Annotated in this window: 110 protein-coding genes, 2 tRNA genes and 1 pseudogene (2 of these 113 only partly in view); 52 read left to right on the top strand and 61 right to left on the bottom strand. The window is 74.3% G+C overall.

Annotated features, from left to right (window positions below; translation table 11 throughout):
• Positions 1-346 carry the 5' portion of a flavin reductase family protein gene (locus ACVJO7_RS02770; protein ID WP_491671553.1) on the bottom strand. It extends 200 nt beyond the left edge of the window, so only the first 346 of its 546 coding nucleotides appear in the window; its start codon is at positions 344-346; its stop codon lies off the left edge, out of view.
• Between the two features lie 116 nt (positions 347-462).
• Between ACVJO7_RS02770 and ACVJO7_RS02765 the strand changes: the two genes are divergently transcribed.
• Complete coding sequence (locus ACVJO7_RS02765) at positions 463-1,443, top strand: LysR family transcriptional regulator (RefSeq protein ID WP_491671552.1); 981 nt, start codon at positions 463-465, stop codon at positions 1,441-1,443.
• A 99-nt stretch (positions 1,444-1,542) separates the two neighbouring features.
• Complete coding sequence (locus ACVJO7_RS02760) at positions 1,543-2,886, top strand: MFS transporter (RefSeq protein ID WP_491671551.1); 1,344 nt, start codon at positions 1,543-1,545, stop codon at positions 2,884-2,886.
• A 6-nt stretch (positions 2,887-2,892) separates the two neighbouring features.
• Here ACVJO7_RS02760 and ACVJO7_RS02755 read toward each other — a convergent pair whose 3' ends face one another.
• The 3 genes from ACVJO7_RS02755 to ACVJO7_RS02745 all read right to left on the bottom strand — a co-directional run bounded on the left by ACVJO7_RS02755 (position 2,893) and on the right by ACVJO7_RS02745 (position 6,094).
• Positions 2,893-3,843: a CopD family protein gene (locus ACVJO7_RS02755; protein ID WP_491671550.1), complete on the bottom strand. Its 951-nt coding sequence runs from the start codon at positions 3,841-3,843 to the stop codon at positions 2,893-2,895.
• 18 nt (positions 3,844-3,861) lie between these two features.
• Positions 3,862-4,425: a copper resistance CopC family protein gene (locus ACVJO7_RS02750; protein ID WP_491671549.1), complete on the bottom strand. Its 564-nt coding sequence runs from the start codon at positions 4,423-4,425 to the stop codon at positions 3,862-3,864.
• A gap of 73 nt (positions 4,426-4,498) precedes the next feature.
• Positions 4,499-6,094, bottom strand: a complete 1,596-nt coding sequence (locus tag ACVJO7_RS02745; protein WP_491671548.1) for a dolichyl-phosphate-mannose--protein mannosyltransferase — start codon at positions 6,092-6,094, stop codon at positions 4,499-4,501.
• A gap of 24 nt (positions 6,095-6,118) precedes the next feature.
• Between ACVJO7_RS02745 and rsmI the strand changes: the two genes are divergently transcribed.
• The gene (rsmI, locus tag ACVJO7_RS02740) at positions 6,119-6,976 is read left to right on the top strand and encodes a 16S rRNA (cytidine(1402)-2'-O)-methyltransferase (RefSeq protein WP_491671547.1); all 858 of its coding nucleotides are present in this window, start codon (positions 6,119-6,121) and stop codon (positions 6,974-6,976) included.
• 169 nt (positions 6,977-7,145) lie between these two features.
• Here the strand turns inward: rsmI and ACVJO7_RS02735 are convergent, their stop codons facing one another.
• Together ACVJO7_RS02735 and ACVJO7_RS02730 are read right to left on the bottom strand one after the other, a co-directional pair.
• The gene (locus ACVJO7_RS02735; RefSeq protein WP_358483519.1) at positions 7,146-8,321 is read right to left on the bottom strand and encodes a cation:proton antiporter; all 1,176 of its coding nucleotides are present in this window, start codon (positions 8,319-8,321) and stop codon (positions 7,146-7,148) included.
• Between the two features lie 3 nt (positions 8,322-8,324).
• Positions 8,325-8,807: a cation:proton antiporter regulatory subunit gene (locus ACVJO7_RS02730; protein WP_344026765.1), complete on the bottom strand. Its 483-nt coding sequence runs from the start codon at positions 8,805-8,807 to the stop codon at positions 8,325-8,327.
• 71 nt (positions 8,808-8,878) lie between these two features.
• Here ACVJO7_RS02730 and ACVJO7_RS02725 point away from each other — a divergent pair, with 71 nt between their 5' ends.
• From ACVJO7_RS02725 to ACVJO7_RS02715, 3 genes are read left to right on the top strand one after another with little or no spacing between them, the layout of a single operon-like run.
• Complete coding sequence (locus ACVJO7_RS02725; protein WP_491671546.1) at positions 8,879-10,285, top strand: glucose-6-phosphate dehydrogenase; 1,407 nt, start codon at positions 8,879-8,881, stop codon at positions 10,283-10,285.
• On the top strand, positions 10,282-12,132 hold the full coding sequence (locus tag ACVJO7_RS02720) for a glycoside hydrolase family 15 protein (protein WP_491671545.1): 1,851 nt from the start codon (positions 10,282-10,284) through the stop codon (positions 12,130-12,132). The genes ACVJO7_RS02725 and ACVJO7_RS02720 overlap by 4 nt, the downstream gene beginning before the upstream one ends.
• Before the next feature lie 23 nt (positions 12,133-12,155).
• Complete coding sequence (locus tag ACVJO7_RS02715; RefSeq protein WP_491671544.1) at positions 12,156-12,707, top strand: Uma2 family endonuclease; 552 nt, start codon at positions 12,156-12,158, stop codon at positions 12,705-12,707.
• Between the two features lie 13 nt (positions 12,708-12,720).
• Here ACVJO7_RS02715 and ACVJO7_RS02710 read toward each other — a convergent pair whose 3' ends face one another.
• Positions 12,721-13,284: a TetR/AcrR family transcriptional regulator gene (locus ACVJO7_RS02710; RefSeq protein ID WP_491671543.1), complete on the bottom strand. Its 564-nt coding sequence runs from the start codon at positions 13,282-13,284 to the stop codon at positions 12,721-12,723.
• Positions 13,285-13,397: 113 nt separating this feature from the next.
• Here ACVJO7_RS02710 and metG point away from each other — a divergent pair, with 113 nt between their 5' ends.
• The 4 genes from metG (at position 13,398) to rsmA (ending at position 18,119) form a co-directional block, all read left to right on the top strand.
• The gene (gene metG, locus ACVJO7_RS02705) at positions 13,398-15,188 is read left to right on the top strand and encodes a methionine--tRNA ligase (RefSeq protein WP_491671542.1); all 1,791 of its coding nucleotides are present in this window, start codon (positions 13,398-13,400) and stop codon (positions 15,186-15,188) included.
• The gene (locus ACVJO7_RS02700) at positions 15,185-16,033 is read left to right on the top strand and encodes a TatD family hydrolase (protein ID WP_491671541.1); all 849 of its coding nucleotides are present in this window, start codon (positions 15,185-15,187) and stop codon (positions 16,031-16,033) included. Before metG ends, ACVJO7_RS02700 begins: the two co-directional genes overlap by 4 nt.
• A 302-nt stretch (positions 16,034-16,335) precedes the next feature.
• The gene (locus ACVJO7_RS02695; RefSeq protein ID WP_491671540.1) at positions 16,336-17,184 is read left to right on the top strand and encodes a resuscitation-promoting factor; all 849 of its coding nucleotides are present in this window, start codon (positions 16,336-16,338) and stop codon (positions 17,182-17,184) included.
• A gap of 44 nt (positions 17,185-17,228) precedes the next feature.
• Positions 17,229-18,119, top strand: a complete 891-nt coding sequence (gene rsmA / locus ACVJO7_RS02690) for a 16S rRNA (adenine(1518)-N(6)/adenine(1519)-N(6))-dimethyltransferase RsmA (protein ID WP_491671539.1) — start codon at positions 17,229-17,231, stop codon at positions 18,117-18,119.
• Here rsmA and ACVJO7_RS02685 read toward each other — a convergent pair whose 3' ends face one another.
• Genes ACVJO7_RS02685 through ACVJO7_RS02665 form a run of 5 tightly spaced genes read right to left on the bottom strand, consistent with a single transcriptional unit; the run spans position 18,120 to position 25,030 of the window.
• Positions 18,120-18,890: a FadR/GntR family transcriptional regulator gene (locus ACVJO7_RS02685; RefSeq protein ID WP_491671538.1), complete on the bottom strand. Its 771-nt coding sequence runs from the start codon at positions 18,888-18,890 to the stop codon at positions 18,120-18,122.
• The gene (locus tag ACVJO7_RS02680) at positions 18,887-20,023 is read right to left on the bottom strand and encodes a 3-isopropylmalate dehydrogenase (protein ID WP_491671537.1); all 1,137 of its coding nucleotides are present in this window, start codon (positions 20,021-20,023) and stop codon (positions 18,887-18,889) included. The genes ACVJO7_RS02685 and ACVJO7_RS02680 overlap by 4 nt, the downstream gene beginning before the upstream one ends.
• A complete protein-coding gene (locus tag ACVJO7_RS02675) occupies positions 20,016-22,229 on the bottom strand; it encodes a hydantoinase B/oxoprolinase family protein (RefSeq protein ID WP_491671536.1) in 2,214 nt (737 codons plus the stop codon). The genes ACVJO7_RS02680 and ACVJO7_RS02675 overlap by 8 nt, the downstream gene beginning before the upstream one ends.
• Before the next feature lie 15 nt (positions 22,230-22,244).
• Positions 22,245-24,347, bottom strand: coding sequence for a hydantoinase/oxoprolinase family protein (locus ACVJO7_RS02670; RefSeq protein WP_491671535.1), 2,103 nt, complete (start codon positions 24,345-24,347; stop codon positions 22,245-22,247).
• Positions 24,344-25,030 carry a GntR family transcriptional regulator gene (locus tag ACVJO7_RS02665; RefSeq protein WP_491671534.1) on the bottom strand — a complete coding sequence of 229 codons (687 nt, stop codon included), beginning with the start codon at positions 25,028-25,030 and terminating at the stop codon, positions 24,344-24,346. The genes ACVJO7_RS02670 and ACVJO7_RS02665 overlap by 4 nt, the downstream gene beginning before the upstream one ends.
• Positions 25,031-25,246: 216 nt before the next feature.
• Between ACVJO7_RS02665 and ACVJO7_RS02660 the strand changes: the two genes are divergently transcribed.
• From ACVJO7_RS02660 to ACVJO7_RS02630, 7 genes are all read left to right on the top strand, one after another.
• Positions 25,247-26,698 carry an aldehyde dehydrogenase family protein gene (locus ACVJO7_RS02660; RefSeq protein WP_491671533.1) on the top strand — a complete coding sequence of 484 codons (1,452 nt, stop codon included), beginning with the start codon at positions 25,247-25,249 and terminating at the stop codon, positions 26,696-26,698.
• The gene (locus tag ACVJO7_RS02655; protein ID WP_491671532.1) at positions 26,695-27,483 is read left to right on the top strand and encodes an SDR family NAD(P)-dependent oxidoreductase; all 789 of its coding nucleotides are present in this window, start codon (positions 26,695-26,697) and stop codon (positions 27,481-27,483) included. Before ACVJO7_RS02660 ends, ACVJO7_RS02655 begins: the two co-directional genes overlap by 4 nt.
• 55 nt (positions 27,484-27,538) lie before the next feature.
• On the top strand, positions 27,539-29,059 hold the full coding sequence (locus ACVJO7_RS02650; protein ID WP_491671531.1) for a DHA2 family efflux MFS transporter permease subunit: 1,521 nt from the start codon (positions 27,539-27,541) through the stop codon (positions 29,057-29,059).
• Positions 29,060-29,121: 62 nt separating this feature from the next.
• Positions 29,122-30,099 carry a 4-(cytidine 5'-diphospho)-2-C-methyl-D-erythritol kinase gene (locus ACVJO7_RS02645; RefSeq protein WP_344026738.1) on the top strand — a complete coding sequence of 326 codons (978 nt, stop codon included), beginning with the start codon at positions 29,122-29,124 and terminating at the stop codon, positions 30,097-30,099.
• A gap of 19 nt (positions 30,100-30,118) precedes the next feature.
• Positions 30,119-31,915: an ABC-F family ATP-binding cassette domain-containing protein gene (locus ACVJO7_RS02640; RefSeq protein ID WP_491671530.1), complete on the top strand. Its 1,797-nt coding sequence runs from the start codon at positions 30,119-30,121 to the stop codon at positions 31,913-31,915.
• Between the two features lie 305 nt (positions 31,916-32,220).
• The gene (locus tag ACVJO7_RS02635) at positions 32,221-33,186 is read left to right on the top strand and encodes an ATP-binding cassette domain-containing protein (RefSeq protein WP_491671529.1); all 966 of its coding nucleotides are present in this window, start codon (positions 32,221-32,223) and stop codon (positions 33,184-33,186) included.
• Entirely contained in the window at positions 33,183-34,010 is an 828-nt protein-coding gene (locus tag ACVJO7_RS02630) for an ABC transporter permease (protein ID WP_491671528.1), read from the top strand. The genes ACVJO7_RS02635 and ACVJO7_RS02630 overlap by 4 nt, the downstream gene beginning before the upstream one ends.
• Here the strand turns inward: ACVJO7_RS02630 and ACVJO7_RS02625 are convergent.
• Positions 33,985-37,140: an AfsR/SARP family transcriptional regulator gene (locus ACVJO7_RS02625; protein WP_491671527.1), complete on the bottom strand. Its 3,156-nt coding sequence runs from the start codon at positions 37,138-37,140 to the stop codon at positions 33,985-33,987. The two genes, ACVJO7_RS02630 and ACVJO7_RS02625, sit on opposite strands and share 26 nt — an antisense overlap.
• Positions 37,141-37,184: 44 nt before the next feature.
• Between ACVJO7_RS02625 and ACVJO7_RS02620 the strand changes: the two genes are divergently transcribed.
• Positions 37,185-38,033, top strand: coding sequence for an alpha/beta fold hydrolase (locus ACVJO7_RS02620; protein ID WP_491671576.1), 849 nt, complete (start codon positions 37,185-37,187; stop codon positions 38,031-38,033).
• Here ACVJO7_RS02620 and ACVJO7_RS02615 read toward each other — a convergent pair.
• Together ACVJO7_RS02615 and ACVJO7_RS02610 are read right to left on the bottom strand one after the other, a co-directional pair.
• The gene (locus ACVJO7_RS02615; protein WP_344026729.1) at positions 37,978-38,817 is read right to left on the bottom strand and encodes an LLM class F420-dependent oxidoreductase; all 840 of its coding nucleotides are present in this window, start codon (positions 38,815-38,817) and stop codon (positions 37,978-37,980) included. The genes ACVJO7_RS02620 and ACVJO7_RS02615 overlap by 56 nt on opposite strands.
• Positions 38,818-38,897: 80 nt before the next feature.
• Positions 38,898-40,265, bottom strand: a complete 1,368-nt coding sequence (locus tag ACVJO7_RS02610) for a dipeptidase (protein ID WP_491671526.1) — start codon at positions 40,263-40,265, stop codon at positions 38,898-38,900.
• Between the two features lie 91 nt (positions 40,266-40,356).
• On the opposite strand from ACVJO7_RS02610, the gene ACVJO7_RS02605 reads away from it, so the two are divergent.
• Entirely contained in the window at positions 40,357-42,039 is a 1,683-nt protein-coding gene (locus ACVJO7_RS02605; RefSeq protein WP_491671525.1) for a fatty acyl-AMP ligase, read from the top strand.
• Between the two features lie 28 nt (positions 42,040-42,067).
• Here the strand turns inward: ACVJO7_RS02605 and ACVJO7_RS02600 are convergent, their stop codons facing one another.
• The 6 genes from ACVJO7_RS02600 to glmU form a co-directional block, all read right to left on the bottom strand.
• Complete coding sequence (locus ACVJO7_RS02600) at positions 42,068-42,961, bottom strand: DMT family transporter (RefSeq protein WP_491671524.1); 894 nt, start codon at positions 42,959-42,961, stop codon at positions 42,068-42,070.
• A 28-nt stretch (positions 42,962-42,989) separates the two neighbouring features.
• Positions 42,990-43,583: an aminoacyl-tRNA hydrolase gene (gene pth / locus ACVJO7_RS02595; protein WP_491671523.1), complete on the bottom strand. Its 594-nt coding sequence runs from the start codon at positions 43,581-43,583 to the stop codon at positions 42,990-42,992.
• On the bottom strand, positions 43,580-44,269 hold the full coding sequence (locus ACVJO7_RS02590; protein ID WP_344026719.1) for a 50S ribosomal protein L25/general stress protein Ctc: 690 nt from the start codon (positions 44,267-44,269) through the stop codon (positions 43,580-43,582). Before ACVJO7_RS02590 ends, pth begins: the two co-directional genes overlap by 4 nt.
• A gap of 199 nt (positions 44,270-44,468) precedes the next feature.
• A complete protein-coding gene (locus ACVJO7_RS02585; protein WP_491671522.1) occupies positions 44,469-45,896 on the bottom strand; it encodes an ATP-binding protein in 1,428 nt (475 codons plus the stop codon).
• An 84-nt stretch (positions 45,897-45,980) separates the two neighbouring features.
• Positions 45,981-46,961 (bottom strand): ribose-phosphate diphosphokinase, encoded by a 981-nt coding sequence (locus tag ACVJO7_RS02580; protein ID WP_491671521.1) that lies wholly within the window; start codon positions 46,959-46,961, stop codon positions 45,981-45,983.
• Positions 46,958-48,550, bottom strand: a complete 1,593-nt coding sequence (glmU, locus tag ACVJO7_RS02575) for a bifunctional UDP-N-acetylglucosamine diphosphorylase/glucosamine-1-phosphate N-acetyltransferase GlmU (protein ID WP_491671520.1) — start codon at positions 48,548-48,550, stop codon at positions 46,958-46,960. The genes ACVJO7_RS02580 and glmU overlap by 4 nt, the downstream gene beginning before the upstream one ends.
• A 316-nt stretch (positions 48,551-48,866) precedes the next feature.
• Between glmU and ACVJO7_RS02570 the strand changes: the two genes are divergently transcribed.
• From ACVJO7_RS02570 to ACVJO7_RS02540, 7 genes are all read left to right on the top strand, one after another.
• Positions 48,867-49,358, top strand: coding sequence for a L,D-transpeptidase (locus tag ACVJO7_RS02570; RefSeq protein ID WP_491671519.1), 492 nt, complete (start codon positions 48,867-48,869; stop codon positions 49,356-49,358).
• A gap of 121 nt (positions 49,359-49,479) precedes the next feature.
• Positions 49,480-49,923, top strand: a complete 444-nt coding sequence (locus tag ACVJO7_RS02565) for an OsmC family protein (protein ID WP_491671518.1) — start codon at positions 49,480-49,482, stop codon at positions 49,921-49,923.
• 20 nt (positions 49,924-49,943) lie between these two features.
• The gene (locus ACVJO7_RS02560; RefSeq protein ID WP_491671517.1) at positions 49,944-50,456 is read left to right on the top strand and encodes a GNAT family N-acetyltransferase; all 513 of its coding nucleotides are present in this window, start codon (positions 49,944-49,946) and stop codon (positions 50,454-50,456) included.
• The gene (locus tag ACVJO7_RS02555) at positions 50,417-51,079 is read left to right on the top strand and encodes a TetR/AcrR family transcriptional regulator (protein ID WP_491671516.1); all 663 of its coding nucleotides are present in this window, start codon (positions 50,417-50,419) and stop codon (positions 51,077-51,079) included. Before ACVJO7_RS02560 ends, ACVJO7_RS02555 begins: the two co-directional genes overlap by 40 nt.
• A gap of 157 nt (positions 51,080-51,236) precedes the next feature.
• Positions 51,237-51,593, top strand: a complete 357-nt coding sequence (locus tag ACVJO7_RS02550; RefSeq protein ID WP_491671515.1) for a hypothetical protein — start codon at positions 51,237-51,239, stop codon at positions 51,591-51,593.
• 125 nt (positions 51,594-51,718) lie between these two features.
• Entirely contained in the window at positions 51,719-53,998 is a 2,280-nt protein-coding gene (locus ACVJO7_RS02545) for a hypothetical protein (RefSeq protein ID WP_491671514.1), read from the top strand.
• Between the two features lie 90 nt (positions 53,999-54,088).
• On the top strand, positions 54,089-56,887 hold the full coding sequence (locus ACVJO7_RS02540) for a helix-turn-helix transcriptional regulator (RefSeq protein ID WP_491671513.1): 2,799 nt from the start codon (positions 54,089-54,091) through the stop codon (positions 56,885-56,887).
• Between the two features lie 15 nt (positions 56,888-56,902).
• Here the strand turns inward: ACVJO7_RS02540 and ACVJO7_RS02535 are convergent, their stop codons facing one another.
• The 3 genes from ACVJO7_RS02535 to ACVJO7_RS02525 form a co-directional block, all read right to left on the bottom strand.
• Complete coding sequence (locus tag ACVJO7_RS02535; protein ID WP_491671512.1) at positions 56,903-57,184, bottom strand: DUF4287 domain-containing protein; 282 nt, start codon at positions 57,182-57,184, stop codon at positions 56,903-56,905.
• 77 nt (positions 57,185-57,261) lie between these two features.
• Positions 57,262-57,693, bottom strand: coding sequence for a protein-tyrosine phosphatase family protein (locus ACVJO7_RS02530; RefSeq protein WP_491671511.1), 432 nt, complete (start codon positions 57,691-57,693; stop codon positions 57,262-57,264).
• A gap of 216 nt (positions 57,694-57,909) precedes the next feature.
• Positions 57,910-57,980 (bottom strand) — tRNA-Gln (locus ACVJO7_RS02525).
• A gap of 224 nt (positions 57,981-58,204) precedes the next feature.
• Between ACVJO7_RS02525 and ACVJO7_RS02520 the strand changes: the two genes are divergently transcribed.
• The 7 genes from ACVJO7_RS02520 (at position 58,205) to mfd (ending at position 68,001) form a co-directional block, all read left to right on the top strand.
• On the top strand, positions 58,205-59,428 hold the full coding sequence (locus ACVJO7_RS02520) for a methyltransferase domain-containing protein (protein WP_491671575.1): 1,224 nt from the start codon (positions 58,205-58,207) through the stop codon (positions 59,426-59,428).
• A 1-nt stretch (position 59,429) separates the two neighbouring features.
• Positions 59,430-60,269 (top strand): sugar phosphate nucleotidyltransferase, encoded by an 840-nt coding sequence (locus ACVJO7_RS02515; protein WP_491671510.1) that lies wholly within the window; start codon positions 59,430-59,432, stop codon positions 60,267-60,269.
• Between the two features lie 31 nt (positions 60,270-60,300).
• Entirely contained in the window at positions 60,301-60,987 is a 687-nt protein-coding gene (locus ACVJO7_RS02510) for a PIG-L deacetylase family protein (RefSeq protein ID WP_344026689.1), read from the top strand.
• Positions 60,988-61,019: 32 nt separating this feature from the next.
• A complete protein-coding gene (locus ACVJO7_RS02505; RefSeq protein ID WP_344026687.1) occupies positions 61,020-62,045 on the top strand; it encodes an NAD-dependent epimerase/dehydratase family protein in 1,026 nt (341 codons plus the stop codon).
• A 68-nt stretch (positions 62,046-62,113) separates the two neighbouring features.
• On the top strand, positions 62,114-62,383 hold the full coding sequence (locus ACVJO7_RS02500) for a DUF2277 domain-containing protein (RefSeq protein ID WP_491671509.1): 270 nt from the start codon (positions 62,114-62,116) through the stop codon (positions 62,381-62,383).
• A gap of 1,037 nt (positions 62,384-63,420) precedes the next feature.
• Positions 63,421-64,248: a siderophore-interacting protein gene (locus tag ACVJO7_RS02495; RefSeq protein ID WP_491671508.1), complete on the top strand. Its 828-nt coding sequence runs from the start codon at positions 63,421-63,423 to the stop codon at positions 64,246-64,248.
• A 123-nt stretch (positions 64,249-64,371) separates the two neighbouring features.
• Positions 64,372-68,001 (top strand): transcription-repair coupling factor, encoded by a 3,630-nt coding sequence (mfd, locus tag ACVJO7_RS02490; RefSeq protein ID WP_491671507.1) that lies wholly within the window; start codon positions 64,372-64,374, stop codon positions 67,999-68,001.
• Between the two features lie 3 nt (positions 68,002-68,004).
• Here mfd and ACVJO7_RS02485 read toward each other — a convergent pair whose 3' ends face one another.
• Together ACVJO7_RS02485 and ACVJO7_RS02480 are read right to left on the bottom strand one after the other, a co-directional pair.
• Positions 68,005-68,826: a formate/nitrite transporter family protein gene (locus ACVJO7_RS02485; protein WP_491671506.1), complete on the bottom strand. Its 822-nt coding sequence runs from the start codon at positions 68,824-68,826 to the stop codon at positions 68,005-68,007.
• Between the two features lie 334 nt (positions 68,827-69,160).
• Positions 69,161-69,679, bottom strand: coding sequence for a hypothetical protein (locus tag ACVJO7_RS02480; RefSeq protein ID WP_491671505.1), 519 nt, complete (start codon positions 69,677-69,679; stop codon positions 69,161-69,163).
• 67 nt (positions 69,680-69,746) lie between these two features.
• Here ACVJO7_RS02480 and ACVJO7_RS02475 point away from each other — a divergent pair, with 67 nt between their 5' ends.
• The 4 genes from ACVJO7_RS02475 to ACVJO7_RS02460 are packed head-to-tail and all read left to right on the top strand — an operon-like array spanning position 69,747 to position 73,093.
• Positions 69,747-70,397, top strand: coding sequence for a response regulator (locus ACVJO7_RS02475; RefSeq protein ID WP_491671504.1), 651 nt, complete (start codon positions 69,747-69,749; stop codon positions 70,395-70,397).
• A 54-nt stretch (positions 70,398-70,451) separates the two neighbouring features.
• On the top strand, positions 70,452-71,375 hold the full coding sequence (locus tag ACVJO7_RS02470; protein WP_344026674.1) for a SurA N-terminal domain-containing protein: 924 nt from the start codon (positions 70,452-70,454) through the stop codon (positions 71,373-71,375).
• On the top strand, positions 71,372-72,307 hold the full coding sequence (locus ACVJO7_RS02465) for a nucleoside triphosphate pyrophosphohydrolase (protein WP_491671503.1): 936 nt from the start codon (positions 71,372-71,374) through the stop codon (positions 72,305-72,307). Before ACVJO7_RS02470 ends, ACVJO7_RS02465 begins: the two co-directional genes overlap by 4 nt.
• Positions 72,308-72,352: 45 nt before the next feature.
• Positions 72,353-73,093, top strand: coding sequence for a lytic transglycosylase domain-containing protein (locus tag ACVJO7_RS02460; protein WP_491671502.1), 741 nt, complete (start codon positions 72,353-72,355; stop codon positions 73,091-73,093).
• A gap of 19 nt (positions 73,094-73,112) precedes the next feature.
• Here the strand turns inward: ACVJO7_RS02460 and efeB are convergent, their stop codons facing one another.
• The 4 genes from efeB to ACVJO7_RS02440 form a co-directional block, all read right to left on the bottom strand.
• On the bottom strand, positions 73,113-74,342 hold the full coding sequence (gene efeB / locus ACVJO7_RS02455; RefSeq protein ID WP_491671574.1) for an iron uptake transporter deferrochelatase/peroxidase subunit: 1,230 nt from the start codon (positions 74,340-74,342) through the stop codon (positions 73,113-73,115).
• Entirely contained in the window at positions 74,342-75,481 is a 1,140-nt protein-coding gene (gene efeO, locus ACVJO7_RS02450; protein WP_491671501.1) for an iron uptake system protein EfeO, read from the bottom strand. The genes efeB and efeO overlap by 1 nt, the downstream gene beginning before the upstream one ends.
• 14 nt (positions 75,482-75,495) lie before the next feature.
• Entirely contained in the window at positions 75,496-76,314 is an 819-nt protein-coding gene (gene efeU, locus ACVJO7_RS02445; RefSeq protein ID WP_491671500.1) for an iron uptake transporter permease EfeU, read from the bottom strand.
• Between the two features lie 203 nt (positions 76,315-76,517).
• Positions 76,518-76,919 carry a tetratricopeptide repeat protein gene (locus tag ACVJO7_RS02440; protein WP_344026662.1) on the bottom strand — a complete coding sequence of 134 codons (402 nt, stop codon included), beginning with the start codon at positions 76,917-76,919 and terminating at the stop codon, positions 76,518-76,520.
• A 140-nt stretch (positions 76,920-77,059) separates the two neighbouring features.
• Here ACVJO7_RS02440 and eno point away from each other — a divergent pair, with 140 nt between their 5' ends.
• From eno to ACVJO7_RS02425, 3 genes are all read left to right on the top strand, one after another.
• Positions 77,060-78,355, top strand: a complete 1,296-nt coding sequence (eno, locus tag ACVJO7_RS02435; protein WP_491671499.1) for a phosphopyruvate hydratase — start codon at positions 77,060-77,062, stop codon at positions 78,353-78,355.
• Positions 78,356-78,475: 120 nt separating this feature from the next.
• Entirely contained in the window at positions 78,476-79,054 is a 579-nt protein-coding gene (locus tag ACVJO7_RS02430) for an FtsB family cell division protein (RefSeq protein WP_491671498.1), read from the top strand.
• Positions 79,055-79,106: 52 nt separating this feature from the next.
• Positions 79,107-79,613, top strand: coding sequence for a DUF501 domain-containing protein (locus ACVJO7_RS02425; protein ID WP_491671573.1), 507 nt, complete (start codon positions 79,107-79,109; stop codon positions 79,611-79,613).
• A gap of 3 nt (positions 79,614-79,616) precedes the next feature.
• On the opposite strand, the gene ACVJO7_RS02420 is transcribed toward ACVJO7_RS02425, so the two are convergent.
• From ACVJO7_RS02420 to ACVJO7_RS02390, 7 genes and pseudogenes are all read right to left on the bottom strand, one after another.
• On the bottom strand, positions 79,617-79,754 hold the full coding sequence (locus ACVJO7_RS02420) for an SIP domain-containing protein (RefSeq protein WP_491671497.1): 138 nt from the start codon (positions 79,752-79,754) through the stop codon (positions 79,617-79,619).
• Entirely contained in the window at positions 79,751-79,957 is a 207-nt protein-coding gene (locus ACVJO7_RS02415) for an SIP domain-containing protein (protein WP_491671496.1), read from the bottom strand. Before ACVJO7_RS02415 ends, ACVJO7_RS02420 begins: the two co-directional genes overlap by 4 nt.
• A gap of 25 nt (positions 79,958-79,982) precedes the next feature.
• Positions 79,983-80,324, bottom strand: a complete 342-nt coding sequence (locus ACVJO7_RS02410) for a hypothetical protein (RefSeq protein ID WP_491671578.1) — start codon at positions 80,322-80,324, stop codon at positions 79,983-79,985.
• 85 nt (positions 80,325-80,409) lie between these two features.
• Positions 80,410-80,923, bottom strand: a pseudogene (locus ACVJO7_RS02405) (IS110 family transposase); the annotation flags it as partial.
• Positions 80,924-81,135: 212 nt separating this feature from the next.
• Complete coding sequence (locus ACVJO7_RS02400) at positions 81,136-81,516, bottom strand: siderophore-interacting protein (RefSeq protein WP_491671572.1); 381 nt, start codon at positions 81,514-81,516, stop codon at positions 81,136-81,138.
• Positions 81,517-81,710: 194 nt separating this feature from the next.
• Positions 81,711-82,322, bottom strand: coding sequence for a TroA family protein (locus ACVJO7_RS02395; protein ID WP_491671495.1), 612 nt, complete (start codon positions 82,320-82,322; stop codon positions 81,711-81,713).
• Positions 82,323-82,404: 82 nt separating this feature from the next.
• Complete coding sequence (locus tag ACVJO7_RS02390) at positions 82,405-84,078, bottom strand: acyl-CoA dehydrogenase family protein (RefSeq protein ID WP_491671494.1); 1,674 nt, start codon at positions 84,076-84,078, stop codon at positions 82,405-82,407.
• Positions 84,079-84,164: 86 nt separating this feature from the next.
• Here ACVJO7_RS02390 and ACVJO7_RS02385 point away from each other — a divergent pair, with 86 nt between their 5' ends.
• The gene (locus tag ACVJO7_RS02385) at positions 84,165-85,118 is read left to right on the top strand and encodes a Ppx/GppA phosphatase family protein (protein ID WP_491671493.1); all 954 of its coding nucleotides are present in this window, start codon (positions 84,165-84,167) and stop codon (positions 85,116-85,118) included.
• Positions 85,115-85,831, top strand: a complete 717-nt coding sequence (locus ACVJO7_RS02380) for a uracil-DNA glycosylase (protein ID WP_491671492.1) — start codon at positions 85,115-85,117, stop codon at positions 85,829-85,831. Before ACVJO7_RS02385 ends, ACVJO7_RS02380 begins: the two co-directional genes overlap by 4 nt.
• A gap of 118 nt (positions 85,832-85,949) precedes the next feature.
• On the opposite strand, the gene ACVJO7_RS02375 is transcribed toward ACVJO7_RS02380, so the two are convergent.
• Both ACVJO7_RS02375 and ACVJO7_RS02370 read right to left on the bottom strand, forming a co-directional pair.
• Entirely contained in the window at positions 85,950-86,282 is a 333-nt protein-coding gene (locus ACVJO7_RS02375; RefSeq protein ID WP_491671491.1) for a hypothetical protein, read from the bottom strand.
• A gap of 27 nt (positions 86,283-86,309) precedes the next feature.
• On the bottom strand, positions 86,310-87,128 hold the full coding sequence (locus ACVJO7_RS02370; protein WP_491671490.1) for a class I SAM-dependent methyltransferase: 819 nt from the start codon (positions 87,126-87,128) through the stop codon (positions 86,310-86,312).
• A gap of 34 nt (positions 87,129-87,162) precedes the next feature.
• On the opposite strand from ACVJO7_RS02370, the gene ACVJO7_RS02365 reads away from it, so the two are divergent.
• Positions 87,163-87,239, top strand: a tRNA-Leu gene (locus ACVJO7_RS02365).
• Between the two features lie 44 nt (positions 87,240-87,283).
• On the opposite strand, the gene ACVJO7_RS02360 is transcribed toward ACVJO7_RS02365, so the two are convergent.
• Together ACVJO7_RS02360 and ACVJO7_RS02355 are read right to left on the bottom strand one after the other, a co-directional pair.
• Entirely contained in the window at positions 87,284-87,499 is a 216-nt protein-coding gene (locus tag ACVJO7_RS02360; RefSeq protein ID WP_491671571.1) for a DUF4345 family protein, read from the bottom strand.
• 3 nt (positions 87,500-87,502) lie between these two features.
• Positions 87,503-87,661 (bottom strand): hypothetical protein, encoded by a 159-nt coding sequence (locus tag ACVJO7_RS02355; RefSeq protein WP_491671489.1) that lies wholly within the window; start codon positions 87,659-87,661, stop codon positions 87,503-87,505.
• A 270-nt stretch (positions 87,662-87,931) separates the two neighbouring features.
• Here ACVJO7_RS02355 and ACVJO7_RS02350 point away from each other — a divergent pair, with 270 nt between their 5' ends.
• Positions 87,932-88,321: a nuclear transport factor 2 family protein gene (locus ACVJO7_RS02350; protein ID WP_491671488.1), complete on the top strand. Its 390-nt coding sequence runs from the start codon at positions 87,932-87,934 to the stop codon at positions 88,319-88,321.
• Between the two features lie 4 nt (positions 88,322-88,325).
• Here ACVJO7_RS02350 and ACVJO7_RS02345 read toward each other — a convergent pair whose 3' ends face one another.
• The 4 genes from ACVJO7_RS02345 to ACVJO7_RS02330 form a co-directional block, all read right to left on the bottom strand.
• Complete coding sequence (locus ACVJO7_RS02345; RefSeq protein ID WP_491671487.1) at positions 88,326-88,625, bottom strand: GNAT family N-acetyltransferase; 300 nt, start codon at positions 88,623-88,625, stop codon at positions 88,326-88,328.
• 82 nt (positions 88,626-88,707) lie between these two features.
• Complete coding sequence (locus ACVJO7_RS02340) at positions 88,708-89,187, bottom strand: CPBP family intramembrane glutamic endopeptidase (protein ID WP_491671486.1); 480 nt, start codon at positions 89,185-89,187, stop codon at positions 88,708-88,710.
• 21 nt (positions 89,188-89,208) lie between these two features.
• Positions 89,209-89,364: a hypothetical protein gene (locus ACVJO7_RS02335; RefSeq protein ID WP_491671485.1), complete on the bottom strand. Its 156-nt coding sequence runs from the start codon at positions 89,362-89,364 to the stop codon at positions 89,209-89,211.
• Positions 89,365-89,556: 192 nt separating this feature from the next.
• Positions 89,557-89,775: a hypothetical protein gene (locus ACVJO7_RS02330; RefSeq protein ID WP_491671484.1), complete on the bottom strand. Its 219-nt coding sequence runs from the start codon at positions 89,773-89,775 to the stop codon at positions 89,557-89,559.
• A gap of 443 nt (positions 89,776-90,218) precedes the next feature.
• Here ACVJO7_RS02330 and ACVJO7_RS02325 point away from each other — a divergent pair, with 443 nt between their 5' ends.
• Positions 90,219-90,860 (top strand): LysE family translocator, encoded by a 642-nt coding sequence (locus ACVJO7_RS02325; protein ID WP_491671483.1) that lies wholly within the window; start codon positions 90,219-90,221, stop codon positions 90,858-90,860.
• Here ACVJO7_RS02325 and ACVJO7_RS02320 read toward each other — a convergent pair.
• From ACVJO7_RS02320 to ACVJO7_RS02280, 9 genes are all read right to left on the bottom strand, one after another.
• Positions 90,835-93,708 carry an FAD-binding and (Fe-S)-binding domain-containing protein gene (locus tag ACVJO7_RS02320; RefSeq protein ID WP_491671482.1) on the bottom strand — a complete coding sequence of 958 codons (2,874 nt, stop codon included), beginning with the start codon at positions 93,706-93,708 and terminating at the stop codon, positions 90,835-90,837. The two genes, ACVJO7_RS02325 and ACVJO7_RS02320, sit on opposite strands and share 26 nt — an antisense overlap.
• 80 nt (positions 93,709-93,788) lie before the next feature.
• Positions 93,789-94,460, bottom strand: coding sequence for a GntR family transcriptional regulator (locus tag ACVJO7_RS02315; RefSeq protein WP_344026623.1), 672 nt, complete (start codon positions 94,458-94,460; stop codon positions 93,789-93,791).
• Positions 94,461-94,606: 146 nt separating this feature from the next.
• Positions 94,607-96,004: a 2-oxoadipate dioxygenase/decarboxylase gene (gene hglS, locus ACVJO7_RS02310; RefSeq protein WP_491671481.1), complete on the bottom strand. Its 1,398-nt coding sequence runs from the start codon at positions 96,002-96,004 to the stop codon at positions 94,607-94,609.
• 69 nt (positions 96,005-96,073) lie between these two features.
• Complete coding sequence (locus tag ACVJO7_RS02305; RefSeq protein ID WP_491671480.1) at positions 96,074-97,465, bottom strand: MFS transporter; 1,392 nt, start codon at positions 97,463-97,465, stop codon at positions 96,074-96,076.
• Positions 97,466-97,817: 352 nt separating this feature from the next.
• Positions 97,818-98,765, bottom strand: coding sequence for a quinone oxidoreductase family protein (locus tag ACVJO7_RS02300; RefSeq protein WP_491671479.1), 948 nt, complete (start codon positions 98,763-98,765; stop codon positions 97,818-97,820).
• 2 nt (positions 98,766-98,767) lie between these two features.
• On the bottom strand, positions 98,768-99,646 hold the full coding sequence (locus tag ACVJO7_RS02295) for a dioxygenase family protein (RefSeq protein WP_491671478.1): 879 nt from the start codon (positions 99,644-99,646) through the stop codon (positions 98,768-98,770).
• Positions 99,643-100,446 carry a citryl-CoA lyase gene (locus ACVJO7_RS02290; RefSeq protein ID WP_491671477.1) on the bottom strand — a complete coding sequence of 268 codons (804 nt, stop codon included), beginning with the start codon at positions 100,444-100,446 and terminating at the stop codon, positions 99,643-99,645. Before ACVJO7_RS02290 ends, ACVJO7_RS02295 begins: the two co-directional genes overlap by 4 nt.
• Positions 100,443-101,609, bottom strand: coding sequence for a CaiB/BaiF CoA transferase family protein (locus ACVJO7_RS02285; RefSeq protein WP_491671476.1), 1,167 nt, complete (start codon positions 101,607-101,609; stop codon positions 100,443-100,445). Before ACVJO7_RS02285 ends, ACVJO7_RS02290 begins: the two co-directional genes overlap by 4 nt.
• Before the next feature lie 73 nt (positions 101,610-101,682).
• Positions 101,683-102,492 (bottom strand): IclR family transcriptional regulator domain-containing protein, encoded by an 810-nt coding sequence (locus tag ACVJO7_RS02280; RefSeq protein ID WP_344026610.1) that lies wholly within the window; start codon positions 102,490-102,492, stop codon positions 101,683-101,685.
• A 199-nt stretch (positions 102,493-102,691) separates the two neighbouring features.
• On the opposite strand from ACVJO7_RS02280, the gene ACVJO7_RS02275 reads away from it, so the two are divergent.
• On the top strand, positions 102,692-104,119 hold the full coding sequence (locus tag ACVJO7_RS02275; protein ID WP_491671475.1) for an amidohydrolase family protein: 1,428 nt from the start codon (positions 102,692-102,694) through the stop codon (positions 104,117-104,119).
• Between the two features lie 7 nt (positions 104,120-104,126).
• Positions 104,127-104,699, top strand: a complete 573-nt coding sequence (locus ACVJO7_RS02270) for a dihydrofolate reductase family protein (RefSeq protein ID WP_491671474.1) — start codon at positions 104,127-104,129, stop codon at positions 104,697-104,699.
• A gap of 130 nt (positions 104,700-104,829) precedes the next feature.
• On the opposite strand, the gene ACVJO7_RS02265 is transcribed toward ACVJO7_RS02270, so the two are convergent.
• Both ACVJO7_RS02265 and ACVJO7_RS02260 read right to left on the bottom strand, forming a co-directional pair.
• Positions 104,830-105,327, bottom strand: a complete 498-nt coding sequence (locus ACVJO7_RS02265) for a hypothetical protein (RefSeq protein ID WP_491671473.1) — start codon at positions 105,325-105,327, stop codon at positions 104,830-104,832.
• A gap of 30 nt (positions 105,328-105,357) precedes the next feature.
• Complete coding sequence (locus ACVJO7_RS02260; RefSeq protein WP_491671472.1) at positions 105,358-105,930, bottom strand: TetR/AcrR family transcriptional regulator; 573 nt, start codon at positions 105,928-105,930, stop codon at positions 105,358-105,360.
• A gap of 85 nt (positions 105,931-106,015) precedes the next feature.
• On the opposite strand from ACVJO7_RS02260, the gene ACVJO7_RS02255 reads away from it, so the two are divergent.
• Positions 106,016-106,222, top strand: coding sequence for a hypothetical protein (locus ACVJO7_RS02255; RefSeq protein WP_491671471.1), 207 nt, complete (start codon positions 106,016-106,018; stop codon positions 106,220-106,222).
• A gap of 111 nt (positions 106,223-106,333) precedes the next feature.
• Here ACVJO7_RS02255 and ACVJO7_RS02250 read toward each other — a convergent pair whose 3' ends face one another.
• The 3 genes from ACVJO7_RS02250 to prcB form a co-directional block, all read right to left on the bottom strand.
• Complete coding sequence (locus tag ACVJO7_RS02250; RefSeq protein WP_491671470.1) at positions 106,334-106,687, bottom strand: DUF8817 family protein; 354 nt, start codon at positions 106,685-106,687, stop codon at positions 106,334-106,336.
• 68 nt (positions 106,688-106,755) lie between these two features.
• Positions 106,756-107,262 (bottom strand): DinB family protein, encoded by a 507-nt coding sequence (locus ACVJO7_RS02245; RefSeq protein ID WP_491671469.1) that lies wholly within the window; start codon positions 107,260-107,262, stop codon positions 106,756-106,758.
• Position 107,263: 1 nt separating this feature from the next.
• Positions 107,264-108,055 (bottom strand): proteasome subunit beta, encoded by a 792-nt coding sequence (prcB, locus tag ACVJO7_RS02240; protein WP_491671468.1) that lies wholly within the window; start codon positions 108,053-108,055, stop codon positions 107,264-107,266.
• Positions 108,056-108,155: 100 nt separating this feature from the next.
• On the opposite strand from prcB, the gene ACVJO7_RS02235 reads away from it, so the two are divergent.
• Complete coding sequence (locus tag ACVJO7_RS02235; protein ID WP_491671467.1) at positions 108,156-109,205, top strand: NAD(P)H-dependent flavin oxidoreductase; 1,050 nt, start codon at positions 108,156-108,158, stop codon at positions 109,203-109,205.
• 4 nt (positions 109,206-109,209) lie between these two features.
• On the opposite strand, the gene ACVJO7_RS02230 is transcribed toward ACVJO7_RS02235, so the two are convergent.
• Positions 109,210-109,446 (bottom strand): DUF397 domain-containing protein, encoded by a 237-nt coding sequence (locus ACVJO7_RS02230; protein ID WP_344026590.1) that lies wholly within the window; start codon positions 109,444-109,446, stop codon positions 109,210-109,212.
• A gap of 45 nt (positions 109,447-109,491) precedes the next feature.
• On the opposite strand from ACVJO7_RS02230, the gene ACVJO7_RS02225 reads away from it, so the two are divergent.
• On the top strand, positions 109,492-109,902 hold the full coding sequence (locus ACVJO7_RS02225) for a hypothetical protein (RefSeq protein WP_491671466.1): 411 nt from the start codon (positions 109,492-109,494) through the stop codon (positions 109,900-109,902).
• A 9-nt stretch (positions 109,903-109,911) separates the two neighbouring features.
• Here ACVJO7_RS02225 and ACVJO7_RS02220 read toward each other — a convergent pair whose 3' ends face one another.
• Complete coding sequence (locus ACVJO7_RS02220; protein WP_358483405.1) at positions 109,912-110,148, bottom strand: hypothetical protein; 237 nt, start codon at positions 110,146-110,148, stop codon at positions 109,912-109,914.
• Positions 110,149-110,303: 155 nt separating this feature from the next.
• On the opposite strand from ACVJO7_RS02220, the gene ACVJO7_RS02215 reads away from it, so the two are divergent.
• On the top strand, positions 110,304-110,579 hold the full coding sequence (locus tag ACVJO7_RS02215) for a hypothetical protein (RefSeq protein ID WP_344026584.1): 276 nt from the start codon (positions 110,304-110,306) through the stop codon (positions 110,577-110,579).
• Between the two features lie 156 nt (positions 110,580-110,735).
• Positions 110,736-111,286, top strand: the 5' portion of a protein-coding gene (locus tag ACVJO7_RS02210; RefSeq protein ID WP_344026582.1) for a Bax inhibitor-1/YccA family protein. It continues 250 nt past the right edge of the window; the window shows 551 of its 801 coding nt (coding positions 1-551); the start codon lies at positions 110,736-110,738; the stop codon falls past the right edge of the window.

The raw sequence follows: 111,286 nt of genomic DNA, 5'->3' as shown, positions 1-111,286 counted from the left end.
CGAACCCGTAGGCGGTCCCGGGCGGGAGGCCCCGGCCGGCGAAGGTGTCGGCGAGCCCGCGCTGGTCGGCGGCGAGCACGTTGACGCTGAAGCAGCCGTTCTCGCCGACCGCCCGGTGCAGCGGGCTGGTCTCCCGGATGCAGAACAGCACCGACGGCGGATCGGCGGTGACCGAGCAGACGGCGGTGACCGTCTGGCCGAACCGGCCGCCCGGCCCGTCGGTCGCGACGACCGTGGTGCCGGCCGGGAGACAGGCCATCGCCTCGGTGAAGCGGTCAGCGTCGACCGGGGCGGGCCCGGCCGGTGGTGGGACCAGGATCTGCTCGAGCGCTCGGGTGAGGTCCATCGGTCCTCCAGGTCTCGGCGTGCCGGGGATGACGCCGATGCTGGCGCGGGAGACCTGATGAACAAAGACGATCGTTACGATGCCGACGATCGATATCATCGAACATGGAGTGTCGCGTGGACTTCACCCTCGTGCAGCTGGAGCACTTCGTGGCGGTGGCCACCGCGGGCAGCATGACCAGGGCCGCCGAGGAGCTGCACCTGTCCCAGTCGGCGATCTCGGCGAGCCTGACCAAGCTGGAACGCTCGTTGCAGGCCGATCTGTTCGTCCGCGCCCCGGCCCGGCCGATCGTCCTCTCGCCGGCCGGCCGGCAGTTCCTCGCCGACGCCCGCAACCTGCTGCGCGTCGCCCGCGAGGTGAACGAGCGCGGCCGCGGGATCGGCAGCCACGGCGCCCTCACGATCGGCTGCTTCCTGCCGCTGGCCCCGGTCTGCGTGCCGCAGGCGGTCGCCGCCGCCCGGCGCGCCGGGAGCGACACCGCGATCCGGACGATCGAGGGCACCACCACCGAGCTGCAGCGGTCGCTGCACGCCGGGGAGTGCGAGCTGGTGGTGAGCTACCAGCTCAGCGCGCTCGCGGACCTGGAGTTCGCCGAGGTCGGCCAGGTCCATCCGCACGCGATCGTCGCGCCCGACCACCCGGTCGCCGGCCGGAGCAGCGTCACCCTCCAGGAGCTCGCCCAGTACCCCTGGGTCATGTACAGCCCGGAGCACCCCACCCAGCAGCTGATGGAGTTCATGTTCCTGCACGAGGGCGTCAGCCCGCCGGTCAGCACCCCGATCGCCGGCTACGAGACGATGCGCGGACTCGTCGCCGCCGGTGAGGGCTTCGCCCTGCTCACCGTGCGGCCCGCCAGCAACGTCACCTTCACCGGGTTGCCGGTGGTGCCGGTCGAGCTGCGCGGCGAGCCGATCCCGCTCCGGCTCGGCCTGTTCACCCTGCCCGGCAGCACGACGACCCGGCGGGCCCGGGACTTCTCGGTGCACCTGCGCGCCGTGCTGGCCGGGCTGGTCGCCCGGGACCGGGCCGCGCGACGGCGGGCCGGGCTGACCGGGCCGGACGGACCATCGGACGAACCGATGACGGCCATCGAGTAGTCCTGCTGTGCCGGGGGCCACCGGATCCGCAGGATTGCCCGACACGATCGGGTGAGCGGGCCGAACCGCCGCGCCGGTCCCGAGCAGATCGGAGCGGACATGATCCGACCCGCACGCAGCCGGACCCGGGTGGGGGCCGATCCCGGAGGGAACGAGCGGATGTCCGGGCGGGCGCTCGCGATCGTCGTGCTCGGTGCGGTCACGATGCTGCTCGACGGGTTCGACAACCAGCTGCTCGGCTTCGCCGTCCTGCAGATCGTCGACGAGTTCGGCTCCACCCGCGCGGAGTTCGGCTGGGTGTTCGCGGTCGGTTTCGTCGGCATCGGCGTCGGGACCGCGCTCGGCGGGCTGGTCGGCGACCGGATCGGCCGCAAACCCTGCCTGATCCTGGCGGTGCTGGTGTTCGGGACGTTCACGCTGATCAGCGCCACGACCGGCGGGACGCTCGCGTTCGCCTGCTGCCGGATCGTGGCCGGCGTCGGGCTCGGGATGGCGCTGCCCGCGGTGACCTCGCTGGTCGCCGAGTTCACCCCGGCCCGGTGGCGGCACCTGGCGATCGCGATGAGCATCGCCTGCATCCCGGGCGGCGCGCTGGTCGGCGGCCTGGTCGCCGCCGCGGTGCTGCCGCGCTGGGGCTGGCGGGAGCTCTACCTGATCGGCGGCGTCGTGCCGCTGCTGCTGGTCGTCGTCCTGGCGCTGGTGCTGCTGGAGTCCCCGCAGTTCCTGGCGGCCCGCGGCCGGCCGGGTGACGACGAGCGCCGGGCCGCCGTGCTGCGCCGGACCGGCCGGGCGGTGGTGCCGCCCGCACCCGACCCGATCGCCGCCGGCGCCGGCACCGGGAGCCCGCGGGCGCTGCTGGGCCGCGAGCTGCGCCGCGACTCGCTCGCGCTGTGGGGGGCCTTCTTCTTCAGCCTGCTCGGGGTGTTCAGCTTCTTCAGCTGGGGCCCGTCGCTGCTGCAGGCCAACGGCTACTCGCTGGCCGCCGCCAGCCTGTCGATCACCCTCTACAACGCGGGCGGCATCGTCGTCGCGCTGGTCGCCGGGGTGCTCATCGGCCGGATCGGCTCCCGGCCGGTCATGCTCGCGCTCGCCGCGGGCGCCGCGCTGTCCGCGGGCTGGCTGCTGCTCGTCCCGCCGGTCGACGGGACCACCGGGATCACCTTCGTCGCCCAGATCGTGCTGCACGGCGGCTGCTTCGCCGGGCTGCAGACCGTGCTCTACAACCTGGCGAGCCACATCTACCCGGCCGGCATCCGGGCCACCGGGGTCGGGGCGGCGGGCACGGTCGGCCGGGCCGGTGCGATCACCGCGGCACTCGTCGCCGGGGGCCTGGTCGGCGCGGCCGGGCACGGGTTCCTGCTCCTGCTGCTGGCCGCCGCGACCCTGGCCGGGGCGTCGCTGCTGCTGGTCCGGCGGCACGTCCCGGCGCGCCGGGGGACCTGACGCCGGTCAGCCGGTGTGGCTGAGCGTCGCCGCGGCGCCGACCGCGGCGACCAGCAGCACGATCTCGATCCCGGCCCAGGCGAGCACCGGCACCCGCCCGCTGCGCAGCCGTCGCCGGGTGAGGCCGCCGAGCGCGGCGGCACCGGCCAGCAGCGCGATCTTCGCCAGCAGCAGCCCGCCGTACGCGCCGCCGACCAGCTCGGCGGGCGAGCCCAGCCGCGCCGTCGCGGCGAGCAGCCCGGACACCGCCAGCACCAGGACACTCCACCCGGCCAGCCGGGAGAACCGGGGCAGCGCCACCGCCAGCAGCGCCGGATCGCGGGACAGCAGCAGCACCGCGCCGAGCCCGCCGACCCACAGCAGCGCCGCCGTCACGTGCAGCACCACGCCGGGGACCGCGATCGCGGCGTTCGCCGAGGCGGCGGCGTGCCCGAACGCCGCGGGTGCGGCGGCCCCGGCGATCGCGACGAGGAGCACCAGCACCGCCGGGCCCGGGCCGTGGCCGGGGCCCGCCGGGCGTCCGGCGACGCAGCCGAGCAGCAGCACGGTGGCCGTCCCGGCCAGGACCAGGCCGGTCCCCGCGGCCGGGCCGGTCAGGTAGCCGGCGACGTCGGCCGGGCGCACCGCGGCCGGCGGCACCCCGACCATGATCGCGGCACGGACCAGCGCCTCCACCAGCAGCACCGCCGCCCAGGCCGGCACCGCGACGATCAGCACCCGGTCCGCGCCGGGCACCCGGCCCGGGACCAGCAGCATCGCCAGGGCGGCCCCGGCGACCAGCAGCGCGGCCAGGTCGGCGGCGGCCCGGGTCAGGGTCGCGGCGAGATCGAGCGGCACCGACTCCGGGCCGATGCCGCCGGTCAGCCCGGCCGCGACGACCGCCGCACCGAACGCGACGGCGCACCAGCCCGCGACGACCGCCGCTCCGGCGTCGCCGCGCCGGGTGCTGCCGGTCATGACGTCGACGATCGCCGGTCAGCCGGGACGGCGGCGCAGCGCGACCGCCACCCCGCCACCGAGCACCACGACGGCGAGCAGCACCCACGGCCAGACCGGTGCGCCGTCCCCGGTGTCGCCGGCGGCCGCCGCCGGGGCCGGGGCCGCCGGATCGGCGGACGTCGCGGGCGGGGCGCTCGCCGCGGCGGCGGCCGGTCCGGGCTGCGTCAGGGTGAACGGCACGGTGCCGGAGACCGGATGGCCGTCGTCGGAGACCACCCGGTACTCGACGGTGTAGACGCCGGCCGGGCCGAGCGGCTGCAGCGGCACGGTGAGGGTGCCGGTGTCGCCGGTGGCGGGGCCCGCGACGTGGTCGGTGCCGTCCGGGCCGCGCACGGTGATCTCGGCGGTGTCCGGCGGGACGTTCTCGGAGAAGGTCAGGGTGATCTCCGTCGGCGCCTGCGCCAGCTCGGAGTCCGCGGCGGGGGTGCTGGACTCCAGCTCGGTGTGCGCCCAGGCGGGGACGGCGCCGAGCAGCAGCGCGAGCAGTACGACGGGCAGGGCGAGGGCGACCCGGCGGACCGGGGGCGGTACGGGTGTCACCCGCGAGGAGTCGCCTCCCGGCGCGGCCCGGTTCCGCGCCGTGACCGGGTTCACCCGTCCGGCGCAGGTGGGTTCAGCGCCACGAGGGCAGCCAGAGCTGCGCCTGCCAGTGGTCCGGGGTGATCGGGTCGCCGACCAGGATCGGCCACAGCCACACGAAGTTGACCAGGATCAGCGCCAGCCAGGCCGAGACGACCAGCAGGCCGGCCCGGCGTCGTCGTTCGGACTGGCCGGCGTGCCCGAGCAGCTGGCCCATCGCGAGGGTCGCTGCCAGCACCAGGAACGGCGCCACCGGCATCATGTAGAAGAAGTACATCTGCCGGTCCAGGTTCAGGAACCACGGCAGGAACCCGGCGCCGTAGCCGACCAGCACGGCCGTCCAGCGCCAGTCCACCCGGGTGACCGCCCGCCACAGGCCCCACAGCAGCACCGGGATCGACGCCCACCACAGCGCGGGGGTGCCGATCAGCATCACCGCCGAGACGCACTCGGTGGCGCCGCAGCCGGTCGCCTCGTCGGAGTAGCGGTAGAGCATCGGCCGCAGCCCCATCGGCCACGTCCACGGCTTGGACTCCCACGGATGCTGCCCGGCGCTGCCGGTCGTCAGGTTCTCGTGGAACGCCAGCGCCTGACCGTGGTAGTACCAGAGCGAGCGCAGCGCGTCCGGCGCCCAGGCGAACGGCCCGCCGGTGCCGATCTCGCGGCCCACCTGGTGCCGGTCGATCCCGGTCTCGCTGCCGAACCAGGCCCACCAGGACGCGATGTAGGTGACCACCGGGACCAGGGCCAGCGCCCACAGCGCCGGGGCGAGGTCGCGCACCACGGTCCCCGCCCAGGGCCGGGCCACCCCGGCGCGGCGCCGCAGCGACACGTCCCACAGCACGCAGAGCACGCCGAACGCGGCGACATAGTAGGAGCCGCTCCACTTCACCGCGCAGGCCAGCCCGAGGCAGACGCCCGCGGTGAGCCGCCACCAGCGCACCCCCCAGCGCGGCCCGAACGGGGTGTCCCCGACCCGGCCCTGTGCCACCACCCGGGCCATCCGGGCCCGCACGTCGTCCCGGTCGCAGAGCAGCGCGGCGAACCCGGCGACGACGAACAGCGCGGCGAACACGTCCAGCATCCCCATCCGGGACTGCACGTGGGACAGGCCGTCGGCGGTGAGCAGCAGACCGGCCAGCCCGCCGAGCGCCGAGGACCGGGTGAGCCGGCGCCCGGCCCGCACCACCAGCAGCACGGTGAGCACCCCGGCCAGCGCGGCCGCCACCCGCCAGCCGACGCCGTCGTAGCCGAACGCCATCTGGCCCAGCGCGATCAGCTGTTTGCCCAGCGGCGGATGGACGATCTTCTCGTAGCCGGGGTTGTTCTCCACCCCGCCGTTGCGGACCATCTCCCACGCCTGCGGGACGTAGTGCTTCTCGTCGAACACCGGGGTGCCGCGGTCGGTGGGCTCGCCCAGGTCGTAGAACCGCAGCAGCGCGGCGAGCAGCACGATCCCGGCGGTGACCAGCCAGCCGCGCAGCCGGTCGGCCGGTGGTGGTGCGCCGAGCCGCGCGGCCGGACCGGGATCGGCGCGGCGCAGCGGTGGGGGCGTGCCGCGGGGCGTCAGCCCCGGTTCGGGGGCCGCTCCCGCGACCCGGCTCCCGGGGTCGGCGGTCGAGGTGGCCACGGGGCCCGATCGTAGGGTGGTGCGGTGCCCGCATCGACCGCTGCTCCCGGTGTCCTGGTCCTGGCCGCCACACCGCTGGGTGACCCCCGGGACGCCTCGGTGCGGCTGCGGGAGCTGATCGGCACCGCGGACGTGATCGCGGCCGAGGACACCCGCCGGTTCCGCACGCTCGCCGCAGCGCTCGGGGTCACCTACACGGGGAAGATCGTCAGCCACTACGACGCGGTGGAGAGCGAGCGGGCGCCCGGCCTGCTGGCCGCCGTCCGGGACGGGGCGACCGTGCTGGTCGTGTCGGACGCCGGGATGCCCGCCGTGTCCGATCCCGGCTACCGGCTGGTCGCCGCGGCCGCCGCCGAGGACCTCCCGGTGACCTGCCTGCCCGGCCCGTCCGCGGTGACGACGGCGCTGGTGCTGTCCGGGCTGCCCGCCGAGCGGTTCTGCTTCGAGGGTTTCCCGCCGCGCCGGCCGGGGGAGCGGCGCCGCTGGCTGGAGACGCTGCGCGACGAGCGCCGGGCCGTGGTGTTCTTCGAGTCGCCGCGGCGCACCGCGGACCTGCTGGCCGCGGCCGTCGAGGTGCTCGGGCCGGACCGGCGGGCCGCGGTGTGCCGGGAGCTGACCAAGACCTACGAGCAGGTGCAGCGCGGCACCCTCGCGGCGCTGGCCGGCTGGGCGGCGAGCGGGGACGTGCTCGGTGAGGTGACCATCGTGCTGGCCGGGGCCGAGGCGCCCGACGCGCCGCCGGTGGGGTCGCTGATCGACGCCGTCCGGGAGCGGGTGGACGACGGCGAGCGGCTGAAGGACGCCGTCGCCGCCGTCGCCGAGGCGGCCGGGGTCCCCAAGCGGGAGCTGTACAACGCGACCCTCGCCGCCCGCGACGACTGACCGGCGGGTTCGCCCGCCCCGTCGCGCCGCATACCCGTTGCCGCACCCCGCGCTCGTTGCCGCACCCCTCGGAGGTGGTGCGGTCCGGTGCTGGGGGTGCGCCGTCCGACGCGGTGCGCAACCGGCCGGGACGGGGGCCGCACCCCGGGCGCACGGGCGACCGGCCGGATCAGATCGGGACGGCGGGCCGGTCCGGCAGCAATCGCACCACCGGCTCGATGTAGCGGGCCAGGATCGGCCCCACCATCGCCATGATCAGCACGTACCCGGTGGCCAGCGCGGCGAGTTCGTCGGGCACCGCGGCGTACCCGACGGCCAGCCCGGCGATGACGATCGAGAACTCGCCCCGGGCGACCAGCGCCGCGCCGGCGCGGGCCCGGCCCATCCGCCCGATCCGGGCCCGCCGCGCGGCCCACCAGCCGGTCGCGAACTTGGTGACGGTGCTGGTCACGACCAGCACCAGCGCCCAGCCGAGGACCGGCGGGATCGACGCCGGATCGGTGGACAGCCCGAACACGACGAAGAAGACCGCGGCGAACAGGTCCCGCAGCGGTTCCAGCAGCCGGGCGGCGTTCTCCGCGGTGGAACCGGAGATCGCGATCCCGAGCAGGAACGCGCCTACCGCCGCCGAGACCTGCATCGCCTGCGCGAACCCGGCGAGCAGCAGCGCCGCGCCGAGCACCTTGAGCAGGAAGACCTCCTGGTCGTCGGAGTCGACGACGGCGGAGACCCAGCGGCCGTAGCGCAGCGCGACGAGCAGCACCACCGAGATCACGGCGACCGAGATCCCGACCGCGCCGATCCCGCCCCACAGCGTGACGCCGAGCAGCAGCGCGGTGAGGATCGGCAGGTAGAGGGCCATCACGAGGTCCTCGAAGACCAGCACGGACAGCACCACCGGGGTCTCCCGGTTGCCCAGCCTGCCCAGGTCGGACAGCACCTTGGCGACGATCCCGGACGACGAGATGTAGGTGACGCCGCCGAGCACCATCGCCCCGACCGGGCCCCAGCCGAGGATCAGCGCGACCGCCACGCCGGGCGCCGCGTTGAGCACGATGTCCACGACCCCGGCGAGCCAGGACCGGCGCAGCCCGGTGACCAGCTCGGCCGCCGAGTACTCCAGGCCGAGCAGCAACAGCAGCAGCACGACGCCGACCTCACCGGCCAGCGAGGTGAAGTCGCCGATGTCGCCGAGCGGGAGGATGCCGCCGGTGCCGAAGGCGAGCCCGCCGACGAGGTACAGCGGGATCGGGGACAGCCCGATCCGGTGGGCGAGCCTGCCGAGGAGGCCGAGGCCGAAGAAGACGGCGCCGAGTTCGAGCAGTTCGAGCGCGGTGTGGTCCAAGGGTCAGCCGCGGGCCAGCACGTCGGCGGCCTGGTCGAGCTTGTCCGCCTCCCCGACGGCGATCACGATGTCCCCGGCGACGAGCACGAAGTCCGGGGTGGGCGACGGGCACACCTGCCCGGCCCGCATCACGGCCACCACCGACACCTGGGTGCGGGTGCGCAGCGCGGTGTCGCCGAGCGGACGGCCGTCGTAGGGGCTGTTGGTCCGGATCGGCAGCTTGCGGGTGGTGATCCCGGGCAGGTCGCGGTGCTCGTCGTTGAGCTGGTTGACCAGCTGCGGGGCGCCCAGCAGGTTCGCCAGGGCGCCCGCCTCCTCGGTGGTGAGCGGGAGCTCGGCGAGGCAGGCGTCCGGGTCGTCGGCCCGGGACAGGATCAGCTCGATCCGGCCGTCCCGGTGCGTGATGACGCCGACCCGGCGGCCGCCGCGCAGCTCGATCTCCTTGCGCACCCCGATGCCGGGGAGCGGCGTCACATCCACGTTCACGGTGCAACGGTACGCCGCGCCCGCCGCCCGGCGTAGGTTCACTCCGCCCCGGTCCGGGGTATGCGCCGATCATGGCTCTGCCCCCGCACGTCTTCGTGATCTTCGGTGCCACCGGCGACCTCGCGCGGCGCAAGCTCTTCCCGGGCCTGCTGCGGCTGTGGAACGCGGGCCTGCTGCCCGCGGACCTGCGGGTGATCGGCACCGGCCGGCACTCGCCCGGCACCGACGACGAGTTCCGCGGCCAGGTCCGTGACGCCCTCGGCGACACCACCGGCTGGGACGACCTCGCACCCCGGCTGAGCTTCACCCCGTCCGACGCGGACGACGGGACGACCGGCGGGGCCGGCGGGGACGGCGGGGACACCGACCTGGCCCGGGCCGTCCGCGCCGCCGAGGAGGAGCTGGGCGGCGGCGACGTGCGCCGGATCGTCTACCTGTCGGTGCCGCCCGCCGTGATGACCCCGATGGTCGCGATGCTCGGCCGGACCGGGCTCGCGCAGCGGTCCCGGCTGGTGCTGGAGAAGCCGTTCGGCACCGACCTGGCCTCGGCCCGCGAGCTCGGCGCCGGGCTGCGCGAGGTGTACCGGGAGGAGGACGTCTTCCGGATCGACCACTTCCTCGGCAAGGAGCCGGTGCAGAACATCCTGGCGCTGCGCTTCGCGAACGGGGTGTTCGAGCCGGCCTGGAACAACCGGCACGTCCGGTACGTGCAGATCGACGTCCCGGAGGAGGACGGGATCGAGGGCCGGGCGTCGTTCATGGAGTCCACCGGCGCGTTCCGGGACATGATCTCCACGCACCTGCTGCAGGTGCTCGCGTTCGTCGCGATGGAACGGCCCCGCGAGCTCACCCCGGACGCCGTGCACGCGGCGAAGGCCGAGCTGCTGCGGTCGGTCCGGCCGCTGGACCCGGCCCGCACGGTGTTCGGCCAGTACGCCGGCTACCGCGACACCGAGGGCGTCGATCCGGACTCGGACGTCGAGACGTTCGTGGCGGCGGAGGTGTTCGTGGAGAACCCGCGCTGGTCCGGGGTGCCGTTCCTGCTGCGCACCGGGAAGGGCATGGGCGGGACCCGGCGGACCGTCACGGTCGGCTTCGCCGATCCGGAGCCCGCGCTGTTCCCGGACGCCGACGGCCCGCCCGCCGAGCTGGTGCTGGAGCTGACCGAGCAGCCGGACGCCGCGCTGGACGTCCGGGCCAAGGACCCGGGGCCGGGCTCGGCGCTGCGGCGCGGCCGGATGGTGCTCGACGTGCCCGGCGGCGACGCCGCACTGGAGGCCTACGAGCGGCTGCTGCTCGACGTCGTGCACGGCGACCGGACCCTGTTCACCACCGCCGACGAGGTGGAGCGGCTCTGGGAGCTGTGCGATCCGGTCCCGGTCGATCCGCCGCCGGTCCGGGAGTACCCGCGCGGCTCCTGGGGTCCGCGGGACGCCCTGGACCTGCCCGGACCGCGCGGCTGGCGGGTGCCGGAGTGATCCCGGACGCGGACGGCTACCTGCCGATCGCCGAGCACGGGATCATCGGCGATCTGCGCACCGCGGCGCTCGTCGGCACCGACGGCACCGTCGACTGGTTCTGCCCCGGCCGGTTCGACGCGCCCAGCGTGTTCGCCTCGCTGCTCGATCCCGATCGCGGCGGCCACTGGTCGCTGGCGCCGGCCACCGACCGGGACGGCGCCACCGGGACGGTCACCCAGCAGCAGTTCTACTACCCCGACTCGACCGTGCTGATCACCCGCTTCCTCACCTCGGACGGCATCGTCGAGGTGCAGGACTTCCTGGCGCTGCTGCGCCCGCACGATCCGCAGCACCGGCAGCGACTGGTCCGCCGGGTGACCGGGGTGCGGGGCTCGGTGCCGATGACCGTGCACGTGGTGCCGCGCCCCGGCTACGCCCGCGAGCTGCCCGAGGTCACCGAGGCCGGTGCCGGCATCCGGTTCACCGGATCGCACGTCACGCTCGACCTGACCTCGACGGTGCCGCTGGCGGTGACCGACCACGCGGCCGGCGCCGGGTTCGAGACCCGGGAGGGCCGGACCGAGATCTTCGTCCTGGAGGTCGACGGCGACGGCGAACCGGGCCCCTGCGACGACGCCGCGGACGGGCTGTTCGAGGGGACGGTCGCGTTCTGGCAGGAGTGGTTGTCGCACTCGTCCTACACCGGGCGGTGGCGGGAGCGGGTGCACCGTTCCGCGCTCACCCTGAAGCTGCTCACCCACGAGCCGACCGGCGCGGTCGTCGCGTCGCCGACGATGGGGCTGCCCGAGCAGCTGGGCGGGGAGCGGAACTGGGACTACCGCTACGTCTGGATGCGCGACGCCGCGTTCACCCTGTACGCGCTGCTGCGGCTCGGCTTCACCGAGGAGGCGCGGGCCTTCATCGGCTGGCTGACCCGCCGTATCGGCGACCCGGCAGGCGGGACCGGCACCGACGGCGAGGACGGTCCGCTGCGGGTGATGTACACGATCGACGGCGACGAGGTGCCCGGGGAGACCGAGCTGGACCATCTCGCCGGCTACCGGGGATCGCGCCCGGTGCTGTGCGGCAACGGCGCGGCCGGGCAGCTGCAGCTCGACATCTACGGCGAGATCGTCGACTCGGTGTACCTCTACGACAAGTACGGCGAGGGCGTCGGCCACCGCGACTGGATGAACCTCTGCCGGATCCTGGACTGGCTGCGGGAGCACTGGGACCGGGCCGACGAGGGGATCTGGGAGACCCGGGCCGGCCGGCAGCACCACATGTTCTCCCGGCTGATGTGCTGGGTCGCCGTCGAGCGCATGATCCGGATGGCGCGCCGGCGCGGCCTGCCCGGCGACATCGCGGCCTGGACCGCCACCCGCGACGAGATCTACCACCAGATCCAGGACCGGGGCTGGGACCCGGACGTCGCGCCGCGCGGCTCGTTCGTGCAGCGCTACGGCTCGCGGACGCTGGACGCGTCGGTGCTGCTGATGCCGATGGTCAAGTTCTGCGTGCCCACCGATCCCCGCTTCCTGGCCACCCTGGACGCGATCAACGACGACCTGGTCGTCGACACCCTGGTGTTCCGCTACGACGTCGAGGACGCGCCGGACGGCCTGGACGGCGGGGAGGGCACGTTCTCGATGTGCTCGTTCTGGAACGTGGAGGCGATGACCCGGGCCGGCCGGTTGGAGCAGGCCCGGATCGCGCTGGAGAAGATGTTCTCCTACGGCAACCACCTGGGGCTCTACGCCGAGGAGATCGGCCTGACCGGTGAGCAGCTGGGGAACTTCCCGCAGGCGTTCACGCACCTGTCGCTGATCAGCTCCGCGATCAATCTCGATCGGGCCCTGGGGTAGCCGGTCCTCGGTACCATCGCCCCATGAAGGTCCTCATGCTCGACCCGCCGAAGGCGATGCTCGACGAGCGCCGCCGGCTGGGGCTGGACGGCCGGGACGAGATGTGGGACGGAGTGCTGCACATGGTTCCGCCGCCGGGTGAACCGCACCAGGGCATCAGCAGCGAGCTGTTCCTGATCCTGGCCCCGCTGGCGAAGCGGCGTGGCCTGGATCCACGGATGGAGACGGGGCTGTTCCGCTCCGAGCACGACTACCGGATCCCGGACCAGCTCTGTCGACGGCCGGAGCACCGGTCGGGTCGCGGAGCCGAGGGCGCCGATCTGGTCGTCGAGATCCGCTCACCCGGGGACGAGACCTACGAGAAGATCGAGTTCTACGCCGCCGCCGGGGTGCGGGAGCTGCTCGTCGTACACCCCGACGACCGGCGGGCCGAGGTGTTCCGGGCCGTCGGGACCCGGCTGCTCCCGGTCCAGGCGACCGGCGGCGTGCTCGGGCTGGAGACGCTCGGCGTCGAGCTGCGCACCACCGCCGGCGCCCTGCACCTGACCTGGGACGACGGCTCCGCGCAGGTCTGAGGCCCGGGCCCGCTCAGCGGGTGCTCAGGCAGGACTCGTAGAGCCGGGCGCCGTGCTCGAGGGCCTGCCCGCGGGTCACCGGGCTCTCCGGGTCCAGCCAGGCCAGGATGACCTCGGTCAGCCCGCCGAGGCAGAAGTGCCCGGCGACCCGCAGGTCGTCCGGCTCGATCCGGCTCCCGGCGTTGCCGCTCACCATCAGCTCCGCGAAGCCCCGGTTGGCGCTGCGCCGGCGCGCGACCAGCGGCGGGCAGCCGATCGCGTCGACCAGTGCGACCACCCGTCGCGGGTCGTCGTCGATGTTGTCGAAGAACGCGCCGAGTGCCGCCCGCACCTTCGCCATCGTGTTCGGCTCGGCCTGCTCCACCGCGCTGAGCGTGGCGGCGGCGCGCTCGTCGACGACCTGGTCGAACACCGCACACGCCAGGTCGACGCCGGAGCCGAACTCGCCGGTGCTGTCGTTCCCGACGCCCGCCCGGCGGGCCGCCGACACCGGGTCGACCGCCGCCCAGCCGCCGTCCGCCCACTGCTGCAGGCCCGCGTCCAGCAGCGCGTCGCGGTCCCGCTCGGCAGCATCCATGACAGCCATCATGGCACCGGCCGGGGCCGCGGGCCGGTCGATCACGGGTCCGCGCGGACGCCGCGGACGTGCCGCCCGGCAACCGGGTGGCCGCGGTGAATAGGCTGGGGAGCATGAGTAATGCCGTGCTGACCGCCGTGGCGTGGCCCTACGCCAACGGTCCCCGGCACATCGGCCACGTCTCCGGCTTCGGTGTGCCCTCCGACGTCTTCGCCCGGTACCGGCGAATGGCGGGGGACCGGGTGCTGATGGTCTCCGGCACCGACGAGCACGGCACCCCGATCCAGGTGCAGGCCGACGCCGAGGGACTGACCCCGCGGCAGCTGGCGGACAAGTACAACGACGTCATCACCGCCGACCTGCAGGGGCTCGGCCTGTCCTACGACCTGTTCACCCGCACCACGACCTCGAACCACTACGAGGTCGTGCAGCACATCTTCTCGTCGCTGTACCGCAACGGCTACATCGTCCCGAAGACGCAGCTGGCCGCGATCAGCCCGTCCACCGGCCGCACCCTGCCGGACCGCTACGTCGAGGGCACCTGCCCGATCTGCGGCTACGACGGCGCCCGCGGCGACCAGTGCGACAACTGCGGCAACCAGCTCGACCCGGCCGACCTGAAGAACCCGCGGTCGAAGATCAACGGCGAGACGCCGAAGTTCGTCGAGACCGAGCACTTCTTCCTCGACCTGCCCGCGTTCTCCGACGCGCTGGGCTCGTGGCTGTCCACCCGCACCGACTGGCGGCCGAACGTGCTGCGGTTCTCGGCGAACCTCGCCAAGGACCTCAAGCCGCGCGCGATCACCCGGGACCTGGAGTGGGGCGTCCCGGTGCCGCTGGACGGCTGGTCGGACAACCCGATGAAGAAGATCTACGTCTGGTTCGACGCGGTGATCGGCTACCTGTCCGCGTCGGTGGAGTGGGCGCGGCGCAGCGGCGACCCGGACGCCTGGAAGCAGTGGTGGACCGATCCGGCGGCCCAGGCGTACTACTTCATGGGCAAGGACAACATCACCTTCCACTCGGTGATGTGGCCGGCCATCCTGCTCGGCCAGAACGGCCAGGGCGACCGCGGCGGCGAGCCCGGCACCTACGGCACGCTGAACCTGCCCAGCGAGGTCGTCTCCTCGGAGTACCTGACGATGAGCGGCTCGAAGTTCTCCACCAGCCGCGGCACCGTCATCTACGTCGGCGACTTCCTGCGCGAGTTCGGGCCGGACGCGCTGCGCTACTACATCGCCGTCGCCGGCCCGGAGAACACCGACGTCGACTTCACCTGGGACGAGTTCGTCCGCCGGATCAACTTCGAGCTGGCCAACGAGTGGGGCAACCTGGTCAACCGGTCCATCTCGATGGCGCACAAGAACGTGGGCGCCGTCCCGAAGCCGACCGCCCCCGCCCAGGCCGACGCCGACCTGCTCGCCTACTCGCGGGCCGGGTTCGACACGGTCGGCGGCCTGCTCGCCCGCAACCGGTTCAAGCAGGCGTCGTCCGAGGCGATGCGGGTGGTCACCGCCGCCAACCGGTACCTGTCCGACCAGGAGCCGTGGAAGCGCCGCGACGACCCGGAGCGCCGGGACACGATCCTGCACACCGCGCTGCAGGTCGTGCAGGACGCGAACACGCTGCTCACCCCGTTCCTGCCGCACGCCGCGCAGCAGGTGCACGAGGCGCTGGGCGGCAGCGGGACCTGGGCGGCGCAGCCGGAGCGCACGGAGGTCGACGATCTCGGCGACGGCCCGTCGTACCCGGTGCTGACCGGCGACTACGCCGCCGAGCAGGCGCACTGGGAATCCACCCCGATCGAGGTGGGGCGGCCGCTGGCCAAGCCGTCGCCGATCTTCGCCAAGCTCGCGCCCGAGCTGGGGGAGACGGGCCCGGAGTGGGCCCCGATCGGGCAGTGAGCGAGCAGGGGGACCCGCCGTACGGCAGGCGTCCCCGGCCGGACCCGCCGGAGCCGCTCGCCGCACCGACGATCGACAGCCACACCCATCTCGACGCGTGCGGCTGCGAGACCGACGCCGACGTCGTCGCCGCCATGGACCGGGCGGCGGCGGTCGGCGTGGTCGGCGCCGTGACGATCGCCGACGACCTGGCCGGTGCCCGGTTCGCGGTGCGGGCCGCGCACGCCGATCCGCGGGTGTGGGCCGCGGTCGCGCTGCACCCGACCCGGACCGCGTCGGTGGGCGCCGCCGAGCTGGCCGAGATCGAGCGGCTGGCCGCCGACGAGCGGGTGGTCAGCATCGGCGAGACCGGCCTGGACTACTACTGGGACCACTCGCCGCCGGCCGCCCAGCAGGACGCGTTCCGCTGGCACATCGGGCTCGCCAAGCGCACCGGCAAGCCGCTGATGATCCACGACCGGGACGCGCACGACGACGTGCTGCGCATCCTGCGCGAGGAGGGCGCCCCGGAGATCGTGGTGTTCCACTGCTTCTCCGGGGACGCGGCGATGGCCCGCGAGTGCGTGGACGCCGGTTACGTCCTGTCGTTCGCCGGGCCGGTCACCTTCACGCGCAACGACGAGCTGCGGACCGCCGCGGCGCTCGTCCCGGACGGGCAGTACCTGGTCGAGACCGACGCGCCGTTCCTCACCCCGCACCCGCACCGCGGGCGGGCGAACGAGCCCTACGTGCTGCCCTGGACGGTCCGCGGGATGGCGGCGACGCGCGGGGAGACGGAAGCACGCGTCGCCGAGATGGCGCGGCGCAACGCCGAACGGATCTTCCGGACGGGCGCAATCGAATAACGCCGCCCGCCGAGCCCGCCGGTGGCCCGATCGTCACTCACCGTCGATCACAAGCCGCTCGCCGCGGCAAGCGCGTCGGGTGCACCGCGGGCGGGTCACGGTCCGCTAACGTCCTGCGCCGTACCCACCGGGATGGGAAAGCTCCCCGACCCGCGGGACGACGGCCGGTCCGCTCCCCAGCATCGGTTCCGCTCCCCGGCACCGCGCCGGCCGTCGTCTCCGCAGGTCACACCCCCTGCCCGGAGAGCCGAGTCACCCGGGAAGTCATGTTCGAGCGCAACGCTGGTGTGTCCGGAGACGGTGTGTCCGAAGACGACGTCACGCGTCCGCTTCCCATCGCCGCCCCCGCCGGTCTGGCCGGAGCCGCGTACGAGGGCAGGCACCGGTCCACCGGCCGCTCGAAGGCGGGTGTACGCACCGTCGCCGCGGCGGCCCTGTTCTCACTGCCGACCGGCGGTCTCGCCGCAGCCGTGATGGCACCGCAGACCGAGCCCGACACGCAGACGCTGCGCGCCGACCTGGCCGCCGGCGCGACCGATCTCGGCACCGCGACGATGGCGCTGGAGACCGCCCCGTCGGCCGCGTCGTTCGCCCCGGTCGCGGCCCCGGCGAGCGCGGCCGACATCATCGACGCGCAGGTCGTCGAGCTGCTGAAGCTCCCCGTCCCGGAGGAGGAGGTGGCGGACCCGACCCTGGAGGAGGGCACCCGCACCGTGGTCGACCCGGGCACCGAGGGTGAGCGCAGCGTGATCTGGCGGGTCACCTACGACCAGGGCAACGAGGTCTCCCGGGAGCGGATCGGCGCCGGTCAGGACACCCCGGCGAAGCCTCGGGTGGTCAAGGTCGGCACCAAGAAGGTCGAGGAGGCGCCGGAGAGCCCGGCCGCCCCCGCCGTGTCGAACGGCGCGACCTGGGACCGGCTCGCCCAGTGCGAGTCCGGCGGCAACTGGTCGATCAACACCGGCAACGGCTACCACGGCGGTCTGCAGTTCAACAAGCAGACCTGGCAGGCCTACGGCGGCGGCACCTACGCGCCGACCGCCGACAAGGCGAGCCGCGAGCAGCAGATCGCGATCGCCGAGAAGGTGCGCGACGACCGCGGCGGCTACGGGGCCTGGCCGGCCTGCTCCCGCAAGCTCGGCCTGCGCTGATCCCCGGCTCGTCCGGGCCGCGGGCGCCCGGCGACAATGTCCCGGTGAGCGACCACGGGACCGCCCGGCTGCTGGGCCCCGCCGACATCCGGGTGCTGGCCGACCGGCTCGGCCTGCGCCCCACCAAGAAGCTCGGCCAGAACTTCGTGCACGACGGCAACACGGTCCGGCGGATCGTGAAGGTCGCCGGCGTCGGCGCCGACGACGTGGTGCTGGAGGTCGGGCCCGGCCTCGGCTCGCTCACCCTGGCCCTGCTCCCCGCCGTCGCCCGGGTGCACGCGGTGGAGATCGACCCGGTACTCGCCGGGGTGCTCGCCGGGACCGTCGCCGAGCGGGCGCCCGGCCTCGCGGACCGGCTCACCGTCACCACCGCGGACGCGCTGCGGGTCGGCGCCGCCGAGCTGGCCGCCGACGCCGGGCCCGGCGCGGCCGGTCCGACCGCGATCGTCGCGAACCTGCCGTACAACGTGGCCGTCCCGGTCCTGCTGCACCTGCTCGCCGAGCTGCCCGGCATCGAGCGTGGACTGGTCATGGTGCAGGCAGAGGTCGCCGACCGGCTCGCCGCCCGCCCCGGGTCGAGGGAGTACGGCGCGCCGAGCGCGAAGCTCGCCTGGTACGCCGACGCCCGCCGGGCCGGTCCGGTGCCGCGCGCGGTGTTCTGGCCGGTCCCGGGCGTCGACTCGGGGCTGCTCGGGTTCGTCCGGCAGGATCCGCCGGCCGGTGCCGGCCGGGCGGCGACGTTCGCGGTGATCGAGGCCGCGTTCGCGCAGCGGCGCAAGGCGCTGCGCGGCGCGCTCGCCGGCTGGGCCGGCTCCCCGGCGGCGGCCGAGGTGGCGCTGCGGGCCGCCGGGATCGACCCGGCGACCCGGGCCGAACGGCTCTCGGTCGCCGACTTCGCGGCCGTCGCCGCCGCGCACCCGGCCGAGCACGGCTGATCAGGGCCGGTCCGGCAGCCGCCCGCCGACCTCGCGTACCAGGTCGGCCATGATCTCGCGGTCGTCGTCGCCGACGTGCTCGGCGTAGTAGGCGTACAGGGTCTCCCGGGCGAGCCGGGACGCCAGCGGCCCGTCCCGGTCGGCGATCGCGGCGAACACGGCGCGATGGTGGCGCACCGAACGCAGCATCAGGGTGTGCCGGTCGTCGGCGTCGAGGATGGTGCGCTGGATCAGCCCGAGCACGGCCTCCCGGGTCACGTCGCCGTAGAGCTGCACCAGCCGGTTCCCGGCGGCCCGGGCGATGATCTCGTGGAACTCCAGGTCGGCGAGGCCGAACTCGACGTAGCCGGCGTCGATGGCGGCGCGCATCCGCGCCGTGTTGCGCTCCAGCGCGACCAGGTCGGCGGGGGTGCGCCGGCGCGCGGCGAGCAGGTTGGCGGACGCGTCGGCGACCATCCGGAACTGCACGAGCTCGGCCAGCCCGAACCCGCCGGTGCTGGTGAAGGTGGCGATCGAGCGGCGGGCCGGGCCGGGGGAGGGCGGCAGCACCAGCGGCCCGCGCGGGTCGCGCGGCCGGGACCGGATCAGTCCGGCGTGCTCGAGCACCCGCAGCGCCTCGCGGACCGAGGTGCGGGCGATCGCGAACCGCTCGCCGAGCTCGCGCTCGCTGGGCAGCCGGTCGCCGGGGGCGAGCTCGCCCCCGGCGATCGCCCGCTCGACGTGGTCGACCACCCGCTGGAACACCCGGGGATCGGCATCGCCACCGGTCACGCCGGGACGGCCCGGCGCGGGGCGAGACCGGCGAACGCGGCCACGAACGACGTCGCCGGGTCGCCGACCGGTGCGGCGGTGCCGACCCGCTCGGCGATCCGGGCGCCGATCGTGGCCGTGTCGGCGCCCATCGCCGGCCCGGCGAGGGCGGGCAGCTCGGCGAGCACGGACGCGGTGGCCGCCTCCAGCACCAGCGCGGCGTCTGCCTCGCCGAGCCCGGCCAGGCACATCGCCGCGGACAGCGCGGCGGCGGCCGGGTTCGCGCCGCCGGTCCCGGCGATGTCCGGTGCCGAGCCGTGCACCGGTTCGAACATGCTCGGCGCGTCGCCGTGCGGGTTGTGGTTGGCGCTCGCCGCCAGCCCGAGACCGCCCTGCACGGTGGCGCCCAGGTCGCTGATGATGTCGCCGAACAGGTTGTCGGTGACGACGACGTCGAACCGGCCGGGATCCAGCGGCAGGTGCTGGCACATGGCGTCGGCGTGCACGTAGTCGTGCTCGACGCCGGGGAAGTCCGCGGCGACCTCCTCCACCACGCCGGACCACAGCCGCCCGGCGTGCACCAGCACGTTCGTCTTGTGGCACAGCGTGAGCCGGCCGCGGCGGGCGGCGGCCAGCCGGAACGCGAACTCCACCGCGTCCCGGGTGGCGGCGGTGGTGGTCACCGAGTGCTGCAGGGCGAGGGCGTGCGGCGTCCCGGCGTGCGAGGTGGAGCCGCCGCCGCTGTAGAGGCCCTCGGTGTTCTCCCGGACGATCACCAGGTCGCAGTTGTCCGGGGTGACGCCGGTGACCGGGCTGGTCACGCCCGGGTACAGCCGGACCGGGCGCAGGTTGACCGACTGGCGCAGCGCGACCCGCAGCGCGATCACCAGGCCCTGCTCCAGCACGCCGGGCGGCACCCGCGGGTCGCCGACGGCGCCGAGCAGGATCGCGTCGTGCCGGCGCAGCGTGGCGACGTCGTCGTCGTCCAGCACGGTGCCGGTGCGCAGGTAGCGCTCGGCGCCGAGATCGAGCCGGGTGGGCCGGACCGCGAAGCCGAACCGGTCGGCCGCGGCCAGGACACCGGCCAGGGCGGCGTCGGTGACGTCCGGGCCGATCCCGTCGCCACCGACGACGGCCAGGTCGTACTCACGCACGGGCGGTTCCTCCTGCGGACGGTCGGTGTCGGATCGCGAAGTCGTGCCAGGTACGGCCACCCACGGGTTCGGTGTCCACCCACAGGGTGGTGACGCAACCCGGACAGACCCGGGCGACGACGACCAGCTCGGTGTGCACGTCGACCCGCTCGCCCAGGTCGTCCGGGCCGAACCGGACGGTACCGGCCAGCGACTCCCAGCCGGCATCGAGCGGGCCGAGTGGGGTGTCACAGTGCCGGCAGGACGCGAACGGGCCGTCCGGGGTGTCCCTGGTGACCAGCGAGGCACCCCACACACCGGTCGGTTCACCGCCGGGCGCCGGTGCGGGTGGGGTGTCCGGGGCGACCATCCGGGAACGACGGTCGTCGCGGATCGCCGCCCGTCGGCCGGCGGTCGCGTCCGGGTCGATCGTCCCGTCCTCGGCGAGCAGTACGCCGTAGAGTCGGGCGGCGGCGTCCCGGCCGACGGCGCCCGCGACGACGTCCGCGGCGACCCGGGCGGGCTCGCGATGCAGCGGGTCGCCGTACCCGCCGCCGTTCTGCACCGTGCACTCGAAGACGTCACCGTGCCGGACGGTCGCCGCGGGCGCGACGCCCGGCAGCACCTGGTGCTCGCCGTCCAGCTCGGTGAGTGCCCCGACCGCTCGCCCCGTCGCCAGCCGGTCCAGCACGCCGGAGGCGGTGACCCGCTCGAAGCGGGCGCAGGAGCCCGGCAGTCCGCCGAAGATCCCGGTGCGGTTGGGCACCGCGACCCCGTGCGTGCCCAGGACGCCGGTGACCTGCTCGGTGTCGATCGGCGTGAGCGCGAACTGGATGCCGTTGCCGCCACGGAACGTGCCGGCCCCACCGGAGTCGGGGACCTGCCTGCGCCACAGGTAGAGCAGCGGATGGCGCATCTCCTGCTGCTCGACGTCGGTCGCGCCGCCGCCGAGGATGACCATCGATCCGCCCGCGTCGACGCCGTCCCGGAAGGAGAACGCCGGACCACCCCACAACAGCGCGTCCATGTACATCGAGGCGAACGGCTCGCCGTGCTGGTCGACGCCGCCCCACTGGTTCAGCTGCCACGACCCGTCGGACGGGCCGAACGCGACGTTCTCGTACCGTTCGTCGAACGACAGCATCTTCGCCAGCGCGCCACCCGCGGAGCAGGTGGCGGTCCAGTTCGCCCCGGCGGCCCCGCCGGAGACCGGCATCGGCTCCACCGCGGTGACGCACAGCCCGTCCGGCGCGACGACCTCCACCGGCCGCATCAGGCCGTGGTTCCAGGGGATCTCGGCGCCGAACGTGCACAGCATCAGGGTGGCGACCGCGCCGAGCAACCCGCCGCGGGTGGTCATCCCGTACGCGGGGGACTGCGGCGAGGCGGCGGAGAAGTCGAAGACCAGCCGGTCGCCGGTCTTCTCGAGCCGGCACGGCACCTGCAGCAGCTCCACCCCCTCGTGCCCGGCCCGGCCGGAGCCGTCCGGCCGGTCCAGGTAGGACGTGTGCTCGTAGACGCCGTCGGGGAGTTCCCGCAGCATCGCGCGCAGGTCGGCCTCGGCGTTGTCGAGGGTCGTCTCCATGGTCCCCCGGACCCGGCCGGCGCCGTAGCGGTCGCACAGCTCGTGGAAGCGGCGCTCGGCCACCCGCAGCCCGGCCAGGAAGGCCCGGAAGTCGTTCGCGACGGTGTCGTGCATCCGCGAGTTCAGGACGATCGTGTCCCACAGCTCCTGGTTCAGCACGTCGCGCCGGACGATCCGCCCCGGTGGGATCCGCAGGCCCTCCTGGAAGACGTCGGTCGCGGTCGTGCACCATGAGCCGGGATCCATCCCGCCGAGGTCGACCTGGTGGGCCATGCAGCCCAGCCAGGCGACGATCTCGCCGTCGCGGAAGAGCGGCTTGCAGAACTGCACGTCGTTCTGGTGCATCGCGGCGATGTAGGGGTCGTTGATGACGAAGACGTCGCCGGGCTCGATGTCGTCGAAGCGACGTAGGAACTCCTCGATCGCCATCGCACCGGTGTAGATGGGCGTGAGCAGGTAGGTGCCGATCACCGCCATCTGGCCCGACGCGGTGTAGATGCCGAAGTTGTAGTCGGTGGCGTGCACGACCGGCGAGCCGGAGACGTGCTCGACGGTCGTCGCGCCCTCGGAGTTGATCGAGGCGAGCTTGTGCCGGATGACCTCGTGCGTGACCGGGTCGACGGCAGGGAAGGTGCTGGTCACGGTGGATCTCCTCGCTCAGCGGTTCCGGATGACGATGTTGCCGAGATCGTCGGTCTCGGCGTCCTGACCTGGACCGATCACCACGGTGGTGTCGGGCAGCTCGACCACCGCCGGCCCGTCCAGCCGCTCCCCGGCTCGCAGGTGGCCGGGCCCGTACACGACGGCGTCGGTCCACCGGCCGCCGCTGAACACGGGACGCAGACCCGGGGCACCGGGCTCGGCCACGGCCGCGGCGGCCGGGGTGACGTCGGCGCGGGGGACCAGGCTGCTCGCGACGACCCGGAACGTGGTGATCTCCACGCCGCCCTCGAGGAAGGCGGCGCCCTTGCCGAACCGGCCCTCGTAGACCTCGACGAACCGGTCGACGGTCTCCGCCACCCCGGCGGCCGTGATCCGGTCCTGCTCGAACGGCACGGAGAGGACGTGGATCTGGGCCCGGAAGCGGATCTCCACCGACTTGTGGCAGGTGATCGACTCCCGGGCGGCGCCGGCCGCCAGCAACCCGGAGACGGCTCGCCCGGTGAGCTCGTCGAAGATCGCGTTCAGCTCGCCGGGCGGCAGCGCGGCCGCGTGGTCGGTCGTCCCGGGCGGGGTCTGCATCGGACGGGACACCTCCTCGGCCATCGTCAGATCGGAACAGCCGATACCGAACGCCGAGTGCACCGAGGCGGTGATCGGTACGACGATCTGCGGGCAGCCGAGCTCGGCACCGTAGGAGAACGCGTGCAGCGGCCCCGCGCCGCCGTAGGCGAATACGGTGAAGTCGGCCGGGTCGTAACCCTGTTCGACGGTCACCTGCCGGACGAGATCGGCCATCCGGGCGTCGACGATCGTCTTGATGCCCTCGGCGGCCTCCTCGACGCCCATCCCGGTCGGTTCCGCCACGTGTCGCCGGATCGCGTCCCGTGCGCGGTCGGCGTCGAGCGTGAGCCGGCCGCCGAGGAAGTTGTCCGGATTGAGGTAGCCGAGCACGAGATCGGCGTCGGCGACCGTCGGTCGGTCCCCGCCGCGGCGGTAACAGGCTGGCCCCGGAAGTGCCCCCGCGGACTCCGGCCCGACCTGCAGCACCCCGTTGCGGACGGAGGCTACCGAACCCGCCCCGGCGCCGACCGCGCGGACCGCGACCGAGGGCAGGGCGAGCTGGTCACGCCCGATCAGCGTGGTGTGGGACATGACCGGCCGGCCGTCGAGTACCAGGCCGACGTCGAAGGAGGTACCGCCCATGTCGGTGGTGACGATGTTCTGCCAGCCCGCCGGGACACCCAGGAACTGGGAGGCGACCACCCCACCGACCGGGCCCGACAGCACGGTCGCGGCGGCTCGCTTCTCGACCTCGGTGAAGGTGGCGAGCCCGCCGTTGGACTGCATGAGCAACGGTTCGGTGCGCAGCCCGGCCGCACCGAGGGTCCGCTCGAACGAGTCCAGCGAGGTGGCCAGTACCGGGCGCAGGCCGGCGTTCACCGCCGTGGTCAGCGTCCGCTCGTACTCACCGAGGCGCGGCAGGAACTCCGACGAGAGGGTGACCGACGCGTCGGGCACGATCTCGCGGACGAGCTCGGCGACCCGCCGTTCGTGGGCGGCGTTGCGGAACGACCACAGCAGCGACACGGCGAACACCTCGGCGCCGGCATCGCGCAGCCGGGCCACCGCGCCTCGAACGTCGTCCTCGTCGAGCGGGCAGACGACGCGACCCGCGTAGTCGATCCGCTCGGTGATCTCCGCGGTCAGTGCCGGGGGCACGACGATCGGTTGCTTGACGAGCGTCCGGAACCGTTTGATCTCCTCCTCGGCCAGACCGGTGCTCTTGAACCCGCGCATGATCGAGAGGGTGTCGCCGAAACCCCTGGTCTGGATCAGCCCGACCCGGCGGGTCCGCCCCTCGAGCATCGCGTTCGTCGCGACGGTGGTGCCGTGGGCGAAGACCGCGACGTCGGCCAGCAGCTCGGCGGGCTCGACGCCGCGCTCCGCGGCGGCCAGCCCGAGGGTGTCCAGCACCCCCTGCGCCGGGTTGTCGGGCACGGTCGACGATTTGTGGCGGCCGACCCGGCCGGTGTCGTCGATCACGACCGTGTCGGTGAAGGTCCCGCCGATGTCGGACGCGACGTAGTAGGTGGTCATCCGGTCACTCCCTCGTCATCGGGGGCGTGCGCGGCGTCGCTGCGCAGCTGCTCGATGGTCGTCTCGATGTGGTCTCTGGCCAGTCGTTCCGCCGCGGCCTCGTCGCCCGCCTCGACGGCGCCGACGATCGCCGCGTGCTCGGCGACCGCCCGCCGGGCGCCGGCCGGATCGATCAGGGCCACGGGGGTGAACACCTGCGCGGTCATCCGCAGCAGCGGCGCGCGGTCGATCAGGAACTCGTTCCCGGACAGGTGCAGCAGCTGCTCGTGGAAGTCCACGTTGGCGGCGGTGTAGGCCCGGGCGTCCCACGGGTCGAGAGCGGCCCGCTGGAGCGCCAGAATCGCCCGCAGATCGCGGATCCGCGCCTCCCCGGGCCGGGCGCGGGCGGCGAGGCAGGCGGCCAGACCGTCGACGACCGCACGCAGCTCGTAGGCCTGGAGCAGGGTGTCCCGGTCACCGGAGACGACCCGGGCGCCGTGCCGCGGGTCGACCCTGAGCAGCCCGTCCTGTTCGAGCTGCCGGATCGCCTCGCGCAGCGGGGTGCGGCTCACGCCGAGCTCGCCGGCGAGCACCTCCTGGCGCAGGTGCTCGCCGGGCGCGAGACGCCCGGTGTAGATCCGCTCGCGCAACACCGAGGCGACCTCCTCGACCAGGCCGGACCCGGGCCGGTGGGGCTCGGTCATCGTCGACCTCCATCGATGGAGCGGCAGATCCCGCTGCTGGATACAGATGCGAGATTGGCCTCGTCCGGTGAGTTGTGTCAAGAAGTAGGGCACTTCACCTGCGCGAACATGTCTTGACGGAGAGCATCCGGAGTATGCATGCTGCGCTAGAGCCGGAGCTGGTCTGACCAAATTCGGTGCGGTCCCCGACATCGCGGTCCCGAGGAGTGCCCGTCCATGACCTTCGTGCTGCCCGAGCATCCGCCCGGCCTGCCGGTCGGAGCCGGACACCGGACCGACACGGGATCCGCCCCGGTCGTCTTCCCCTACGACGGTTCCGTCGTCGCGCACGCCCCGGTCGGCCGGACCGAGCACGCCGTTGCCGCGCTGGACGCCGGTGCCGCCGCCGTCCGCCCGGCCGGGCGGCTCAGCGCCGGGACCCGCCGCGCCGTCCTGCTGGCCGTGCAGCGCGAGCTGGCCGTGCACCGCGACGCGTTCGTCGAGCTGCTGATCGCCGAGACCGGCAAGACCCGGACCGACTGCACGGTCGAGGTCGACCGCACCCTGTTCACCTGGGCGGCGGCCGCCGAGGAGATCGGCCACCTGCACGGCGAGACGGTGCCGCTGGACCTGCAGCCCTCCGGCGAGGGCCTGGTCGGGTTCTGGGTGCGCCGCCCGATCGGGCTGGTCGTCGGGATCGCCGGGTTCAACGCCCCGTTCCTGCTCGCCTCGCACAAGATCGCACCGGCGCTGGCCGCGGGCTGCCCGGTGATCTGCAAGCCGGCCCCGGCCACCCCGCTGGCCACGCTCTGGCTGGCCGACGTCGTCCGCCGCGCGCTGGTCGCGCACGGCGCGCCAGCCGAGCTCGTCCAGGTCGTCACCGGCGACGCCGAGGTCGGCCGCACCCTGGTCACCGATCCGCGGGTCGCGGCCGTGTCCTTCACCGGTTCCGCGGCCATCGGGCACGCCATCGCCCGGGACGCCGCGCCCCGCAAGACCCTGCTCGAGCTGGGCTCGAACACCGCGCTGGTGGTCGCCGCGGACGCCGATCTCGATCGCGCCGCCGACGCCGTGCTGCGCGGCGGCTTCTACTTCAACGGCCAGGCGTGCATCGCCGTGCAGCGGGTGCTGGTCTGCGAGCCGGTCCGCGGGGAGTTCGTCGCCCGGCTGGCCGCACGGATGGGCGAGCTGACCGTCGGCGACCCGCGGGACGCGGCCACCCGGGTCGCGCCGCTGATCGACCCGGCCGCCACCGAGCGGGTGCTGTCCTGGATCGACCGGGCGCGCCGGGCCGGCGCCACCGTCCTGCACGGCGCCGGGGTGACCGGCCGGACCGTCGAGCCGACCCTGCTGCTCGACGTCCCGGAGTCCGCCGAGGCGTGGTGCGAGGAGATCTTCGCGCCGGTCGTCGCGATCCGCTCGGTGCCCGACCTGCCCGCCGCGTTCGAGGCCGTCAACCGGTCCCGCTACGGCCTGCACGCCGCCGTGTTCACCCGCTCGCTGGCCGCCGCCTTCACCGCGCTGGACGAGCTGGACGTGGGCGGCGTCGTGGTCAACGAGGTCCCCGGGTTCCGCTCCGACGTGATGCCCTACGGGGGCGTGAAGGACTCCGGCATCGGCCGGGAGGGGCCCCGCTTCGCGATCGAGGAACTGACCGTCACCCGGATGGCCGTGATCCGGCCGGAATGAGCGAGCTGACCGGTATGCCGCACAACCCCTACACCGACCTGTTCCGACTCGACGGCCGGCGGGCCGTGCTGGTCGGCGCCGGCGGCATCGGCCACGAGCTCGCGCTCGGGCTGGCCGCGCACGGCGCCCACGTGATCTGCGCCGACCGGGACGCCGGCGTCGCCCGGGTCGCCGCCACCGCCGCCGGCGGGGAGCCGCTGGAGCTCGACGTCACCGATCCGGCCGCCGTCGAGCGGGCCGCCCGCGACGCCGGCCCGGTCGACGTGCTGGTGCACACCGCCGCGACGAACGTCCGGAAGCGGATCCTCGACTACTCCCTCGACGAGTTCGACCGCGTCGTCGGCCTCAACCTGCGCGCGACCTTCTCCGTGGTGCAGGCGTTCGGCCGCGGGATGGTCGAGCGCGGCACCGGCAGCATGATCCTCTTCTCGTCGATCCGCGGCTCCGTCGTCGAGCCGGGCCAGTCGGTCTACGCCGCGACCAAGGCCGGCACCGAGCAGCTGGTGAAGACGGCGGCCGTCGAGTTCGGCGGGGCCGGCGTGCGGGTCAACGCGATCGCACCCGGCGTCGTCGAGACCCCGCTGACCGCCCAGATCCGCAGCGACGACGCCTGGTACACCGCCTACGCCACCAAGGGCGCGCTCGGCCGGTGGGCGGTGCCCGCCGAGCTGACCGGCGCGGTGGTCTACCTCGCCTCGGAGGCGGCCGCCTTCGTGACCGGCTCCACCCTGTTCGTCGACGGCGGCTGGACCGCGGTGGACGGGCGATTCACCCCACCGGCCTGAGCGGTCACCCGGGCCCGTCGCGGCGGGCCGGACCCGCCGGGCCCATCATGGTCGGGTGACGAGGGCACGCGAGGCGGTCGTGAGCGCGGACGGGACGAGCCCGTGGCCGGCGCTCTGGGCGCTCGTCATCGGGTTCTTCATGATTCTCGTCGACGCGACGATCGTGACCGTCGCGACGCCCGCGCTGCTGGTGGCGTTCGGCACCGACGTCAACACCGTGGTCTGGGTGACCAGCGCCTACCTGCTCGCCTACGCGGTGCCGCTGCTGGTCACCGGCCGGCTCGGGGACCGGTTCGGGCCGAAGAACGTCTATCTCGCCGGGCTCGCGGTGTTCACCCTGGCGTCGCTGTGGTGCGGGCTGACCGGCACGATCGGCGAGCTGATCGTCGCCCGGGTCGCGCAGGGGCTCGGCGCGGCGATGATGACGCCGCAGACGATGGCGGTGATCACCCGCACCTTCCCGGCCGCCCAGCGCGGGCGGGCGATGAGCCTGTGGGGCGCGGTGGCCGGGGTCGCGACGCTGGCCGGCCCGGTGCTCGGCGGGGTGCTGGTCGGCGCGCTCGGCTGGGAGTGGATCTTCTTCGTGAACGTGCCGCTCGGCGTCGTCGCGTTCGCCGCCGTCTGGTACCTGGTGCCCGCGCTGGAGACCTCGAAGCGGCGGTTCGACCTGGTGGGCGTCGTGCTGTCGGCGACCGGCGTGTTCCTGCTGGTCTTCGGGATCCAGGAGGGCCAGCGCTACGACTGGGGGCCGATCGTCGGCCCGGTCCCGGTGTGGATGCTGATCGTGGTCGGCGCCGTCGTGCTGGTGGCGTTCGTGTGGTGGCAGTCCCGCACCCGCTCCGAGCCGCTGGTCGTGCTGCAGCTGTTCCGGGACCGGAACTTCTCGCTGGCCAACATCGCGATCTGCACCGTCGGGTTCGCGATCACCGCGCAGGGCTTCCCGCTGATGATCTACGCGCAGAACGTGCGCGGCTTCTCGCCGACCGAGGCGGCGCTGCTGCTGGTGCCGCTCGCGGTGCTCTCCGGCGCGCTCGCGCCGTGGACCGGGCGGCTGACCGACCGGATCCATCCGCGGCTGATCGGCGGCTTCGGCATGTCGACGTTCGTGATCGGGCTGCTCTGGCTGGCCGCGGTGATGAGCCCGGACACCCCGGTCTGGCAGCTGCTGCTGCCGATCTCGCTGCTCGGCATCTCCAACTCCTGCGTGTGGGCGCCGATCTCGACCAGCGCGACCCGCAACCTGCCGATGGAGCAGGCCGGATCGGGCTCCGGCGTCTACAACACCACCCGGCAGGTCGGCGCGGTGCTGGGCAGCGCGGGCATCGCGGTGCTGATGGAGGCCCGGATCGCCGCGCTGGTGCCGGGCGGGGCGGCCACCCCGGACGCCGCCTTCGCGGCCGGTCCGCTGCCCGACGAGGTCCGCGAGTCCTTCGCGACGGCGATGGCGCAGTCGGTGCTGCTGCCGGCCGCGGTGCTGGTGATCGGGCTCGTCGCGGTGCTCTGCTTCGCCCGGCCGCAGCACCTGCGCACCCGCGACCCGGCCGCGGCCGACCGGGGCGACGCACCGCGGCGGTGAGCCGGGCCACCGTACTCCCCGGGTGGCGGCACGCCGCCCGGCGCTGCCCGTAGGGTTGAACGGTGCTGTCCGCCGTGCCACGACCGGTCACCGTCCGGGTGCCCGCGAAGATCAACCTGCACCTCGCCGTGGGCGGGGTGCGGCCGGACGGATTCCACGACCTGGTCACCGTGTTCCACGCGGTGAGCCTGTTCGACGAGGTGTCGGTCGAGCCCGCCGAGGAGCCCGCGCTGGACGTGCACGGCGACGGCGTCGCCGAGGTGCCGCTGGACGCCACCAACCTGGCCTGGCGGGCGGTCGAGCTGCTCGCGCAGCGGGCCGGCCGGGAGCCGGACGTGCGGGTCACCCTGCGCAAGGGCATCCCGGTCGCCGGCGGGATGGCCGGCGGATCCGCCGACGCGGCCGGTGCGCTGGTCGCGCTGTCCACGCTGTGGCGGATGGAGCTGGGCCGCGAGGAGCTGGCCGGGCTGGCCGCCGAGCTCGGCTCGGACGTCACGTTCGGCCTGCACGGCGGGACCGCGCTCGGCACCGGCCGCGGCGAGCAGGTCATCCCGGTGCTCGCCCGGCACCGGCTGCACTGGGTGATCGCGCTGGCCCGCGGCGGGCTGTCCACCCCGGCGGTGTTCGGCGAGCTGGACCGGTTGCGCGGCGGCGCCGAGCCGCCGGAACGGCCGGTCGAGCCGGTGCTGGAGGCGCTCGCCGGCGGCGATCCCCGCCAGCTCGCCCTGAACCTGGGCAACGACCTGCAGGCCGCCGCCGTCTCGATGGCGCCGGACCTGCGCCGCACGCTGCGCGCCGGGGTGAACGCCGGGGCGATCGCCGGTCTGGTCTCCGGATCGGGGCCGACCTGCGCGTTCCTCTGCGCGGACGCCGACTCCGCCGTCGAGGTGGCGACCGAGCTGGCCGGGATGGGTGTGTGCCGCACCGTCCGGGTCGCGCACGGCCCGGTCGGCGGCGCCCGGGTGATCGACGAGCACGAGCCGCCGCCGGGACGCGGCGGCCCGACCGGATCCGGCAGCTGGCCGCCGGCGCGGGCCTGAGGGCCGGAGGGACCGACTGATGCCGGAGAACCTGCTCAACCTGGAGAACGTCACCGCGCACGTGCCCGGTGACGCGTCGCGGGTGCTGCTCGACGCCGTCTCGCTGGGGGTGGAACGCGGCGACCGGATCGGCGTCGTCGGCCTCAACGGCGGCGGCAAGACCACCCTGCTCGACGTGCTCACCGGGGACCGCCCGACCGACGGCGGCCGGGTCAGCAGGCTCGGCGGCCTGCGGATGGCGCACCTGGCCCAGCGGGACCGGTTCCCGGCCGGGTCGACCGTCCGCGACATCGTGCTGCAGCACTACGGCGCCGATCACGAGTGGGCGTCCGACCCGCGGGTGCGCGACGTGCTCGACGGACTGGGCATCACCGACACGGAGCGGCCCACCGACGGGTTGTCCGGCGGCGAGAAGCGGCGGGTCGCGCTGGCCGCGGCACTCGTCGGCGAGCTCGACCTGGTGGTGCTCGACGAGCCCACCAACCATCTCGACGTCGAGGGCATCGGCTGGTTGGCCGAGCACCTGATCACCCGCCGGATCGCGCTCGTCGTCGTCACGCACGACCGCTGGTTCCTCGACACCGTCTGCACCCGCACCTGGGAGGTCGCGAACGGGAAGGTCGAGTCCTACCTCGGCGGCTACGCCGACTGGGTCTACGCCCGGGCCGAGCGGTCCCGGCAGGCCGACGCCGCCGAGCAGCGCCGCCGCAACCTCGCCCGCAAGGAGCTGGCCTGGCTGCGCCGCGGCCCGCCCGCCCGGACGTCGAAGCCGCGGTACCGGATCGAGGCCGCCGAGGCGCTGATCGCGGACGTCCCGGCGCCGCGCAACACCGTCGAGCTGATGCAGTTCGCGACCAACCGGCTCGGCCGCACCGTGCTGGAGCTGGAGGACGCCACCGTCGAGGTCGCCGGGCGGACCCTGCTGGACCGGGTGACCTGGCGGCTCGGCCCGGGCGACCGGGTCGGCATCGTCGGCGTCAACGGGTCCGGGAAGACGACCCTGCTGCGCGCCCTCACCGGCGAGCGGGAGCTCGACGCCGGACGCCGGGTGCAGGGCAGCACGGTGAAGCTCGCCCAGCTGACCCAGGAGCTGACCGACCTGCCGGCCGAGATGCGCGTGCTGGAGGCGACCGAGGCCGTCGCCAAGTACGTGCGGTTCGGGAAGCAGGAGATGACCGCGTCGCAGGTCCTGGAGCAGCTCGGGTTCCCGGCCGCCCGGCAGTGGACGCCGGTCGGGCGGCTCTCCGGCGGCGAGCGCCGACGGCTGCAGCTGACCCGGCTGCTGATGGACGAGCCGAACGTGCTGCTGCTCGACGAGCCGACGAACGACCTGGACGTCGACACCCTCGCCGGGCTGGAGGACCTGCTCGACGGCTGGCCGGGCACGCTGGTCGTGGTCAGCCACGACCGGTACCTGACCGAGCGGGTCTGCGACCAGGTGCTGGCGCTGTTCGGGGACGGGAAGCTGACCCACCTCCCCGGCGGGATCGGCGAGTACGTGGCGCGCCGGGCGGCCGCCGGTCGCGGCCCGGCCGCGGTGGCGCAGGCCGCGCCGTCGCCCGCCGGCACCCCGGCGGGGCGGGCACCGAAGGTCGACGCCGCCGCGCAGCGGACCGCCCGCAAGGACGCGCAGCGCCTCGAACGGCGGATGGAGCAGCTCACGAAGCGTGAGGAGCGGCTGCACACGCAGCTGGCCGAGGCGGCCACCGATCCGGACCGGCTGATGGAGCTGGACCGCGAGCTCAAGGCGGTCGTCGCGGAGCGGGAGACGGTCGAGATCGAGTGGCTGGATGCCGCCGAACGCGCCGAAGGGTAGGGCGTTTCTCCTACCTCGGTAGGAGGAGCCGGGGTTGGAGATCAGTAGTTCGACCGATCCGGACGCCGCGCGACCCCGATACCGTCGGACGGGTCACGGCGGGCTGGGGAGCGTCGCCGTGACGGGGGGAGCGGTTCGGTTCCGCCGCCGCCGTCGGGGGGCGGCGGTGGAGCCGGGCCGATCGGGCCGCACCGGCCGGCGCTGATCCGGCCCCGGTCCCGTGACAGCCCGGTGCCAGGTCCCGTGCCAGGCCCGTGCCAGGCCCGTGCCAGCCCCGTGCCAGGGCCCCGGCGCACGATGGACGCATGAACGCTCCACCGCCCGCCATCGAGGTCGACGGGCTCGTCCGCACGTTCGGCGACGTCCGCGCCGTCGACGGCATCTCCTTCACCGCCCGTCCCGGTCAGGTCCTCGGGCTGCTCGGGCCGAACGGCTCCGGCAAGACGACCACCGTCCGGATGCTCGCCACCCTGCTGCCGCCGACGGCGGGCCGGGCCACCGTGCTCGGGCACGACGTCGCTTCCGATCCGGCCGCCGTCCGCCGCCGGATCGGGCTCACCGGGCAGTACGCCGCGGTCGACGAGGCGCTCACCGGCCGCGACAACCTGGTGCTCATCGCGCGGCTGCTGGAACTTCCCGGCCGGGCCGCGCGGGCCCGCGCCGACGAGCTGATCGACCGGTTCGGGCTCACCGAGGCCGCCGGGCGCCGGGTCCGCACCTACTCCGGTGGCATGCGCCGCCGGCTCGATCTCGCGGCCAGCCTGGTCGGCGACCCGGAGGTGCTGTTCCTCGACGAGCCCACCACCGGTCTGGACCCGCGGCACCGCAACGAGGTGTGGGAGTCCGTCCGCCGGCTCGCCGACGAGGGCGTCACCGTCCTGCTCACCACCCAGTACCTGGAGGAGGCCGACCAGCTCGCGCACGATCTCGTCGTCCTCGACCGGGGCCGGGTGATCGCCGCGGGCACGGCGGCCGAGCTGAAGGCGGACACCGGCGGGCAGCTGCTGCACGTGCGGCCGGTCCGGCCGGGCGACGCCGCGCAGGTCGCCGCGGTCATCGCGGCCGAGACCGGCGGCGAGCCGTCGATCGCGCCCTCCGGCGAGGTCAGCGTCCCCGCCGGCGACCCGGGCGCGCTGGGCCGCGCAGACGGCCGGCTGGCCGAGGCCGGGATCGCGGTCGCCGAGATCGGGTTGCGGCTGCCCAGCCTCGACGACGTCTTCCTCACCCTCACCGGCCGGCAGGCCACCACCACCGATGGAGAGTCCGCGTGACCGCCGCCCTCACCGGCCGCCCGTCGCCGCCCGCCGCGCCGCCGGCCGGCGCCCGCCGCAGCCGGGTACCCGCCCCGCTGCGGCACAGTGCCGCGCTCGCCCGCCGCGGCCTGACCAAGACGATCCACTCGCCGGAGGCGCTGCTCGACGTCACCCTGCAGCCGATCGTCTTCCTGCTGCTGTTCGTCTACGTGTTCGGCGGCGCGATCGCCGGGAGCAGCGAGGACTACCTGCAGTACGCGCTGCCCGGTGTGCTGCTGCAGACCGTCGTGTTCGCCTCCGCCGGGACCGGGGTCGGGCTGGCCGAGGACCTCAAGACCGGGATCTTCGACCGGTTCCGGAGCCTGCCGATCTCCCGGGCGGCGCCGCTGGTCGGTGCGGTCGGCGCCGACCTGGTCCGCTACATCACCTCGGGTGTGATCATGCTGGCCTTCGGCTTCGCGCTCGGCTACCGCACCTCGGCCGGGCCGGTCGCGGTGCTGGGTGCGTTCGCACTGGTGGTGCTGTTCGCCTTCGCGATGTGCTGGATCTTCACCGCGCTCGGGGTGCTGGTCCGGGAGCCCCGGTCGGTGCAGGGCATCGGCGCGATGATCATGCTGCCGCTGACGTTCGCCAGCTCGGTCTTCGTCCCGGTCGAGACCATGCCGGACTGGTTGCGCCCGTTCGCCGAGGTGAACCCGGTCAGCCGGTGCGCGGACGCGGTCCGGGCCCTGCTCGACGGCGAACCCGCCGCAGCCGAGGTCACCGCGTCACTGGTGACCTCGGCGATCGTGGTCGCGATCTTCGCGCCGCTGGCGGTCACCCTGTACCGGCGGCGGACCTGACGTCATGGGCACGCAGTGGCCGGGGCGCGACGTCGCGCGGGGCGGCCCGGCCGCGGTCGATCGCCGTCACCGCGCCGCCCTCGCCGAGCGCGGCGACGACCGCGTCGCGGGTCGCGACGACCTCCGGATCACCCAGGTGAAGGGTGCCGCGCCGGGCGATCGCGACGCCGAGCAGCTCACCGGCGCGCTCCGGGTCGCCATGGGCGACCGCCCAGCGGGCGGACGCCTCGGCGGCCATGCCGAGCACCGGGCCGTCGTTGCTCTGCAGGGCGGCGTCGGCGGCGGCGTCGAGCAGCACCCGGGCGGCGTCGATCCGGCCGAGGTCCAGCTCGGCCGCGGCCGCGAAGGCGTGCTGCAGGGCCACCCGCTGCATCCGGCCGGCGCCGGGCCCGTCGGCCTTCCACGACTCGGCGAGCAGTGTCCGGGCGTGCACCGGCCTGCCGAGCCGCCGCTCGACGTCGGCGCGACCCCAGTCGATCCAGCTCGCGGGGCGCTGGTGCGGGTGCTCGCGCAGGTCGCTCGCGGCGAGCTCCAGATGTTCCCGGGCCCCGGCCTCGTCGCCCCGGCGGGCCGCGAGACCGGCCAGCTGCATCCGGTAGTGCGGGAGGTCGTCGAGGTTGCCCAGCTCCGCGGTCAGCGCGATCGACTCGGTCCAGGCGGTGCAGGCGGCCGTACCGTTGCCGGCCAGGTCCTCCAGCTCGCCGAGCGAGGCCACGGTGAGCCCGAGCCCGAACCGGTCGCCGACCGAGCGGAACAGCGGATGGGCGACCCGCAGGTAGGCGCGCTGCTCGTCGAGGTCCCCCTCGTTCTCCGCGTGCACCGACGCCAGGAACGCGGCCGCGCCGCGCAGCCACGGGTCCGCGCCCCGGGCGACCAGGGCGCCGAGCTCGGTGCGGTCGCCCGAGCGGAACGCCTCGGCGACCGGCCCGGCCAGGACGACGGCCGGGTGCCGGGGATGCGGCAGCCCGGGCAGCGCCGACCCGACGGCGTCGATCTCGGCGGGCGCACCCTCGACGGAGACGTAACCGGCGAGCAGCAGCGCCCGGATCGCCCGGTTCGTGGTGACTGCCGGCACGTCCGCCGGCGCGTCGAGCGCGGCCACCAGGTCCGACCAGTGCAGCAGCGCGATGTTCTCGCCGCGGATCATCCAGCTCCACGACACCGCCGCCAGCAGCCGGTGTGCGTGCTCCGGCCGCGGATCGGTGACGGCCCGGTCGAGTGCCCGGAACGCCTCGCCCTCGACCCGGCGCACCGTCGCCAGCGTGTCCAGCTGCGCGCGGGTGCGCAGCTGCGGCTCGGCGGGTTCGAGCACCGCCAGCAGCCAGTCGGCGTGTGCCCGCACCATCCGGCCGGACCCACCCGACTCGGCGAGCCGGGCCGCCGCGTACTCCCGGATCGTCTCCAGCATTCGGTACCGGGTGGGCCCGCCGCCCGGATCCTGGGTCGCGACGACCAGCGACTTCTCGACGAGCGCGTCGAGCAGGCCGAGCGGGTCGCCGTCCAGGCCGCCGCCCCCGCACACGGTCTCCACCGCGTGCGCGCCGACCGGCCCGGCGAACACCCCGAACCGGTCGGCCAGGGTGCGTTCGGCGGCGCCGAGCAGGTCCCAGCTCCAGTCGACGACCGCGCGCAGCGTCTGGTGCCGGGGCAGCACGGTGCGGCTGCCGGTCACCAGCAGCCGGAACCGGTCGGCCAGCCGGTCGGCGATCTCGCGCGCGCTCAGCGTCCGGGCCCGGGCCGCGGCCAGCTCGATCGGCAGCGGCTGCCCGTCGAGCCTGCGGCAGATCTCGGTGACGGTCGCCGGATCGGCGGTGAACCCGGGCGCGACCGCCGCGGCGCGGTCGGTGAACAGCCGGGCCGCCTGCGCGTCGTCGAGCGCGCCCAGCGGGTGCAGCACCTCGCCGGGCACCCCCAGCGGCTCCCGGCTGGTGGCGAGCACCGTCAGCCCCGGCACCGTGCCCAGCAGGTCGTGCACCAGGGTCGCGACCGGGTCGATCAGGTGCTCGCAGTTGTCCAGCACCAGCAGCAGCTCCCGGCCGGCCAGCGCGGTCCGCAACCGGGCCAGGGTGCCCGGCCCGGTGCGGTCGCCGAGGCTGAGATCGGGGCCGCCGACGGCGTGCAGCACGGTCGCCGCGAGCTGCTCCGGCCCGGCCAGCGGTGCCAGCTCGGCCACCTCCACCGGGCGGTCCAGGTCGCGCACCACCTCGGCGACGATCCGGGTCTTCCCGGCCCCGCCCGGCCCGGTCACGGTGACCAGGCGGGCACCCGCGAGCAGGGAGCGGAGCCGGGCCAGATCGTCCTCCCGGCCGATGAACGAGGTCAGCGCGGGCGCGCGGTGGCGCGGGGTCCCCGCCGGGCCGGCGCGGGTGGCCGGTGCCGGTGCCGCGACCCGGCCGTTCCCGGCGGGGGCGTCGTGCAGCAGCTCGGTGCGGGCGGCCCGCAGCTCCGGGCCCGGGTCGACGCCCAGCTCCGCGGCCAGCGCGGAGCGGGTGCGGTCCAGCACGGCGAGCGCGTCGGCGCGATGCCCGGACGCGTGCAGCAACCTGGCCAGCGCGACGGCCGAGGTCTCCCGCAGCGGCTGCTCGGCCAGCACCTCGGTGAGCACGCCGCGCAGCGTGCCGGGGGCGGGCGCCCCGTCCTCCAGGGTGCGGCGGGTCAGCTCCTCGGCCGTCGCGGCGCGGGCCTCGGCCAGCCGGGCCGCCGCCGACCCGGCGAACGCGACCTCGCGCAGGTCGGCCAGCGCCGGGCCGGACCACAGGCCCAGCGCCCGGTCCAGCAGCTCCCGGGCCCGTTCGCGGTCCGCGGTCGCGGCGGCCTCCCGTCGCAGCCGGGCGAACCGCAGCGCGTCGACCGCGTCGGCGCCGACGTCGAGCCGGTAGCCGCCGGGCGCCGAGCGCACCCGGTCGGCGCCCACCGACCGGCGCAACCGGGACACCAGCGACTGCAGCGCGTTCGCCGTCGACGGCGGCGCCTCGCCCCACAGCGCGTCGACCAGGGTGGCGGCGTCGACCGGGTGACCGGCGTCCAGCGCCAGGCGGGCCAGCAGCCCGCGCAGCCGCGGACCGGCGGGCAGCAACTCCGCACCGGACCCGTCGAGCGCGGACACGGTGCCCAGCAGCCGGATCTCCATCGGCGCTCATTCTGCCCGGAATGTGCGAGGCTCCGCCGGTGGATATGGACGAGGTGTACTCGGTCGACGGCCACCGGGTGCGATGGACCTCGCGCGGCGCGGGCCCACCGGTGGTGTTCTGCCACGGCACGCCGTGGTCGTCGCGGCTGTGGGCACCGGTCGCGGCGGCCCTCGCCCCGTCGCACCGGGTGCTCCTGTGGGACATGCCCGGCTACGGGACGTCGTCGAAGAGCGACGACGTGTCGCTCGGCGTGCAGGGCCGGATGCTGGCCGCGCTGCTGGACCACTGGGGGCTCGACGATCCGCCGCACGTCGTCGCGCACGACTACGGCGGCGCCGTCGCGCTGCGGGCGCACCTGCTGCACGGCGCCGCGTACGCCTCGCTGACCCTGGTCGACGTCGTCGCGCTCGCCCCGTGGGGCTCGGAGTTCTTCCGGCTCGTCCGGGACAACGCGGCCGTGTTCGCCGCGCTGCCCGCTCCGCTGCACGAGGCGCTGGTCCGCGCCTACGTGCGCGGCGCGGCGTTCCGCCCGTTGCGCGCCGACGACGAGGACATGCTGGTCGGGCCGTGGCTCGGCGCGGAGGGGCGGGCGGCGTTCTACCGGCAGATCGCGCAGGCCGACCAGCGCTTCACCGACGAGGTCGAGCCCCGCTACGGCGAGCTCGACCTGCCGGTGCGGATCGTGTGGGGCACCGAGGACACCTGGATCCCGGTGGACCGGGCGCACCGGCTCGCCGCCGCGATCCCGGGCGCCGAGCTGCACCTGGTGCCCGCCGCCGGGCACCTGATCCAGCTCGACGCCCCGGAGGCGCTGACCGCGCTGGTGCTCGGCGCGGTCAGCGGGCGCCCTGCGCCACCCGCGTCACCTGCGCCAGCTCGTCCAGCTTCGTGAGGGTCTCCGACTCGGGCAGCGTCGGCAGCAGGAACGTCACCCGCTCGATCCCGGCGTCGGCGTAGCCGGCCACCGCCGCCGGCTCCGGCGGGACGGCGAACACCGTGGTCGGCACGTCCGGCCTCCCGCGGTCGGCGAGCTCGGCGCGCACCCGCCGGATCTCGTCGATCGGCAGGTGCCCGCGCGGCAGCCACCCGTCGCCGACCTCGGCGAGCCGGTTCAGCGCGGCCCCGCTCTCCCCGCCGAGGTAGATCGGCGGGTGCGGCTCGCGGACCGGCTTGGGCCGGCAGAACGACCGCTCGAGGTGCACGTGCTCGCCGTGGAACTCGGCCTCCTCCTGCGTCCACAGTGCCTTCAGCGCGTGCAGCTGCTCGGTCATCAGCGGGCCCCGGGTCGCCGGGTCGACACCGTGGTTGCGCATCTCCTCGCGGTTCCAGCCGGCGCCGACGCCGAACAGCAGCCGCCCGCCCGACACCAGGTCCAGGCTGGCCGCCGACTTCGCGGTGTGGATCACGTCGCGCTGCGGGAGCAGGACGATCCCGGTGCCGAGCAGCAGATCGGTGGTCGTCGCGGCCATCGCGGTCAGCGCGACGAACGGATCGAGCGTGCGGTAGTAGACCCGCGGCAGGTCACCGCCGCCCGGGTACGGGGACTCCCGGCTGGACGGGATGTGCGAGTGCTCCGCGAGGAAGACCGAGTCGAACCCGCGCTCCTCGAGCGCGCGGCCCAGCGGACCCGGCCGGATGCCCTCGTCGGTCACGAACGTGGCGATGCCGAACTTCATGGTCCGTGGATACCCGATCCGGCCCCGGCCCAGTCGGCGGGCCCGGCCGGGTCACCGGCGCCGGCCGGGGCCGGTCCGGGTCAGTCCTGCCCGCCGAGCCGGCTCAGCAGCAGCGCCTCGGCGAGCACGCCGCGGCCGAACATGCCCAGGTGCAGGCTCTCGTCGATGCCGTGCCACCGGCTGGCCGGGTCGCCGACACCGGTGACCAGCACCGCGGCGCCCGGGAAGGTGCGCGCGAACTCGGCGATGAACGGGATCGAGCCGCCGATGCCGGTCTCCACCGCGGAGTTGCCGTACGCCGAGGAGAAGGCGGCGCGGGCGTGGTCGTACACCTCGCCGGTCGCGGACAGGCTGAACGGCTCGGCGACCCCGGTGCCGGGGGTCACCGTCACGTGCGCGCCCCACGGCACGCTGCGCTCCAGGTGCTCGGCGAGCGCCCGCTGCGCCTGCGTCGCGTCCTCGCCGGGGGCGAGCCGCATGCTCACCATCGCCCGGGCCCGCGGCAGCAGCACGTTCGACGCCTCGGCGACCCGCGGCGCGTCGATGCCGAGCACGGCGACGGCGGGCTTGACGTTCACCCGCTCCGGGATGCTGCCGGAGCCGATCAGCTCGACGCCGTCGAGCAGGCCGGCGTCGGCCCGGTAGGTCGCCTCGTCCGGGTCGGGGGCGTCCGAGCTGCCGTGCACCAGGCCGGGCACGGCGACCTCGCCCTTGTCGTCGTGCAGGGTCGCCAGCGTGCGGCAGAGCGCGGTGAGCGCGTCGCCGATCGGGCCGCCGTAGACCCCGGAGTGCACCGGCCGCTCCAGCATCGACACCTCGACGACGACGTCGACCAGCCCGCGCAGGCTGGTGGTCAGCGCCGGCACGTCGACCGCCGGGTTGGCCGCGTCGGCGATCACGATGACGTCCGCGGCGAGGCTCGCGTGGTGCTCGGCGAGCAGCGCGGTCAGCGTCGGCGAGCCGGACTCCTCCTCGCCCTCGATGAACAGCACCACCCCGACCGGGGGCCGCCCGTCGTAGGCGCGCAGCACCGCCAGGTGGGTCATCACGCCGGCCTTGTCGTCGGCGGCGCCGCGGCCGTAGAGCCGGCCGTCCCGCTCGGTCGGCTCGAACGGGGGCGTCGTCCAGTGCTCGTCGCCGCCGGTCGGCTGGACGTCGTGGTGGGCGTAGAGCATGACGGTCGGCGTGCCCTCCGGGCCCGGCCAGTGCGCGACGACGGCCGGCGCGCCACCGCCGGCGGAGATCACCTGCACGTCGGCCGCGCCGGCGTCGCGGGCCAGCGCGGCGACCGCGTCGGCGGAGCGCCGGGTGTCGTCGGCGTGCGCCGGATCGGCCCAGATGCTCGGGATGCGGACCAGCGCCTCCAGGTCGGTGCGCGCCCCGGGCAGGACGGCCGTGACCGCCTCGGCGAGCTCGGCCGGCGGGGTGCTGATCTGCTGGTCCGTCATGGGCTCGGATGCTACGCCCGGGCCCGTGCCGGATCAGCCGGTCACCGATCGCGGCGGCGCGCGTGCCCGGTTCGTCGCTAGGGTCGGGCGCATGTCCCGATTCCTGGCGACGTTGCTGGAGTCCGCGACCGGTCCCGACCGGGATGCCCGCGGGATGACCACCGGGGAGCCGCGCGAGCCGACCCGGCGCAGCTGGGCGGAGGTGCACCGGGCCGCCCGGGGCTGCGCGGACGCGCTGCGCAGGCCCGGCGCGGACGGCGCGCCCGCGCTCCCGGCCGGCGGGGCGGTCGGGGTGCTCGCCGGCGAGCCGGCGGCGATCGCGCCGACCGCGCAGGCGGTGTGGCTGCGCGGCGGCAGCGTCACGATGCTGCACCAGCCGACCCCGCGGACCGATCTCGCGGAGTGGGCGGCGGACACCGTCACCACGCTGAAGATGGTCGACGCGTCGATGGTGCTGCTCGGGGCGCCGTTCGACGCGCTCGCGCCGGTGCTGATGGAGCAGGGCATCCCGTTCCGCACGCTGGACTCGCTGGACGGCGACCCGGACGCGTTCGCCGCGGACGCCGCCGTCGCCGACGAGGGCGACACCGCGCTGCTCCAGCTCACCAGCGGCTCCACCGCGGCGCCGAAGGCCGTCCGGATCACCCACGCCAACCTGCACGCGAACATCGGCTCCATGGTCACCGCGTCCGAGCTGGACGTCGCATCGGACCGGATGGTGTCGTGGCTGCCGCTGTTCCACGACATGGGGATGGTCGGCTTCCTGACCATCCCGATGACGGTCGGGCTGGACCTGGTCACGGTCACCCCGGTCGACTTCCTCGGCCGGCCGCGGCTGTGGGCGGAGCTGATCTCGAAGTACCGCGGCACGGTGACCGCGGCGCCGAACTTCGCCTACGCCGTGCTGGCCCGCCAGCTCGCCCGGGTCGACGACGGCGAGCTCGACCTGTCGTCGCTGCGGATCGCGCTGAACGGCGCCGAGCCGGTCGATCCGGCGGCCGTCGCGGCGTTCACCGCGGCCGGCGCCCGGTTCGGGCTGCGCCCGGAGTCGGTGCTGTGCGCCTACGGGATGGCCGAGACGGCGCTCGGGGTGTCGTTCGCGCCGGTCCACACCGGACTGACGGTGGACCGGGTGGACGCCGCGTCGTTGGAGACGCACCGGCGCGCCGAACCGGCCTCGGACGGGCCGGTCCGGGAGTTCCCCGAGCTCGGGCCGCCGCTGCCCGGTCTCGAGGTGCGGGCGGTCGGCCCCGGCGGCCGGGTGCTCGGGCCGCGCGAGGTCGGCGTGCTGCACCTGCGCGGCGAGGCCGTGACGCCGGGCTATCTCACCGTCGACGGCCCGCGGTCCACCCAGGACGCCGAGGGCTGGTTCGACACCGGTGACGAGGGCTACCTCACCCCGGACGGCGCGGTCGTCGTGTGCGGCCGCACCAAGGACGTCATCATCATGGGCGGCCGCAACATCTACCCGACCGACATCGAACGCGCGGCGGCCGCCGCCGACGGGGTCCGGGCCGGGAACGTCGTCGCCGTGCGGCTGGCCGCAGGCGAGGGGCGGCACCGCGAGTCGTTCGCGGTCGCGGTCGAGGCGAAGGGCGCCGACAGCCCCGAGGCGGTCAAGGCGATCCGGGACGACGTGGTGCGCCGGGTGGTGTCCGCGGTCGGGGTGCGCCCGGCCGAGGTCGCGGTGCTCGCGCCGGGCACCCTGCCGAAGACGCCGTCGGGCAAGCTGCGCCGGGCCGCCACCGCCGACCTGCTCGGTACCCCCGGCTGACGCCGTCGTGCCGCCCGGCCCGGCCCGGTCAGCCGGGCCGGCGGCGCAGGTGCCGCCCGTAGGTGAGGACGACCCCGACGATCACGATCAGGCCGCCGACGAGCTGCGCGGACGTGTACGGGTCGCCCACCGCGATCGTGAACGCGGCGGTGAAGACCGTGATCAGGTTGAGGAACACGCCCGCGCTGCCGGCCGGCAGGACGAGCAGGGCCCGGGTCCACAGCAGGTACGACAGGACCGACGGGAACACCACGATGAACAGCAGCGAGCCGGTCGACGCCGGGCCGTCGGGCAGGGTGACCCCGGTGAGCAGGCCGGCCGGGGCGAGCAGCAGCACCGCCACCGCGGCCTGGGCGGCGGTCGAGGAGATCGGCGGCAGCGCCGGGGCGCGCCGGCCGACGACGGCGTAGCCGGTCCAGGACAGGATCGCCCCCAGCATCAGCAGCTCGCCCGCGCCGAACCCGGTGCGCAGCACGGTCGCCGGGTCGCCGTCGGTGACGACGATCAGCACGCCGAGCAGTGCGACCAGGATCCCGGCGACCGCGACCGGGGTCAGCCGCTCGCGCAGCAGGACCGCACCGGCCAGCGCGATCAGCGCCGGATTGAAGGCGTTGATCAGCGAGGCGTTGAAGGCGGTGGTCGCCGCCAGCGCGGCGTAGAGGAACCCGGTGTAGGCGAGCATCCCGAACAGCGACAGCGCCAGCAGCCACGGCCAGGCGGCGAGCACCCGCCGCCAGTCCGGGCGTTCGACCAGCTGGGCGAGCGCGACCAGCAGCGGCAGCGCCAGCACCCACCGGAGCAGCGTGAGGCTGAACGGGTCGATGCTGCGCACCGCCTCGGCCCCGACGATGTAGTTGCCCGCCCAGAACAGCGTCGCACCGACCAGCGATGCGGCGGCGCCGACGAGGCCGGGACGGGACACGCGCGGGACGCTCCGGGGCGGCCGGCGGTCAGCCGGACAGCGGGTGGAAGCGGTTCTGCGCCGCCTCCAGCCCGTCGGCCAGCAGTGCCTCGGTGGCGTCCGCGGCCAGGTCGATCCCGAGATCGAGCTCCTTCTTCTCGGCACCCGAGAACCGCTTCAGCACGTAGTCGGCCGGGTCCTGCCGGCCGGGCGGGCGGCCGATGCCGAACCGCACCCGCAGGTAGTCCTTCGTGCCCAGCGACCGGCTGATCGAGCGCAGGCCGTTGTGCCCGCCCTCGCCGCCGCCGCGCTTGAGCCGGACGACGCCGAACTCGAGATCCAGCTCGTCGTGCACGACGATCACCTCGGCCGGCGGGATCGAGAAGTACTGCACGAGCCCGGCGACCGGGCCGCCCGAGAGGTTCATGTACGTCCTCGGGACGGCCACGGTCACCGGCCGGCCGGAGAGCCAGCCCTGGGCCACGTCGGAGTTCGTCCGCTTGTGGACCGAGAACCGGCCGGCGCCGGCCCGCGCCGCCAGCAGGGCGGCGACGCGGGTGCCGACGTTGTGCCGGGTCTCGGCGTAGTCCGGGCCCGGGTTACCGAGCCCGACGACCAGCGCGGGCCCCGGCACGGGGCTCACTTGGCGTCGTCGGAGGACTCGTCCGAGCCCTCGGAACCCTCGGCGGACTCGGCGGCCGGCTCGGCGGCCTCCTCCTCGTCGGACGGCTCCTCGACGACACCGGCACCCTCGGTGTCGATCTCGGCCTCGAGGTCCTCCTCGGTCGGGGCCGGGACGACCTGGACGACCAGGTACTCCTCGTCGGTGCGCAGCTCGACGCCCTGCGGCAGGCGCAGGTCCTTCGCGAAGTACTGGGTGCCGATCTCGGCGTCCTCGACGGAGATCTCGATGTTCTCCGGGATGTTCAGCACGTCGGCCTCGACCAGGACGGTGTTGAGGTCCTGGGTGACCAGCGAGCCCGGGGCGGCGTCGCCGGTGACGACGACGTCGAGCTCGACCTCGACCTTCTCGCCGCGCTTGATGACGAGCAGGTCGACGTGCTCGATGTAGGGGCGCAGCGGGTGCACGACGACGGTCTTGGTCAGCGCGAGCTGCGGCGCGCTGCCGGCGACGTCGAGCTCCAGGACGGCGTTGCGGCCCTGCTCGCGGACGACGGCGGCGAACTCCAGCGACGGCAGCGACAGGTGCACCGGGTCGGTGCCGTGCCCGTAGAGCACGGCGGGGATCTTGCCGGCGCGACGGGTGCGGCGGGCGGCGCCCTTGCCGAACTCGGTCCGGTTCTCGGCGGGAATGCGGGTCTGGGCCACGGGGGTGCTCCTCGGTTCTTGCTGCGTTCTGCGCTGTGGAAGGCGTGCGCGCGGCGAGGAGCCGACCGGGATCGGCCCACGTCGATCACGGCGGGTCAGCGTGCACCCGCCCTCGCCGCGGAGATGCCCGAAGTCTACGGCACGGCTGCACTACACCCTGTGGCACCCACCCGCAACGGCTTCCCCCGGCTCCGTGACATCAGGCCGACAGGCGTCGGCGAAGTCCCTCGGCGGCCTGCGCCCCGCAGGCGAGCAGGAGCATGTCCAGGGGGAGCGAGCCGATTCCGGACTCCGTCGTGCGTGCTGCGACACGCGGGCTGTCCGGTGTCACCAGGTAGCAGCCGCCCCGGAATCGCGGATGCCGCTCCATGAGAGCCCCGAGCCCGGTGCGCGAGTGGCGCACCGAAGACCCGATCTCGAACGCGAGCGGGCCTGCCGGGTCGTCGAGGACGAGATCCACCTCGTATCTGTTGCGCTCGCGCCAGTGGAACAGGCGATGGCCGGACTGTTCGGCCAGTGAGTGCAGCGCCGCTGCTGCGGCGTTCTCGAGGAGGACCCCCATCTCGGACGGGTCGTCCAGCGGTGCGAGACCTCGCTGGAGGGCGGCGTTGCGCGCTGCTCCGTCGACGAAGTAGAGCTTTCGGCCCCGTCGCTGGACCGACTCCTCGCTAACGGAGTAGTTGGGGAGGGTGAACACCAGGAACGCCTGCTGGAGGTACCCGATGTAGGTATCGAGTGTCGGCTGTGACATCTCCAGGTCCCGGGCGATCCCGGTGGGCGTCAGAACCCCCGTGACCTGGGCGGCGAGCACGTAGAGGAGTCGTTCGAGGGCCATCGGGTTCTGCACGCCGTAGGACTGGGGTATGTCCTTGTAGACCGCTCGCTCGACGGCGTCGGCGCGCAGTATCTGCTGGGAGCGCAGGAGCCGATCGGCGTCGTCGAGGCGTCCCTGCTGGGACAGGAGCAGCTCGGGGAAGCCACCGGTCAGGAGGAACGAACGCCGGAGCTCGGCAGTACGTGCCGGATCCGGGAGACGGGAGGGGAGCCGGGCGAGCGTTCCGGCGAGCGTTTCGGCGACGTCGATCGCCGGCGCCTCGTCCAGCAGCTCGAGATACTCGAGGAACGAGTACGGAGCCAGGTACAGGTCGAGCCACCTGCCGATGCCGCTCTCCAGTCGACGCCCGCGGAGTGCGGCGGTCGCGCTGGACGTGGCGACGATCCGTACCGGCCACCGCTCGTCGAAGAACGTCTTCAGCCACAGGTCCCAGTCACGGGTGTACACCAGCTCGTCGAGGAAGAGGTGCACCGGGCGGTCGGCCGTCGCCTCGGAGTGGTCGATCGCGTGCCGTACGAGATCGGCCAGCGTGGTTCGCAACAGCACGGGATGATCGAGCCGCATCCACCAGAGTCGCCCCGGATCGACCCCGGCCCTGAGAAGATGGCGAACGGTCTGGTACATCGCCGTGGTCTTGCCGACGCGACGGGCACCGAGCACGATGAGGAACCTGCGCGGGTCGTCCCGGTGCAGCCGGCTCCACAGATGCTCGGCCAGTGGGCGTTCCACCGGTGGGGCGTAGGCGTCCGGCACCACGCCGCGCAGGTGCCACGGATTCTGCTCGGCGAGCACTGCAGCGGGGGTCCGGCTGGGTTGGCGACGGCAGACGGCGCCCCACCGAATCGGTGGGGCGCCGTCGTGCGCTGCGTGGACCGCTCAGGCGTTGCCGTCGAACAGGCTGGTCACCGAGCCGTCCTCGAAGACCTGGTGGATCGCCTCGGCCAGCAGCGGCGCGATCGGCAGCACGGTCATCCGGTCGAAGCGCTTCTCGGCCGGGATCGGCAGCGAGTCGGTGAAGATCACCTCGTCGGCGCCGCAGTTGGCCAGGCGCTCGGTGGCCGGGCCGGACAGCACACCGTGCGTCGCGGCGACGACGACCTTGGTCGCGCCCTCGGCCAGCAGCACCTCGACCGCCTTCGCCACCGTGCCACCGGTGTCGATCATGTCGTCGATGACGACACAGCAGCGGCCCTCGATCTCACCGACCACCCGGTTCGCGACCGCCTCGTTCGGCTTGAGCGGGTCCCGGGTCTTGTGGATGAAGGCCAGCGGGGTGCCGCCGAGGGTGTCCGCCCAGCGCTCGGCCAGCCGCACCCGTCCGGAGTCGGGGGAGACGACCGCGAAGTTCTCCCCGGGCCGGGTGCTCTTGATGTGCTGGGCCAGCACCGGCAGCGCGAACAGGTGATCCACCGGGCCGTCGAAGAAGCCCTGGATCTGCGAGGTGTGCAGGTCCACGGTGAGGATCCGGTCCGCACCGGCGGTCTTGAACATGTCGGCGACCAGGCGGGCCGAGATGGGCTCGCGGCCGCGGTGCTTCTTGTCCTGGCGGGCGTAGCCCCAGAACGGCATGACAGCGGTGATCCGCTTGGCCGAGCCGCGCTTGAGCGCGTCGACCATGATCAGCTGCTCCATGATCGCGTCGTTGATCGGGGCGGCGTGCGCCTGGATCACGAATGCGTCGCTGCCGCGGACGGACTCCTCGAAGCGGCAGAAGATCTCGCCGTTGGCGAAGGAGTACGCCGACTGCGGTGTGACGGTGACGTCGAGCTCCTTGGCCACGTGCTCGGCCAGCTCGGGGTGCGCCCGTCCGGAGAAGAGCATCATGTTCTTCTTCGGGGTTCCTGCGATCGCGCTCACCGTGCGGTGCCTCCTCGGCTGAGGTCTCTGTTCTCGACGTCGCTGTTCTGAGCGGCGCTGTTCCGGGTGTCGCTGTCCTGGGCGGCGCTGCTGTCCTGCCGGGTCCCCGCCCGCTCGGCCGCCTCGGCGGCCGGTGTTCCCGGGCGCTTGCGGGGTACCCACCCCTCGATGGTGCGCTGTGTCCCGCCCGACACCGCGAGCGCCCCCGGCGGGACGTCCGAGCGCAGCACCGTCCCGGCGCCGGTGTAGGCGCCGTCCCCGACCGTGACCGGCGCGATGAACATGGTGTCCGAGCCGGTCCGCACGTGCGAGCCGATCGTCGTCCGCTGCTTGCGGACGCCGTCGTAGTTGACGAACACCGACGAGGCGCCGATGTTGCTCATCTCGCCGATCGAGGCGTCGCCGACGTAGGTCAGGTGCGGCACCTTGCTGCCGGCGCCGATGTCGGAGTTCTTCACCTCGACGAAGGTGCCGATCTTGCCGCGGGTCCCGAGCCGGGCGCCCGGCCGCAGGTAGGCGAACGGCCCGACGGAGGCGTCGGCGCCGATCTCGGCCTCCGAACCGTGCGTGCGGACGACGGTCGCGCCCGGCCCGACGACGCAGCCGGCGAGCGTGCTGTCCGGCCCGATCTCGGCGCCGTCGCCGATCGTGCAGGCGTCGTGCAGCTGCGTCCCCGGGTGCAGGACGACGTCGGTGCCGAGCCGCACCTGGACGTCCACCCAGGTGGTGGCCGGATCGACGACGGTGACGCCGTCGACCATCCAGCGCCGCAGCACCCGGCGGTTGAGCTCCGCGCGCAGCTCGGCGAGCTGCACCCGGTCGTTCACCCCGCGCAGCAGCCACTCGTCGGCGCAGCGGACGGCGTGCACCGTCCGGCCGGCCTGGACGGCGGCGCCGACCAGGTCAGTCAGGTACAGCTCCTGCTGCGAGTTGTGGGCGGCGAGCCCGCCGATCCCGGCACGCAGGAACTCCGCGTCGAAGGCGTAGACCCCGGAGTTGACCTCGGTGATCGCGCGCTGCCCCGCGGTGGCGTCGGCGTGCTCGACGATCGCGGTCACCGGCCGGGCCGGGTCGGCCTCGTCGCGCACGATCCGGCCGTAGCCGGTGGGATCGTCCGGGTCGCAGGTCAGCAGCGTGACCGCGGCGCCGGCCCGCTCGTGCTCGCCGACCAGCGCGGTGAGCGTCGCGGTGTCGAGCAGCGGGACGTCGCCGTAGGTGACCAGCACGGTCCCGCCCAGCCCGGGCGGCAGCGCGGCGAGTCCGGCGCGGACCGCGTCGCCGGTGCCGAGCCGGTTCTCCTGCACGGCGGCGGTGACGGTGCGGCCGAGCTCGCCGGCGATGCCGGTGACGGCCTCGGCGACCCGTTCCCGCTCGTGCCCGACGACGACCACCAGGTGCTCCGGGAGCACCCCGGCCACCGCGTGCAGCGCGTGTCCCAGCATGCTGCGGCCGCCGAGCCGGTGCAGCACCTTCGGCGTCGCCGAGCGCATCCGGGAGCCCGCCCCGGCAGCCAGGACCACGGCCGCGGCTGCGCCGGGTGCGGTCGGGTCGGTTCGGTCGCCGGTGCCGCCCTGGTGGGCATCGGGCATGTTCGGTTCCTCCTGCTGGGGTTCCCGCCGCCGGTCGGACGGCCCGTGCCCCGGCCGCGTCGCGGACGGTCGGTCGCTCGTGGTGCAACGGCCCCCCGTGCCGGTACGGCATCGTACGGGGCCGCTCCGCGCCGGTCCCGGCCCGTCGTTCCGGCACCCGGCCGGGTGGCCCGGCCGAAGATCAAACCTTCGGGTGGTAACCAGGTTGCGACGCCGTCGTTCAACCGGTCACGTGCCGGCCGCGGTGGCCGCCGCGGTGACGAGCGGGAGTGCGATGACGCGCGAGGTCGGGGGTCGCCGCGGGCGGTCCCGCACGATGACGGCCCTGGTCACGGTGCTGGTGCTGGTCCTGGGGGTGCTGCTCGGCGCACTCGCCGCGACGGCCTCGGCCGCTCCGGCTCCGGCGGCACCGGCGGCCCCCTCGGAGGGGCGCGGCGGGTCCGAGGGCCGGGCCGAGGGCACGCCGTGCAGCGCCCGGGCGCGCGCCTGCGTCGATCGGGCCGGTCGCACCGCGTGGCTCATCCGGGACGGCCGGATCGAGGCCGGGCCGGTCCGGGTCGCGCCCGGCGGTCAGGGCAAGGAGACCCCGCTCGGCACGTTCCAGGTGGAGTGGAAGAACCGCGACCACCGCAGCACCGAGTTCGACGGCGCCCCGATGCCGTTCGCGGTGTTCTTCGCCCCCGGCGGCATCGCCTTCCACGAGGGGAACCTGGACTCGCCGTCGGCCGGCTGCGTCCGGCTGGACCGGGCGAACGCCGAGCGCTGGTACGCCTCGCTACAGGTCGGCGACCGGGTCGAGGTGCGCTGAGGCGACCGCTCGACGCCCGGCCGGTGCCTTTCGGCGCGACAGGTGCCGGCCGAGGAGTCGCGCCCACCAGGATCGGGTTGACCGGTTGCGTACAACCGATTCCGATCCACCTGGAGGCACCATGCCCACCCGCAGCGCCCGCACCGCCTGGAACGGCACCCTCGAGCAGGGCTCGGGACAGGTCGAGCTCAGCAGCTCGAAGGTCGGCACCTACGAGGTCAGCTTCCCGAAGCGCGCCGCCGACGACGCCGGCGGCGTCACCTCGCCGGAGGAGCTGATCGCGGCCGCGCACTCGGCCTGCTACGCGATGCAGCTCTCGGCGAACATCGGCCAGGCCGGCGGGACCCCGGAGTCGCTGGACGTGTCCGCCGACGTCTCGCTCGGCCCGGACGAGGCGAACGGCGGCTTCCGGCTGACCGGCATCACGCTGACGGTCCGCGGCGAGGTCTCCGGCCTGGACGCGGACGGGTTCCGGGAGGCCGCGGAGGCCGCCAAGGCCGGCTGCCCGGTCTCGAAGGCGCTGGCCGGCGTCGAGATCACGCTGGACGCCGCGCTGGAGAGCTGACCGGCCCGCCCCGGAGTGGAGTGAACACAAGTTCATTCTCCTCGGGGGCGGTCGTGGTCGACGTCGTACCGGCGGTGGAGCTCGGTGCGCGGCACCGGCGGCTGCTCGTCGAGCTCTACCTGGGCGCGTTCGGCGAGGACTTCCGCTGGTTCGCCGCCGATCCGCGGCGGCTCGCGGACGCGTTCCAGCACATGCTGGTGCCCGAGCTCTTCCACGTCGCCGTCCTCGACGGCGAACCGGCCGGGCTCGCCGCCCGCACCGACAGCAGGGAGCAGACAGTGCGGCCGCGACTGTGGCCGCTGCTGCGCCGGATCGGCCCGATCCGCGGCGGGATCGGCGGGATCATGCTGCGCCGCGAGTTCTCCGGCAGCCTCGATCTGCCGCCCGGCACCGCGTCCCTGGAGTTCGTCGGTACCGCGGCGGTCCACCGTGGCCGCGGCGGCGCCACGGCGCTGCTCGAACACCTGATGCGGCACAGCGACTCACCGCGTTCGTGCTGGAGGACATCGCCGACGTCAACACCGCCGCGCTGAACCTCTACCGCAAGCTCGGCTTCGTCGAGTACCGGCGACGGCCGGTGCCGCACACCGCGCGCACCGAGGAGCGGATCCGCGCCGCCGCCGTCTCGCTGTTCGCCCGGCACGGCTTCGCCGCGACCGGCATCCGGGACGTCGCGCGCGCCGCCGGGATCAGCACCGGCCTGGTCTACCGGCACCACGCGTCCAAGGAGGACCTGTTCGACGCGCTGGTCGGCGAGGCCACGGACGGCCTCGACGCGGTCGTCGACCGGCTGCACGACGGCGACGTGCTGCAGGAGTTCACCCACGAGGTGGTCGCCGCGATCGCCGGCGACGACCGGTTCGCCGAGTTCCTGCTCCTGATGAACCAGGCGTTCGCGGTGCCCGGGCCGCCGCCCCGGACCGCCGAGCTGGCGCAGCGGCACCGGATCCTGCTCGACGTCCTGGCCGGGCCGGCGACCGGCGACGGGGACCCGCGACAGCGCGGCGTCACCTACCTCGCCGCGCTGTCCGGTCTGGCCGCGATGCGGATCGCGCTGGGCGACGCGCTGCCGGTGCCCGAGCCCGGACTGATCAGCGGCATCCTGCTGGGCCCGGGATCAGTGGCCGATCCGGCCATCTCCGTACCCCGAGAATGAACCTACGTGGTCCGGCCCATTGATTTGTACGTACCGGATCTGATTGCGGGCCGCTCGCCGGGATGGCCAGGATGGATTCCAGATCGGCTCGACCGGGCCGATTCCCGAAAGCGTGGACCGAGGTCCACGGATCCGAACCGAGAAAAGGAGTCCGCAGATGAGCGACTCGATCTCCCGGCACCTGGACACCGAGCACGCCGAGCTCCTCCCGGCCCGCACCCAGATGACCCTGCTGGGCGTCATCGGCGGGTCCGGTGGCGACGGCGGCTCCGGCGGCGACGGCGGCAGCTCGTCGGCGTCGGCCGACGGCGGCAGCGGCGGGAGCGGCACGAACGTGTCCGTGCTCAGCGGCTTCAGCGTCATCGGCGACGGCGGCAGCACCAACCAGCTGGCCGAGGGCGGCTTCGGCGGCGACGGCGGCAACGCCTCGTCCGACGGTGGCGACGGCGGCAGCGGCGGCGACGGCGGCTCCGGCGGCGACGCCGACTCCTGGGTCTTCCAGAACTGGCGCTGAGCCATCCCCGGAAATCGTTGCGAAACGATTTCCGGATAATCGGAGGGGCGGCCCATGGGTCGCCCCTCCGGTGCGTTCGAGGCAATTCCCGCACTTTTCCGACACCACCGGGACGAAGGCAGGCGATGCAGACCCTGGTTCTCGATCCGCCGACCCAGCTCGTCGCGGCGCCGTTCCGGCCGGCCGATGGGATCGAGCTCGTGGGTCCGTACCAAGGCTCGGGCTACACCGACCAGCGCTACGTCGTGGTGCGCGCGGACGGCCAGGTCGTCCAGCTCTCCGAACTGCTCTTCCTGATCGTCTCGGCGATCGACGGCCGCTCCGGCGCCGCGGAACTGGCCGAGCGGGTCGCCGCGGAGACCGGGGAGGACCTCACCGCCACCGACGTCGATGCGCTCGTCCGGGAGCGGCTGGTCCCGGCCGGGCTGGTCGAGACCGGCTCCGGCTCCGACAACGACGATCGGCCGGAACGCCTCGAGCAGCGGCCCGATCACCTGCTGATGCTGCGGTTCCGGCTGCCGGTGGTGCCGCCGTCGGTGACCTGGGTGATCGCCGGGATGTTCACCTGGCTGCACCGGCCGCCCGTCGTCGTCCCGGTGCTGGTCGCGGTGCTGGTGCTCGACCTGGTCGTGCTGTTCGGCGGCGGGATCGCCGGTGCGCTCGCCGGGGCGGGCGAGATGGTCGCGAACCCCGCGCTGGTGCTGGCGGTGCTCGGCCTGTTCCTGGCGACCGGGGCGTTCCACGAGGCCGGGCACGTGTCCGCCTGCCGCTACGGCGGCGCCCGGCCCGGCGCGATGGGGCTCGGCGTCTACCTGGTCTGGCCCGCCTTCTACAGCACCGTGACCGACAGCTACCGGCTGTCCCGGGCCGGGCGGCTGCGCACCGACCTGGGCGGGGTCTACTTCAACGCGATCGTGCTCGGCGGGCTCGCCGCGACCTGGCTGCTCACCGGCACCGACTGGCTGCTCGTGGTGCTGGCGCTGCTGCACCTGGAGACGGCCCGGCAGTTCCTGCCGATGATCCGGCTCGACGGCTACTACATCCTCAGCGACATCGTCGGCGTTCCGGACCTGTTCAGCTACCTCGGCCCGGTGCTGCGCAGCCGGCTGCCCGGTGCGACGCCGGACCCGAAGCTGACCCGGTTGCGGCCGGGGGTCCGCCGCACCGTCGAGCTGTGGGTGGCACTCGTCGTCCCGTTCCTGGTGGTGTTCCTCGGCGGGTTCCTGCTGGCCGCACCGGTCGTCGTGCCCGAGATGCTCGGCGGGGCGCGTGGCTTCCTCGGCGACGCCGCCGCCGGCGTGCGGGACGGGATCGCGGTCGAGGCGGTGCTCGGCACGGTCCGCGCCGCGCTGCTGGTGCTGCCGATCGTCGGCGGCGCGCTGCTGCTCGGGCTGGTGCTCTCGCTGCTCGGGGCGCCGTTGCTGCGCCGGCTCGTCGAGACCCGGGACGCCGGCGACCGGGCGCTGCCGACGCTCGCCGGCACCCTGCTGCCGGTGCTGCTCGTCGGTGCGCTCACGGCGGCCGGGGCATCGCAGCTGCCCGCGGTGGCCGCGTCGGCGGACCCGCTCGGGCTGGGTGAGCGGCAGACCGCGGCGCTGCTCGCGCTGACCGGGGCGTCCGGACCGGTCACCGGGGTGCTGCTCGGCGCGGTCACCGCGGTCCTGCTGTGGCCGATGGCGCGTCGGATCGGGTTGCCGGCGCCGATCGCCGGCCTGGCCGTCGTGCTGGCCGGGGCGGTGCCGCCGCTGGTCGTCGTGCACGCGGCGGGCGATCCGGCGGCCCCGGCCGCGTTCTGGCTGCTGGTCGCCGCGCTGCTCGCCGGCCGCGGCCCGGCCGCCGCCCGGGGTGCCTACCTGGCCTGCGCGGTCGCCGCGCTGACCTCGCCGGTCGCGGCGGTGGCGCTGGCGGCGTTCGTCGCGCACGCCGCGCACACCGGTCAGCTGGGTCCGCGGTTGCGCCCGGCCGGGCGGTGGACGCTGGTGGTCGTCGCGGGCACCGCGGCCGCGCTCGGTGGCGGGGTGCTCGCCGGCCGGGCCGGGGTCGTCCCGGAGCTGGGTGCGACGCAGCTCGCGCCGGTCGCCGCCGGTGCGGTGCTGGTGCTGCTGACCGTGCGCTTCCGGCGCCCGCTCGCCCCGCTCGGCACCGCCGCGGCGGTGCTGCTCGCCGCGTCGGCGTTCCCGGACACCCGGACGGCGGCGGTGCTGCTGCTCGGACCGGTGCTGGCGATGCTCGCCGCCGGACTGGCCGATCGGGTGCTGGACCGGGAACGGCCGGTGCGGGCCGGGGCGCTGCTCGGCGCAACGGTCGCGGTGCTCCTGGCGGCGTCCGGCCCGGTGGTGACGGCCGCGGCGATCAGCGCCGCCCCGCCCGCCCCGGCCGCGTCGGTGCCCGGCGCGCCAGGGTGAGTCGGGGGGTGAGTACAGCCACCGGGTTGAACCGAACCGTCCCCGGAAACGGACATACCGGTAGACGATCGCCGAGGACGGGAGGACCGCGTGGCCGGAGTGGCGCCGTCGTCCGACCGCCGGCACGACGCCGGCCCGGAGGTGCTGAGCACGCATCCGCCGCTGGTCGGGCGGGACGCGGAACTGGCCGTCCTGCAGCGGTTCCTGACCGACGGGCAACCGGGCGGTGTGCTGCTGACCGGGCCGCTCGGGGTGGGGCGGACCCGGCTGCTGCGTGAGGCCGTCCGCATCGCCCGCGATCTGGGGCGCCGCACGGTGCTGGTCACCGGGACCGGACCGGACGTCCCGCTGGGCCCCCTCGCGCACGCGGTACCGCCGGTGCCGGGGGATCCGGACCGGTTCGTCCTGCTGCAGCACGCGCTCGCCGCGCTGCGCGGGGACCGCCCGGTGATCGCGGTCGACGACGCGCACCGGCTCGACGACCTCACCCGCTCGGTGCTGGAGCAGCTGCTGCTCGCCGGGGACGCGACGGTCGTCGCGACCGAGCGCAGCGACCGCGCCCCGGTCGACCGGCTGCGCACCCTCGGCGACGACGTGCGCCCGGTCGCGGTCCGACCGCTCGCCGAGGCGGACACCGACCGGCTGCTGCACGGCATGCTCGGCGGCGACGTGGAGGCCCGCACCGCGCAGCGGTTGCGCGAGCTGGCCCAGGGCACCCCGCTGTTCCTGTGCGAGCTGGTGCGCGCGGGGTACGAGTCGGGCCGGCTCACCCGGGGCGCCGGTCCGTGGCGGTGGGACGGCCCGATGGAGCCGCCGCCGCGGCTCGGATCGTTCGTGCTGGCCGGTCTGGCGCCCGACGAGTGGGCCGCGCTGGAGCGGCTGGTGGCGGGCGGGCCGGGTGCCGGGCCGGGCGGTGCGGGGGAGCTGGTCCGCCGCGAGCTGGTGCGGACCGACCGCGCCGGGCGGGCCGCGGTGCCGCCGTTCGTGGCCGCGGTCGTCGCCGGGGCGGGGCGCGCCGAGCCGGACGTGCCCGCCACCCGGGAGCCGGGCGACGCCCCGGCCCCGGACCCGGTCGCGGCCGCGGTCGCGGCGAACCGCGAGCTGGCCCACGCCCGCGCCGAGCGGATCGCCCGGCAGGCACTCGCCGACGACCGGGACGGGAACGCGCATCTGGAACTGATCGAGTCGCTGCGCTGGCAGGACCGCGGGGCCGAGCTGCCGCCGCTGCTGGCGGAGGCCGGCCGGCGGGTGCGTACCGGTGACGGGCCGGCCCGGCTCGCGATGACCCGGGCGCTGCTCGCGCGGCGGGCCGGTGAGCCGGCGCTCGCGGCGGCCGAGGAGGCGCTCGCGGGGGAGCCGTCGGCGGGTGGGGTGGACGGATCGGGCCCGGGCGGTCCGGTGGCTCCGGCGGGCCTCGCGTCGTCAGCGGCCCCGGGGGACCGGATTTCCTCGGGGGACCGGCCCTGCCCGGGGGACCGGACTTCTCCGCGGGAACGGCCCGGCCCGGGGGAGCTGGTCGGCCCCCGGGACGCGCTCGCCGCGGAGGTCGCGGTGCTGGAGGCCGCCGCCCGGCTGGACGGCGTCGCGCTCGCCAGGGCCGCGTCGTCGCAGGTGGGGCAGCCCGACGGGTCGCCGGGTCCGGTGCCGGGCGACCCCGGTCCGGGGGTCGGGGCCGACCCGGATCCCGGGGACGCGCCCGCGCGGCGCGAGCCCGCAACCGTCGGGCAGGACCTGCCCGGCGGCCGCTGGGCCGCGCTCGCCGCGGCCGCCCGGGCCGGCCGGCTCGCCGCGGCGGGCCGTCCCGCCGAGGCGCTCGACACCGTCGCCGGGGTGCGGTCGGCTCCGGACCCGGACGGCCGCGCCGAGTCCGCACTCACCGGGCTGCTGCTGGTGGACGCGGAGCTGTCCGCGCTGCGCGTCGCCGGCCGCCCGGAGGATCTCCGGCGCGCCGCCGAGGACGCGCACCGCCACAATCTCGCCGCACCCGGCTGGGCCGGGGACGCCTGGATCGCCTGGCACCGTGGGCGCGCCGCACTGGTCCGGGGGGATCTCGACGCCGCGGGCCGGCATCTCGCCGAGGCGCGGGCCGGCACCGCCGACCGCGACCCGCTGGGGCTGGCGGCCGACTGCTCCGCGACGCTCGCGCTGGTGCACGTGCTCACCGGTGACCGGGACCGGGCCCGTGCGCTGCTCGACGGCCTGCCCGGGCGGGTGCCGCCGGCCGCGGCCGCCGCGGTCACCCGGGCCAGGGCCTGGCTGCAGGCCGCGGACAACTCCGGCGCCGCACCGGTCCGCGCGCTGCTCGCCGGGGCGCGGTCCGCGGCGTCCCGCGGCGACCTGGTCACCGAGGTCGTCCTGCTGCACGACGTGGCCCGGCTCGGCCGACCGGACCGGGTCGTCGACCGGCTCGCCGATCGCGCGGCCCGCGGCCGGTCCCCACTGCTGCAGCTGTTCGCCGCGCACGCGTCCGCGGCGGCCCGGGCCGGCCCGGGCGCGGGTGGCCGGCTCGACCGGGTGGCCGCCGATCTCGCGCTGGCCGGCGCCCGGCTGGAGGCCGCCGACGTCGCAGCCGCCGCGGCCGCCGCGCACCACCGGGCGGGGGAGCGTCGCCGCTCCGCGGCGTCGGCCGCCCGGGCCACCGAGCTGGCGGGCGGCTGCGGCGCGCGGACGCCCGCGCTGGACCGGTTGGTCCGGCCCCGGCTGACCGGCCGGGAACGGGAGATCGCCGAGCTCGCGGCCGATGGGGCGAGCAACGCCGAGGTGGCCCGCCGGCTGGTGCTGTCGGTGCGCACGGTGGAGACGCACCTCGCGCACGCCTACGCCAAGCTGGGGATCGAGGGCAGGACCGGGTTGATCGCGGCGCTGCCCGCACCGGACCGGCCGGACTGAGCGCGGCGGCGCGGGTCAGCGGTTCGCGATCCCGTCGAGCCGCAGCTCGGTCGACTCGTCGCGGTGCGGGCCGGTCGTCCCGACGTGGGTGTCGCTGATGGTGGTGCCGTTGCGGACGACGTGGGCCAGCGCCATCGCGTGCCCGCGACCGAGGTCGTGGTCGGCCTTCAGCCAGGCGACGATGTCCCCGGCCTTCGTCCCGGTGCCGAAGCCCCGCGCCGTCGCCTCGGCGACCAGCTCGGCCGGGATCTTCCCGGTCTTCTTCTCGATCGCGTCGAGGTACGCCTGGAACGACATGCGCCTGTCCGTTCTGTCGGGTCTGCTGTCCACCGTCCGACCGTGCGTCCGGCCGGGACTCATCGGTGACGGCTGTCTCAGCCGCCGAAGCGCCGCACGAACCGCTTCTGCCACGGGGTCTCGACGGCCCGCGGCGAGTAGTGCCGGCGCACGTGGCCGACGGCGTCGCGGGCCGGGACGCCGTCGAGGACGGCCAGGCAGGCGAGTGCGGTGCCGGTGCGCCCGGACCCGCCGGCGCAGGCGACCTCCACCCGTCCGGACCCGGCCCGGTCGAGCAGTTCGTGCAGGCCCGAGGTGAACGCGATTCGGTCGGCGGGGAGCAGGAAGTCCGGCCAGCGCACCCAGCGCGACGGCCAGGCGGTCGGTTCGGGTTCGCGGCCGGGCAGGTAGAGCCCGAAGTCGGGGACCGGCCCGTCGGGCAGCGGCCGGCGCAGTGCGCGGCCGCGGACCAACCGTCCGGACGGCAGGCGCAGCACGCCGGGCGCGTCCTCGGTCCAGGTGTCCGCCACGCCCGTCCCGCCTCCCCGCAACCCGTCGTCCCCGGACCAGCATCGCCCTCCCGAACAGCGCACGTCCACCCTCCCCGCCAACGGCGAGATCATGCGTTCGCACGGGGTCGTGGCGTTCGCACGGGGTCCGATCCCGTGCGAACGCGAGGAACCCGTGCGGATGCGGGGGGCGGGGCGGGGCGACGCTGCGGGGGCGTCTTGTGTGTCGGGGCCTTGCTCCGCCGCCAGGATTCGAACCTGGACCATCGGAACCAAAATCCGAGGTGCTGCCGTTACACCACGGCGGATCGCGCCGAGTCATGGTGACATGAACGATCAAACGCCTTCGCGGCGCATCTCATCCCCGGTCCGGTTTGCGAGGGTCCGTCCCCGGACAAACACCCACTATCGGGCGACGCCCCCCCCGGGCGTGCCGTCGGCGCGCCCGGTTGACAGACTGAGTTCTGTGCTGAAAACGGGGGGGTCCGGGCAGAGCGGCGTGGAGACCGGCGCGGCGGAGGCACCCGAAGCCGTGCTGACCTGCCGGCTGTGCGGTTCCACGGACCTGCGCAGCTTCTGCGACCTCGGCGCGACGCCGCCGTGCGAGCTGTTCCTCACGCCCGAGGCGGCGGGCCGGCCGGAGGTCACCTACCCGCTGCACGTCCGGGTGTGCGACGCCTGCCTGCTGGCCCAGCTCCCGCCGGAGATCACGCCGGAGGAGACGTTCTCCGAGTACGCCTACTTCTCGTCGTTCAGCTCGTCCTGGGTGGGGCACGCCCGCCGGTTCGTCGACACCGCCGCCGAGCGGATCGGCCTGGGACCGGACTCGTTCGTCGTCGAGGTCGCCAGCAACGACGGGTACCTGCTCCAGCACGTCGTCGGGAAGGGCATCCGCTGCCTCGGCGTGGAGCCCAGCGTGAACGTCGGCGAGGCGGCCCGGCAGAAGGGCGTCCCGACGCTCACCGCGTTCCTCACCCCGGAGACCGGCGCCCGGGTGCGCGCCGAGCACGGCCCGGCCGATCTGGTCTGCGGCAACAACGTGTTCGCGCACATCCCGGACGTCGTCGGCTTCGCGCAGGGCCTGCGCGCCATGGTCGCCGACGACGGCTGGGTCTCGATCGAGGTCCAGCACCTGCTCACGCTGGTCGAGCGCCGCCAATTCGACACGATCTACCACGAGCACTTCCAGTACTACACGCTGCTCACCGGGCAGCGGGCGCTCGCCGCGGGCGGGCTGACCCTGGTCGACGTCGAGCTGCTCGACACGCACGGCGGCTCGATCCGGATGTGGGCCCGGCCGGACGGCGCGGCCGGCGAGCCGGGCGAGCGGGTGCGCGAGGTGCTCGCCGCCGAGGCGGCGGCCGGCCTGCACAGCCCGGAGGGGCACGACGGGTTCGCCGAGGCCGTCTCCACCATCCGCGACGACCTGGTGTCGTTCCTGATCGACGCCCGCAGGCAGGGGAAGCGGGTCGTCGGCTACGGCGCCCCCGGCAAGGGCAACACCCTGCTCAACTACTGCGGGATCCGGCCCGACCTGCTCGAGTACACGGTGGACCGGAACCCGTACAAGCACGGCCGGCTGACGCCGGGGACCCGGATCCCGATCCACGATCCGGAACGGATCACCCGGGACCGTCCCGACTACGTGCTCGTCCTGCCCTGGAACCTGCGCGCCGAGCTCACCGAGCAGCTGGCACACGTGCACGACTGGGGTGGCCGGCTGGTGTTCCCGATCCCGTCGCTCGAGGTGGTCTGACGTGAAGGTCGTCCTGTTCTGCGGTGGTTACGGCATGCGGATGCGCGACGGCGCCTCCGATCTCCCGAAGCCGATGCATCCGGTCGGTCCCCGGCCGCTGATCTGGCACGTGATGCGCTACTACGCCCATTTCGGGCACAAGGACTTCACCCTGTGCCTGGGCTACGGCGCGCACCACATCAAGAACTACTTCCTGAACTACGACGAGACCGAGTCCAACGACTTCGTGCTGCACCACGGCGAGGTCGATCTGATGGGCAGCGACATCCAGGACTGGAACATCACGTTCGTGCACACCGGCCTGGACTCGCCGATCGGCGAGCGGCTGCGGCGGGTCCGCCATCTCGTGGAGGACGACGAGATGTTCCACGCCAACTATGCCGACGTCCTCACCGACGCGCCGCTGGACCGGATGGTCGAGCAGTTCCGCGGGACCGACGCGATCGGTCAGCTGATGGCCGTCCCGCCGCAGTCGGCGTTCCACTGCGTCGACGTGACCGACGACGGGAAGCTGGAGTCGATCACCACGCTGCAGGAGATGCCGCTCTGGGAGAACGGCGGCTACCTGATGTTCCGGCCCGGCGTCTTCGAGTATCTCGAGAAGGACTGTGACCTGATCGGCGACGTGTGTGCACCGCTGGCCCGCAAGGGCAGGATGGCGGCGTTCCGTCACCGGGGATTCTGGCAGCCCGCGGACACCGTGAAGGAGCGCAACGCTCTGGAGGCCGCCTACCAGGGCGGCGCCCGGCCGTGGATGCTGTGGGAGTCGCACGGGACCGATCGCGACCCGCTGCAGGCCGCGATCGTCGCGATGCACAGCAGCAGCCACCAGCGCGACTGACGCGCCGAGTTGCCGGAGGGACCGAGAGACCGTGCTGAACCTGCTGCCCGAGCGGCTGGACCGCATCCTGCTGCTGGGCGCGCACTGCGACGACATCGCGATCGGAGCGGGCGGCACGCTCCTCGAGCTGTGCCGCGCCTATCCGGGCGTGCACGTCACCGCGCTGGTCCTGACCGGTGCCGGGTCGCTGCGCGAGGAGGAGGAGCGGTCGGCGCTGGCCGCGTTCACGCCGGGCGCCGAGCTCGAGGTCACCGTCATGGACCTGCCGGACGGCCGGGTGCCGCAGCACTGGGAGCGCGCCAAGATGGCGCTCGAGGAGCTGCGCACCCGGGGTGAGCCCGACCTGGTCATCGGGCCGTCCCCGCACGACGCCCACCAGGACCACCGGACGCTCGCCCAGATGATCCCGACCGCCTACCGGGACCACCTGACGCTGGGCTACGAGATCCTCAAGTGGGAGGGCGACCTCGCCCAGCCCGGCGTCTACCTCCCGCTCGCCGAGCCGGTGCTGACCGAGAAGATCGTGAAGCTGGGCGAGCACTACGGTTCCCAGCAGGACCGTCCCTGGTTCGACGACGAGACCTTCCGCGGGCTAGCCCGGGTGCGCGGCGTGCAGTGCCACGCCCGCTACGCCGAGGCGTTCCACGTGCAGAAGCTCACCCTGTCCGTCGCACCGATCGCCGGATCCGAGCCCTCGCCCGGCTTCGGCGCCGCCTGACCTCGAACGACCACACTCTCGAAGGGATCACCATGCGGGTACTGCTCACCGGACATCAGGGCTACCTGGGAACGGTGATGGCACCGATCCTCGCCGCCGCCGGCCACGAGGTCACCGGGCTCGACTCGGGGCTGTTCGCCTCCTGCGTGCTGGGATCGCTGGACACCCCCGACGTCGACGGCTTCAGCACCGACCTGCGGGACGTCACCGTCGAGCAGCTGCAGGGCTTCGACGCCGTGGTGCACATGGCCGCACTGTCGAACGACCCGCTCGGCTCGATGGCACCGGAGATCACCTACGACATCAACCACCACGCCTCCACCCGGCTGGCGACGCTGTCGAAGGAGGCCGGCGTCGGGCGGTTCGTCTACGCCTCGACCTGCTCGGTGTACGGCGCGCAGTCCGGCGACGACCTGGTCGACGAGGACGCCCCGCTCAAGCCGGTCACCCCGTACGCGATCTCCAAGGTCCGGGTCGAAGACGATCTCGCCGAGCTGGCCTCCGGCGACTTCGTGCCGGTCTCGATGCGCAACGCCACCGCGTTCGGCTTCTCGCCGCGGCTGCGCGCCGACATCGTGCTGAACAACCTGGTCGGGCGCGCCGTGCTCACCGGCGAGGTCACCGTGCTCTCCGACGGCACCCCGTGGCGCCCGCTGGCGCACGCCGAGGACATCGCCGGTGCGGTCGTCGCCGCCCTGGAGGCCCCCGCGGACGTCGTCCGGGCGCGCGCCTACAACGTCGGCACCGAGAAGAACAACCGGACCGTCGCCGAGATCGCCCAGGCGGTCATCGACGCCGTCCCCGGCTCGACGCTGAACATCACCGGGGAGGCCGGCAACGACCCGCGCTCGTACCGGGTCGACTTCTCCCGGGCCCGCAAGGAGCTCGGCTTCGAGGCGGGCTGGACGATCCCGGCCGGTGCCGAGCAGCTCGCCACCGAGTACCAGGCCCGCGGCCTCACCCAGGACGCGTTCGACAACTCCTTCACCCGGCTCGCCGTGCTGAACGCGCGGCAGAAGGCGGGCGAGCTGGACGGGTCGATGCACGTCGTGAAGTAGCCGCCGGCCGCTCGTGGGTGGTTATCGTGGTTGCACCGCGACACCACCCACGAGCACCGGAGGCGCCGATGTGCCGCAACATCCGGACGCTGCACAATTTCGAGCCGCCCGCCGACACCGACGAGGTGCAGGCGGCGGCGCTGCAGTACGTCCGCAAGATCTCGGGCTCGGCGAAGCCGTCGCAGGCCAACGCCGAGGTGTTCGACCGGGCGGTGGCGGCGGTCGCCGAGGCGACCCGGGAGCTGCTGGACGGGCTGACCACGACGGCCCCGCCGAAGGACCGCGAGGTGGAGGCGGCGAGGGCCAGGGCCCGCGCGGAGCTGCGCTACGCCCGCTGACCGGACCGTGCGGGGGCGGCCGGGCGGCGGCGGTGTGCGCCGCCGCCCCGCGGCCCGCTGCGGTCAGGAGCGGGTGAGGGCGTCGGCGAACTCGTCCGCGTCGGGCGGGGCCAGGTCGGAGACGCGCAGGAAGTCGCCGAGCGTGGTGCCGGTCGCGCCGGAGTCCACGTTGCGCGGGCCGCGGCCGCGCCGGACGTCGTCGAGGGTTGATGGTCCGCAGGATCTCGCCGCGGGACGTGAAGTCCTCCAGCGGCAGCGGGTGCGGACGGGTGTCGGTGGTCTTCTCCCCGGCCGCAGCGGTGCGGTGCTTGGGGACCCATTCGTCGTAGTCGTACTGGTTCGACCCGTTCTTCACCGGTCGGTCGAAATAGTCGGTGTACATGCTCATCACGTTGTCGCCGACGACCGGGAACACCGGCGTCCAGTAGTTCACCAGCTGCTGCGGATGGCCGTACCACATGTCTCGGTGCGCCTTGTAGTTGTAGGAGACCCCGGCGGTCAGGAACTGGTCGGCCGGGATCACCCGCAACCGCGGGATGTCGGAGTAGGTGAGCTCGGGATCGACGCCGAGATCGGTCGCGAACTGCCGGCACAGCTCCTCGCGCGCTGCCCGTTGGTGAACTCGCGCTCCAGCGGCTCGACCCGGCGGACGAGCTCGTCGACGTCCATCTCGTACTGGGCGCACTCGGGGTCCAGGCCGTCGAACGCCTGCCGATCAGGTCCTTCGAGTGGTCGGCGTGCGTCGGCGCCACCGATGTCGGTGTAGAGGAAGAAGTCCCCGCCGAACAGCAGTTCGCGACGCTCGTCGTCGCCGATCGGCGGTCCAGGTAGACCGTGATCAACGGTGTTCTCCGTCCGTTCGGGAACCGGAATACCCGGCTGACGCCGTCGGACGTTAGCGCACCTGATCGGGTGTCGTTCTACGATGGAAGATAGTAGTGACACAGTGTCGTAATCGTCCCGATGTGCGACCGGCTCTGGACCTGTTCGCGATGCACATGATGAGCTGAGGCTCACCTACGGAAGGGGGCGGCGGCGTGACCGAAGCGGTGACCGACGAGCGTCCGGCGGTCCGGGTGGTGGCCCTGGAGCGGCTGTCGGAGACCTTCGTCCGGGCCGAGATCGAGGGCGAGGCGCTGGCCGGGATCGGTCTCGCCGGCGTGCCCGACGAGGCCTGCGTCTTCCACTTCCCGCTGCCCGGCGGCGGCCGCGACGATCTCGGCCGCTGGTACACGCTGCGCGCCGTCAGTCCCTGCCGCACGCGGGCCAGCATCGACCTCGTCTGCCATCCCGGTGGTGTCGGCGCGGGCTGGGCCCGGCGGGCCTGCGTCGGCGACGAGATCGGCGTCTCCCGCAGTCACAGCTGGTTCAAGCGCCCGGCCGACGCCGGCTGGCAGATCCTCGTCGGCGACGCGGCCGTCGTCCCGGCACTGGCCCGGGTGGTCGCGGAGACCCCGGCCGGGATCGACACCGAGGTGGTGCTGGAGGTCGACGAGATCCCGGCCGACTTCCCGTCCGGCGTGCGGGTGCGGCGGGTGCCGGCCTCGGAGCGGACCAGCCGGCTCGCCGACATCGTCGCGGGGCTGGAGCTGCCCGCGGGTCCCGGCTACGTCTACGTCGGCGGGGAGGCCGCGGCCACCCGCGCCGCCCGCAAGCACCTGCGGCACGAGCGCGGCCTGCCGTCGTCGGCCTACGGGGTGCTCGGCTACTGGCGCCGCGACGCCGACACCTTCCGCAGGCACTGGGCGGAGAACCAGGACCGCTACGAGCGGGCCTACGCCGCGGCCGAGGCCGCGGGCGGCGGCGACGAGGAGGCCATGCTCGACCTCTACGAGCAGAACCTGGAGCGCGACGGGTTGCTCTGACCCGGCCCGCGGGCCGGGCGTATCGTCGGGAGCCGGCGCCCCCGACCCGGATCGCACGTGACCCGGGCAGGGGTCTGTCCTGCGCACCGCCAGCCCACTCCCGATCGAGGAGCCAGCGCCGTCGTGGCCATCCTGTCCGGTCTGCTCACCTCCGCCCTGTCCGACGCCGGCCTGCGGGCCGCCGTCGATGCCGCCCGCGACGCCGACACCCGCACCACCGAGACACCCGCGGTGGGCGTCGAGGGTCCGGCGGCGCTGCGGCCGCTGCTCACCGCGGCCCTCGCCGGGTCGTCGACCGTGCTGGCCGTGACCGCCACCGACCGGGAGGCGGAGGACCTCGCGGCCGCGGTGTCCGACCTGCTCGGGCACGGCGAGGCGCTGGACGCCGCCGCCGACACCGTCACCGACAGCGCCGGCGCCCCGGTCGTCGTGCTGCCGTCGTGGGAGACGCTGCCGCACGAGAAGCTCTCGCCGCGGCCGGACACCGTCGCCCGGCGGCTGACGATCTTCCACCGGCTGGCGTCGGCGGCGACCGCGCCGCGGGTGGTCGTCACCGCGGCGCGCAGCCTGATCCAGCCGGTCGCCCCCGGGCTGGGTGCGCTCGAGCCGGTGACGCTCGCCCCGGGCGAGGAGCACGACTTCGAGCAGCTGCTGGAGCGGCTGGTCGAGCTGGCCTACACCCGCGCCGAGATGGTCACCGCGCGCGGTGAGTTCGCCGTGCGCGGCGGCCTGCTCGACGTCTTCCCGCCGACCGCCGAGCATCCCGTGCGCGTCGAGTTCTGGGGCGACGAGGTGTCCGAGCTGCGGGCGTTCTCGGTCGCCGACCAGCGCTCGGTCGGCGAGGTGGACCGGGTGGTCGTCCCGGCCTGCCGGGAGCTGCTGCTCACCGGGCCGGTCCGGGCGCGGGCCAGTGCGCTGGCCGCGGAGCAGCCCGAGACGGCCGGTCTGAACCGCAACCCGCTGCGCGAGCTGCTGGAGAAGCTGGCCGAGGGCATCGCCGGGGAGGGGATGGAGTCGCTGATCCCGGTCCTCGCAGGGTCCGAGATGCAGCCGCTCACCGACCTGTTCCCGGACGGCACCCGGGTGCTGGTCGCCGATCCGGAGCGGATCCGCACCCGCTGCGCCGACCTGGTGCGCACCGGGCAGGAGTTCCTGGAGGCCTCCTGGCTGGCGAGCGGCGCCGGCGGCGAGGCGCCGATCGACGTCTCCGGCTCCGCGTACCGGGATCTCACCACCACCCTCGAGCACGCCACCGCCACCGGGCGGCCGGTGGTGTCGCTGTCCCCGCTGCTGTCCGGCTCCGACGACGCGATCGTGCCCGCCGTGCACGAGCTCGAGCCCTACCGCGGCGACATCGACCGGGCGCTGACCGACCTGCGCGCGCACGTCGCCACCGGCGGCGCCGCGGTGCTGGTGCTCGCCGGCCAGGGCACCGCGGACCGCTCGATGGAGCAGCTGCGCGAGGCCGAGGTGCCCGCGGTGAAGGTCGACGCCCTGCCCGAGGCACCGGACAAGGGGATCGTCACGGTCACCTGCGGCCGGATGCTGAACGGCTTCACCGCGACCGACGTCGGCCTGGTGCTGGTGTCCGAGGCCGATCTCACCGGCAGCCGGGCCGGGCTGGACGCGGCGCCGCGCAAGACCACCCCGCGCCGGCGCAACGCCGTCGACCTGGCGGTGCTGCAGCCCGGCGACTACGTGGTGCACAACCAGCACGGCATCGGGCGCTTCGTGGAGATGAAGGAACGCACCGTCCAGGGCGCCACCCGTGAGTACCTGGTGCTGGAGTACGCGTCGTCGAAGCGGGGCCAGCCCGCGGACCGGCTGTTCGTGCCGACCGACGCGCTGGACGAGATCAGCCGCTACGTCGGCGGTGAGCAGCCCGCGGTGAACAAGCTGGGCGGTGCCGACTGGGCGAAGACCAAGGGCCGTGCGCGCAAGGCGGTCAAGGACATCGCCGCCGGGCTGGTGCAGCTCTACGCGGCGCGCCAGGCGTCCCCGGGGCACGCCTTCGGCGCGGACACCCCGTGGCAGCGGGAGCTGGAGGACGCCTTCCCCTACACCGAGACGCCCGACCAGCTGACCGCGATCGACGAGGTCAAGCGGGACATGGAGCGGCCGGTGCCGATGGACCGGGTGATCTCCGGCGACGTCGGTTTCGGCAAGACCGAGATCGCGGTGCGGGCGGCGTTCAAGGCGGTGCAGGACGGCAAGCAGGTCGCCGTGCTGGTGCCGACGACGCTGCTGGCCACCCAGCACCTGTCGACCTTCGCCGAGCGGATGCGTGCGTTCCCGGTGACCGTGCGCGGGCTGTCCCGGTTCACCGATCCGGCCGAGGCGAAGGAGACGATCGCGAAGCTCGCCGAGGGCGAGGTGGACGTTGTCGTCGGCACCCACCGGTTGTTGCAGACCGGGGTCCGCTACAAGGACCTCGGCCTGGTGGTCGTCGACGAGGAGCAGCGCTTCGGGGTCGAGCACAAGGAGCACATCACGGCGTTGCGGGCGCACGTCGACGTGCTCACGCTCTCCGCGACGCCGATCCCGCGGACCCTGGAGATGAGCCTCGCCGGGATCCGCGAGATGTCGGCGATCACCACCCCGCCCGAGGACCGGCACCCGACGCTGACCTACGTCGGCGCCTACGACGACAAGCAGGTCGCCGCCGCGGTCCGCCGCGAGCTGCTGCGCGACGGCCAGGTGTTCTACGTGCACAACCGGGTGTCCTCGATCGACCGGGCCGCCCGGCACGTGCAGAACCTGGTGCCCGAGGCCCGGGTCGCGGTGGCGCACGGCCAGATGCACGAGGACCTGCTGGAGCGCACCGTCAGCGCGTTCTGGCATCGCGAGTCCGACGTGCTGGTGTGCACCACGATCGTCGAGAACGGGCTGGACATCTCCAACGCCAACACGCTGATCGTCGAGCGCTCGGACACCCTCGGGCTGTCCCAGCTGCACCAGCTGCGCGGCCGGGTGGGCCGTGGCCGGGAGCGCGGCTACGCCTACTTCCTGTTCCCGCCCGAGCACCCGCTCACCGAGACCGCGCACGACCGGCTGGCGACCATCGCCCAGCACTCCGAGCTGGGCTCGGGCGCCGCGGTGGCGATGAAGGACCTGGAGATCCGGGGCGCCGGGAACATCCTGGGCGCCGAGCAGAGCGGGCACATCGCCGGCGTCGGCTTCGATCTCTACATCCGGCTGGTCGGAGAGGCGGTCGCCGCGTTCCGCAGGCAGGCGGGCGGCGAGGCCGGGGAGATCGAGGATGACCTGCCCGAGGTCCGGGTCGATCTCCCGGTCGACGCGCACGTGCCGCACGACTACGTCGACGGCGAGCGGCTGCGGCTGGAGGTCTACCGCAAGATCGCCGAGGCGCCGGACGACGCCGCGCTGGGCGCGATCGTGGAGGAGCTGACCGACCGCTACGGCGAGCCGCCGACCCCGGTGCGCAACCTGCTGGAGGTGGCCCGGTTCCGGCAGCTGTGCCGCAGGCTCGGCGTCCGCGAGGTCGCCTCGGCCGGGACGCAGCTGCGGATCGGCCCGGTGCAGCTGCCGGACTCGGCGCAGCTGCGGCTGCGCCGGCTCTACCCGAAGGCCCAGTACAAGGCGGCGGCGCAGGTCGTCACGGTGCCGAAGCCGGTGCAGGGCGGGCGGATCGGCGGGGCGCCGGTGCGCGACGTCGAGCTGCTCGGCTGGTGCGCGGAGCTGCTGGCGCAGATCGTGCCGTCGTCGACGCCGGTGCACTCGACCGGCGGCTGAGGCTCAGGCGTCGGCGGGCTCGTCCTTCAGGTACAGGTACCAGTAGGCGAGCGCGACGAACACGACGCCGCCGACGAGATTGCCGACGGTCGCGATCGACAGGTTGACGGTCACGTCGGACCAGGTCAGCCCGGGGACACCGGCGAACATCGCGGCCGGCAGGAAGAACATGTTGGCGACCACGTGGTCGAAGCCCATCGCCACGAACGCCATGATCGGGAAGAAGATTCCGAGGATCTTCCCGGTAATCCGGTCGGAGGCGAGCGAGAGCCAGATCGCCAGGCAGACCAGCCAGTTGCAGGCCACCGCGCGCAGGAACACCTCCCAGGCGCCGGCCGAGCCGCCCTTGGACTCGGTGATCCCGACCAGCCGCTCGTAGGCGAGCAGCTCCAGGCTGCCCGCCGGCGATCCGGCGTCACCGACGACCCCGGCCTGCACGGCGAAGAAGTACGCGACGAACACCGCGCCGGCGAGGTTCCCGACCAGCACGATCGCCAGGTTCTTCAGCACCGCCGCGGACCGCAGCCTGCGGCGCAGCACGGCCAGCGGGAGCAGCATCATGTTGCCGGTGAGCAGATCGGCGCCGCCGATCACGACGAGTACCAGGCCGAGCGTGAACGCGCCGCCGAGGAACAGGGTCGGCAGGGTCCCCCAGAGCCCGGGGTCCATCCCGGAGGAGACGCTGATCGCGACGAGCGCGCCGAAGGCGATGTAGGCGCCGGCGAGGAACGAGCCGACGACGACGGAGTCCCAGTGTCGGCTCGCCTTCGCGACGCCCTGCTCCACCGCGGCGGGTGCGATCTCGGCGGGTGTCCGGTCGGGCACGGTGTCTCCTCCTGGCGGTGCGGACCGCATGCCGGGTAGACGGTGACGGTTCGTCCGAAACGCCGTGTTCGTCACGTATCGGCCGGGCGTCCGCGTGACGAGATGTTCGGCACCCGGGGGCCGGACCGGGCTAACGGGACGGCCGGAGACGCGACACCCTCTCCGTGATGTTCCGGACCTCGCAGGCGGAGGAGGCTGCGACCACGCGGTTCCTGGACCGCCGGGGCCGCCGGTAGGCGGTGTCCGCGCGGGCCGTCGTCGGGATCCTGGCGGCCGGGCTCGCGCCGTTCGCCGGGCCGCCCGGCCGGGGTGGGCCGGGCCGTCCCGGCGGTGGTCACGCCTGCACCTGGCGGTCGCGCTCGGCGCGGTGGCGCTGCGCACCGTCGCGGCGGAGACCACCGCGGCGGCCGCCGCCGTGACCCGGGAGGAGATCGCGCAGCGGGTGCACGGCGACCGGGAGCGGCGCTACGTGGCCCGTCGGGCCGGGGTGCTGCCGCTGCTGCGCGGCCTGCGGGACGGCTCGCTGGCCCCCGGCGACCCGGACGTGCGGCACCGCGCCGCCGTCGAGCCGGCCCGGCTGCGCCGGCTGTTCGCCGCCGGTGACGACGGCGGCGAGCTCGCCGGCGAGCTGGAGGCACTGGTCGAGCGGGCCGAGCGGCGCGGCCTCGTCGTGCGGTTCGCCGCCGCGGCGCCCGGGCCCGAGCCGCCCGCGCAGGTGCGCCGGACGCTGGTCGGCCACGCCGGTGCGATGCTGGCCGCCGCGACCGGCACCGCCCGGGTGGCCCTGCACGCCGACGACGGCGGGCTCGTGCTCGCCGTCGTCGCCGAGCTCGGTCCGGGCCGCGGCCCGCACCCGGTGACGGGTCCGGGATCCGCACCGAGCTCCTGGAGCACGAGGGACGCACCTGGTTGGAGGTCAGATGGCAGCAGCGGTCAACGCGGTGATCGTCGACGACCATCCGGCGATCGTGGAGGGCGTGAGCGGCTGGTGTGCCGCCGCCGACCCGCCGATCACCGTGCTGGCGGCCGGGCCCGGGCCGGAGATCGCGTCGACCGGCCCCGGCGCCGCCGCCGACGTCGTCGTCCTGGACCTGTTCCTGGGCGGCCCGGTGCCGGACCTGGCGGTGCTGCGCGGCCTGGTCGAGGCCGGCCGCAACGTCGTCGTCTACTCCCAGGACGAGACCCCGGAGACCGTGCTCGGCTGCGTCGATCTCGGCGCGTCGAGCTACCTGGCCAAGTCCGAGGGTGCCGGGCACCTGGTCGCCGCGGTGCACGCCGCGGCCCGCGGCGCGTCGTACACCGGGCGGATGCTCGGGGGTGTGCTCGCCGACGACCGCCGCCCGGAGCGGCCGGTGCTGTCGGTCCGGGAGCGGCAGGTGCTCCTGGCCTGGTTCGAGTCCGAGTCGAAGACCCTCGTCGCGCACCGGCTGCACCTGTCGGTGAAGACCGTCGACACCTACATCGCGCGGGTCCGGGCCAAGTACGCCGACGCCGGCCGGCCCGCCCCGTCGAAGGCCGCGCTGGTGGCCAGGGCCCTGCAGGACGGCCTGGTGGAGCTCGGCGAGCTGTGACCGGCGCCGCCAGCCGCCGGAGACCGCCGCCACACCGCGTGAGAGGCTGGGCCGGTGCGCACACGGACGGGCAGGTTCACGGCGGCCCTGGTGATCGTCTCGGCGCTGGTCGCGGGCTGCGGTGCCGGTCCGAACCGGGCCGACTCGGCCGCGATCGTCGGGCAGACCTCGATCCCGCTGGACGAGACCCAGCAGTCGATCACCGACGTGCTCGTCCGGCCCGGGCTGGTCGAGGGGCTGGCCGCGCAGGGCGGCTCGGAGGCCGACATCGGCCGCGCCGTGGTGTCCCAGCTCGTCATCCGGGACCTGCTCGGCCGGGCGGCGCAGGAGCAGGGGATCACCGTCACCGACCAGCAGGTCGACGCCGCGGTCGCCGAGGCGGGCGGCCCGGAGGCGGTCACCGCGAGCTCGCTGTCGGTGGGCGGGGCGCAGGCCGCGGTCCGGGACCGGCTGACCCTCGCCGCGCTGGCCGGCCGCGATCTCGACCGGCTCTCGGTCACCGCGGACGTCGCCATCGCCGAGTCCCGCGAGCAGGCACTCGACCTGGCGCGCGAGGTCGCCGCGGGCGGCGAGCGCGCCGAGCGGGCGCTGGCCGGCGCCGGAACCACCCAGCGGGACCTGGCGATCCGCCCCGCGGAGACGCCGCAGGCCGCGCTGACCCCGCTGATCGGCATCCCGGCTGGCTGGGTCGCCGCGTTCCAGCTGGGCACCGGCCAGGGCTGGGTGGTGGTCCGGGTGACCGACCGCACCCTCGACGCGCAGGCCCCGCCGGAGGGCGGCGCGGTGGACCGGCTCGACCCGGAGACGCTGTCCGAGGCCGGGATCCGGCTGCTCACCCCGACCGCGCTGCGCGCCGGGGTCGAGCTGAACCCGCGCTACGGCAGCTGGGACCCGATCCAGATGCTCGCCGTGCCGGGCGCGGACGAGGCGGCGACGCTGCTGCCGGTGTCCACCGGATCCGGTGCGCTGACGCCGTGACGGCGACGGTCGTCGCCTGCCCGCGCCGCGGGGCCGCGCTGCCGGCGGCGGCGGCGCCCGCGCTGCGGGCGGCCACCGCGGTGCTCGCCGATCCGGGGCTGGAGGCCGGTGCGGCCGCCGGTGCGCAGGACTGGGACGGCACCGATCCGGCGTCGCTGCCCGACGGCACCGTGCTGCTGGTCCCGGCCGGTCATCCGGCTGCCCGCCCGGACCGTCCGTACGGCACCGTCGCCCCGCCCACCGGTCACGCCGTGCTCGACGCGATCGCGGTGATGGACCGGCTCCGCTCGCCGGGTGGCTGCCCGTGGGACGCCGAGCAGACCCACGTCTCGCTGCTGCGCCACCTGGTGGAGGAGTGCTACGAGCTCTACCAGGCGATCGAGGACGGCGACCGGACCGAGCTGCGCGAGGAGCTCGGCGACGTGCTGCTGCAGGTGCTGTTCCACGCCAGGGTCGCCGCCGAGCACCCGGACGACCCGTTCGGCATCGACCCGGTCGCGACCGGCCTGGTCGACAAGCTCGTCGGGCGGCACCCGCACGTGTTCGGCACCGGGGAGCGGGTGGCGACCGCGCAGGACCAGGACCGCCGCTGGGACGAGCTGAAGCGGGCCGAGAAGCAGCGCGAGTCCAGCGTGGACGGCGTCGCGACCGCCCAGCCGGCGGTCGCGCTGGCCGCGAAGCTGGCCTCCCGCACCGCCCGGGCCGGGCTGCCCGCGGACCTGCTGCCCGGCGGCGACGGGCCGGGCGAGCAGCTGTTCCGGCTGGCCGCGACCACCCAGCTCGGCGGGGGTGATCCGGAGGACGCGCTGCGCGGCGTCGCCCGCGCGTTCGACGCCCGGGTGCGCGCCGCCGAGAAGGCCGCGGCCGCCGACGGCCGGGACCCGCACGCGCTGACCGCCGACGAGTGGCACCGGTACTGGCAGACCCCCTGAGCCGGGTCACCCGGCCGGGTGCTCCCGGTCGGTACGGTGGACGGGGTGCGTATCCGATCTCTGGCGGCAGGTGTCGGCGGGATCCTGGCCCTGGTCCTGCTGGTCGCGCTCGGCCTGCTGGTCACCGGCCCGGGCCCGGGCGGACCGGGCCGGACGCCGGTGGACCGGGACAGCCCGCCCCCGGCCGCGGCGACCCTGCCGGACGGCACCGATCCGGTCGCCTGGGCCGGGGCGACCGCGCGGGGCGCCGACATCCCCGAGCGCACCCTGCAGGCCTACGCGAACGCCGAGCTGCGCCAGCGCGAACGCACCTCGGAGTGCCGGGTCGGCTGGGCCACCCTCGCCGGGATCGGCCGGATCGAGTCCCGGCACGGCACGCTGCGCGACGCGCAGGTGCTGCCCGACGGCCGGGTGCAGCCACCCGTCGTCGGGATCCCGCTGGACGGCACGAACGGCACCAGGCTGGTCCCCGACACCGACGGCGGCCGGCTCGACGGCGACCCGGACCTGGACCGGGCGGTCGGGCCGATGCAGTTCCTGCCCGAGACCTGGGAGCGGCACGGCGCCGACGGCAACGGCGACGGCGTCGCCGATCCGCACCAGATCGACGACGCCGCGCTCGCCGCGGCCGGCTACCTGTGCAGCGGCGACCGGGACGTGACCGACGCCGGGGACTGGTGGGACGGCGTGCTCGCCTACAACGCCTCCGGCGAGTACGCCCGCGACGTGTGGTCGGCCGCCGCGGAGTACGCCGCCCGCACCGCGCCGGCCGGCGACGCCCGCTGACCGGTCGCCCGCCGGGCGGTCAGCCGTCGAGCAGGGCCCGGCCCCAGTGGTCGTCCGGGCCGGTGAGCCCGGGCGGCACCGCGAACAGCGCCGAACCGGTGTGCTCCAGGTACTCCGACATCACGTCGTGCCGGGCGAGTGCGCGCTGCACCGGCACGAACTGGCGCTGCGGGTCCCGGACGAACGCGACGAAGAACAGGCCCGCGTCGAGATGCCCGCGGCCGTCCGAGCCGTCGACGAAGTTGTAGCCGCGGCGCAGCATCCGCACCCCGCCGTTCGCCTCGGCCGAGGCCAGCCGGATGTGCGCGTCGTCCGGGATCACCGGCCCGGCCGGGCCGGTCGCGGCGAGATCGGCGACGTCGAACTCGGCGGTCCCGGTCAGCGGGGCGCCCTCGCCCTTGTCCCGGCCGACGATCAGCTGCTGCTCGTCGAGCGAGGTCCGGTCCCAGGTCTCGACGTGCATCCGGATCCGGCGGGCGACCAGGTAGGAGCCGCCGCGCAGCCAGTTCGGCCCCTCGTCGCCGACCCACACGTGCTCGTCGAGCAGCTCTGGCTCCTCGGCCTTGAGGTTGTTCGTGCCGTCCTTGAACCCGAACAGGTTGCGCGGGGTGGCCTGGCCGGTCGAGGTCGACGAGGTCCGCCCGAACCCGAGCTGCGACCAGCGGACCTCGGTCACCCCGAAGCCGTCGCGCACCAGGTTCCGCACCGCGTGCACGGCGACCTGCGGGTCGTCGGCGCACGCCTGCAGGCACAGGTCGCCGCCGGACCGGGCGGGATCGAGCCGGTCGCCCTGGAAGTGCGGCAGCTCGGCCAGCGGGGCCGGCCGGCGGTCGTCGAGCCCGAGCCGGGTGAACAGCGACGGGCCCACCCCGAAGGTCAGGGTCAGCGAGGCCGCCGGCAGCCCGAGCGCCTCGCCGGTGTCGGCCGGGGCCACGTTGACGTTGGCCGGGATCGCGCCGCCGTCGGCGGTCTCCAGCCCGGCCGTCATCCGCTCGGCGGCGACCGTCCAGCGCTGCAGCAGGTCGCGGACCGCGCCCCGGTCGGTGCTGGTCAGGTCGAGCGCCACGAAGTGCAGCCTGTCCTGGGCGGGGGTGACGATCCCGGCCTGGTGCGGGCCGCGGAAGTCCACGGTGCCGCGTCCGGGTGCGGTCGCCGTGTCCAGCCCGTACCCGGCGGCGACGCCCGCACCGGCCAGCGCCGCACCGGCGCCGGCCAGCCCGAACAGCCGCCGCCGGGAGACCCGCGGCATCATGCGGTGACGGTCCCCGCGACCTTGCTGACCGGCTCGGACAGCGCGTCGATCGCGGCGGTCATCTTCTTGATGTCCTCCGGCGTGAGCTGGGTGTAGAGCACGTAGCCGTCGCCGTCCCGGTAGCCCTGCAGCAGCTCGTCGACGGCCTGGAACCGCTCGTCCAGCTGCGGGCCCAGCGCCGGGTCCTTCTGGTCGATCACCGGCCGGAGCGCGGCGACCGCGGCCTGCGAGCCCTCCACGTTGGCCTGGAAGTCCCACAGGTCGGTGTGCGAGTAGCGGTCCTCCTCACCGGTGATCTTGCCGGTGGCGACCTCGTCGAGCAGCTCCTTCGCGCCGTTGGCGAGCTGCACCGGGGTGAGCTCGACGGTCCTGGTGCGGGCGGCGAGATCGTTGATGTCGGCCATCAGCTGGTCGGCGATCGCGGCCGAGTCCGGCTGCAGACCGGTCACCCAGAGGTCCTTCTCCAACCGGTGGTAGCCGGTGAACCCGACGCCGGGATCGCGCTCGTCGTCCTCCCGGCCGTCGATCTTGGGGTCGATGTCGCCGAACGACTCGGCCACCGGCTCGATCCGCTCCCAGTAGGTCCGGGCGACCGGGAACAGCGCCTTGGCCTGCTCGACGTCGCCGGCCTTCACCGCGTCGACGCACTCCTGGGTCTTCGGGACCAGCGCGTCGACCTGCGACGACACGTAGCGGGTGTACCCGGCGGTGGCCGCCGCCAGCTCGGCGTTCGTGTCGGTGGCGCGCTGCGCGTTCCCGGTGACGGTGAACGGGGCGCGGATCCCGTCGCCGGACATCCCCGGCTTGCAGGCGGTCGTGTAGGTGCCGCCGTCCGGGACCTCGACGATCAGGTCCCGGGACAGCCCGGGACCGATGTTCTCGACCTCGCCCATGATCCGGTCGCCGACGCCGTAGAGGTAGAACTCGGTGACCTTGGACCCGGTGTTGGTGATCGCGAACGTGATGTTCCCGGCCGGTGCCGAACCGGCCGAGACCTCGCAGGCGGTGTCGGTGGCGTTCACCGTGATCGGGCCGCCCGCGGTGTCCGCGGGCGGGGCGGTCGAGGTGCAGCCGGCCAGCACGGCGGCAGCGGCGAGGGATGCGAGGCCGGCGGCCGTGCGTGGGGCGGTGGACATGGTTCTCCCGGGTTTCAGGTGGTGGTGCGGGTGGAGCGGCGGGCCGGGCGCAGGAACAGCGCCAGCACGACCACGACGTAGCCCGACCAGACGACGGCCTCCAGCACGGTCGTTCGCGGCGAGAAGTTGAAGATCCCCTTGAGCAGCGTGCCGTACCAGGAGTCGGCGGGGACGGCGGCGCTGACGTCGAAGGCGAGCGTGTTCAGGCCGGGCAGGATCCCGGCCTCCTGCAGGTCGTGCACGCCGTAGGCGAGGATCCCGGCGGCGACGAAGACCAACAGGAAACCGGTCACGGTGAAGAACCGGCCGAGGTCGATCCGCAGCGCGCCGCGGTAGAGCAGGTGGGCCAGCAGCACCGCGACCGCGATCCCGGACAGGAAGCCGATCAGCGGCCCGGTCGTCTCGCCGGCGGCCTGCGCCGCGGCGAAGAAGAACACCGCCGTCTCCAGGCCCTCCCGGCCCACGGCCAGCGCGGCCATCAGCACGACGGCCCACGGACCCATCCCGATCGCGGCGTCCAGCCGCCCCTCCAGCTCGGCCGACAGCGTGCGGCCGTGCGCGCGCATCCAGAAGATCATCCAGGTGACGAAGCCGACCGCGATGATCGACAGCGAACCGCCGAGCGCCTCCTGGGCCTCGAAGGTCAGTGCCTGCTGGGTCAGGGTCAGCCCGAGCGTCACCCCGACGCTGACGGCGACCGCGAGGCCGACCCCGAGCCACACCCGCGGCAGCTCGGCGCGGCGGCCGGTGCGCACCAGGAAGGCCACCAGGATCGCCACCACGAGCGACGCCTCGAGACCTTCGCGCAGCCCGATCAGGGCGTTCCCGAGCATGAGCCTCCGACCCCCGGTGGTGACGGCAGTCGCGAGGTCAGGATGCGCTGCCCAGTGCGGAGGCTAGCCTCACCGTTTCGCTCCGGAAAAGGGTCGCGAGTCCTTCCTCCCGGAAGATCCCCGGAGGCCGCGGAGTCCGCGGAGTCCGCTTCGGCCCAGGTCAGGACCTTGGGCCCGGGTGATCAGTGCCGATCGGAGCCGGCTCAGTGCCGATCGGAGCCGACCGCGATCCGGGCCCGGACCTCGCCCAGCGCCTCCTGGTACTCCGGCCGCGGGTCCATCGCCGACGCCATTTTCAGCGACGTCTCCGCCTCGCCGAGCCGGCCCTGCCGCTGCAGCGTCTTGCCGAGCGCGAAGCGCGCGTAGTGGTCGGCCGGATCGATCTCGATCACCCGCCGGAACGCCTCCTCGGCCTTCCGCAGCTGCGCCGAGTCCAGGTACGCACGACCGGCGAGCAGGTGCACCGAGGCGTCCGGCGAGCCGCCCGGGCCGAGCACCGTGCGCAGCGCGTCCAGCGCCTCCAGCGGCCGGCGCCGGGAGAGCAGCTCGTCCGCCCGGCGGAACGCGGCGACCGGGTCCGTGGAGTTCGGGCGTGGACTGCTCATGGTCACCCCCACGTTAGGTGTGATCCACGTTCGACGCGAGGGGTTGACACCGGGGACCGTGACGGAAGCGTCCCTCACGCGTCACGCCGCTGTGACTACGCTGGCGCCGGACACGACCGGCGATGCGAGAAGGAGTGACGGTGGCGGTCATCGAGCAGGTCGGGGCACGCGAGATCCTCGATTCACGGGGCAACCCGACGGTGGAGGTCGAGGTCGCGCTGGACGACGGCACGCTGGCCCGTGCCGCGGTTCCGTCCGGCGCCTCGACCGGCGAGCACGAGGCCGTCGAGCTGCGCGACGGGGACCCGAAGCGCTACGGCGGCAAGGGCGTCGAGAAGGCCGTCGCGGCCGTCCTCGACGAGATCGGGCCGGAGCTGGTCGGGGTCGAGGCGGTCGACCAGCGGCTCGTCGACCAGCGGCTGGTCGATCTCGACGGCACCCCGGACAAGTCGAAGTTCGGGGCGAACGCGCTGCTGGGCGTCTCGCTCGCGGTCGCGAAGGCCGGCGCCGAGTCGTCCGGCCTGGAGCTGTTCCGCTACGTCGGCGGCTCCAACGCGCACGTGCTGCCGGTGCCGATGATGAACATCCTCAACGGGGGAGCGCACGCCGACACCTCCGTCGACGTGCAGGAGTTCATGGTTGCCCCGATCGGCGCGGAGACCTTCCGGGAGTCGCTGCGCTGGGGCACCGAGGTCTACCACGCGCTCAAGTCGGAGCTGAAGGACAAGGGCCTGTCGACCGGGCTGGGCGACGAGGGCGGCTTCGCCCCCGACGTCAAGGGCGGCACCCGCGGCGCGCTCGACCTGATCGCGGCGGCCGTGCAGCGGGCCGGCTACACCCTGGGGACCGACGTCGTGCTGGCGCTCGACGTCGCCGCCACCGAGTTCCACGACGGCGGCAAGTACTCCTTCGAGGGCAAGAAGGTGTCGTCGGACAAGCTCGCCGAGGTGTGGGCCGAGCTGGTCGACGCCTACCCGCTGGTCTCCATCGAGGACCCGCTCGACGAGAACGACTGGGACGGCTGGGTCGCGCTGACCGAGGCGATCGGGGACAAGGTGCAGCTGGTCGGCGACGACCTGTTCGTCACCAACCCGGAGCGGCTGGAGGACGGCATCGCCCGCGGCGCCGCGAACGCGCTGCTGGTGAAGGTGAACCAGATCGGCACGCTGTCCGAGACCCTCGACGCGGTGACGATGGCGCACAACGCGGGCTACCGCTGCATGATGAGCCACCGCTCCGGCGAGACCGAGGACGTGACGATCGCCGACCTGGCCGTCGCCACCGGCTGCGGCCAGATCAAGACCGGCGCCCCGGCCCGGTCCGAGCGGGTCGCGAAGTACAACCAGCTGCTGCGCATCGAGGAGCTGCTCGGCGACGCCGCCCGCTACAACGGCGAGCTCGCGTTCCCCCGCTACCAGGTGCCCGGCCAGGGCTGAGCGGCCGATCCGGGTGCCGGGCCGGGTTCCCTCGGCGCGGCACCCGGACCGACGCACGATCGGGCGGCATTGTGGGGGTGACGGACACGCAGCGGTACCGGTCCGGGGGAGGAGGACGCCGTGGGGGACACGCGCAGCCGTGGCCGCGACGCCAGGGCGCGTACCTCCGGCACCGGCCGGGGTCGCGCCCCGGCCAAGCCGCGGACCGCGCCGTCGGGCACCCGTAACGGCACCGCACGCTCCCGGCCGGCCGGGCCGTCGCCGGCCCGCCCGCGGCTGACCCGGGCCCGGTCGAAGGCGGGCGAGGTCGTCGCGCGGACCACCGGCCTGCTCGGGCTGTCGTCGACCAAGCGGGCCGCGATCCTGGCGATCGTGGTGTGCGCGCTGGCGCTGACCGTCGCGGTCCCGCTGCACAACTACGTCGCCCAGCGGCAGGAGCTGGCCGCCGTCTCCGACCGGCAGCAGGCGCTGGAGGCCGAGGTCGACCGGCTGTCCGCGGACCGGGCCCGGCTGTCCGACCCGGCGGAGGTGCAGGCCCGGGCCAGGACCCGGCTCGGGATGGTGCAGCCGGGGGAGACGCCCTACGTCGTGCAGTTCCCGGCGCCGCCGGAACCGGTCGTCGACGACGGGCAGGCCGAGCCCGGCGTCCCCTGGTTCACCACCCTGTGGAACGACGTCACCGGCGAACCGCGACGATGACGGGGTGAGCCCGCAGTCCGATCCCGAGCCCGATCCCGAGCCCGATCCCGTCATCCGCGCACCCGGACTCGAGACCGGCCCGCCGTCGCAGGCGGATCTCGACGCCGTCGCCCGGCAGCTCGGCCGGGCCCCGCGCGGGATCCTGGCGGTCGCCTACCGCTGCCCGTCCGGGCATCCGGCGGTTGTGCAGACCGCGCCCCGGCTGCCGGACGGGACCCCGTTCCCGACGCTGTACTACCTGACCTGCCCGCGCCTGGCGTCCCGGATCGGGACCCTGGAGGCCGACGGCCGGATGCGCGAGATGGAGGCCCGGCTCGCCACCGATCCGGAGCTCGCCGGGCGCTACCGGGCCGCGCACGAGCGCTACCTGGCGGAGCGGGACGCGATCGAGCCGCTGGCCACCCACCCGGACGTCACTGCGGGCGGCATGCCGGACCGGGTGAAGTGCCTGCACGTGCACGTCGCGCACGCGCTCGCCGCCGGATCCGGGGTGAACCCGTTCGGCGACGAGGCGCTCGACGAGCTCGGCGCGTGGTGGCGGCACGGCGACTGCGCCTAACGGTCAGCCCCGGGCCTCGCCCAGCCGCCAGTACCCGGAGAACATGATCCGCTGCTTCGGCACGCCGCGCTCCTCGACGAGATGGCGCCGCGCCCGCCGCAGGAAATCGGCCTCGCCGCAGACCCAGGCGTAGTCGATCATGTCCGGCAGCGTCGCGTCCTCCAGCACAGGGAGCAGCGCCGCCCCCGGACCTGCCCGCCCCGGGCGACCCGGATCGGGCCGGCGGCGAGATCGACGGCATCGTCGAGATCGGGGACCTCGACGAGCGCGACGGTGTCGACAGCGGGTGTGGACTCCAGGATGCGGGCGCGCGCGGGCAGCGCCGTCTCGTCGCCGATCAGCACCTGGCCGCGGGCGTCGGGGGTGTCTCTATGTGGTTGTCAAGCCGCGGCGAGGGCCGGATCGGGTTCGGTGGCCGTCGGTGGGGAACGCGGATCCGTCGCCGACGATGGTGAGGATCTTGATGGCGGTCCTGACCCCGAGTCCGGGCATCGAGGTCAGGACCGGCCCAAGAGGGTGAGCCTCCAGGCGGGCCTCGAGCTCATCCGCCAGATTGCCTCGTTCGACGTGGACGTCACGCAGCTGCGCGGCGACTCCGCTGATGACGCGGGCGAAGGCGGCCGTGCCGGCGACCACGAGCGTCTGGGCGTCGAGGCCGGTCAGGATCTGGGCGGGCAGGGTCTGCGCCAGGCGCGGCGGGCGCGGTCGCATGAGCTCGGCGATGCCGTTCTCGCCGAGCTGGCGCAGCGCCGCGGGGGTGGGTGCGGCGGCGAGCAGGTCCTGGACCCGCCGCGATCCAGACGGGGCCCGAGCAGGCGTTCCAGAGCCGGATGAATGTGCAGCAGGGCGTCACGCAGCCGATTGGTCAGCCTCGTGGGTTGCCCGGCGAGGTCGTCGTCGTAGCCGGCCAGCACCGACAGTTCGGCGAGGGTCTCGTCGTCGCTGCCGACCCGGCGCAGCGTGTGCGGCATGCTGCGCGCGGCCTCGGCGATGACGTGAGCATCGCGGGCGTCGGTCTTGCCTCGTCCGGGGTGCAGGTCGGCGATCCGGCGCATCGCCAGCCCAGGCAGGTGGGCCACGTGGATACCCAGGCTGCGGGCGACCGCGACGGCCAGCGCGCCGATCGAGGCCGGTTGATCGACCACCACCAGCACCCGACCGTGCTCGGCGAGCGCGGTGAACACGGTGCGCAGCGCGGTCTCGTCGTGGGGCAGGGCCTTGTCGTGCACCCGCTTGCCGGCAGAGTCGAGCGCGCAGGCGTGGTGTTCGGACTTGCCCACGTCCAGCCCGCAGAACACTGCGAACGGCACCGCTTCGATCTCCTCGGACAACCGGCGCCCTTCCGTCGTCGTGGCAGACCAGCCCGGACACCCGCGCCGGCAGCCACGTTACGAGCAGACCACGCAAGCGGGTCAGGTCTCTATCAGCGGTCGTTGGCGCCCTCCGACCACGGTGACAACACCCCCCAGATCATCAACGACAGGGGCAACGAGTCATGCCGTGGCCGGTGGCCTGCAAGCCCTCACTGGGCTTGATCAAGAAGGTAATGGGGCAACAGGTACGGCGCGCCGGACTCCCGGACGCCGATGACGTCGCCGGCGCGGGCGCCGAGCGCCCAGCGGCTGCCGGCGCCCTCGTCGCCGTGCACGACGAAGTCGATGTTGACGGCCGACCCGGCCGGGCGGTGGTGGCGCAGCGTGTACCAGCGCAGCGCCGGACCGCTCCGGCAGCACCTCGACGAGCTCGCCGTCGGACGGTCCGACTCGGGCAGCCCGGCCAGCGCCGACCGGATGTCGTCGCCCGAATCGGGCAGCGTGAGCGGCCGGCCCGCGGCGGGCAGCAGCAGGCCGAAGAACTCGTCGGGACCGAGCGGATCGAGATCGGCGAACTCCGGCGCCACCAGCGTGATCCGCGCAGGTGTGGCGACACCTGCGCGGCGCCGGACACGGTGGCCCGGTAGAGCCGGTGCTCGATGCGCAGGTTGCGGGTCGCCCGGCGCGGCGCGTCCGGCTCAGCCACCGGTGGCCGCCGCGTCGCCGGTGAGCGCGCTACGGATCCGGCGGACGACCCCGCAGGCGGCGCGGCCGAGCCCGTTGTTCAGGGTGGCGTCGAGATCGAACATCCGGTTCGCGACCGCGGCGGGCCGGGCCCGGAACAGCGGGACTCCTGCAGCGCGGGGCGGTCGTCCAGGCTCTGGACGAACAGGACGTCGGCGTTCGCGGCGGTGCCGAGCTCCTCGCCGCCGACCTCGAAGTACGGCTCGGCGGCGGACGGGTCGTAGTGCGGCTGGGTGAAGCCGAGGTCGGCTGCGACCCGGTTCGCGAGCAGGTTCGCCCACGCGTACATGCCACCGGTGTCCAGGGCGGTGCCCATGGTCAGGGTGAGCCGGTCGGGGATGTCGCCGAGCGCCTCGCGGGCCTCGGCGACGAGCGCCTCGTAGCGCTCGATCTCGCTCTGCCCGCGGTCCTCCCGCTGCAGGCCGGCCGCCTGCCCCGTGACGTCCTCGACCCACTGCGGCCGACCGGCCGGACCGCTCGTGGTGGCGCAGCCGGTCAGTGCGGCGGCCGCGGCGACGGCACCGCCGAGGAGGAACCCGCGCCGGTCGAGCTCGTTCACGACGGCCGGCCATCCGGTGCGGTGCAGGGCGATCGGGGGAGCGTCCGCGATCTGCAGGACGGAGCGGGGAGCGGGCGGGCAGAGCACGGGCACGGGGCGACTCCGGTTTGTGAGGGAAGGCAAACCGACGTTTACAGCCATCTCGCCCGGCCGGACGTGATGTGATCGGCTCCTCTCAGAAGCCCCCGGCCGCCGTGGTCGCCCGCTCCAGCACGGCGTCCACCGTGCTCCCGGTGCCCCCGCCGGGCCGGGTCCCGGCCGTGCGCAGCGGGCCTCCGGCGTCCAGCCGGGTCGTCAGGAAGGTCTCCGCGACCGCGGCCGGGGCGTGCCGGACGAGCAGCGAGCCCTGCAGTGCGAGCGCGGCCAGCTCGGCGAGCCGGCGGGCCCGGCGTTCCTGCGGTGCGGCCAGCTCGGTGCGCAGCGCGGCGGTCGTCGCGTCCAGCCGCGGGTCCCGCCCGGCGGCCAGGTCGATCTCGGTGAGCAGTGCGTCGACCGCGTCCGGCTCCCGGGTGATCGCGCGCAGCGCGTCGAGCGCGGTGACGTTGCCCGCGCCCTCCCAGATCGAGTTGAGCGGCGCCTCCCGGTACAGCCGGGGCAGATCGGACTCCTCGACGTAGCCGTTGCCGCCCAGGCATTCCAGCGCCTCCGCCACCACCGCGGAGGTCCGCTTGCACACCAGGTACTTCGACACCGGCAGCGCGAGCCGCAGCAGCGCCGTCTCGCCGCGGTCCACCGCGCCGGCCAGCCGCATCGCCAGCACGGTCGCGGCCTCGGTCTCCGCGGCCAGCTCGGCGAGCACCTCGCGCATCAGCGGCGCCTCGATCAGCCGCGCGCCGAACGCCGACCGGTGCGCGGCGTGGTGCGCGGCCTCGACGACGGCGGCCCGCTGCGTCCCGGCGGCGCCGAGCACGCAGTCCAGCCGGGTCATCGAGACCATCTCGATGATCGTCCGGACGCCACGGCCCTCGTCGCCGATCCGCCAGCCGACCGCGCCGGTGTACTCGATCTCCGACGACGCGTTCGACCGGTTGCCCAGCTTGTCCTTGAGCCGCTGCAGCCGGATCGCGTTGCGCGTGCCGTCCGGCAGGACCCGCGGCAGGACCAGGCAGGTCAGCCCGCCGGGTGCCTGGGCGAGGGTGAGGAACAGGTCGTTCATCGGGGCCGAGGTGAACCACTTGTGCCCGGTCAGCCGGTAGCTGCCGTCCGGTTGCGGTGCGGCCACCGTGGTGCCGGACCGGACGTCGGAGCCGCCCTGCTTCTCGGTCATCGACATCCCGGCGAGCAGGCCCGGCTTGCCGGCCGGGGCGGCGAGCCCGGGGGCGTAGCTGCGGGCGGTCAGCCCGGGCTCGTAGGCGGCGGCCAGCTCCGGGGCGTGCCGCATCGCGGGGACCGCGGCGTAGGTCATCGAGATCGGGCACAGGTGGCCCTGCTCGACCTGTGAGGTCAGATAGAACCCGGCGGCGCGGGTCAGGTGCGCGCCGGTACCGGGTGCGGCCGCCCACGGGGCCGCGCCGAGGCCGTGCTCGACGCTCACCCGCATCAGCTCGTGCCACGACGGGTGGAAGCCGACCTCGTCGATCCGGTGCCCGGTGCGGTCGTGGGTGCGCAGCTCCGGCTCGTGGGTGTTCGCGGCGCGGGCGTGCTCGCGGTGCGCCGCGGTGCCGACCACGGCGGCCAGCCGCTCCAGCGCGGCCCGGTCGCCGCCCTCCCGGTCCAGCGCCTCGGTCAGCGCCGGGTCGGTGTCGAGCAGGTCGCCGTCCGGTCGCGGCGGGACCTGGTTCGTGACCTCGTGGGTGCCGAGATCGGACACGGGGGCGGGCGTCTCCGGCCTGGCGTGCGTCGTTGTCACTACCCGAGAGTAACTGGACCGGCGGGTCCGGCTCCAGGCTCCCGCGTACGGTGGCGGCGACCGGTCGTCCAGCCCAGGGAGTGCCGATGTCGCGGGTGGCCGCCATCGACTGCGGGACCAACTCGATCCGCCTGCTCGTCGCCGACGTGACCGAGGCGTTCGACGGCGCCAAGGAGCTGCGCGACCTGCACCGGGAGATGCGGATCGTCCGGCTCGGGAAGGGTGTCGACGCGACCGGCCGGCTCGATCCGGAGGCCCTGGAACGGACCCGGGTCGCACTCGCCGACTACGCCGTCGCGGCCCGCCGCAAGGGCGCCGAGCGGGTCCGGATGGTCGCCACCTCGGCGACCCGCGACGCCGCCAACCGCGAGGACTTCTTCGCGATGGTGCGCGACACCCTCGGCGTCGAGGCGGAGATCATCACCGGCGACGAGGAGGCCCGGCTGTCGTTCGTCGGCGCGGTCGGCGATCTCGACCCGGACGACGGCCCGTTCGTGGTGACCGACGTCGGCGGCGGCTCCACCGAGGTCGTCGTCGGTGAGCTGCGCGACGGCGTCGCCGAGGTCAGCGCGGCCCGGTCGGTGGACATGGGGTCGGTCCGGCTGACCGAGCGCTGCCTGCCGTCCGACCCGCCGTCGGAGTCCGAGGTGGAGCAGGCCCGCCGGATCGCCGCCGAGGCGCTGGCCGAGGCGTTCGCGTCGGTGCCGGTCGAGGGCGCCCGGACCTGGGTCGGCGTCGCCGGGACGATCACCACGCTGTCCGGGATCGCCCAAGAGCTGCCGAGCTACGACCCGGAGAGGGTGCACCTGTCGACGCTGTCCCGCGACGAGCTGCACCGGGTCGCCGACCTGCTGATCCACTCCCCGCGCGCGGAGCGCGAGAAGCACGGTGCGCTGCACCCCGGCCGGGTGGACGTGATCGGCGCCGGATCGCTGGTCGTACAGGCGCTGGCCGACGAGCTGCACGCGCGCGCCGGGATCGACCGCGTCGTCGTCTCCGAGCACGACATCCTGGACGGCATCGCGCGCTCGATCGCATGAGCCTGGCCCTGCTGGACCGGCAGATCGCCGAGTGCCGGGCCTGCCCGCGGCTGGTCGAGTGGCGGGAGCAGGTGGCGGAGGAGAAGCGGGCCGCGTACCGCGACCAGACCTACTGGGGACGCCCGGTGCCCGGCTTCGGCCCGGCCGACGCGGCGATGCTGGTCGTCGGGCTGGCCCCCGCCGCGCACGGCGCCAACCGCACCGGCCGGATGTTCACCGGCGACCGCAGCGGCGACGTGCTCTACGCCGCGATGCACGCGGTCGGCCTGGCGTCGCAGCCGACCTCCGTCCACGCGGGTGACGGCCTGGAGCTGTACGGCGTCCGGATCACCGCGCCGGTGCACTGCGCGCCGCCGGAGAACAAGCCCACCCCCGCCGAGCGGGACACCTGCCGGAGCTGGCTGGAACGCGAGCTGGACCTGCTGGCCCCGACCGTGCGGTCGATCATGGTGCTGGGCGGGTTCGGCTGGCAGGCGCTGCTGCCGGTGCTCGCCGGGGCCGGCTGGGAGATCCCGCGCCCGCGGCCGCGCTTCGGGCACGGCGTGTCGGTGACGCTGAGCCCGTCCGGCCCGGGGCGTGCGCCGCTGGAGCTGTTCGGCTGCTACCACGTGAGCCAGCAGAACACCTTCACCGGACGCCTGACCCCGGCGATGCTCGAGCAGGTGCTCGCCGACGCCGCCCGGGCCGGCGGGCTCTCCCCGGCGCCCCGGTAACCGCCCCGCCGGCACGGCACCGCCGCAGGCAGGGGGTCTGTGCGTACCTCGCTTTGCTCTGCTCACCCCGCCCGTCAGTCACGCCCAGAGAAAGTCGTGCGGTCAGGGCCTCACCGGCTCACGGCTCCAGCAAGACGTCGACGGTGACCCGGCCGGCGTCGCGGGCGACGACGCCGTGCCCCGGCCGCTCCCGGCCGTCGAGCAGGACGGTGACCGGATGCCCGTCGCCGGTGAAGTTGCGCCACCAGGTCTTCCGGTCGGCCAGCCCGATCCGCACCAGCACCCGGTCCGGGCGGTCCTGCTCGTAGGCGACGGGGAGGCGGAACGCCCGGCCGGACCGGCGGCCGGTGTAGGTCAGGATCGTCATCCGGCCCTGCACCAGCCCGCGTAGCCGCGGGGAACGCAACAGGAAGTCGACGACGGCGTTGAACGGTCTCGCGACGGTCTGCACGACGGACACGGTCGGTGGCCTTCTCTCTCAGCGGGTGGTGAAGCGGTGCAGGCGCATCGCGTCCTGCAGCGTCGGAAGGTGCCCGGCGGCGGACAGCAACGGCCGGAGCCACACCCGCGGATGCCGGATCGTCAGCTCGTCGATGATCGGCACGTCGTCGAGCTCGCGCAGCGTGGGGTGCCGGTGCGCGAAGTCAGCCGGGTCCCAGGCCCACCGGAAGCCGGTGCCCAGGGCACGGAACGTCGGGGTCCAGCGCGAGATCGTGACCGTCCACGGGGAGACGGCGTCGAAGGCCAGCTCGGCCCGCCGCGTTCCGCCGACGACCCGGTCGACGACGGCGTGCACCGTGGCCGGCCGGAGGTACATGAACAGGCCCTCGGCGACGACGAATGTCGGGCGGTCCGGGTGCACCGCGTCCCACCAGCTCTCGCCGGTGACCGAGCCGGGCACCTGCACGACGTGCTCGGGGAACCTGTACAGCCGGCGCCGGATGTCGATCACCTCGGGCTGGTCGACGTCGAGCCAGCGGACGGTCGGCGGCACGGCCAGCCGCAGCGGGCGGCTGTCCAATCCGCAGCCCAGGTGCAGCACCTGGCCGTGCGACTCGGTGCCGAGGAACTCCCGGGTCCAGCCGTCCAGCACGGTGGCCCGGGCAGCGATGGTGGCCGCGTCGCCCGCGACCTGCCAGAGGCCGTGCACGTCGTGCTCGATCCGGTCGTAGACCTCGCCGGCGTACGGGTCGCCGAGGATCGGCCTGCGGGAACGCGCGTCGAGCCGTCGCATGTAGAGGGTCATCAGCAGGGTCGCGGCGGCGCCGCGCAGGTCCACCTTCTCGGTGCCCTCCATCGCCGACCTCCCCGCCTGGCTACGCTGGCGTAGCGCCCCCGTGGCCCAACGGCAGAGGCAGGCCCCTTAAAAGGGTCACCGGTGTGGGTTCGACTCCCACCGGGGGCACCAGATCCGGCGTCGACCCTACGCCCCTGAGCAGCGGGTTCGCCCGGTCACCGGCGCGCGGCCCGCTCGTGCCGGCCCAACACCTCCGTGACCACCGGGGCGGCGAGCTCGACGGCGAGCAGCGCGTCGTGGAACCGGTGCGGCCGGCCCCGGGTCGCGCGGGTCACCAGCCGCCCGACGCCGCCGAGCGCCATCAGCCCGGCGAGGATCCGCAGCCGGTCCAGGTCCGGCTCGTCGTCGGCGGTGGCGTCGAGCCAGGCCAGCCCTTAGCCGGCGAACACCGGACCCATGAAGCGGACGTGCGAGTCCACCGTCGCGTCACCGGTCATGCCCGGCTCGCCGCGCACCCCGCCGACGAGCTGGGTCCCGCCGATCGCCATGCACGCCCAGCCGGTCAGCCGTCCCGCGATCCTCAGCGTCGACATGCCGGCATCCTCGCAGGTGCGGGGCGTCGCCCCACCCGTTTCGCCGGAGGGCGCCGGTCCGAGCCGGGGCGCCGGTCCGAGCCGGAGCGCCGCCCGGGTCTTGCTCGGTCCGGCCATGGCCGGTACCTCCCGCGTCGCCGTGGGGCGCCGATCGTGCCGTCAGCGGTCGGTGCGCCGCAACCATGACGTCACGGTCGCCGCGCCGGAATGAAGGTGAACGCGCCGCGGTTGGGCTGTCCGACCCACTCCTGCACCGGAGGCGAGCGCGCCGTGACCGACATCGACCTGCAGCGCAACAAGGACAACGTCCGGGCGTTCTACGACCTGATGTTCAACCGGAGCCGGCCGGCCGAGGCGATCGAGCGCTACGCGGGGGCGACCTATACCCAGCACAACGTGCACGTCGCCGACGGCAAGCAGGCGTTCATCGACTACTTCGAGCGGATGGCGGCGGAGTACCCGGGCAAGTCGGTGCGGTTCGTCCGGGTCGTGGCGGAGAGGAACCTGGTGGTGCTGCACTGTCACCAGAGCTGGCCGGGCGGCGAGGACTACGCCGGCATCGACATCTTCCGGGTCGACGACGACGGGAAGGTCGTCGAGCACTGGGACGTCCTGCAGGTCGTCCCGGCGACCTCGGCGAACGACAACGGCATGTTCTGACCGCTCACCCGCGGCCGAGCCGTTCGAGCGCGGACCCGTCCAGGCGCATGACCCCGATCTCGTCCGGGCCGCGTGCCCGCAACCGCTCGTAGAACCGGATCGCGCCGTCGTTGCTGTGCAGCACCCACCACTCCAGCCGCCCGCACCCACGCTCGACGGCGAGCCGGGCGAGGTGCCCGAGCAGGGCCTCGACGGCCCCGGGGAACGCCTCGGCCGCCGCCAGCTCGACGACGAACCGGTGCAGCGTGCCGACGTCCTGCGGGGTGGCCGGCCGGAGCGTCGGGCCGTCGGTGCCGGTGATCATGGGTTCGATCATGGCCGACCGGCGGGCCGGCACCCGGTGGGCGCGGCGGTCGTGCCGCACATCCCGACGGCCGGGCGGCCGCTCAGGTCAGCGCGGGCACCAGGAACAGGACGGTCGTGTCGAACAGGATGTGGGCGCCGACCGGCACCCACAGGTTCTTCGTGCGGATGTAGGCCAGCGTCAGCACCAGCCGGGCGGTACCGATCACGATCAGCGGCTGCGCGACGTTCCAGTCGTAGGTCGGCAGGTGCAGGGCGCCGAACCAGACCGCGGTGACCAGCGCCGCCCAGACGATCGCCGGGCGCCGGCCGAGCCCGGCGCGTCCGGTCAGGATGTGCAGCAGCGCCAGGAACGGCAGCAGTGTCATCAGCTCCTCACCGAGCAGCTGAACCGCGTCGCCGATCCACTCCACGATCGTCTGGCCGGTGCCACCCCGGGCGCCGCCGCTCAACGGGTTCGCGGTCACCGCGAACAGGCTCCGGACGAGGAGTGCCGCCACCCCCGAGGTGATGATCCCCAGCGCGGCGAACGCGACCATGAGACCGGCGTCGTGCAGCGTCACCCGGCGGAAGAGCGCCGTCCATCAGCGGCCGGTGGCCCAGCCGAGCGCACCCAGCACGATCGCGGTGAACGCGGACCGCCGGACCAGCGCGGACGGGCCGTCCAGCGGGACCAGGGTCGGGACGAGGAAGGCGACCAGGCAGGCGGACCGCAGCGCGAGCCAGCGGCCGGTGGACACCCCGACCGGCGTCCCGTCGTAGAAGGGGAAGTCGGCGCCGTCGCCGCGCTCGACCGCGCGACCGAACCGGGCCGGCCGCGAGCGGTGGCGCCACCCTGCTCGGTGCTGATGGTGGCCTCCTCCGGGCGCGCGTCGTACCCGGGGAAACCTAGGAGCCGGCGCAGACGGCCGCCACCGGAGCGGATCCGGTGCTCACGCCGGGGCGGGCGCCTGCGCGGCCGCGTGGATGATCCGGGCGGCGTCGAGGGCGTCCATCCGATCGGTCCGCAGGGTGAGGGTGAAGTGCGTCGCCGCGCCCAGCAGGGCCGTGCTCGACCGCTCCCACCGGCGCGTCCAGCCGCGGTCGACCGGGCCGCGGAGCCCCCGGCCGGCCCTGTCCCGCGCCTCCGGGGCCGGGCTCCACAGCAGCACCGGGAGCCAGCCGGCCGACTCGCGCCGGAAACGCGGCCGGTGCGTCGGCGCCCTCGACGCACACGACCGGGAGACGCCCCTGTTCGCGCAGCCCGGCCGGGCGCTCCCGGTCGTAGAGGTACCCGGAGCCGTCCACGGTGAACTCGTGCAGGACCTGGGCCCAGGACCGCAGCTTGTCGAGATGCGCCCGGGCGGCCGGTTCGGCGTCCACCGGCGGATCGGCGGCGGTCGTCAGCGCGGGGACGCGGGCGTAGCTGCGCCGCAGGCTGGTGAGTGCGAACGCGACCGTGCGCTTCCCCGAAGCGGGTGGGCCGGCCAGCAGGATCCCGGTGTACGACGACGGCTCGGCCACGTCCGATTCCCCCGGTCGTTGCGACATGCATCACTCTAGCCGGACGGGAATCCGGTGGTCAGCCGCCGGGCGGGCGTGCTTGGGTCGAGTCGTGATCGAGCTGTCCGCGGTACTGGGTGTCGTCGTGATCGCACTCGGCATGGTCCTCACGCCGGGGCCGAACATGATCTACCTGACCTCCCGGGCGATCTCCCAGGGCCGCCGCGCGGGGCTCGTCTCGCTCGCCGGGACGGCCGCCGGGTTCGTCTGCTACCTGGTGGCCGCGGCGGCCGGGCTGTCCGCGCTGTTCGCCGCCGTCCCGGCCGCGTACACCACGGTGAAGACCGCCGGAGCGGTGTACCTGGCGTGGCTGGCCTGGACCATGCTGCGCCCCGGCGGCCGCTCGCCGTTCCAGGCCCGCGATCTCGCGCCCGAGTCGGACGCGCGGCTGTTCGGGACGGGGCTGCTCACCAACCTGCTGAACCCGAAGATCGCGCTGATGTACGCGGCGCTGCTGCCGCAGTTCGTCACCCCGGCCGACGGGGCCACCTGGAGCCAGCTGCTCCAGCTCGGCGGCACCCAGATCGCCGTCGCGGTCACGGTGAACGCGCTGATCGTGCTGACCGCGGCGTCGGGGTCCGGGTTCCTGGCCGCGCGGCCGCGGGCGATGACCGTCCAGCGCTGGATCGCCGGCACCGTGCTGGGCGGGTTCGCGGTGCGGACCGCGTTCAGCCCCGCGCCGTCGTCTCCGTGACCCGGCCGTCGAGCAGCAGCTCGGCCAGGTGCACCGCGGGGCGCCCGCGCAGGTCGGTGATCTGGGTGCGGCAGGAGAACCCGTCGGCCAGCACGACGGCGCCGGGATCGGCGTCGAGCGCGGGCAGCAGGTTCTGCTCCGCGACCGCCACCGACACCTCGTAGTGCCCCGCCTCGACGCCGAAGTTCCCGGCCAGCCCGCAGCATCCGGACAGCGCCCGGACCGACGCCCCGGCCCGGGTCAGCAGCGCCCGGTCGGCCGCCCAGCCCATGACGGCGTGGTGGTGGCAGTGCGGCTGGGCGACGACCGTCGTCCCGGACAGGTCCGGCGGGGTCCAGTCGTCCTGCCGGGACAGGAACTCGGCGAGGGTGAACGTGTTGCCGGCGACGGCCCGGGCGTCGTCGGTGCCCAGCAGTTCGACGGCGTCGCTGCGCAGCACCGCGGTGCACGAGGGTTCCAGCCCGACGATCGGGATCCCGGCGGCGGTCGCCGCGGCCAGCTCGCCGGTGGTGCGGCTCAGGATCCGGCGGGCGGCGTCGAGCTGGCCGGTGGAGATCCAGGTCAGTCCACAGCAGAGCTGACGACGGGGGACCTGCGGCTCGAATCCGGCGCGGCGCAGCAGCGCGACGGTGGCCTGCGCGGCGGCGGGGGAGAAGCCCTCGGTGAAGCTGTCGGTGAACAGCAGCACCGGGGTGCCGCCGGTGGCCGCGGCCGAGCCGGTGCGCCGCCACCAGCGGCGGAACGGCGTCGTCGCGAACGCCGGGATCGAGCGCCGGGTGTCCACACCGGCCACCCGGAGCATCAGCCGGCCGATCCCGGGCAGCGTCGCCGCCCGGTTGGCGAGCCGCGGTGCCAGCCCGGCCAGCCGGGCCCAGCGCGGCAGCATGCCCAGCGAGTAGTGCGACCGCGGCCGGATCCGGCCCTTGAAGGCGCGGTGCAGCACCTCGGACTTGTAGCTGGGCATGTCGATCCCGGTCGGGCAGTCCGAGGTGCAGCCCTTGCAGGACAGGCAGAGGTCCAGCGCCTCGTGCACCTCGGGCGCCCGCCAGTCGGTCCGCTCGCCGCGGATCATCTCCTGCAGCACCCGGGCCCGGCCGCGGGTGGAGTCCTTCTCCTCGCGGGTCGCCAGGTAGGACGGGCACATCAGGCCGCCGTGCCCGGAGTTGTCGGCGCGGCACTTGCCGACCCCGGTGCACCGGTGCACGGCGTTGCCGAGGTCGCCGCCGTCGTGGTCGAACCGGAAGCCGCGCGAGCCGACCAGCGGCAGCTCGGCGGTGAACCGCACCGAGCCGTCCACCGGGTCCGGGTCGACGAGCACGCCGGGATTGAGCAGGCCGTCCGGGTCGAAGACCGCCTTGACGCCGCCGAACAGGCGCAGCGCCTCCGGCGAGTACATCGTGGGCAGCAGCGCGCTGCGGGCGCGACCGTCGCCGTGCTCCCCGGACAGCGTCCCGCCGAACTTCGCGACCAGCTTCGCGGCGGCGGCGAGGAAGTCGCGGAACGCGGTGGTGCCGTCCGCGCGGTCGAACGGGAAGTCCAGCCGCACGTGGATGCAGCCCTCGCCGAAGTGCCCGAACGGGGCGGAGGTGAGCTCGTGGGCGGCCAGCAGCTCGTCGAACTCGGCGAGGTAGGCGCCCAGTGAGCCGGGTGGGACGGCGGCGTCCTCCCAGCCGGCCCAGGCGCGCTTGCCGGACGGGGCGATCCCGGCCAGTCCGGCGCCGTCCTCCCGGATCCGCCACAGTGGCGCGGCCACGGCCGGGTCGTCGACGATCCGGGTGCGCGCGGAGATCCCGGACCCGGCGAGCGTGGCCGCCCGGTCCATGACCTCGTCCCGGTCGTCCCCGGCGAGCTCGACGAACAGCCAGGCCCGGCCGTCCGGGAGCTCCGGTACCCGGTCGGCCCCGCGCCGGGTGCGGACGACGTCGACCAGCCGGGAGTCGAGCCCCTCACACGCGGTCGGCCGGTACCCCGCGACCAGCGGGGCGGCCTCGCCCGCGGCGACGATGTCGTCGAAGCCCAGCGCCACCATCACCCGGTGCGCGGGGTCGCGGACCAGCCGGACGGTCGCCCCGGTCAGCACGCCGAGGGTGCCCTCGGAGCCGACGAGTGCCTGCCCGAGGTCGAACCGCTCGGGCAGCAGGTGCTGCACGGCGTAGCCGGAGACCTGCCTGCCGAACCGGTCGAACTCGGTGCGGCCGACGGCCAGGAACCCGGCCATCAGGTCGCGCAGCCGGGGCACCAGGTCGGTGTCGCCGGTGACGGTGGGCCGGCCGGCCGCGTCGTACCCGGTGCCGATCCGCTCGCCGGACGCGGTGACCAGCTCCAGCCCGGCGACGTTGTCGGAGGTGCGGCCGTAGCCCAGGCTGCGGGCGCCGCAGGCGTTGTTGCCGATCATGCCGCCGATCGTGCAGCGGGTGTGCGTCGACGGGTCGGGGCCGAAGCGCAGCCCGTGCCGGGCCGCCCGGGCCTGCAGGGTGGCCTGCACGGTGCCCGGCTCGACGACCGCGGTGCGGGCCTCCGGGTCGATCGAGAGCACCCGGTTCATGTGCCGGCTGAAGTCCAGTACGAGGCCGGGGCCGATCGCGTTGCCGGCCACCGAGGTGCCGGCGCCGCGGGCGGTGAGCGGCACGCCGAGTTCGCGGCAGACGGCGAGGACGGCGAGGACGTCGTCGGCGGAGCGGGGCCGGACCACGCCCCGCGGCGGGATCCGGTAGAGCGAGGCGTCGGTGGCGTACATCGCCCGGGTTCCGGGGTCGTCGCGGTAGTCCAGGCCGTGCCGGTGCAGCGCCGCGGCCAGGGCGGGATCGGGCTCGGCGGGTGCCGGTGACCGGGTGTCGACGTCGAGCATGCCCGCCCCTCTCACGTGGTTAAATTGCACGTTACATTCTACTCATGGGTAGGTCCTGCCGGGCAGGTACGGCGGGGCCGTCAGGCCCAGCGCTCCCATTCCTGCCGCCAGGTGGCCGAGTCCTCGCTCAACACGTCGGCCGTGCTGAGCAGGTGCTCGCGCATCGCCGCGCTCGCCCGGTCGCGGTCGCCGCTCGCGACGGCGTCGGCGACCGCGCGGTGCTCGGCGATGATCTGGGTGGCGCCCCGGACGTTCGGCATGCTGCGCCTGCCCTGCAACGCGATCGCGTCGCGCAGCGAGAGCACGATGCCCGCCAGCCGCTGGTTGCCGCCGGCCCGCATGATCACGTCGTGGAAGTCGCAGTCGGCCCGGAAGAACTCCTCGGGCTCGTCGGCGTGCGCCTGCATCCGGTCGAGGGTCGCCGTGAGCTCGGCGACCGGGAAGTCCGGGGCGAGCGCGGCGCGGCCGGTGGCGGCCGGTTCCAGCAGCAGCCGCAGCGTCGACACCTCGGTGATGTCGGCCTCGGTGCTGTGCAGGACGCGGGCGCCCCGGTTGCGCTCGATCCGGACCAGGCCCGCGTTCGCCAGTTTCAGCAGGGCCTCCCGGACCGGGGTCCGGGAGACGCCGAACAGCTCGCCGAGCTCCTGAGCCGAGTAGAGACGGTCCGGTGTCAGCTCGCCGCTGCGGATCGCGTCCCGCACGGCGACGGTGAGCTGGTCGGCCTTGCTGGGCTGGTCGGCGAGCCGTTCCATGACACTCCTTCGCTCACCGACGATTCTACGCACCGTCACTGTAAGGAAGCCTGCTGTCGCGATGCGGGTCAGTGCAGGCACGGAGCGTGACACGCGACACCCGTCCGGCCCCGGGCGGGACGAGCTGGGCCGGACGGGTGTCGCGCTCAGCCGATAGGGTCCGGGACCGCGATCCCGAGTTCCTTCTCCACCGCGCGCAGCGAGATCGCGGACTGCTCGGCGTAGATCTGCTCGGGGGCCGCCACCGGCCGCCCGATCGCGTCCGAGAGCCACGTCGCGTCGCGCTCCGCCCCGCCCTGATCAGCGTGCAGCGTCGCGTTGCCGGTGAGGTTGGAGGCGAAGATCCCGGCCGCGGACCGGGGCAGGAAGTCCTCGTAGACGATCGGCGTGGCCTCGACCCAGCCCTGTTCCAGCAGCTCGCGCAGGGTGCCGGGCGGGGTCCCCTCCGGCGTCCGCCCGGCGGTCGCGTAGCTGAAGTAGCCGAGCCCGCCCAGGCACAGTTCCTGTTCGCTGGCGGGCAGGTGCTCGGCCCACACGTGCGCGGCGACGGCCGGGCGGTCGTCGTCCGGCCGGTCCGCCATCCGCTCGTCCACCAGGGCGACCATCCGGTCGTAGAGGTCCCGGCCGGCCGGGGTGAGCGCGATCCCGCGCGCCTCGACCTCACCGAAGCGCACCCGCAGCTCCCCGGTGGACACGCTGCCGTCCGGCTCGGCGAACCGGCGCGGCTCGGCCAGCGCTCGGAACGACGTCTGCCGGAGCAGTACGTCCGGGCCGCCCCAGGCGGGCGGGCCCTGGATGCGGTCGATCATCGTGATCCCGCGGTCCTGCATCCGCCGGTAGAGGTCGTCGATGTCGAGGACCCGGGGCGTCAGGTGGTTGATGTGGGTGCTGGCGACGCCGCCGATGTCGGCCGCCACCCCGGATATCCGCTCCAGCTCGGCGTACCAGGCTCGGTCGACCGGCTCGGGGGACAGGGCGAACGACGCGGTGGCGAGCTCCAGGAACCGCTCGGCGTCGGCGGCGTCGAGCCCGCCGCCGGCCTCGGCGCGGTCGGCGAGCACGAGCAGCTCGTCCGGGAACAGGGTGCGGCTCTCGATGAACGCGGTGAGCCTGCGCTCCAGGTCGGCGTCGAAGAAGCGCCGGTCCTGCGGGACGAGCACCGAGGTGAACACCCGGAACGGGTTGCGGGCCAGCTCCTCGGTGTCGGTCGGGCGGAACGAGGTCGAGACGACCGGGATCGGCTGCGGGCGCGCGTCGCGCAGGTCGTAGAAGCCGGTCGGGTGCATGCCGAGCGCGCCGAAGATCCGCGCGACCTGGGCGAGCTCGGCGGCGCTGCCGACCCGGATCGCACCGTGCCGCTCGGCGGTCACCCGGGCGATGCTGCCGAGCCGCTCGGCCGAGTCTCCTTGTTCCTCGATGACCCGCCGGTTCACCTCCTCGGAGACCTGCAGCAGCGTGGTGTAGGCAGGGACCTCGGTCCCGTAGAGGTGTGACAGTGCCGCGGCGAACCGGCTCCGGAGCTCGGTGGTGCCGACGTGGGACATGGTGGTTGCTCCTGGCTGTGGATTCGGGTGGTGCGGCCGGGCCCCGCGGCGGGGGGCCCGGCCTGCGGGTCAGCTCGTGCCGCGCGGTCCGTCGCCGGCGCCCGACGTGACCTCGGCCGGTGGTGTCTCCGCCGCCAGCGAGGCGGCGTAGCGCGCGGTCTCCCGCCGGCTGACCGAGGTGCCCGCGAGCGTGCCCAGCAGGCTGAGAAGGATCAGGCCACCGTAGAGCAGCTGGACCGGCAGGATGTTGGTCCCGTCGGCGCCGACCAGTGTCGCCGCGACGAGCGGGACGAAGCCGGAGACCAGCGAACCGGACAGCTGGTAACCGAGCGAGATCCCGGTGTAGCGCAGCTCGGCGGGGAACAGCGTGGTGAGGAAGCCCGACAGTGTGGCGTAGTACACCGAGTGGCCCACGTAGGACAGTGCGACCGCGAGGTACACCGATCCGGGACCCTCGCCCGCGCTGATCAGGGCGAGCAGCGGGAACGGTGCGACCACCAGGTAGATCAGTGTGTAGGCGATCTGCGCGTTGCGCACCGAGAACCGGTCCGCGACGACCGCCGCGAGCGGGGTCAGCACCACCTGGATGAACCCGCCGGCCAGCAGCGCGTTGAGGAAGACCTCGCGGGCGACGTCCTGGGTCTCGACGGCCCAGTTCAGTGCGAAGACGTTGCGGAAGTACACGCCGGACACCGCGCAGGACGCGATGAAGACGCAGACGTTGGTGAGCGGGAAGCGCCGGAGCAGCTCCAGCACCGGGGCCTTCTTGGCGGCGACGGCCTCGCGGCGCTCGCGGGCCCGGACGAACTCGTCGTTCTCCTCCAGCTTGAGCCGCAGGACAAGGCCTACCACCAGCAGCGTGCCGCTGAGCAGGAACGGGATCCGCCACCAGCCGTCGAGCAGCGCGTCGCCGGAGGGGAGCAGCAGGAACACCGAGGTCGACAGGATCGAGCCGACGGGGGCGCCGAGCTGGGCCATCGACGCGGCGAGAGTCTTGCGGTGCGGAGGCGCGGCCTCGGAGGCGATGAGCACCGCGCCGCCCCACTCGCCCCCGACCGAGAGGCCCTGGAGCATGCGCAGGAACAGCAGGATGATCGGTGCGGCGACACCGATCGTCTCGTAGGTGGGGAGCAGACCGATGGCGACGGTCGCACCACCCATCAGCAGCAGTGTGATGAGCAGTGAGGTCTTGCGGCTGACCCGGTCACCAATGTAGCCGAAGATCACTGCGCCGACCGGCCGGAGGATGAAGCCGATCGCGAAGGTGGCGAGCGCCGAGAGGGTCTGCGCGAGCGGATCTGCATCGGGGAAGAAGAGCTTGCCGATCACCAGCGCGGCGGCGGTGCCGTAGACGTAGAAGTCGTACCACTCGATGGCGGTACCGGCGAACGCTCCCCATGCGGCACGACGCGCCTTCTTGGGGTCGCTGGTGTCGGGGGCGGGTGGGGCGGGTTGTGTCATGGGGAGGGGTCCGATCGTCGTCGTTGCCGCAACGGACTAGATGTTGCATGTAACATGCTATTACAGAGCGCAATAAAGGATCTTGAGATCGCGTTCCGCTGTCGCCTGTGCACGCACTGCTTTGTGACCTGCGATTTCTCGCACCCTTGCCCGGTTGCCGCACCCCTGGTCGGTCGTCGCACCGGGTCCACCCGGTGCGGGGTGGAGCGGGCGGTGCGACGACGTCGGGGCGGGGTGCGGGGTCCACCTGGGGTACGGGCCTGCCGAGGGTGCGGGAGCCGCCCGGGGTGCGGGGGCCGCCCGGGGGAGGACCCGTCTGGCGCCCGGGGCGATGCCGAGCTGCTTCGCGCGGTCAGGAGATCAGCACGATCCGTCCGTCGGCGGTGCCGGCGGCCTGCCGCTGCCAGGCGGCTCCGGCGTCGTCGAGCGGGCGGCGCTCGTGCGGGAGATCGAGGGTCCCGTCGGCGACGGCGGCCGCGACCGCTCCGAGGGTCTCCGCCCGCTCGGCGCGGGACAGCTCGTTGTTGGTGTAGCCGATCACCCGCAGCGACCTGCTGCGCAGCGTCGCGGAGTCGATCGGGCTGGTGTCGCCGGCCGAGCTGCCCAGGTGCAGCATCCGGCCGCCCGGGCGCAGCGCGCGCAGCGCCGCCGCGGCGGGGACCCCGAATAGCGGGTCGAGCACCAGGTCGGCGGCGCCGTCGCAGGCGTCGGCGAACCGTGCAGCCAGCTCGTCGAGACCGCCGTCCAGGTCGACCACGACGTCCGCGCCGGCGGCGGCGGCCCTGGCCCGGGCGGCGGGGGAGCGGGCTCCGGCGACCACCCGTGCCCCGGCGTCGCGGGCGAACCGCACCGCGGAGAGCCCGACCACGCCACCGGCGCCGAGTACGAGCACGGTCTCCCCGGACGTCAGCCCACCGCGGGCGTGCAGGCAGGCGTGTGCGGCGACCGCGGACAGCCCGGCCGCCGCGACGGCGACCGGATCGGTGCCGTCCGGCAGCTCCACCAGGTCCTCGGCGACGGCGGTGGCGACCGCGGCCATGCTGCCGTCACCGGGGCGCATCCCGGCCGTCGTCGGGAACCAGACGGTCCGGCCGTCCACCCGGCCGACACCCTGCACGCCGGGGACGTACGGCGTCGCGGGCGTACCGAAGTACGACCTGCCGGACGCGCACAGCAGGTCGAGCGGGGTGATCGGCGCGGCCAGCAGCTCGATCGCGACCTCGCCGGGCCCCGGCTCGGGGACCGGCCCGTCCCGCACCACCGGCGGCTCGCCCGGCCGTTCGACGAGTACCCGGCGCACGATCAGGCCGGCTGCAGGACGAAGTCGTACCGGGCCTCCAGCCACGGCTTGTCCGAGTGGCCGCCGTCCGGCGTCGGACCGGGGCCGTGCTCGGTGAAGCCGACGACCAGCTCCCGCTTCACGCCGAACACGACGTCGGAGTCCAGGTACTCGGCGCCCTCCCGGAACAGGTGGGTGATCAGCGGCTCGAACCCGGGCACGGCGATCAGGAAGTGGATGTGCGCCGGCCGGTAGTAGCTGATGTCGGTGCCGGAGATCAGCGCGCCGACCGGGCCGTCCATCGGGATCGCGTAGCCGAGCGGGGCGATCGTCCGCACGCAGTAGCTGCCGTCCGGGCGGGTGGTGTACTTGGCGCGCAGCCGGGCCTCGTCGACGTCGAGCTGGGCCTCGTAGGCGCCGTCGGAGTCGGACTGCCAGACGTCGAGCACCGCCCCCGGCACCGGCGTGCCGTCCAGCGACCGGACAGTGCCGTGCACGAAGAGCAGCTCGCCGGGCAGCCCGTCGGACATGTCCTGGCCGAAGTCGCGGTCCGGCGAGCCGTCGATGTGGAACGGGCCGAGCACGGTCGCCGGGGTGGCCGCCGGGTCGAACCGGTGGTTCTGCTGGACGACGAGCATGGACAGGCCGAGCACGTCGGAGGCGAGGATGAACTCCTCGCGCTTCTCGTCGCTGATCTGCCCGGTCGCGGTGAGCCACTGCACGGCGGCCATCCACTCGGCCTCGGTCAGGTGCGTCTCCCTGGCGAACGCGTGCAGGTGCCGCACCAGGGCGGTCATCAGCTCGGCGGTGCGCGGGTCGTGCGCGGTCGCCCAGCGCGCGGCGGCGACGTCGGTGATCGTGTCCTCGGTGACGGTGGCGGGTTGCGTCGACTGCGATGTCACTGCAGCTCCTCGGGTCGGTACGGACGGGGGTCGACGGAGCGGTTGTTCAGGTCGACCGACAGGAAGATGTCGTTCGCGACCGGGCTGCGCAGCTCCTCGGCGAGCTGCCCGACCAGTCCCGCGGTGCGGGCGAGCAGCGCGAAACCGCGCAGCAGCTCCAGCGGCAGGCCGAGATCGGCCAGCGCTGCGCCGCAGACCCCGGCGCCGTTGAGCGGCAGCGTCCGCCCCAGCACCTCGGGATGCACCCGGCCGATCGCGGCGAACAGCCGCAGGTGCGGGCCGGTGAGGCCCTCCTCCTCGGCGATCGCGAACAGCCGCGGGGTGCGCGGGTCGCCGTCCTTGTGCACGTGGTGGCCCAGGCCGGGGACGAACCGCTTCGCGGCCCGCTGCGCCCGGACGATCTCCAGCGCGACGGCGTCCCAGCCGGCGTCGTCGACCGGATGCTCGGCGGGCAGCTGGTCGTGCAGGAACCGGCCGCAGTCCTCGGTGACGCCGAGGAACCGGGATCCGCCGCCGAGCAGCCCGGCGGCCAGCGCGCCCTGCACCGAGTCCGGTGCGGACAGGTGGGTGAGCCGGGTGACGATCGCGGTGGGGGTGAACCCGTGATCGGCCAGCGCGGCGAGCACGGCCTCGAAGACCCGCGTCTCACCCCGGGCCGGACGCCGCTGGGTGGCCAGCCAGAACGCCAGCTCGCCGAACCCGACCTCGCCCATCACGTCGTTCGCGAGATCGTGCCCGAGCAGCGTGATGCTGTCCGTGTCGGACGCGCCCAGCGCGGTCTCGTAGATCCGGTCGCTCATCTCTCGCTCAGCCACTTCCGCAGGTCGGCGCCGTGCTCGTCGAGCTGCGGCGGGGGGAGGCGGTACACCGCGGGGGTGGTCGAGAACCGGATCGGGTGCCGGGTCGTCGGGATCGCGCGCTCGCCGTCGCCGACCTCGACGACCGGCTCCAGGCCGAACCGCTCGGCCATCGCGAACCCGCCGTCGATGGTCTGGATCGGTCCGCACGGCACGCCGGCGTCGGTGAGCAGCTCGAACCACTCGACGGCACCGCGCTCGGCGAGCCGCTCGGTGAGGATCGGGCGCAGCTCCTCCCGGTTCGCGGTGCGGTCGGCGTTGCGGGCGAACCGCGGGTCCTCGGCGACGCCGGGGATGCCGAGCACCTCGCAGAGCTTGCCGAACTGCCGGTCGTTGCCGGCGGCGACGATCATGTCGTCGTCGGCGGTGGGCAGCGGCTCGTACGGGAAGACGCTGGGGTGCGCGTTGCCCATCCGGTAGGGCACGGTGCCCGACGCGACCCACGCCGAGCTGTGGTTCACCAGACCGGTCAGCGCCGACGACAGCAGGTTCACCTCGACGTGCTGGCCCTCGCCGGTGCGGTCGCGGTGCCGCAGCGCGGCCAGGATGCCGATCGTCGCGTGATTGCCCGCCATCACGTCGAACACCGAGATCCCGGCCCGGAACGGCGGCCCGTCCGGGTCGCCGGTGAGGCTCATCAGCCCGGACATCGCCTGCACCATCAGGTCGTAGCCGGGCACGTGCGCGCCCGCTCCCGAGCCGAACCCGGAGATCGAGGCGTAGACGACGCCCGGATTGGTCGCGGCGACGCTGTCGTGGTCCAGCCCGAACCGGGCCATCCCGCCGGGCCGCAGGTTCTCGATGACGACGTCGGCGCGGCGGGCGAGCTCCTGGGCGGCGGCCCGGTCGTCGTCGTCGCGCAGGTCGAGTGCGATCGACCGCTTCCCGCGGTTGATGCCGAGGTAGTAGGTGGACTCGCCGTCGTGTTCGGGAGGCGTCCAGGAGCGGGTGTCGTCGCCGGCCGGGCCCTCGACCTTGATCACGTCGGCGCCCATGTCGGCCAGCAGCATGGTCGCGTACGGCCCCGCCAGGATCCGCGAGAAGTCGGCCACCAGGATGCCCGACAGCGGTCCGCCGCCTGGCTCCGGTGCTCCGGGGTCGGCCATGAGATCCTCCGTGCTGATCGCGATACGGACAACTGTCCGCTCATGCCGATCGTGGCGCCGGAGGAGATCGTGGTCAAGCCGGGGCGGGCACCGTCACGTGCGGCACGGTCGCCAGCCGGGCGAAGTCGGCGCTGATCTCGCCCGCGGTCTGCAGCAGCAGCGGGAGATGGTGCTCGAGCAGGGTCTCCAGCGGGGTCTCGGCCGCGTGGCAGTTGACGTTGACGCCGGCGATCACCCGGCCCTCGCCGTCGCGCAGCGGGGCGGCGACCGACCGGATGCCGGGCGCGAGCTGCTCGTCGGTGAGCGCCCAGCCGCGCGCCCTGACCTGCCGCAGCTCGGTGTCGCGCTCGGCGCGGTCGGGCTGCCAGCGCGGGGTCAGCCCGGACCGGCTCGGCTCGGCCAGCACCCGGTCCAGCTCGTCCGCGGACAGCGCGGCGAGCTGCACCTTCCCCAGCGAGGTCGGCAGCGCCGGGAACCGGGTGCCGATCTGGACCGCCAGCGTGACGATCTTCGGCACCGCGACCCGGGCCACGTAGACGATGTCCGAGCCGTCCAGCTGGCCGATCGAGCAGGACTCGTTCGTCCGCTCGACGAGCTGCTCCAGGTGCGGGCGGGCGATCTCCCACAGGCCGGTCGAGCGGACGTAGGCGACGCCCAGCTCGAGCACCCGCGGGGTGAGCAGGTAGCCGCGGGCGGAGCTGCGGACGTAGCCCAGCTCGGTCAGCGTGATGAGGATCCGGCGCGCGGTCGGCCGGGCGAGCCCGGTGGCGGACGCGACCTCGGCCAGCGTCATCTCCGGCCGGGACGGCTGGAACGCGGTGATCACGTCCAGCCCGCGTGCGAGGGCCTCGATGAAGTCCGGCCCGGTTCCCTCACGTGGCATGGGCTCCCCCTCGTCCGCCGTCCGGCCGCCCAGGTTAGCCGGTCCTGTCCGCTCTGCGGACGGGCGTCTCCCGTGCGTGCGCCGGGGCCGCCTGGCGTCCGTTGACACCGCAAGCGGTCTGCGCCAGAGTGACCCGGCCGGAGCCTGTCCGCGTAGCGGACGTCCGTCCGATCAGTGTGGACAGTGAAGGAGCACCCCGATGAGCGACTCGATCGTCCTCCGTGGCGGAACCGTGCTGACGGTGGACGCCCAGCGGACCGTGCTGACCGGCCACGACGTCCTGGTGACCGGCGACCGGATCGCCGCGATCGGGCCGGACCTGGCCGTGCCGGAGGGCACCGAGGAGATCGACGCGACCGGGGGCGTCGTCATGCCGGGCATGATCGACACCCACCGGCACATGTGGCAGACCTCGCTGCGCGGCTACGGCGCGGACTGGACGCTCACCCAGTACTTCGTCTGGAACTACCTGGAGTGGGGCAAGATCTTCCGCCCGCAGGACGTCCACGCGGGCAACCTGCTCGCCGCCCTGGAGGCGCTCGAGGCCGGCGTCACCACCACCGTCGACTGGTCGCACGGGCTGCCGACGCCGCAGCACGCCGACGCCGCCGTCGACGCCCTGCAGGCCACCGCCGGCCGGTTCGTCCTCGCCTACGGCAACATCCAGGACGCGCCCGCGAACTGGACCGCCGATCCCGGATTCCGCGAGTTCGTCGGGCGCCGGATCACCCCGGGCGACGACATGCTCGGCTTCCAGCTGGCCTTCGACGTGACCGGCGACCCGGCGTTCCCGGAGAAGCCCGCCTTCGAGGCCGCCCGCGAGCTCGGGGTGCCGGTCACCACGCACGCCGGGGTGTGGGGCGCCACCAACGACGACGGCATCCGGCTCATGCACGAGCACGGCTTCATGACCCCGGAGACGGTGTACGTGCACGCCGCGACCCTGAGCACCGACTCCTACCAGCGGATCGCCGCGACCGGCGGCTCCGTGTCGGTGTCCACCGAGAGTGAGCAGAGTGCCGGGCAGGGCTACCCGCCCACCTGGGCGCTGCGCGAGCACGGCATCGACGTGTCGCTGTCCATGGACACCTCGATGTGGTGGAGCGGCGACCTGTTCTCCGCGATGCGCGCGACGCTCGGCGCCGACCGCTCCCGCGAGCACCTGGAGGCGCACGCCCGCGGCGACACGGTCACCCACTCCGCGCTGCGCGCCGAGCAGGTCGTCGAGTGGGCGACCCGCGGCGGCGCCCGCGCGATCGGCCGCGAGTCCGACCTGGGCAGCGTCGAGACCGGCAAGAAGGCCGATCTGGTGCTGATCCGCAACGACCACTCGCCGGTCTCGTTCCCACTGCTCAACCCGCACGGGCACGTCGCGTTCCAGGCGCAGCGCGCCGACGTGCACACGGTGCTGGTGAACGGCCGGATCGTGAAGCGCGACGGCCGGCTGGTCGACGTCGATCTGGCCGCCGCCCGGGCCGCCGTCGGGGCCACCGTGGAGCACCTGCGCGCGACGATGGGCGAGGACGCCTGGCAGGCCGGGATGAACCCGGAGATCCCGGAGACCAAGATCCTCGACAACCCCTACACCTACACGGACTATCGCAGCGGGGCGACGCACCAGGTGTGATGGACCGATGGGGCGACTGCGCTACTCGACGATCATGTCGGCGGACGGCTACCTGACCGACGCCGAGGGCCGCTACGACTGGGCGTTCCCCGACGACGAGGTGGTCGCCTTCATCACCGAACGCGAGCGCGACGCCGACACCCACCTCTACGGCCGCCGGATGTACGAGGAGATGCGGTCCTGGGAGGACGTCACCGACGTCACCTCGGACCGGTCGGCGACCGATCTCGAGTTCGCCCGCACCTGGCGGGCCGCGACCAAGGTGGTGTTCTCCCGGACCCTGACCGCGGTGAGCACCGCGCGGACCACCCTGGAACGCGAGCTCGACCCGGCCCGGGTCCGGGCGATCCTGGACGCGGCGCCGGGCGACGTCTCGATCTCCGGCCCGACACTCGCCGCCGACGCGATCCGGGCCGGGCTCGTCGACGACCTCGAGCTCTACCTGGTCCCGATGCTGGTCGGTGGGGGGTTGCGGGCGCTGCCCGACGGCGTCCGGGCCCGGTTGGAGCTCGTGGAGCAGCAGCGGCTCGCCGGCGGGTTCACGTTCCTGCACTACCGGACCCGCCGCACCCCCGCCTGACCCGCCGCACCCCGCCCGCCGCGCCGCACCCCGTCACTCGCCGAGATGCATGTCAGCGGGCCGCGAAGATCGACAATTCCCGCTGAGGTGCATCTCGGCGAGTGACGGGGTGCGAGTCAGGGGCGGGCGCTCAGGCGGGCGGGCGGTAGCGGTAGCGGGTCTGCCAGACGCACCACGCGACGATGCCCAGCACCAGCACCGTGACGGCGACCCACACCGGTCCGACCGGCAGCCGCGGCGGATCGACCCGCGTCGCGTGCACCGCCGCCACCGGGACCAGAGCGAGGAAGGCGACGACGGCGCCGAACAACCGGCCCATGTCCTCGGCGAGCATCCGCCGCAGTCGCCCGGCCCGCCTCGGATGCATCCAGTACTCCTTGTGCGGCACGCTGACCGCGCCGAGCGGGCCCCGGGCGACCAGCGCGTACAGACCCGCCCCGGTGCCGATCAGGAGCAGGCCGAATCCGGTGCCGAACGCCAGGAACTGCCCGCGGGTGCCGAACCAGGTCGGCGTGCCGCCGGCGTCGAAGTGCATCGGGACGCCGTCCGGCGGCAGCTCCGTCGCTGCCCAGAGCAGTGCGGCGGCGTAGAACACCGATCCGGCGAGAAGCGGGAACCACGGACGCATCGGACGATCGTCGCAAAGGTCGGCGGACGGTCACCGGGCGGGCGCGAGCCGGTCCAGCATCGCCGCCAGCACCCGGCGGGCCCGGTCGACCGGTGCGCCGTGCAGGGCGACGTCGTGCCCCAGGCCACCGGCGAGTGCGAGCAGCGCGTAGCCGTCGTCCTCCGGTGTGGGGGAGCCGGCGGCGGCGACGACCTGCACGGCGAGGCCGAGGATCTCGGCGTCGCCGTCGGTGAGGATCGCGCGGGCCCGCTCGTCGACCTCACGGGCGGCGAACGCGGCGTGGATCCGGATCGCGTCGCGGGACTCGGGATGCGCGCCGAGCAGCTCGTCGAGGATCGTCGCCAGCGCCGCCCGCGGGGTGGGCGGACCGGAGCGCGCCCGCTCCTCGATCCGGTGCTCCATCCGGCGGTGCGAGCGGTCGAGCGCGTGCAGCAGCAGGGCGTCCTTGCTCGCGAAGTAGTGCTGCACGCGGCCCATCGAGATCCCGGCCTCGGTCGCGACCGAGCGCAGCGACACCGCCTCCGTGCCGGCCCGGGCGACGAGCGCGAGCACGGCGTCGGCGATCTCGGAGCGTCGGGCGTCGTGGTCCACGGAGCGGGGCACGACGGCATCGTAGCAATGCGATCGCATTGACACGGACACCGGAGCACTGTTGCAATGCGACTGCATTCCAACAGGGAGGTGCAGGATGAAGGCAGCACAGAACGTCGTCGGCCTGGTGGGGCTGACCCTCGGGATCGCCCCGCTGGTCATGTTCCTGTTCACCGGACGGGTGGGGCTGTGGGGGCCGTTGGGCGTCACCGGCCCGGCGCCGTGGGTCCCGCCGCTGCTCGTCGTCGTGGCGGCCGGGATCGCGCTGGTCGTGCTCGACCGGATGGAGCGGACCCGCCGGTGATCCATGCCTGATCCAGTCCTGATACGGCCCGGATGCAGGCCTGATACAGCCCGGATGCAGGCCTGATCCAGGCCAGATGCAGTCCTGATGCAGGCCGGCCGGCCCGGGGCCTCAGCCGGCCGGCGGCGAGCCGTAGCGGAGCAGGGTGCCGTCCGGGTCGATCTGGGCGCCCTCGCGCAGTCCGTAGGACGCGTCCACCGGGGCGATCGCGCGGCCGCCGGGCGCGGTCGACCAGCGGGCGTAGAGCTCGTCGGCGTCGTCGACGTGCAGGTAGGCACAGCCGGCGGTGCGCCGCGGATCGTGGTCGGGGTTCACCGTGACGTGCAGCTCCACGCCGTCGAGGACCGCGAAGCCGTACTCGTCGCCGTAGCGCTCGACGGCGAAGCCGAGCGCCCGGTAGTGGTCGAGCCACCGGCCGAGATCGGAGGTAGAGAAGACCGGCGCGACCGAGCGCAGGGTGGACATGAGGTATAGCCTGCCGGATGCACGTGCGGTCCCGGCGCATGACGAGGACCTTGCGAACCCGGGTGCGCTCAGCCGCCCGCGCCGCGCACCACCCGCTCCCGGCCCAGCTCGGCGACGTTCTTCATCAGTTCCGCGTTCGCCCAGGCGATCAGGTGGCCGACGGTGTGCCCCGCCGGCCACGGGAACGTCACCGGCCGGTCGAGATCGGCCCCGTCGAGCGCCACCGTCCAGGACGCCGCCAGCTCGCGCAGCGCGGCGACCACGCCGTCCGCGGTGCCCGGGTAGGTCACCTCGGAGCGGTCCCGGCGGGGCGCGCCGGACAGCTCGTCCAGCGCGGTGCTCCACCACCACAGCAGGTGCCAGGCGATCCAGGCGCCGGTCGGGGCGGGCGGCGGGTCCGGCTCGGCGTCGCCGTCGGCCGGGAAGTCCGGCGTCCAGGAGCCGTCCGGTCCGCGGTGCACGGTCCAGTGCAGCGGCGCCGGGACCCGGATCAGGTCGTCGTCGGCGAGCCGTTCCAGGTGGTACTCGCAGAGCGCCCAGGTCAGGTCGAACTGCCAGCGCAGCAGCCCGGCCACCTCAGCCGCCGGGGCGCCGGGACCGCTCGGCGAGCATCTCCTCGGTCGCGGCCGCCACCTCGACCTCGTCCACCTCCGCGGTGCCCTCGGCCGTCACCGTGACGAGATTCGGGAACAGCGAGCGGATCAGGTCCGGGCCCGCGGTGGCGGTGTCGTCGTCGGCGGCGTCCCACAGCGCGTTCACCGCCAGCGAGATCGCGCCGTCCCGGTCCAGGTCGGGGCGGTGCAGCTTCTTCAGCGACGCCTTCGCGAAGTCCGATCCGGAGCCGATGCCCGCATAGCCGGAGCGGTTGCGGGCGATGCTGCCGGACGCGTCGAACGTCACGATCCGCTCCGGATCCGGATCGGCCGGATCGTAGCCGACGTAGAGCGGCAGCGCGACGAAGCCCTGCATCGCGGCCGGCAGGTTCTCCCGGACGATCGTCGACAGCCTGCGGATCTTGCCGTCCTGGCTGATCGGCGCGCCCTCGACCTTCTCGTACTGCTCGACCTCCGCCGCGAACAGCTTGAGCATCAGCAGCGCGTGCCCGACCGAGCCGGCGAACCCGGCGGCCGAGGTGCCGTCCACGACGACGACCTTGACCAGGTCCTTCTGCGCGATCAGGTTCCCCGCCGTGGCCCGGCGGTCGCCGGCGAGCAGCACCCCGCCGGCCCAGGTGAAGGCGATGATCGTGGTCCCGTGCGGGGCCCGCAGGTCGGGCGGGACCCGCTGCGCGGGATCGCGGGGCAGGTTGGCGGGCAGCGCCTCGGGGGCGTGTGCACGCAGCTGTTCCAGGAACGACGGGCCGGTCATGCGGGGAGCTGGCTCCGATCTGCTTCGGGCCGGACGGACCCGGCCGATCCTTCCCCGGGCGGTGCGGAAGGTCCAGCGGGAAGCGGGCAGACTCGCCGGGGTGAGCGCACGTGAGCGGGCCCGGTCCTTCTGCACCCGGTTCGGCCTGACGGTGCCGGTGCTGGAGGCGCCGATGGCGGGCGCGTGCCCGCCGGGGCTGGCGGCGGCGGTGGCCGCCGCGGGCGGGATGGGCGCCGCCGGCGTGGTCAACGACGCCCCGGCGGCGATCGCGGACTGGGCCCGGCGCTACCGGGAGGCGGCAGGGGACGCGCCGTTCCAGCTCAACGTGTGGATCCCGGACCCGCCCGCCGAACCCGGCACGGACGCCCAGGCGGCGTTCCTCGACCGGCTCGGCGGCACCGCAGGTCCCGCCCCGGGCCCGGCCCCGGACCTCGACGAGCAGGTCCGCGCGGTGATCGACGCCCGCCCGACCGCCGTCTCGACGATCATGGGCCTGCTCCCGGCCGGGCACGTCGCCGCCGCGCACGCCGCCGGGATCGCCTGGTTCGCGACGGCGACCACCCTGGACGAGGCGCTGGCCGCCGAGCGGGCCGGCGCGGACGTCGTCGTCGCGCAGGGGATGGAGGCGGGCGGGCACCGCGGCAGCACCCGTCCCGGGGACGCCGAGGGCACGGCCGTCGGGCTGTTCGCGCTGCTCCCGTGGCTGGCCGGGGCGCTGTCGGTGCCGGTGGTGGCCGCCGGTGCGGTCGCCGACGGCCGGTCGGTGGCCGCCGCGCTGACCCTCGGTGCGAGTGCGGTGCAGGTCGGGACGGCGCTGCTGCGCACGCCCGAGGCGGGGATCGACGCCGGCTGGGCGGCCGGGCTGGACGGCCTGGCGCCGGAGGACACGGTGACCACCCGCGCGTACACCGGCCGGCTGGCGCGGGCGATCCCGACCGGCTACGTCCGGGCCTGGGCCGGGCCGGACGCCCCGGCGCCCGCGCCCTACCCGCATCAGCGACGCCTGGTGGCCCGGTACCGGGCGGGCGAGCCCGGCCTGCTGGACCGGGTCAACCACTGGGCCGGGCAGGCCGCGGCGCGGGCGACGACCCGGCCGGCCGCCGAGGTGGTCGCCGGCATGTGGCGGGAGGCCGACGCGCTGCTGCCGTGAGCGCTCAACCCAGCATGTCGTCGAACTCGCCCTTCTTGGCGCCGTCGACGAACGCGGAGATCTCGGCGGGGGTGTAGACGAGCACCGGGCCGTCCGGGTCGGCCGCGTTGCGGACGGCGACCCGGCCGTCGTCCAGCACGGCGAACTCGACCCCGTCGCCGGTGTCCGCGCCGGCGCCCCCGGGGCGCCGCCAGGTGACCGGGCCGAGATCGGCCGCGCGGGTTCGGTCCGGGTCGGTCATCGGGGCCTCCGGGGGCGGTCGCTGTGGGGTGAATGACTGCGGAGAGTGTCGAACGTGTATGCATCCGATCTTGCATCCGCAACCGGCATCGCCGACGATGGGAGCCAGCTTGCCTGGAAGGGTCGTGAGAATGCGCCGGTCGACGTACGGACATCCATCGTGGAGGTCGACGTCATGAGCGCCGGAACGGCCCCCGGGGAGGACGGGCCGGAGGTCCTGACGCTGACCTCCGTCATCGACCGTCGTGCACACAAAGTGACCGATACGGAACTCTGTGCTCCGCACGCCATGCGGACGGGGCGCTACGAGGCGCTCTGCGGGCACCTCGTGTCACCGGCGCCGCTGGTCGCGGCGGACGGGACGCCGTGCCGGCGGTGCGTCGAGCTGGACCCGACGCCGACCGTCACGACGCCGCGCCGCCGCGGCGGATGGCTCGGCCGGCTGCTCCCGGCCTGATCCGGCGGCTCAGCGGGCCAGCCGGTCCGCGTCCGGCTGCTCGCGCCTGCGCAGCGGTCCGCGCACCCGGCGCTCCAGGAAACGCCGCCCCTGATGGATGATCCTGCTCACCGTGTTCGGCCCGCGCCTGCGCTCGATCGCATCGCCGACCCGGCCGAGCAGCCAGGCCAGCAGCGGCGCCCCGACGGCCAGCAGCAGCCACACCCGCAGATGGCGGGAGAACAACGCCCACATGGTGGAGACCACCTTCTCCGAACTCGACGACGACGGACGGGGAGGACGGTAGTACGCCGACCCGGCGCCCGCCGGTTACGTGACCGTGCCGCCACCCGCTCGTTGGGTGTACGAGGGCGGGTTCCGGCGGCCCCCGGCCGGGACGCCCGGGTTGAGGAGGTGTGCCCGTGTTCGCTCCGGGTGCCGACGGTCTGGTGTTCCTGGCCCTCGTGCTGGTGCTGCTCGCCGTCGTCCTGATGCTCCCCGCCGGTCGCCGGGCCGGAGCGGCCGCCCTGCGGTCGCTGCGCAGGCTGCCGGGCCTGATCCGGGCCGAGCTGCGCGGGGCACCGCCGCTCGGCCCCGAGCCGCGCCGCGACGACACCACGCCCGAGATCCCGGTGGTGGACGGCGACCGGCCGCCGCCGACGCGGACGTTCCCGCAGGTGGGTCGCTTCGAGCGCTGATCTTCCGGGATCCCGGCGGGGCGGCCTGTCGCCGGACCACCGACAGGCGGTAAATTTTCTTTTACCGGTGGGAACCACCGGCGCTCCCTCGACGTTGCAATGATGCGAGGGCCCGCCGCTGGTGGGTCCCGCACACGTCCGTCGAGGAGGATCCAGGTGCGCTCCACGAGCAACCCGGCGTTCCGCAACCTGCCCACCCAGCAGGGCGGCTACGCCACGTTCGACCGCTCGGGTGGCGGAATGATGGGCGGCGCATCCGCCTACGCCGGCGCCCAGACGTCACACGTCGACCCGAGCCGGGCCGCCCAGGAGACCGGCCGCCCGATCACGATCGACGACATCGTCCAGAAGACCGCGATCAGCGGCGGTCTCGCGCTGGTCGCGGGTTTCCTGACCGTCTGGTCGGGGCTCACGCTGCTGGCACTGCCGGCGTTCATCGTCGGCATCGTGGTGGCGCTGATCGTCATCTTCCGGCAGAAGCCCAGCGCCCCGCTGACGCTGACCTACTCCGGTGCGATGGGTGTCGCCCTCGGCGGCATCTCCGCGATGTACCCCGGGGTGGCGCTGCAGGCCGTCATCGGCACCGCCGGTGTGTTCTTCGGGATGCTGGTCGTCTACAAGACCGGCGCCGTGCGGGTCACCCCCCGGTTCACCAAGTGGATGATGGGCGCCCTGATCGGCGTCGTCGTCCTGATGCTGGCGAACCT

The sequence above is a fragment of the Pseudonocardia sp. DxW genome (assembly GCF_058448985.1).
The sequence above is the reverse complement of the archived record's forward strand: the minus strand, read 5'-3'. Positions and strand labels throughout refer to the sequence as shown.

What these genes read in the sequence shown, in the direction of transcription:
- efeO (WP_491671501.1), bottom strand. Translation starts at nt 75,481, where the DNA reads ATGTCCACCGCCCCACGCACGGCCGCCGGCCTCGCATCCCTCGCCGCT.
- ACVJO7_RS02660 (WP_491671533.1), top strand. Translation starts at nt 25,247, where the DNA reads ATGACCTTCGTGCTGCCCGAGCATCCGCCCGGCCTGCCGGTCGGAGCC.
- ACVJO7_RS02760 (WP_491671551.1), top strand. Translation starts at nt 1,543, where the DNA reads ATGATCCGACCCGCACGCAGCCGGACCCGGGTGGGGGCCGATCCCGGA.
- ACVJO7_RS02280 (WP_344026610.1), bottom strand. Translation starts at nt 102,492, where the DNA reads ATGCCACGTGAGGGAACCGGGCCGGACTTCATCGAGGCCCTCGCACGC.
- ACVJO7_RS02345 (WP_491671487.1), bottom strand. Translation starts at nt 88,625, where the DNA reads ATGATCACCGGCACCGACGGCCCGACGCTCCGGCCGGCCACCCCGCAG.
- ACVJO7_RS02640 (WP_491671530.1), top strand. Translation starts at nt 30,119, where the DNA reads ATGCCGGAGAACCTGCTCAACCTGGAGAACGTCACCGCGCACGTGCCC.
- ACVJO7_RS02255 (WP_491671471.1), top strand. Translation starts at nt 106,016, where the DNA reads ATGAAGGCAGCACAGAACGTCGTCGGCCTGGTGGGGCTGACCCTCGGG.
- ACVJO7_RS02315 (WP_344026623.1), bottom strand. Translation starts at nt 94,460, where the DNA reads ATGGAACGGCTCGCCGACCAGCCCAGCAAGGCCGACCAGCTCACCGTC.
- ACVJO7_RS02370 (WP_491671490.1), bottom strand. Translation starts at nt 87,128, where the DNA reads ATGGAGGGCACCGAGAAGGTGGACCTGCGCGGCGCCGCCGCGACCCTG.
- ACVJO7_RS02410 (WP_491671578.1), bottom strand. Translation starts at nt 80,324, where the DNA reads ATGCGACCGCGCCCGCCGCGCCTGGCGCAGACCCTGCCCGCCCAGATC.
- ACVJO7_RS02500 (WP_491671509.1), top strand. Translation starts at nt 62,114, where the DNA reads ATGTGCCGCAACATCCGGACGCTGCACAATTTCGAGCCGCCCGCCGAC.
- prcB (WP_491671468.1), bottom strand. Translation starts at nt 108,055, where the DNA reads ATGACCGGCCCGTCGTTCCTGGAACAGCTGCGTGCACACGCCCCCGAG.
- ACVJO7_RS02670 (WP_491671535.1), bottom strand. Translation starts at nt 24,347, where the DNA reads ATGACCACCTACTACGTCGCGTCCGACATCGGCGGGACCTTCACCGAC.
- ACVJO7_RS02715 (WP_491671544.1), top strand. Translation starts at nt 12,156, where the DNA reads ATGAAGGTCCTCATGCTCGACCCGCCGAAGGCGATGCTCGACGAGCGC.
- ACVJO7_RS02440 (WP_344026662.1), bottom strand. Translation starts at nt 76,919, where the DNA reads ATGAGCAGTCCACGCCCGAACTCCACGGACCCGGTCGCCGCGTTCCGC.
- ACVJO7_RS02380 (WP_491671492.1), top strand. Translation starts at nt 85,115, where the DNA reads ATGAGCCTGGCCCTGCTGGACCGGCAGATCGCCGAGTGCCGGGCCTGC.
- ACVJO7_RS02305 (WP_491671480.1), bottom strand. Translation starts at nt 97,465, where the DNA reads ATGACACAACCCGCCCCACCCGCCCCCGACACCAGCGACCCCAAGAAG.
- efeB (WP_491671574.1), bottom strand. Translation starts at nt 74,342, where the DNA reads ATGCCGCGGGTCTCCCGGCGGCGGCTGTTCGGGCTGGCCGGCGCCGGT.
- ACVJO7_RS02550 (WP_491671515.1), top strand. Translation starts at nt 51,237, where the DNA reads ATGAGCGACTCGATCTCCCGGCACCTGGACACCGAGCACGCCGAGCTC.
- ACVJO7_RS02250 (WP_491671470.1), bottom strand. Translation starts at nt 106,687, where the DNA reads ATGTCCACCCTGCGCTCGGTCGCGCCGGTCTTCTCTACCTCCGATCTC.
- ACVJO7_RS02355 (WP_491671489.1), bottom strand. Translation starts at nt 87,661, where the DNA reads ATGTCGACGCTGAGGATCGCGGGACGGCTGACCGGCTGGGCGTGCATG.
- metG (WP_491671542.1), top strand. Translation starts at nt 13,398, where the DNA reads ATGAGTAATGCCGTGCTGACCGCCGTGGCGTGGCCCTACGCCAACGGT.
- ACVJO7_RS02320 (WP_491671482.1), bottom strand. Translation starts at nt 93,708, where the DNA reads ATGCTCGACGTCGACACCCGGTCACCGGCACCCGCCGAGCCCGATCCC.
- ACVJO7_RS02755 (WP_491671550.1), bottom strand. Translation starts at nt 3,843, where the DNA reads ATGACCGGCAGCACCCGGCGCGGCGACGCCGGAGCGGCGGTCGTCGCG.
- ACVJO7_RS02665 (WP_491671534.1), bottom strand. Translation starts at nt 25,030, where the DNA reads ATGACCGAGCCCCACCGGCCCGGGTCCGGCCTGGTCGAGGAGGTCGCC.
- ACVJO7_RS02420 (WP_491671497.1), bottom strand. Translation starts at nt 79,754, where the DNA reads ATGATCGACTACGCCTGGGTCTGCGGCGAGGCCGATTTCCTGCGGCGG.
- ACVJO7_RS02275 (WP_491671475.1), top strand. Translation starts at nt 102,692, where the DNA reads ATGAGCGACTCGATCGTCCTCCGTGGCGGAACCGTGCTGACGGTGGAC.
- ACVJO7_RS02610 (WP_491671526.1), bottom strand. Translation starts at nt 40,265, where the DNA reads ATGACGGACCAGCAGATCAGCACCCCGCCGGCCGAGCTCGCCGAGGCG.
- ACVJO7_RS02615 (WP_344026729.1), bottom strand. Translation starts at nt 38,817, where the DNA reads ATGAAGTTCGGCATCGCCACGTTCGTGACCGACGAGGGCATCCGGCCG.
- ACVJO7_RS02290 (WP_491671477.1), bottom strand. Translation starts at nt 100,446, where the DNA reads ATGAGCGACCGGATCTACGAGACCGCGCTGGGCGCGTCCGACACGGAC.
- ACVJO7_RS02620 (WP_491671576.1), top strand. Translation starts at nt 37,185, where the DNA reads ATGGACGAGGTGTACTCGGTCGACGGCCACCGGGTGCGATGGACCTCG.
- ACVJO7_RS02725 (WP_491671546.1), top strand. Translation starts at nt 8,879, where the DNA reads ATGGCTCTGCCCCCGCACGTCTTCGTGATCTTCGGTGCCACCGGCGAC.
- ACVJO7_RS02505 (WP_344026687.1), top strand. Translation starts at nt 61,020, where the DNA reads ATGCGGGTACTGCTCACCGGACATCAGGGCTACCTGGGAACGGTGATG.
- ACVJO7_RS02475 (WP_491671504.1), top strand. Translation starts at nt 69,747, where the DNA reads ATGGCAGCAGCGGTCAACGCGGTGATCGTCGACGACCATCCGGCGATC.
- efeU (WP_491671500.1), bottom strand. Translation starts at nt 76,314, where the DNA reads ATGCTCGGGAACGCCCTGATCGGGCTGCGCGAAGGTCTCGAGGCGTCG.
- ACVJO7_RS02570 (WP_491671519.1), top strand. Translation starts at nt 48,867, where the DNA reads ATGACGGCCCTGGTCACGGTGCTGGTGCTGGTCCTGGGGGTGCTGCTC.
- ACVJO7_RS02635 (WP_491671529.1), top strand. Translation starts at nt 32,221, where the DNA reads ATGAACGCTCCACCGCCCGCCATCGAGGTCGACGGGCTCGTCCGCACG.
- ACVJO7_RS02565 (WP_491671518.1), top strand. Translation starts at nt 49,480, where the DNA reads ATGCCCACCCGCAGCGCCCGCACCGCCTGGAACGGCACCCTCGAGCAG.
- ACVJO7_RS02230 (WP_344026590.1), bottom strand. Translation starts at nt 109,446, where the DNA reads ATGACCGACCCGGACCGAACCCGCGCGGCCGATCTCGGCCCGGTCACC.
- ACVJO7_RS02605 (WP_491671525.1), top strand. Translation starts at nt 40,357, where the DNA reads ATGTCCCGATTCCTGGCGACGTTGCTGGAGTCCGCGACCGGTCCCGAC.
- ACVJO7_RS02285 (WP_491671476.1), bottom strand. Translation starts at nt 101,609, where the DNA reads ATGGCCGACCCCGGAGCACCGGAGCCAGGCGGCGGACCGCTGTCGGGC.
- ACVJO7_RS02270 (WP_491671474.1), top strand. Translation starts at nt 104,127, where the DNA reads ATGGGGCGACTGCGCTACTCGACGATCATGTCGGCGGACGGCTACCTG.
- ACVJO7_RS02655 (WP_491671532.1), top strand. Translation starts at nt 26,695, where the DNA reads ATGAGCGAGCTGACCGGTATGCCGCACAACCCCTACACCGACCTGTTC.
- ACVJO7_RS02535 (WP_491671512.1), bottom strand. Translation starts at nt 57,184, where the DNA reads ATGTCGTTCCAGGCGTACCTCGACGCGATCGAGAAGAAGACCGGGAAG.
- hglS (WP_491671481.1), bottom strand. Translation starts at nt 96,004, where the DNA reads ATGTCCCACGTCGGCACCACCGAGCTCCGGAGCCGGTTCGCCGCGGCA.
- ACVJO7_RS02265 (WP_491671473.1), bottom strand. Translation starts at nt 105,327, where the DNA reads ATGCGTCCGTGGTTCCCGCTTCTCGCCGGATCGGTGTTCTACGCCGCC.
- ACVJO7_RS02710 (WP_491671543.1), bottom strand. Translation starts at nt 13,284, where the DNA reads ATGGATGCTGCCGAGCGGGACCGCGACGCGCTGCTGGACGCGGGCCTG.
- ACVJO7_RS02625 (WP_491671527.1), bottom strand. Translation starts at nt 37,140, where the DNA reads ATGGAGATCCGGCTGCTGGGCACCGTGTCCGCGCTCGACGGGTCCGGT.
- glmU (WP_491671520.1), bottom strand. Translation starts at nt 48,550, where the DNA reads ATGCCCGATGCCCACCAGGGCGGCACCGGCGACCGAACCGACCCGACC.
- ACVJO7_RS02385 (WP_491671493.1), top strand. Translation starts at nt 84,165, where the DNA reads ATGTCGCGGGTGGCCGCCATCGACTGCGGGACCAACTCGATCCGCCTG.
- ACVJO7_RS02545 (WP_491671514.1), top strand. Translation starts at nt 51,719, where the DNA reads ATGCAGACCCTGGTTCTCGATCCGCCGACCCAGCTCGTCGCGGCGCCG.